This window comes from Thiohalomonas denitrificans (assembly GCF_900102855.1).
GTDB lineage: Bacteria > Pseudomonadota > Gammaproteobacteria > Thiohalomonadales > Thiohalomonadaceae > Thiohalomonas > Thiohalomonas denitrificans.
This window is the reverse complement of sequence record NZ_FMWD01000004.1, coordinates 137,627-252,969: the sequence shown is the minus strand read 5'-3', so window position 1 is coordinate 252,969 and position 115,343 is coordinate 137,627. Positions and strand designations below refer to the sequence as shown.

Annotated in this window: 103 protein-coding genes and 2 tRNA genes (1 of these 105 cut by a window edge); 75 read left to right on the top strand and 30 right to left on the bottom strand. The window is 60.9% G+C overall.

From position 1 onward, the window contains the following. The 33 genes from BLP65_RS07840 to BLP65_RS16895 form a co-directional block, all read left to right on the top strand. Positions 1 to 1,443, top strand: partial view of a YeeE/YedE family protein gene (locus BLP65_RS07840; RefSeq protein WP_092995018.1) — the 3' portion only. Its footprint begins 6 nt before the window's first position; 1,443 of the gene's 1,449 nt are visible here — the last part of the coding sequence; the start codon falls outside the window, past its left edge; the stop codon is at positions 1,441 to 1,443. A gap of 29 nt (positions 1,444 to 1,472) precedes the next feature. Further along, complete coding sequence (locus BLP65_RS07835) at positions 1,473 to 1,724, top strand: sulfurtransferase TusA family protein (RefSeq protein ID WP_092995015.1); 252 nt, start codon at positions 1,473 to 1,475, stop codon at positions 1,722 to 1,724. 2 nt (positions 1,725 to 1,726) lie between these two features. Beyond that, on the top strand, positions 1,727 to 2,032 hold the full coding sequence (locus tag BLP65_RS07830; protein WP_092995012.1) for a DsrE family protein: 306 nt from the start codon (positions 1,727 to 1,729) through the stop codon (positions 2,030 to 2,032). 13 nt (positions 2,033 to 2,045) lie between these two features. Continuing rightward, on the top strand, positions 2,046 to 2,297 hold the full coding sequence (locus tag BLP65_RS07825) for a hypothetical protein (RefSeq protein ID WP_092995009.1): 252 nt from the start codon (positions 2,046 to 2,048) through the stop codon (positions 2,295 to 2,297). Then, positions 2,294 to 2,470 carry a hypothetical protein gene (locus BLP65_RS16900; protein ID WP_175452486.1) on the top strand — a complete coding sequence of 59 codons (177 nt, stop codon included), beginning with the start codon at positions 2,294 to 2,296 and terminating at the stop codon, positions 2,468 to 2,470. Before BLP65_RS07825 ends, BLP65_RS16900 begins: the two co-directional genes overlap by 4 nt. 51 nt (positions 2,471 to 2,521) lie before the next feature. Continuing rightward, complete coding sequence (locus BLP65_RS07820) at positions 2,522 to 4,012, top strand: sulfurtransferase (protein ID WP_245688269.1); 1,491 nt, start codon at positions 2,522 to 2,524, stop codon at positions 4,010 to 4,012. A gap of 44 nt (positions 4,013 to 4,056) precedes the next feature. Beyond that, positions 4,057 to 5,268: a multiheme c-type cytochrome gene (locus BLP65_RS07815; RefSeq protein ID WP_092995006.1), complete on the top strand. Its 1,212-nt coding sequence runs from the start codon at positions 4,057 to 4,059 to the stop codon at positions 5,266 to 5,268. Next, complete coding sequence (locus BLP65_RS07810) at positions 5,265 to 5,531, top strand: hypothetical protein (RefSeq protein ID WP_092995003.1); 267 nt, start codon at positions 5,265 to 5,267, stop codon at positions 5,529 to 5,531. Before BLP65_RS07815 ends, BLP65_RS07810 begins: the two co-directional genes overlap by 4 nt. Positions 5,532 to 5,551: 20 nt before the next feature. Next, entirely contained in the window at positions 5,552 to 6,034 is a 483-nt protein-coding gene (locus BLP65_RS07805) for a hypothetical protein (protein WP_092995000.1), read from the top strand. Between the two features lies 1 nt (position 6,035). After that, on the top strand, positions 6,036 to 7,211 hold the full coding sequence (extI, locus tag BLP65_RS07800; protein WP_092994997.1) for a selenite/tellurite reduction operon porin ExtI: 1,176 nt from the start codon (positions 6,036 to 6,038) through the stop codon (positions 7,209 to 7,211). 148 nt (positions 7,212 to 7,359) lie between these two features. Then, positions 7,360 to 8,709 (top strand): two-component system sensor histidine kinase NtrB, encoded by a 1,350-nt coding sequence (locus BLP65_RS07795; RefSeq protein ID WP_092994994.1) that lies wholly within the window; start codon positions 7,360 to 7,362, stop codon positions 8,707 to 8,709. 16 nt (positions 8,710 to 8,725) lie between these two features. Further along, the gene (locus tag BLP65_RS07790; protein ID WP_092994991.1) at positions 8,726 to 10,090 is read left to right on the top strand and encodes a sigma-54-dependent transcriptional regulator; all 1,365 of its coding nucleotides are present in this window, start codon (positions 8,726 to 8,728) and stop codon (positions 10,088 to 10,090) included. 592 nt (positions 10,091 to 10,682) lie between these two features. After that, on the top strand, positions 10,683 to 11,333 hold the full coding sequence (gene ccmA / locus BLP65_RS07785) for a cytochrome c biogenesis heme-transporting ATPase CcmA (protein WP_317623052.1): 651 nt from the start codon (positions 10,683 to 10,685) through the stop codon (positions 11,331 to 11,333). Then, positions 11,326 to 12,009, top strand: a complete 684-nt coding sequence (ccmB, locus tag BLP65_RS07780) for a heme exporter protein CcmB (RefSeq protein ID WP_092994985.1) — start codon at positions 11,326 to 11,328, stop codon at positions 12,007 to 12,009. Before ccmA ends, ccmB begins: the two co-directional genes overlap by 8 nt. Positions 12,010 to 12,365: 356 nt before the next feature. Further along, positions 12,366 to 13,109, top strand: coding sequence for a heme ABC transporter permease (locus BLP65_RS07775; RefSeq protein WP_092994981.1), 744 nt, complete (start codon positions 12,366 to 12,368; stop codon positions 13,107 to 13,109). Further along, positions 13,102 to 13,260, top strand: coding sequence for a heme exporter protein CcmD (gene ccmD / locus BLP65_RS07770; protein ID WP_092994978.1), 159 nt, complete (start codon positions 13,102 to 13,104; stop codon positions 13,258 to 13,260). The genes BLP65_RS07775 and ccmD overlap by 8 nt, the downstream gene beginning before the upstream one ends. After that, complete coding sequence (ccmE, locus tag BLP65_RS07765) at positions 13,257 to 13,715, top strand: cytochrome c maturation protein CcmE (RefSeq protein WP_092994975.1); 459 nt, start codon at positions 13,257 to 13,259, stop codon at positions 13,713 to 13,715. Before ccmD ends, ccmE begins: the two co-directional genes overlap by 4 nt. Positions 13,716 to 13,717: 2 nt before the next feature. Beyond that, positions 13,718 to 15,682: a heme lyase CcmF/NrfE family subunit gene (locus tag BLP65_RS07760; RefSeq protein ID WP_092994972.1), complete on the top strand. Its 1,965-nt coding sequence runs from the start codon at positions 13,718 to 13,720 to the stop codon at positions 15,680 to 15,682. Continuing rightward, positions 15,679 to 16,233 carry a DsbE family thiol:disulfide interchange protein gene (locus tag BLP65_RS07755; protein ID WP_092994969.1) on the top strand — a complete coding sequence of 185 codons (555 nt, stop codon included), beginning with the start codon at positions 15,679 to 15,681 and terminating at the stop codon, positions 16,231 to 16,233. The genes BLP65_RS07760 and BLP65_RS07755 overlap by 4 nt, the downstream gene beginning before the upstream one ends. Continuing rightward, positions 16,230 to 16,709 carry a cytochrome c-type biogenesis protein gene (locus BLP65_RS07750; protein WP_092994966.1) on the top strand — a complete coding sequence of 160 codons (480 nt, stop codon included), beginning with the start codon at positions 16,230 to 16,232 and terminating at the stop codon, positions 16,707 to 16,709. Before BLP65_RS07755 ends, BLP65_RS07750 begins: the two co-directional genes overlap by 4 nt. Then, entirely contained in the window at positions 16,706 to 17,911 is a 1,206-nt protein-coding gene (ccmI, locus tag BLP65_RS07745; RefSeq protein ID WP_092994963.1) for a c-type cytochrome biogenesis protein CcmI, read from the top strand. Before BLP65_RS07750 ends, ccmI begins: the two co-directional genes overlap by 4 nt. 484 nt (positions 17,912 to 18,395) lie before the next feature. Beyond that, the gene (locus BLP65_RS07740) at positions 18,396 to 18,797 is read left to right on the top strand and encodes a DUF4398 domain-containing protein (protein ID WP_092994960.1); all 402 of its coding nucleotides are present in this window, start codon (positions 18,396 to 18,398) and stop codon (positions 18,795 to 18,797) included. Beyond that, positions 18,794 to 19,558: an OmpA family protein gene (locus BLP65_RS07735; protein WP_092994957.1), complete on the top strand. Its 765-nt coding sequence runs from the start codon at positions 18,794 to 18,796 to the stop codon at positions 19,556 to 19,558. Before BLP65_RS07740 ends, BLP65_RS07735 begins: the two co-directional genes overlap by 4 nt. A gap of 130 nt (positions 19,559 to 19,688) precedes the next feature. Further along, a complete protein-coding gene (locus BLP65_RS07730; RefSeq protein WP_281180181.1) occupies positions 19,689 to 21,359 on the top strand; it encodes an HD domain-containing phosphohydrolase in 1,671 nt (556 codons plus the stop codon). Positions 21,360 to 21,449: 90 nt separating this feature from the next. After that, on the top strand, positions 21,450 to 21,986 hold the full coding sequence (locus BLP65_RS07725) for an OmpA family protein (protein ID WP_092994951.1): 537 nt from the start codon (positions 21,450 to 21,452) through the stop codon (positions 21,984 to 21,986). A 633-nt stretch (positions 21,987 to 22,619) separates the two neighbouring features. Continuing rightward, positions 22,620 to 23,366, top strand: a complete 747-nt coding sequence (locus BLP65_RS07720) for a Crp/Fnr family transcriptional regulator (protein WP_092994948.1) — start codon at positions 22,620 to 22,622, stop codon at positions 23,364 to 23,366. A gap of 194 nt (positions 23,367 to 23,560) precedes the next feature. Continuing rightward, complete coding sequence (locus BLP65_RS07715; RefSeq protein ID WP_175452485.1) at positions 23,561 to 26,056, top strand: molybdopterin oxidoreductase family protein; 2,496 nt, start codon at positions 23,561 to 23,563, stop codon at positions 26,054 to 26,056. An 11-nt stretch (positions 26,057 to 26,067) separates the two neighbouring features. Continuing rightward, positions 26,068 to 26,502, top strand: a complete 435-nt coding sequence (locus BLP65_RS07710; RefSeq protein WP_092994942.1) for a hypothetical protein — start codon at positions 26,068 to 26,070, stop codon at positions 26,500 to 26,502. A gap of 297 nt (positions 26,503 to 26,799) precedes the next feature. Further along, on the top strand, positions 26,800 to 28,881 hold the full coding sequence (locus BLP65_RS07705; protein WP_092994939.1) for a YjbH domain-containing protein: 2,082 nt from the start codon (positions 26,800 to 26,802) through the stop codon (positions 28,879 to 28,881). Between the two features lie 201 nt (positions 28,882 to 29,082). Continuing rightward, positions 29,083 to 29,514 carry a low molecular weight protein-tyrosine-phosphatase gene (locus BLP65_RS07700; protein WP_092994936.1) on the top strand — a complete coding sequence of 144 codons (432 nt, stop codon included), beginning with the start codon at positions 29,083 to 29,085 and terminating at the stop codon, positions 29,512 to 29,514. Further along, positions 29,511 to 30,611 carry a polysaccharide export protein gene (locus BLP65_RS07695; RefSeq protein WP_175452484.1) on the top strand — a complete coding sequence of 367 codons (1,101 nt, stop codon included), beginning with the start codon at positions 29,511 to 29,513 and terminating at the stop codon, positions 30,609 to 30,611. The genes BLP65_RS07700 and BLP65_RS07695 overlap by 4 nt, the downstream gene beginning before the upstream one ends. Positions 30,612 to 30,630: 19 nt before the next feature. Beyond that, the gene (locus tag BLP65_RS07690) at positions 30,631 to 32,862 is read left to right on the top strand and encodes a polysaccharide biosynthesis tyrosine autokinase (protein WP_092994929.1); all 2,232 of its coding nucleotides are present in this window, start codon (positions 30,631 to 30,633) and stop codon (positions 32,860 to 32,862) included. A gap of 305 nt (positions 32,863 to 33,167) precedes the next feature. Continuing rightward, the gene (locus BLP65_RS16895) at positions 33,168 to 33,503 is read left to right on the top strand and encodes a hypothetical protein (protein ID WP_092994926.1); all 336 of its coding nucleotides are present in this window, start codon (positions 33,168 to 33,170) and stop codon (positions 33,501 to 33,503) included. 365 nt (positions 33,504 to 33,868) lie between these two features. Here the strand turns inward: BLP65_RS16895 and BLP65_RS07680 are convergent, their stop codons facing one another. From BLP65_RS07680 to BLP65_RS07625, 12 genes are all read right to left on the bottom strand, one after another. Further along, positions 33,869 to 34,312, bottom strand: a complete 444-nt coding sequence (locus BLP65_RS07680; RefSeq protein ID WP_092994923.1) for a hypothetical protein — start codon at positions 34,310 to 34,312, stop codon at positions 33,869 to 33,871. Between the two features lie 282 nt (positions 34,313 to 34,594). Then, complete coding sequence (locus tag BLP65_RS07675) at positions 34,595 to 36,307, bottom strand: sensor histidine kinase (RefSeq protein WP_092994920.1); 1,713 nt, start codon at positions 36,305 to 36,307, stop codon at positions 34,595 to 34,597. Positions 36,308 to 36,731: 424 nt separating this feature from the next. Beyond that, positions 36,732 to 36,808, bottom strand: a tRNA-Met gene (locus BLP65_RS07670). 111 nt (positions 36,809 to 36,919) lie between these two features. Continuing rightward, positions 36,920 to 38,011, bottom strand: coding sequence for a redox-regulated ATPase YchF (gene ychF, locus BLP65_RS07665; RefSeq protein WP_092994918.1), 1,092 nt, complete (start codon positions 38,009 to 38,011; stop codon positions 36,920 to 36,922). A gap of 130 nt (positions 38,012 to 38,141) precedes the next feature. Beyond that, entirely contained in the window at positions 38,142 to 38,522 is a 381-nt protein-coding gene (locus BLP65_RS07660) for a GxxExxY protein (RefSeq protein WP_092994915.1), read from the bottom strand. A gap of 47 nt (positions 38,523 to 38,569) precedes the next feature. Next, positions 38,570 to 39,157, bottom strand: coding sequence for an aminoacyl-tRNA hydrolase (pth, locus tag BLP65_RS07655; RefSeq protein WP_092994912.1), 588 nt, complete (start codon positions 39,155 to 39,157; stop codon positions 38,570 to 38,572). 24 nt (positions 39,158 to 39,181) lie between these two features. Then, the gene (locus BLP65_RS07650) at positions 39,182 to 39,826 is read right to left on the bottom strand and encodes a 50S ribosomal protein L25/general stress protein Ctc (protein ID WP_092994910.1); all 645 of its coding nucleotides are present in this window, start codon (positions 39,824 to 39,826) and stop codon (positions 39,182 to 39,184) included. A 294-nt stretch (positions 39,827 to 40,120) separates the two neighbouring features. After that, entirely contained in the window at positions 40,121 to 41,059 is a 939-nt protein-coding gene (locus BLP65_RS07645; protein ID WP_092994907.1) for a ribose-phosphate diphosphokinase, read from the bottom strand. Between the two features lie 141 nt (positions 41,060 to 41,200). Then, positions 41,201 to 41,275 (bottom strand) — tRNA-Gln (locus tag BLP65_RS07640). Between the two features lie 13 nt (positions 41,276 to 41,288). Continuing rightward, positions 41,289 to 42,134 carry a 4-(cytidine 5'-diphospho)-2-C-methyl-D-erythritol kinase gene (gene ispE, locus BLP65_RS07635; protein ID WP_092994904.1) on the bottom strand — a complete coding sequence of 282 codons (846 nt, stop codon included), beginning with the start codon at positions 42,132 to 42,134 and terminating at the stop codon, positions 41,289 to 41,291. Between the two features lie 10 nt (positions 42,135 to 42,144). After that, the gene (gene lolB / locus BLP65_RS07630) at positions 42,145 to 42,753 is read right to left on the bottom strand and encodes a lipoprotein insertase outer membrane protein LolB (protein ID WP_092994901.1); all 609 of its coding nucleotides are present in this window, start codon (positions 42,751 to 42,753) and stop codon (positions 42,145 to 42,147) included. Beyond that, positions 42,750 to 44,501, bottom strand: a complete 1,752-nt coding sequence (locus BLP65_RS07625) for a tetratricopeptide repeat protein (protein WP_092994899.1) — start codon at positions 44,499 to 44,501, stop codon at positions 42,750 to 42,752. The genes lolB and BLP65_RS07625 overlap by 4 nt, the downstream gene beginning before the upstream one ends. A 435-nt stretch (positions 44,502 to 44,936) precedes the next feature. Between BLP65_RS07625 and hemA the strand changes: the two genes are divergently transcribed. From hemA to BLP65_RS07535, 16 genes are all read left to right on the top strand, one after another. After that, the gene (gene hemA, locus BLP65_RS07620) at positions 44,937 to 46,205 is read left to right on the top strand and encodes a glutamyl-tRNA reductase (protein WP_092994896.1); all 1,269 of its coding nucleotides are present in this window, start codon (positions 44,937 to 44,939) and stop codon (positions 46,203 to 46,205) included. Further along, positions 46,202 to 47,287 carry a peptide chain release factor 1 gene (prfA, locus tag BLP65_RS07615; protein ID WP_092994893.1) on the top strand — a complete coding sequence of 362 codons (1,086 nt, stop codon included), beginning with the start codon at positions 46,202 to 46,204 and terminating at the stop codon, positions 47,285 to 47,287. The genes hemA and prfA overlap by 4 nt, the downstream gene beginning before the upstream one ends. Positions 47,288 to 47,751: 464 nt before the next feature. Continuing rightward, positions 47,752 to 48,597 (top strand): peptide chain release factor N(5)-glutamine methyltransferase, encoded by an 846-nt coding sequence (prmC, locus tag BLP65_RS07610; RefSeq protein WP_092994890.1) that lies wholly within the window; start codon positions 47,752 to 47,754, stop codon positions 48,595 to 48,597. Between the two features lie 259 nt (positions 48,598 to 48,856). Beyond that, positions 48,857 to 49,258 (top strand): hypothetical protein, encoded by a 402-nt coding sequence (locus tag BLP65_RS07605; protein WP_245688268.1) that lies wholly within the window; start codon positions 48,857 to 48,859, stop codon positions 49,256 to 49,258. 138 nt (positions 49,259 to 49,396) lie between these two features. After that, complete coding sequence (locus BLP65_RS07600; RefSeq protein ID WP_092994885.1) at positions 49,397 to 50,143, top strand: HesA/MoeB/ThiF family protein; 747 nt, start codon at positions 49,397 to 49,399, stop codon at positions 50,141 to 50,143. 590 nt (positions 50,144 to 50,733) lie between these two features. After that, positions 50,734 to 51,141: a M67 family metallopeptidase gene (locus tag BLP65_RS07595; RefSeq protein ID WP_092994882.1), complete on the top strand. Its 408-nt coding sequence runs from the start codon at positions 50,734 to 50,736 to the stop codon at positions 51,139 to 51,141. Positions 51,142 to 51,238: 97 nt separating this feature from the next. Next, positions 51,239 to 51,523 (top strand): hypothetical protein, encoded by a 285-nt coding sequence (locus tag BLP65_RS07590; protein ID WP_092994879.1) that lies wholly within the window; start codon positions 51,239 to 51,241, stop codon positions 51,521 to 51,523. 435 nt (positions 51,524 to 51,958) lie between these two features. After that, entirely contained in the window at positions 51,959 to 52,390 is a 432-nt protein-coding gene (locus BLP65_RS07580; protein WP_092994873.1) for a hypothetical protein, read from the top strand. A 348-nt stretch (positions 52,391 to 52,738) separates the two neighbouring features. After that, the gene (locus BLP65_RS07575) at positions 52,739 to 53,731 is read left to right on the top strand and encodes a 2Fe-2S iron-sulfur cluster-binding protein (RefSeq protein WP_092994870.1); all 993 of its coding nucleotides are present in this window, start codon (positions 52,739 to 52,741) and stop codon (positions 53,729 to 53,731) included. 596 nt (positions 53,732 to 54,327) lie between these two features. Further along, positions 54,328 to 57,096 carry a pyruvate, phosphate dikinase gene (ppdK, locus tag BLP65_RS07565; RefSeq protein WP_092994864.1) on the top strand — a complete coding sequence of 923 codons (2,769 nt, stop codon included), beginning with the start codon at positions 54,328 to 54,330 and terminating at the stop codon, positions 57,094 to 57,096. An 86-nt stretch (positions 57,097 to 57,182) separates the two neighbouring features. After that, entirely contained in the window at positions 57,183 to 57,830 is a 648-nt protein-coding gene (locus tag BLP65_RS07560; RefSeq protein WP_139181453.1) for a hypothetical protein, read from the top strand. A gap of 248 nt (positions 57,831 to 58,078) precedes the next feature. Continuing rightward, positions 58,079 to 58,963 (top strand): ABC transporter ATP-binding protein, encoded by an 885-nt coding sequence (locus tag BLP65_RS07555; RefSeq protein WP_217631929.1) that lies wholly within the window; start codon positions 58,079 to 58,081, stop codon positions 58,961 to 58,963. Then, entirely contained in the window at positions 58,960 to 59,961 is a 1,002-nt protein-coding gene (locus BLP65_RS07550; RefSeq protein ID WP_092994855.1) for an ABC transporter permease, read from the top strand. The genes BLP65_RS07555 and BLP65_RS07550 overlap by 4 nt, the downstream gene beginning before the upstream one ends. A 295-nt stretch (positions 59,962 to 60,256) precedes the next feature. Next, positions 60,257 to 62,203 (top strand): serine protein kinase, encoded by a 1,947-nt coding sequence (locus tag BLP65_RS07545; protein ID WP_092994852.1) that lies wholly within the window; start codon positions 60,257 to 60,259, stop codon positions 62,201 to 62,203. Positions 62,204 to 62,212: 9 nt separating this feature from the next. Continuing rightward, entirely contained in the window at positions 62,213 to 63,391 is a 1,179-nt protein-coding gene (locus tag BLP65_RS07540) for a DUF444 family protein (protein WP_092994849.1), read from the top strand. Positions 63,392 to 63,571: 180 nt separating this feature from the next. Continuing rightward, positions 63,572 to 64,966: a SpoVR family protein gene (locus tag BLP65_RS07535; RefSeq protein ID WP_092995467.1), complete on the top strand. Its 1,395-nt coding sequence runs from the start codon at positions 63,572 to 63,574 to the stop codon at positions 64,964 to 64,966. 304 nt (positions 64,967 to 65,270) lie between these two features. On the opposite strand, the gene rlmKL is transcribed toward BLP65_RS07535, so the two are convergent. Then, positions 65,271 to 67,406: a bifunctional 23S rRNA (guanine(2069)-N(7))-methyltransferase RlmK/23S rRNA (guanine(2445)-N(2))-methyltransferase RlmL gene (gene rlmKL / locus BLP65_RS07530; RefSeq protein WP_092994846.1), complete on the bottom strand. Its 2,136-nt coding sequence runs from the start codon at positions 67,404 to 67,406 to the stop codon at positions 65,271 to 65,273. A 202-nt stretch (positions 67,407 to 67,608) separates the two neighbouring features. Between rlmKL and BLP65_RS07525 the strand changes: the two genes are divergently transcribed. The 5 genes from BLP65_RS07525 to treS all read left to right on the top strand — a co-directional run bounded on the left by BLP65_RS07525 (position 67,609) and on the right by treS (position 78,663). Beyond that, positions 67,609 to 68,445, top strand: a complete 837-nt coding sequence (locus BLP65_RS07525; RefSeq protein ID WP_092994843.1) for a RibD family protein — start codon at positions 67,609 to 67,611, stop codon at positions 68,443 to 68,445. Between the two features lie 131 nt (positions 68,446 to 68,576). Then, a complete protein-coding gene (locus BLP65_RS07520) occupies positions 68,577 to 70,646 on the top strand; it encodes an ATP-binding protein (protein WP_092994840.1) in 2,070 nt (689 codons plus the stop codon). Between the two features lie 138 nt (positions 70,647 to 70,784). Next, positions 70,785 to 72,719: a 1,4-alpha-glucan branching protein GlgB gene (glgB, locus tag BLP65_RS07515; protein WP_092994837.1), complete on the top strand. Its 1,935-nt coding sequence runs from the start codon at positions 70,785 to 70,787 to the stop codon at positions 72,717 to 72,719. An 89-nt stretch (positions 72,720 to 72,808) separates the two neighbouring features. Continuing rightward, the gene (locus BLP65_RS07510) at positions 72,809 to 74,806 is read left to right on the top strand and encodes an alpha-1,4-glucan--maltose-1-phosphate maltosyltransferase (protein ID WP_092994834.1); all 1,998 of its coding nucleotides are present in this window, start codon (positions 72,809 to 72,811) and stop codon (positions 74,804 to 74,806) included. 539 nt (positions 74,807 to 75,345) lie between these two features. Continuing rightward, entirely contained in the window at positions 75,346 to 78,663 is a 3,318-nt protein-coding gene (gene treS / locus BLP65_RS07505; protein ID WP_092994831.1) for a maltose alpha-D-glucosyltransferase, read from the top strand. Positions 78,664 to 79,027: 364 nt separating this feature from the next. Here the strand turns inward: treS and BLP65_RS07500 are convergent, their stop codons facing one another. Both BLP65_RS07500 and BLP65_RS07495 read right to left on the bottom strand, forming a co-directional pair. After that, entirely contained in the window at positions 79,028 to 79,675 is a 648-nt protein-coding gene (locus BLP65_RS07500; protein WP_245688267.1) for a DUF4168 domain-containing protein, read from the bottom strand. A gap of 488 nt (positions 79,676 to 80,163) precedes the next feature. Continuing rightward, positions 80,164 to 80,373: a SlyX family protein gene (locus tag BLP65_RS07495; RefSeq protein WP_217631928.1), complete on the bottom strand. Its 210-nt coding sequence runs from the start codon at positions 80,371 to 80,373 to the stop codon at positions 80,164 to 80,166. Positions 80,374 to 80,592: 219 nt separating this feature from the next. Here BLP65_RS07495 and BLP65_RS07490 point away from each other — a divergent pair, with 219 nt between their 5' ends. Further along, a complete protein-coding gene (locus BLP65_RS07490) occupies positions 80,593 to 81,249 on the top strand; it encodes an OmpA family protein (protein WP_092994825.1) in 657 nt (218 codons plus the stop codon). 244 nt (positions 81,250 to 81,493) lie between these two features. Here the strand turns inward: BLP65_RS07490 and BLP65_RS07485 are convergent, their stop codons facing one another. Beyond that, positions 81,494 to 83,407, bottom strand: coding sequence for an ATP-binding cassette domain-containing protein (locus tag BLP65_RS07485; protein WP_092994822.1), 1,914 nt, complete (start codon positions 83,405 to 83,407; stop codon positions 81,494 to 81,496). Between the two features lie 87 nt (positions 83,408 to 83,494). Between BLP65_RS07485 and BLP65_RS16670 the strand changes: the two genes are divergently transcribed. The 5 genes from BLP65_RS16670 (at position 83,495) to BLP65_RS07460 (ending at position 87,756) form a co-directional block, all read left to right on the top strand. Continuing rightward, on the top strand, positions 83,495 to 83,761 hold the full coding sequence (locus BLP65_RS16670; RefSeq protein ID WP_139181451.1) for a hypothetical protein: 267 nt from the start codon (positions 83,495 to 83,497) through the stop codon (positions 83,759 to 83,761). A 125-nt stretch (positions 83,762 to 83,886) separates the two neighbouring features. Continuing rightward, positions 83,887 to 85,173 (top strand): SAM-dependent methyltransferase, encoded by a 1,287-nt coding sequence (locus BLP65_RS07475; protein ID WP_092994817.1) that lies wholly within the window; start codon positions 83,887 to 83,889, stop codon positions 85,171 to 85,173. A gap of 2 nt (positions 85,174 to 85,175) precedes the next feature. Next, on the top strand, positions 85,176 to 86,312 hold the full coding sequence (locus BLP65_RS07470) for an NAD(P)/FAD-dependent oxidoreductase (protein WP_092994815.1): 1,137 nt from the start codon (positions 85,176 to 85,178) through the stop codon (positions 86,310 to 86,312). 134 nt (positions 86,313 to 86,446) lie between these two features. After that, entirely contained in the window at positions 86,447 to 86,857 is a 411-nt protein-coding gene (locus BLP65_RS07465) for a PA2779 family protein (protein ID WP_092994813.1), read from the top strand. After that, positions 86,854 to 87,756, top strand: coding sequence for a PA2778 family cysteine peptidase (locus BLP65_RS07460; protein ID WP_092994810.1), 903 nt, complete (start codon positions 86,854 to 86,856; stop codon positions 87,754 to 87,756). The genes BLP65_RS07465 and BLP65_RS07460 overlap by 4 nt, the downstream gene beginning before the upstream one ends. A gap of 1 nt (position 87,757) precedes the next feature. Here BLP65_RS07460 and BLP65_RS07455 read toward each other — a convergent pair whose 3' ends face one another. Both BLP65_RS07455 and BLP65_RS07450 read right to left on the bottom strand, forming a co-directional pair. After that, positions 87,758 to 88,429, bottom strand: coding sequence for a DUF427 domain-containing protein (locus BLP65_RS07455; RefSeq protein WP_175452483.1), 672 nt, complete (start codon positions 88,427 to 88,429; stop codon positions 87,758 to 87,760). 161 nt (positions 88,430 to 88,590) lie between these two features. Then, the gene (locus tag BLP65_RS07450; RefSeq protein WP_092994807.1) at positions 88,591 to 88,896 is read right to left on the bottom strand and encodes a cupin domain-containing protein; all 306 of its coding nucleotides are present in this window, start codon (positions 88,894 to 88,896) and stop codon (positions 88,591 to 88,593) included. A gap of 134 nt (positions 88,897 to 89,030) precedes the next feature. On the opposite strand from BLP65_RS07450, the gene msrB reads away from it, so the two are divergent. The 3 genes from msrB to BLP65_RS16890 all read left to right on the top strand — a co-directional run bounded on the left by msrB (position 89,031) and on the right by BLP65_RS16890 (position 90,026). Beyond that, a complete protein-coding gene (gene msrB, locus BLP65_RS07445; protein ID WP_092994804.1) occupies positions 89,031 to 89,447 on the top strand; it encodes a peptide-methionine (R)-S-oxide reductase MsrB in 417 nt (138 codons plus the stop codon). Continuing rightward, positions 89,428 to 89,703, top strand: a complete 276-nt coding sequence (locus BLP65_RS07440) for a hypothetical protein (RefSeq protein ID WP_139181450.1) — start codon at positions 89,428 to 89,430, stop codon at positions 89,701 to 89,703. Before msrB ends, BLP65_RS07440 begins: the two co-directional genes overlap by 20 nt. 146 nt (positions 89,704 to 89,849) lie before the next feature. Beyond that, positions 89,850 to 90,026: a hypothetical protein gene (locus BLP65_RS16890; RefSeq protein ID WP_175452482.1), complete on the top strand. Its 177-nt coding sequence runs from the start codon at positions 89,850 to 89,852 to the stop codon at positions 90,024 to 90,026. A gap of 66 nt (positions 90,027 to 90,092) precedes the next feature. On the opposite strand, the gene BLP65_RS07435 is transcribed toward BLP65_RS16890, so the two are convergent. Continuing rightward, positions 90,093 to 91,778 carry an ExeM/NucH family extracellular endonuclease gene (locus BLP65_RS07435; protein WP_092994797.1) on the bottom strand — a complete coding sequence of 562 codons (1,686 nt, stop codon included), beginning with the start codon at positions 91,776 to 91,778 and terminating at the stop codon, positions 90,093 to 90,095. A gap of 5 nt (positions 91,779 to 91,783) precedes the next feature. After that, on the bottom strand, positions 91,784 to 93,730 hold the full coding sequence (locus BLP65_RS07430) for a RecQ family ATP-dependent DNA helicase (protein WP_092994794.1): 1,947 nt from the start codon (positions 93,728 to 93,730) through the stop codon (positions 91,784 to 91,786). A gap of 237 nt (positions 93,731 to 93,967) precedes the next feature. Between BLP65_RS07430 and BLP65_RS07425 the strand changes: the two genes are divergently transcribed. After that, positions 93,968 to 95,158 (top strand): amylo-alpha-1,6-glucosidase, encoded by a 1,191-nt coding sequence (locus BLP65_RS07425; RefSeq protein ID WP_092994791.1) that lies wholly within the window; start codon positions 93,968 to 93,970, stop codon positions 95,156 to 95,158. Positions 95,159 to 95,195: 37 nt separating this feature from the next. After that, positions 95,196 to 96,188, top strand: coding sequence for a glutathione S-transferase family protein (locus BLP65_RS07420; protein WP_245688266.1), 993 nt, complete (start codon positions 95,196 to 95,198; stop codon positions 96,186 to 96,188). A 13-nt stretch (positions 96,189 to 96,201) separates the two neighbouring features. On the opposite strand, the gene tkt is transcribed toward BLP65_RS07420, so the two are convergent. Together tkt and BLP65_RS07410 are read right to left on the bottom strand one after the other, a co-directional pair. Continuing rightward, positions 96,202 to 98,244, bottom strand: a complete 2,043-nt coding sequence (gene tkt, locus BLP65_RS07415; protein WP_092994788.1) for a transketolase — start codon at positions 98,242 to 98,244, stop codon at positions 96,202 to 96,204. Positions 98,245 to 98,574: 330 nt separating this feature from the next. Next, the gene (locus BLP65_RS07410; protein WP_092994785.1) at positions 98,575 to 98,784 is read right to left on the bottom strand and encodes a dodecin; all 210 of its coding nucleotides are present in this window, start codon (positions 98,782 to 98,784) and stop codon (positions 98,575 to 98,577) included. Between the two features lie 123 nt (positions 98,785 to 98,907). Between BLP65_RS07410 and BLP65_RS07405 the strand changes: the two genes are divergently transcribed. From BLP65_RS07405 to BLP65_RS07395, 3 genes are all read left to right on the top strand, one after another. After that, positions 98,908 to 100,098, top strand: coding sequence for an NnrS family protein (locus tag BLP65_RS07405; protein WP_092994782.1), 1,191 nt, complete (start codon positions 98,908 to 98,910; stop codon positions 100,096 to 100,098). 287 nt (positions 100,099 to 100,385) lie between these two features. Continuing rightward, the gene (locus BLP65_RS07400; protein WP_092994779.1) at positions 100,386 to 101,315 is read left to right on the top strand and encodes a hypothetical protein; all 930 of its coding nucleotides are present in this window, start codon (positions 100,386 to 100,388) and stop codon (positions 101,313 to 101,315) included. A 7-nt stretch (positions 101,316 to 101,322) separates the two neighbouring features. Next, positions 101,323 to 102,261, top strand: coding sequence for a coiled-coil domain-containing protein (locus tag BLP65_RS07395; protein WP_092994776.1), 939 nt, complete (start codon positions 101,323 to 101,325; stop codon positions 102,259 to 102,261). A 192-nt stretch (positions 102,262 to 102,453) separates the two neighbouring features. Here the strand turns inward: BLP65_RS07395 and mutH are convergent, their stop codons facing one another. Further along, the gene (mutH, locus tag BLP65_RS07390) at positions 102,454 to 103,134 is read right to left on the bottom strand and encodes a DNA mismatch repair endonuclease MutH (protein ID WP_092995455.1); all 681 of its coding nucleotides are present in this window, start codon (positions 103,132 to 103,134) and stop codon (positions 102,454 to 102,456) included. 108 nt (positions 103,135 to 103,242) lie between these two features. On the opposite strand from mutH, the gene BLP65_RS07385 reads away from it, so the two are divergent. Continuing rightward, complete coding sequence (locus BLP65_RS07385) at positions 103,243 to 103,833, top strand: malonic semialdehyde reductase (protein ID WP_092994773.1); 591 nt, start codon at positions 103,243 to 103,245, stop codon at positions 103,831 to 103,833. Between the two features lie 72 nt (positions 103,834 to 103,905). Here BLP65_RS07385 and BLP65_RS07380 read toward each other — a convergent pair whose 3' ends face one another. Continuing rightward, positions 103,906 to 104,823: a cation diffusion facilitator family transporter gene (locus tag BLP65_RS07380; RefSeq protein WP_092994770.1), complete on the bottom strand. Its 918-nt coding sequence runs from the start codon at positions 104,821 to 104,823 to the stop codon at positions 103,906 to 103,908. Between the two features lie 80 nt (positions 104,824 to 104,903). Here BLP65_RS07380 and BLP65_RS07375 point away from each other — a divergent pair, with 80 nt between their 5' ends. Both BLP65_RS07375 and BLP65_RS07370 read left to right on the top strand, forming a co-directional pair. Then, positions 104,904 to 105,176, top strand: a complete 273-nt coding sequence (locus BLP65_RS07375; protein WP_092994767.1) for a GIY-YIG nuclease family protein — start codon at positions 104,904 to 104,906, stop codon at positions 105,174 to 105,176. 46 nt (positions 105,177 to 105,222) lie between these two features. Further along, on the top strand, positions 105,223 to 106,296 hold the full coding sequence (locus tag BLP65_RS07370; RefSeq protein WP_092994764.1) for a DUF2333 family protein: 1,074 nt from the start codon (positions 105,223 to 105,225) through the stop codon (positions 106,294 to 106,296). A gap of 147 nt (positions 106,297 to 106,443) precedes the next feature. Here BLP65_RS07370 and moaC read toward each other — a convergent pair whose 3' ends face one another. Continuing rightward, positions 106,444 to 106,917 carry a cyclic pyranopterin monophosphate synthase MoaC gene (moaC, locus tag BLP65_RS07365; RefSeq protein WP_092994761.1) on the bottom strand — a complete coding sequence of 158 codons (474 nt, stop codon included), beginning with the start codon at positions 106,915 to 106,917 and terminating at the stop codon, positions 106,444 to 106,446. Positions 106,918 to 107,169: 252 nt separating this feature from the next. On the opposite strand from moaC, the gene BLP65_RS07360 reads away from it, so the two are divergent. The 3 genes from BLP65_RS07360 to BLP65_RS07350 all read left to right on the top strand — a co-directional run bounded on the left by BLP65_RS07360 (position 107,170) and on the right by BLP65_RS07350 (position 108,531). Next, a complete protein-coding gene (locus BLP65_RS07360) occupies positions 107,170 to 107,403 on the top strand; it encodes a MoaD/ThiS family protein (protein WP_092995452.1) in 234 nt (77 codons plus the stop codon). 4 nt (positions 107,404 to 107,407) lie between these two features. Then, positions 107,408 to 107,857: a molybdenum cofactor biosynthesis protein MoaE gene (locus BLP65_RS07355; protein WP_217631927.1), complete on the top strand. Its 450-nt coding sequence runs from the start codon at positions 107,408 to 107,410 to the stop codon at positions 107,855 to 107,857. A 275-nt stretch (positions 107,858 to 108,132) separates the two neighbouring features. Next, positions 108,133 to 108,531 (top strand): TraR/DksA family transcriptional regulator, encoded by a 399-nt coding sequence (locus BLP65_RS07350; protein WP_245688264.1) that lies wholly within the window; start codon positions 108,133 to 108,135, stop codon positions 108,529 to 108,531. 67 nt (positions 108,532 to 108,598) lie between these two features. Here BLP65_RS07350 and BLP65_RS07345 read toward each other — a convergent pair whose 3' ends face one another. The 5 genes from BLP65_RS07345 to BLP65_RS07325 form a co-directional block, all read right to left on the bottom strand. Continuing rightward, on the bottom strand, positions 108,599 to 109,114 hold the full coding sequence (locus tag BLP65_RS07345) for a metallophosphoesterase family protein (RefSeq protein ID WP_092994758.1): 516 nt from the start codon (positions 109,112 to 109,114) through the stop codon (positions 108,599 to 108,601). A gap of 134 nt (positions 109,115 to 109,248) precedes the next feature. Continuing rightward, positions 109,249 to 109,797, bottom strand: a complete 549-nt coding sequence (gene ppa, locus BLP65_RS07340) for an inorganic diphosphatase (protein ID WP_092994756.1) — start codon at positions 109,795 to 109,797, stop codon at positions 109,249 to 109,251. 322 nt (positions 109,798 to 110,119) lie between these two features. Then, entirely contained in the window at positions 110,120 to 112,171 is a 2,052-nt protein-coding gene (locus BLP65_RS07335) for a sodium-translocating pyrophosphatase (RefSeq protein ID WP_092994753.1), read from the bottom strand. Between the two features lie 124 nt (positions 112,172 to 112,295). Then, entirely contained in the window at positions 112,296 to 113,564 is a 1,269-nt protein-coding gene (locus BLP65_RS07330; protein WP_092994750.1) for a 6-phosphofructokinase, read from the bottom strand. 45 nt (positions 113,565 to 113,609) lie between these two features. Continuing rightward, positions 113,610 to 113,960 carry a hypothetical protein gene (locus tag BLP65_RS07325; RefSeq protein ID WP_092994747.1) on the bottom strand — a complete coding sequence of 117 codons (351 nt, stop codon included), beginning with the start codon at positions 113,958 to 113,960 and terminating at the stop codon, positions 113,610 to 113,612. A 391-nt stretch (positions 113,961 to 114,351) separates the two neighbouring features. On the opposite strand from BLP65_RS07325, the gene BLP65_RS17335 reads away from it, so the two are divergent. Beyond that, the coding region (locus tag BLP65_RS17335) for an adenylate kinase (protein ID WP_092994744.1) at positions 114,352 to 115,343 on the top strand (992 nt) is incomplete at its 3' end.

The window sequence follows — 115,343 nt, the reverse complement described above, 5'->3', positions numbered from 1 at the left end:
GAAGAGAACGTACTGACGGGAACCGCCGTCGATAGCCGTGCAGGCAGCGGCAGGATAGCAGCAGCGATTATCGTGGGCCTGGTGACGCTGGGTTCCATCATCGCCCTGAGCATCGATAGCCGTTTTGTCTACCTGCTCGTCTACGTCTGGTTCGGCGTTGCCTACGGGCTGCTCCTGCAGTACGGCCGTTTCTGCATGGCCTCCGCGGTTCGCGACCTCTTCGCCGTTGGTGTACCGCGAATGGCGGTAGGCATGCTGATTGCCGTCGCCCTCTATTCACTGATGGCCGCCGGGGTGCAATCGGCCGGATTCAGCACCTTTGCTCCCCACCCCCTGGGCTGGCACATCGTCATCGGCGGCCTGATTTTCGGTTTCGGCATGGTCTTTACCGGCGGCTGCGCCTCCGGCTCGCTCTATAAGGCGGGAGAGGGCAACGTCGGGTCCATGCTGGTCATCGTGGCCATCTCCTTCTCACAGGCCGCCTTCGTGGCAATGGGGGACTGGTCGGACCGGTTCGTCCCCGCCGCCTGGACCGAAGCGGCCGAGGCCACCGGCATGCCTGAGGAGCTTTCGGTCACCAATGGCTGGTTCGATCAGTTCATCAGTGGCTACATCTGGAACCTCAACGGCAGCACGGTTGCAGCGTCGCTGGGCATGGAGGATTCCGCCGCCGGGATCTACTTCGCCAACTCGTTCCTCTCCGCGGTACTGCCATCGCTGCTGTTGCTGGTTATTCTCTACCTGTTTTTCTATCGCCGTAGCTACCTGCGCCGCAACAAGATCGACCATGCCGGCCTCGGCGACAACGCCCGCGGCATGTGGGCGATGATCACCTCTTCCAAAAACACCGCCATCGCCGGTATCGGGCTCGGTATTTTCGCCGGCCTGCAGATGTGGACCACCGGCGCACTGCGCGAGCACTACAACATCTTCGGCTTCGGTGAACTGCTGGAGAGCATGGGTTACGAAAGCGGCCTTTCGCTGCAGGGCACCGTGTTCGATCCCGGCTACTGGTACATCACCACCCAGGAAGCGCAATGGGGTGGCTGGGTGCTCAACAAGCTGGGCGTCGAGAACATGGATAATATCTTCTTCGGCCTTGAGAACGGTCTGCCCAATCCGCTGCTGAACGCTCCGGGCTTCATGTCCATTGGCATCATTCTCGGTGCCGCCGTAATGGCGCACATGCGCAGCGAATTCAAATGGAAGATGCCGAGCCTGGAGACGGCGGTATTCGCCCTGGTCGGCGGCACGCTGATGGGTATCGGCGCGCGCATCGGCATGGGCTGCAACATTGGCGCCTTCTTCGCCACGGTCACCAACGGCGACCTGAGTGGCTGGGTATTCCTCGCCGGCATGATTGGTGGCGGTTACCTCGGCGTGAAGGGCTTCAATGCCTGGCTGGAGTGGCGTGCTTCACGCGAAGGCGATTTCGCACTGTAAAAACGAAAAACCGGAACAAGGAGTAAAAAATGGCGGTGAAATTCGAGCAGACCGGGGACGGCGCATACTCGCTGGACGTGCGCGGCTACAGCTGTCCGCACCCGCAGATGTACACCAAAAAAGCACTGGAAAAGATGGCAGCCGGAGACGTGCTGACCCTGCAGTTCGACAACCCTTCGTCGGGGGAATCGATCCTTGCCATGTGCGAGTCGAGCGGCAATGAACTCATCGATCGCGCCGATGGTAGCGATGGATCCACCTGGAAAATCCAGAAGGCGTGACCATGAAACTGGGCGTTGTGATTACCGGAGAGGAGATGGCCGGCCCAGCCGCCGACCTGCTTCAGGCGGCGGCGGACCGGAACCATGAACTGCGCTGCTTTCTCACTGACACCGGCATACGGGCGCTCGACCAGAGCGGCATCCAGGAGCTGGTCGGGTCGGACCGGCTGACGCTGGCGGTGTGCGAATTCAGTATGGAGCGGTTCGAGCAGACGGTGCCGTCCGCGGTTGCTGATGCCGTGATCGTCGGGGGGCAGTACCAGGATGCGGAACTGGCGCATTGGTGCGACCGCGTCGTGGTGTATTGAGGGGGATAACAGCATGCAGAAACAGATCTTGATCGTTGCCCTCGACAAACGCTCCGAGGCATTGCGAATGGCCGCAGGCCTTACCCTGCTCGACGACCCGGTGAAGGTCGCCCTGTGCGGCGAGGCGGGTGCCGATGCAGAGGAGCACCTCGAGGCGCTGGACTTTGCCGACGTGCCGGTTCAGCAGCTCGAGCCGGACAGTGACGAAGGCATGCGGGCACTGGCCCGCGAGATCACCACGGCAGATGCGGTGTACATCGTATGAGCGAAAAGAAAATTCTGTTGATGAAGGCAGCAACCCGAAGCGATGGCTTCGACCAACGCCTGCACAAGGCACTGGAGGAACTGGGCTGCGATGTCGCCGAGTGCGACGCGGCCGATGCCTCCCGGGCCCTGAATCTGCTAGGCGAAAACCGGCTCCCCGTCGTTTTGAAGTAACGGAAGCGGCGACGGCGAGACGAATCAAAGGTGTACGGAGGAGTGGGAGAGATGATGCGAAATCAAATAAGCAGTCAATTCGGTCGGTATCGAATCCCGGCGATCGGACTTAGCCTGACCCTGGCCATGGGACTGTCCGCCTGCGGCGGCAGTGAAGACGAGACCTATACATCGGAAACGACGGAGGAAGTGGTTCAGGCTACCCCGGCGACGATAGCCCAGGAATCGGACGACAACTACGACAATAACGTCAACGGCCTGATCACCGGCAACACGCTCAAAGGCTGGATCGACAACTGGGAGGCCAACAAGCCCGCCGGCATCGAGGGCAAGCTGGTGATCTTGCAGACAGGGAGTGGTGAGGCCGGCTATGAGTTCATTGCTCCGAACGGCAGCAACGTCTTTACCTATACGGCCAGCGAATGGGATGAACCCCGATCCAACGGGGTGATCGAGACCGTCCGGATGGTGCCGAGCGGTCGCTCAATGGACACCTTCCTCGCCAAATACGGTATCGACCCGGCTAGGGACATGATCGTCTGTGCCCAAGGCACGGCCGGGGCTGGGAATGCCATGCGTGCCGGGCGCTGCTGGTACATGTTCCGCTACTGGGGGACGCCCAAGGAGCATTTGGCGGTGCTCGACGGCGGCAACCAGTGGAACGGCGAGAATACCACGCTCGGGGCCGGCTATTTCGCTGCCGCCGGAAGCACGCCGCCGATGAACGGAACTGCCAGCGTCAAGGACCTGCCGGAGATCAACTTCGCCCTGCAGGCCACCCTGGAAGACATGATGAATGCGGCACCCTCGCAGGACGCCAACCTGCTCAACGACGGTGTGTTCATCTGGGACGCTCGCGGTAATAACTTGCCGACCAGCGACCCTGTCGATAGGGGTGACGAGTACAGCCCCGATGACGATACCGACTTCCGCAATGGCGGCGCCACCCAGGGCCATCCCAACGGAGCACTGTTGCTGTCTTACGGCAACATCGCCGATGGGAGTGCGGGCTGGACCTACAAGCCGAAGGCCGAGATCCAGGCGTATCTGGACGGCGAGGCCGATGCGGGAGGCAACCAATTCGTCGATGGCACCCTGCAAGGGGTTGGCGCCGGCAGAGCCTACCAGGAGGGTGATACGATTTATACCTATTGCGAGACCACCTACCGCGCGATGGTGACCGGTTTCGCCTCCGCGGCCATTCTCGGCCTGCCCACCCGTTTCTACGACGGCGCCATGTACGAGTGGCATTCGATGAGCAACGCCGTGGATAGCAATGGCAACACTATTCTGCCGTGGGATTCCCCTTGGCGGACTGACAAGTCGGAGTGGAGTATGTTCCGCACAGCCAGTGACCCGGCCAATGTCGACCCACGTGCCATCGTCAACGCCTACGCCAGTTCGGCCAACGCCGTCATCAACGAAGACCTCGCCTACAAGGGCATCACCGTTGACGACGGCGGCGATACCGAAACTGACTCCGATGACGGCGGCAGTTCCGGCGGTGGCGTTGAAATGCCGACCAATAGCTGCGGCGGCTAACGGCATGGGGCGGGCCGGTTCGCTCGCCCCTGTCTGCTAATGGCATGAAACGATATCTCATCAGCGCAATCGCCCTGCTCGCAGTCACTATCGCGGGTGGGTGGTTCTGGACAACCTCAGCGGAGGATTCGGTGGAGATCTTTCTGGACCAGCACTGGGCACACCCGATTGCTCCCCAGGGTACGCCGCCGGCGGGATTTTCGCCGCTGGAGGCCTCCCTCGGAGCGGAGGCGTGCGCCCAGTGCCATCCGGACCAGCACCGGGACTGGCGTCAGAGCCTGCACCGCAAGGCGCTTAGTCCCGGGATCCGCTGGCAGTTGCGGCTGATGGACCAGGAGGCGGCGAACGAGTGCCTGCGCTGTCATGCCCCCCTTGCCGAGCAGAAGGCCCTGCTGGCGCGGGAGCATGGCTGGCCGAATGCACCGGCCGGTGACCTGCCGGAATATGTGCCCCTGGACCTCGGTCATCAGGGGGTGATGTGTTCCAGCTGTCACCTGCGCGACCACCAGCGTTTCGGGCCGCCCCCCCGGGGGGCGACCCGCGAACCGGCGCACGACGGGTTCGAGGTGCGTGCCGCCTATCAGGACAGCCGTTTCTGTGCCACCTGTCACCAGTTTCCGGAGGATGGACCGCGGCTCAACGGCAAGCTCCGGGAGGATACCCTGGCGCAGTGGCAGGCCAGCCCCTGGGCGGGGGAGAAGACCTGCCAGCAGTGCCACATGCCGGATCGTCGGCATGAGTTCCGGGGTATCCATGACCCGGAGATGGTACGCCGGGCGGTGGAACTGATGCTGGAGGTCGTCGAGGGCGACGATCAGGGCCTGATGGTTGAGGCGTCCCTCGGCAATGTGGGGGCGGGGCACCACTTCCCCACCTACATGGTGCCGAAGGTCTATCTGCAACTGTCGCTGGTCGGCCCGCAACGGCAGCGGCGTCCACTGGCCGAACGCATCATCGGCTGGCAGGTGGACACGGCCATTACCAAAGAGCTGGCGGATACCCGCCTCCCGGCCGGCGAGTGGCTGAAGGTTCGACAGCCGTTGGCTTCGCCGCCCGGAGAGGGGTGGGTGGTGGAGGCCACCCTGACGGTGGCGCCCGCCGAGCACTACGAACGGACTTACATCGACATGCTGAAACAGGCGGACAAGATGGATGCGGAGACGTTGAGATTGTTGCGTCAGGCGTTGACCGAAGCACGGGCAACCCGTTTCGAGGCGCTTCGCTTGCGCCAGCCGGTGCCCGGGGGTGCCTCGTGAACGGCCGCCTGGCAGGCGTGGCACTGGTCGCCGGCTTCAGTCTGCTGGTAACGACCACCGTAGTGGCCGCCGAGGAGGGAGAGCGGCGCCTGAAGTTCCGTGACAGGGGTCCCGCCTGCATGTGTACAGGTGGGCTGAGTGAAGAGGACATTCGCCGCGCCGAGCGGCAACGAAAAGAGCCGGGTGAACGCCGGAGTGGCGGTACAAAAAGACTCGACGGTGAAAATACCGGCACCGACGAAAAGCAGAGAGGAGACAACTGATGGGACGCAGGATACAGACAATGCTGAAAAGCATCCGTAGAACGGTGGTGGCAATCGCGTCTCTGGGCGTGATTGCCACCGGCCTCGCAGTGGTGGACTCATCACTGCCGACTTCGATGGCGGGCGATCCGGACGCCGGCTGGGGAGCCGAGTCGCTGGCTGAGGGGAGCGGGCAATCTTCGGGCTTTTCGCTCATCGGAATCGCCAACGCGTGCGGGCTCGGTGCCTCCAGTTGCTTCAAGTGCCATGACGGCAATCGGGCCGAGGCCCCCAACATGGATGAGAGCGCCGCGCCCTGGCATATCCAGCACGACAAGGTGAACCACTCGTGCAACGGCTGTCACGATGGCAATCCCCGCATCATCCGCAAGTCCATGGCCCACCGTAACCTGATTGCCAATCCCAACGAAACACCGGATCAGTCCTGTGCCAGTTGCCACGACGGCGACGAGGCCGATGAATACCTGCAACGGTACCTGACCGCCGCATCTGGGGAGAAATAAAATGACGATGAATAACAAGACAAAAAAGAGCTTGGCCATTTGGGTCGCGGGAGTACTGGCGGGCAGCCTGCCGCTGGCCGCCTCCGCCGGACCGACGGTGAACTTCGGAGAGCAGGGATCCGTGACCTTCAACTACGCCCTGCAAATGTGGGGGCAGTACGAGGACTACACCTCGTCCAATGACGATGGCGATCAGACCGATTTCTTTCTGCGCCGGAATCGTCTGACGTTTTCCGGTCAATACAACGATTACGTCGGGTTCTACGCTCAGTTGGAGGGTGGTGTCGACAGCAAGGACGGGGAAGATGATAGCTCGACCTTCTTTCGTGATGCCTATCTCACCCTCGACTACAGCGATCCACTACGCTTCATGGCCGGGCGGTTCAAAAACACCTTTTCGCGCGAGAATCTCGAGGCCTGTCTGGAGCCGTTGACGCTGGACCGCAGTGCAATGTCGTTCACGCCCTTCGCCGGGAGTCGTGACACCGGTGTCGCCATGTGGGGCAACCTGGCTGACGGCGCTCTTCAGTATCGCCTCATGCTGGCCGACGGCCGCGAGGCTGATGAAGTGGCACAGGATAACCCCCGCATGACGGCCCGTGTCCACTGGAGTCCGCTCGATCCCGAGTACGACTATGGATATCGGGGCACCTACCTCGGCACCCAGAAGGTCTTCACGATCGGGTTCGCCTACGACACCCAGGCGGATGTCGCCTACAGTGACTTCAACACCGGACGGAATAGTGCCGAAGACTACACGGCCACCACCGCGGATGTGTTCTTCGAGTATCCGACCGCTGCCGGCACCTTCACGGCTTCGGCGGCCACATTCGATTACAGCATCGATAACGCCATCAACGAGGATCCCGATTTGGCTTTGCCCGCCAACTCGGAACTTGACTCCTCGTATGGCAAGGTGGGTTATCTGTTCCCCAACAAGATCGGCATCGGCCGGCTGCAGTTGTTTGCCCGCTATGACACGTCCGATTTCAATCTCGACTCGGGTCTGCTCGACAACACCACCACTGCCGGCGGCTTCAACTACTACATCGATGGGCAGCAGCTGAAGCTGACGGGCGAGTATCGCAGTGTCGATTTCGACAATGTCGAGAGCGCAACCAATCCGACGTTGCAGGATCACGATCAGGTGACACTCGGATTCCAGATGATATTCTGATGTTCCGCCACAGCCGGGGCCGGTGCCCCGGCTGCATGGTGATTGATAAAGAGGTGTGCATTTGTTGGGATCCCGGTTGTTCCCACCCGCCAGACTATGGCAGGTCGGTCTTTTTGCTGTCCTGATTATTTCTGTCGGGGCGGTAGCATTGGGGGCGGCCTATGCTGCTGCCCGCTTTCCCTGGATCGCTGCGCTCAGTGTCGTGGTCGCGGTGTTGGCGATCCTTGCCACGATGCGCTGTTATGTGGCGATCAAAAGGATTCGTCAGGGGTTGGTCCAGGCCAGGGAGGGGCTGCTCGTCCCGGTCGACACCGCCATGGCCGATGGTCCCTTTTTGCGCCGCTTCATTGGTGACTACAACTCCACCATTCACACGCTCGGCCGCATGTTTTCAACGGTCGAGGAGTGCCAGGCGCGAGCGCTCAACGAGCGCAACAAGATGGATGCCATCCTTCAGAGCCTTCCCGGCGCCTTGCTGCATATCTCCGATGATCTGGAAGTCGCCAGCTCTAACAAGACGGCCGAGGTATTGTTCGGGCTACCCCCGGAACAGCTGAAAGACGCCAATCTTTTCGATCTACTCGAGGTCGGTGAACACGATCGCGATGTCCTTCGCGATGCCTTTCTCTACAAGCGTCCGGTGCGAAACCGCGAACTGCTGGTGGCTTTAGACAGGGGAGAGCGCTGGCTCTCCATGAATCTCGCCTTCATCAATCAGCACGAGGCGGATATGGGTGCGGTGGTTACGCTGCAGGATGTGACCGACTACCGCCAGCTACAGGACAGCGTCGCCATTCGTGAGAAGCTGGTGGCCATGGGTCAGCTTGCCGCTGGAGTCGCCCATGAACTGAATACACCACTCGGCAACATCCTCGGCTACTCCCAGCTGCTGCGGGACTCTATGGAGGATGAAAAACTGCTCGGCTATGCAGTCGTGGTTGCCGACGAAACCAAACGCTGCTCGCGGATCGTGCAGGACCTGCTCAACTATGCGCGGCAGGATCAGTGCAGCGGGGACATGTGTGAAATCGTCCCGCTGGTTCGTGAATTGATCGATACCTTCATGAGCTGCCGGCTCAAGCGTCACCAGATTGTCATAGAACTGGACCTGCCCGACCAACGTCTGGTGATCGACGGAGGCTGCGGGCAACTGGATATCGTCCTTACCAATCTGATCCTGAACGCAATTCAGGCCGTCAGCCGCGTGGAGGAGCCGCGCATCCGAATCGGCGTACGTGAGGACGACAGCGGGTTTATCGCCATCGAAGTGGAGGATAATGGTCCCGGTATCCCGCACGAGGTGCGCAGCCGAATCTTTGACCCATTCTTCACCACAAAGGATGTCGGCGATGGCAGCGGCCTCGGCCTCTCGATCAGTCAGGCGATGATGGTCCGGCGCGGTGGCTTTATCCGTTACGATCCGGAATACTCCGACGGTGCTCGCTTTGTCTTACGGCTGCCGGCGGTGAGCGCCGAGTACGTCCAGGCGGCCTCATAAGCGAATCCCCGACTCTATGACTACAGAAAACCGCCCCACGATCCTGGTGTCGGAAGATGATGTGCACATGCGCGGGCTGATCGCGAATGTGCTTGAACCTTTGGGTAACGTGATCTGCGCCCGCGATGCGGACGAGGCTAATTCGTTGCTTGATGCCAATGACATCGCCGTGGTGGTGACGGACCTGCGCATGCCCGGTCCGGATGGCCTTCAGGTACTCAAGCACGCAAAGGCCGTCAGTCCCCTGACCCAGGTCGTGCTGGTGACCGGCTACGCCACGGTGGAGTCGGCCATCGAGGCGTTCAAGAGCGATGCGTTCGACTATATTCGGAAGCCTTTTGAAAACCTCGAATTGCGCTGCACGGTCGAGCGTGCTCTTGAGCACTTCCAGCTGAGTGAAGAGAACCGTCGCCTGCGAGCCCAGAACCGGATCTATAAGGAAAACGGCGGATTGATTGGTCAATCGCAGGCGATGGTTCGCGTGCAGCAGACCATCGACGCCGCTGCCGGCTATGACTGCAGTATCCTGATCACCGGCGAGAGCGGTTGTGGCAAGGAGGTCGTCGCCCGGCAGATGCACATGCAGAGCAATCGGCACGATCGTCCCTTCGTTGCCATCAACTGCGCCGCGATTCCCGAACACCTGATCGAGAGCGAACTGTTCGGCTTTCAGAAAGGCGCCTTTACCGGTGCCGATCGCACCAAGCCCGGCCTGTTCGAGACCGCCAGCGGCGGAACGCTGTTTCTGGACGAAATCAACAACGCCTCCCTGTCACTCCAGGCGAAGCTGCTGCGGGTGCTGGAAGATGGCGGGTTCTATCCCATGGGCGGTACCGAGCCGCGCCACGTGGATGTCAGGGTACTTGCCGCCAGCAACCGGCCGATGCAGGAACTGATCGCCAGCGGCGATTTTCGCGAGGATCTCTATTACCGGCTGATGGTGATGGAGGTGGCGATTCCGCCGCTGCGCGAGCGTCGTGGCGACGTGCCGGTGCTCGGCTATTTCTTCCTCAACAAGTTTGCGAGCCAGTATGGCAAGCCGGTGCGCCGCCTCTCTACCGAGGTGCTCGCCGGCCTGCTGCGGCACGACTGGCCGGGCAATGTCCGCGAGCTGGAGCATCTGATTCAGCGCATGGTGATTCTGTGCGAGAGCGACGAAATCGGGAGCGACCTGTTACCGCCGCATCTGTCGCGAACCTCCGAAGCCCAAACCGATGATGGCGGAACGATTCCACCGCAGAGCCTCGAGGAACTGGAAATCTGGTTTATCCGCAAGATCCTGCGTGATACCCAGGGTGATCGTAACCTCACTGCCGAGATTCTCGGTATCGACAAATCCACCCTGTGGCGCAAGATCAAGCGCCACGGGCTGGAAGCCTAGTGGTCCCGCGCAGGAAATCATGTGGCAATGTAGGCCGGCCTTCCGGCTTTCCGGCCGTCACTGAACGTGAACCGGCAGCACGAATGTAGGATGGGGTGAGCCCGCCAACCCCATCATTGACCGGAGAATCAGTGCATTTGAAGAATGCACCCTGCGGGAAACCGGCGCCGTGCATCGACGCCGATCCCCTGTAGGTCGGCTTTCCGGCCGTCACTGAACGTGAACCGCGAGCACGGATGTAGGATGGGGTGAGCCCGCGAACCCCATCATTGACCGGAGAATCGGTCATTTGAAGAATGCACCCTGCAAGAAACCGGCGCCGTGCATCGACGCCCAATCCTGGATCGACGCCGATCCCCTGTAGGTCGGCCTTCAGGCCGTCATCAAATTCCGACGGGCTAAAGCCCGACCTACATCGCCGGCAACCGGGCCGAAACCAGCGGATAGCGAGAGTTCGCAACCTTCAAAAGAATGTGTGGTAATGTGGGTGTCAGTGGAATCAATGGCCTCTTTTTCTGCCGTCACAAAGAATCACTTCAAAATAAGTGACGACTGATATTTGACAGACTTTTAATTGACGAATTAACGATACGTGAACTTTTCCCCCTCTTCGTTGCCGACATTGCTGCAAACACACGCGCTTCACATGGAGCGTAACGACGAGCCGCTTTTCTCGAATCTGGAGTTGTCGGTCCTGCCCGGCCAAGTCCTCCAGATCGAGGGACGCAACGGCAGTGGAAAAACCACGCTCTTGCGGATTCTCTGCGGCCTCACCCTGCCCACCAGTGGTGAAGTGCGCTGGAACAAGCGCAATATCCGGGAGACCCATGCGGATTTCGTCACCGATCTCTGTTATGTCGGCCATGTGCCTGGTGTAAAGGGCGACCTTTCACCCCTCGAAAACCTGGAATTCTTTCAGGCAGGACGACTGCGGCGCACCGGCATGTCCGCAGAGCAGGCCCTGGAGCGGCTGGGGCTTCCCGCAGAGTGCGAGGAGGTCCCCTGCCGAAGGCTGTCGGCCGGTCAGCAGCGGCGGGTCGCATTGGCGCGCCTGCTGCTCACCGAGGCCAGATTGTGGATACTGGATGAGCCCTTCACGGCCCTCGATCCCCAGGGGCGGGATATGGTAGAGAGACTGTTGGCCGAGCATTTGGCGGCGGATGGCCTGGCCGTGGTCACCACTCACCATGTCATGGCCTTCGAGCGCGGCGAAGTGATCAAGTTGGACCTCTCCGATGGCTGAAACGAGTCTGAGCAGCGCATTGCTGGCAACCTTGCGACGCGACCTGCTGCTGGCCTATCGCCATCGCTCGCAACTCGCCAATCCCCTGGTTTTCTTCACCATAGTGGTGACCCTGTTTCCTCTCGGTATCAGTCCGGACCCGGTGCTGCTGCAGACCCTGGCTCCCGGTGTGGTCTGGGTGGCGGCGCTGCTTGCCGCGATGCTGTCGCTCGAGGGGATGTTCCGTTCCGATTTTGATGACGGTACTCTCGAACAGATCCTGCTGAGTCCTCACCCGCTATCGCTGGTGGTGCTGTCCAAGGTGCTTGCGCACTGGCTTATCAGCGGGGTGCCGCTCCTGTTTCTCGCACCCCTGCTGGCGCTTCTGCTGCACATGGACCCTGCGGTTATGGGGGTTTTGCTAGCCACACTGGCGCTGGGCACCCCGGTGCTCAGTCTGGTCGGTGCCATCGGGGTGGCATTGACGGTGGGATTGCGCCGTGGTGGTGTACTGCTGTCGCTGCTGGTGCTGCCGCTGTACATCCCCGTATTGATCTTCGCCGCCGGCGCCGTAGGCAACGCCGATGCCGGTCTCGAGGTCACGGGTCAGCTGGCACTGCTCGGGGCGCTGCTGGCCCTGTCGGTGGCCCTCGCGCCACTGGCCGCTGCCGCCGCCCTGCGGATCAGCCTGAATTAAGTAGGGTGCATTCTTGGATATGCAACCGTGTTTTATCGGAGCCGATCAATTTACAGAGTGCACCCACCATGGTTGGGGGCACATTCAAATGCACCGCTCCGGTGGTGATCGGAGCCGGCGCATTTGGATGTGCCCCACACGGGGTAGGGAGTTTTCCGCGAGGTCATCGGCTTTGTGGGAATGGGGTGGCCTGTCAGAATGCGCCCTACGTAGCACCATTGCCGGTGCCAAAGGCGGCACCGGATACAGCGGAATTTGAATTGAGGTGGGCAACCACTGAATACAGAGGGTCTTTATGCAATGAACTCTCTGCCTCTTCGGTGGCTCATAAACATTAAGCTGAACGATATCTGACTATGTGGAACTGGATACATCGACTTGCCTCGCCGAAGCGTTTTTACCACTTTGCGGGCAGCGCCTCGCGCTGGTTCGGCATAGCCGCGTTGCTGTTCGGCTTGCCGGGTCTTTATCTGGCGCTATTCAACTCCCCCCCCGATTACCAGCAGGGGGAGAGCGTGCGCATCATGTATGTGCACGTACCGGCCGCCTGGCTGTCGATGTTCGTCTACGTCAACATGGCGGTGGCGGCCACGGTGGGCATGGTCTGGCGAATCAAGGTTGCCTCCGCGGTGGCCCATGCCAGCGCCCCCATCGGCGCCTGGTTCACCTTTCTGGCCCTCGCTACCGGCTCCCTCTGGGGCAAGCCCATGTGGGGCACCTGGTGGATCTGGGATGCGCGGCTCACCTCCGAGTTGATCCTGCTGTTCCTCTATCTCGGATATATCGCGCTCCACAACGCCATTGAGGATCGTGACACGGCGGCCCGTGCCACGGCGGTGCTGGCGCTGGTGGGCGTGGTGAACATCCCCATCATTCATTACTCGGTCGAATGGTGGAATACGCTGCACCAGGGCGCCACCGTCACCAAGCTGGACAGGCCCTCCATTCACTGGAGCATGCTGGTGCCACTGTTGATGATGGCGATCTCCTTCACCACCCTGTACGCGGCGGTGGTATTGCGTCGGGTCCGCTGCGAAATCCTCGATCGGGAACGACGCAGTGGCTGGGTTCGGGAACTCGCAGGAAAAGCTGATGTCTAACATATTTTCCATGGGGGGATATGCGCTCTACGTATGGTCGTCGTTCGCACTTGCCTTCGTAATCGTGGTGTGGAATGTTTGGGTGCCGTTGCGCTGTGAACAGCGTTTGCTGAAGCGTATTCGGCGGCAGAATCAGCGGAGGAAGGTATGAACCCCATTCGGAAAAACCGGCTGATCCTTGCGGGTGTTATTGTGGTCGGTGTCGGCGTTGCTGCAGCACTGGCGCTGGTTGCCCTCAGTGAGAATATCAATCTCTTCTACAGCCCCTCCCAGGTAGTGGCCGGCGAAGCACCCCGCGGCCACACCTTCCGGTTGGGTGGGCTGGTAGAAGAGGGCACCGTATCCCGGGACCCCGACAGCCTGGAGGTCCAGTTCGGCGTAACCGACGGTGCGGAGTCCGTGATTATTTATCATCGCGGCATCCTTCCCGATTTGTTCCGTGAAGGGCAGGGCATCGTCGCCCAGGGACGTATCGGTGGCGACGGACGCTTCATGGCGGACGAAGTACTTGCCAAGCACGATGAGAACTACATGCCACCGGAAGTGGAGCACGCCTTGGAAACTGCACGTAGCCTCGGGGTTACCGACCAGAAGACGGAGCGCTGATTATGGTTCCGGAGCTGGGACATTTTGCACTGATTCTCGCCCTTGTGCTCGCCATGGTACAGGGTGTCGTACCCCTGGCCGGAGCCGCCACCGGGCGCACTCACTGGATGGCGGTGGCGCGCCCGGCGGCGTGGGGCCAATTCCTTTTTCTTGCGCTTGCCTACGCCGGCCTGACCTACGCCTTTGTCACCAACGACTTCTCCGTCACCTATGCCGCCCAGAACTCCAATTCCCAGTTGCCGCTGATCTATCGTATCTCGGCAGTGTGGGGCGGGCATGAAGGTTCGCTGCTGCTATGGGTGGTGATGATGGGGCTGTGGACGGTGGCGGTCGGGCTGTTCAGCCGCCGCCTGCCGGTCGAGATGGTCGCGCGCGTCATCGGAGTAATGGGGTTGGTGAGCAGCGGCTTCCTGCTGTTCATGCTCCTGACCTCCAATCCCTTCGATCGTATCTGGCCGGCTCCGATGGATGGCCGCGATCTCAATCCGCTGCTGCAGGACCCGGGGCTGGTGATCCATCCGCCCATGCTCTACATGGGCTATGTGGGGTTTTCCGTCGCCTTCGCCTTTGCCGTTGCCGCACTGCTGGGTGGCCGGCTCGACGCGGCCTGGGCCCGTTGGTCGCGGCCCTGGACCATTTTGGCGTGGGCCTTTCTGACCCTGGGCATCGCCCTCGGTAGCTGGTGGGCCTATTACGAACTCGGCTGGGGCGGCTGGTGGTTCTGGGACCCGGTCGAGAATGCCTCATTCATTCCCTGGCTGGTGGGTATCGCGCTGATGCACTCGCTGGCCGTGTCGGAGAAGCGGGGTGCCTTCAAAAGCTGGACCGTTCTGCTGGCGATCTTCGCCTTCGCCCTGAGCCTGCTGGGGACCTTCCTGGTACGTTCCGGGGTGCTGACGTCGGTGCACGCCTTCGCCAACGACCCGGCCCGCGGCGTCTTCATTCTCATGCTGCTCGGAGCGGTGGTGGGCGGTTCCCTGTTCATCTACGCCCTGCGTGCGCCCGCGGTGAAAAGTACCGGCCGCTTTTCCCTCTTCTCCCGTGAGACGCTGCTGCTCGGCAACAACGTGTTGCTGGCGGTGGCCGCGGGAACCATTCTGCTGGGGACGCTCTATCCGCTGGTCCTGGATGCTCTGGGGGTCGGCAAGATCTCGGTGGGACCGCCGTACTTCAATGCGGTCTTCGTGCCGTTGATGATCCCGTTGATCCTTGCCATGGGCCTCGGTCCGCTCACCCGCTGGAAGCGGGACCGGGTCAATCGGCTGTTGCCGGTTCTTACGGTGGTACTGATCGTGTCCGCCGTATTGGGAGCACTGCTCCCCTGGTGGCTTTACGGCGAAGTGCCGGCCATGGCGGCAGTGGGGGCGGCGCTGTCGTTCTGGGTGCTGTTGACCGTGCTTCTCGATGTTCACCACCGCACGCGCAATGCCGAATCGACCGTTGCGGGCCTGCGAAAGCTGTCACCCAGTTTCTGGGGGATGAGTCTGGCTCACATCGGTGTGGCCGCTACGGTTATCGGCGTCACCTTCTCCAGCTACTTCGGGGAGGAGCGGGATTTGCGTATGGCCCCGGGAGACAGCGTCGAGGTGGCAGGCCTTGCCTTCAACTTCGAAGGCGTCGACCAGCGCAGGGGTCCGAACTACATGTCCAATACCGGCGTGGTTCGGGTGACTGATGGTGACCGCCAGGTAGCCCTGCTGGAGACTGAAAAACGTGTCTACAACGTCCAGGGGATGCCGATGACCGAAGCGGGCATCGATGCCGGTCTGACCCGTGACCTCTATGTGGCGATGGGTGAGCAACTGGACGATAGCGGCGCCTGGGCGCTGCGGATCTACCACAAGCCATTCGTTCGCTGGATCTGGCTGGGTGGGTTGCTGATGGCGCTGGGCGGTCTGCTGGCTGCGTCGGATCGGCGCTACCGGCTGAGCCGGCATGGAACCTCGGAGCGGGGAGAAAACGCATGAAGACGCGCTTTTTGGTGCCGCTGATCATCTTCGGCGCCATGGTCGGGCTTTTCTATTTCGCCCTGGTGCAGATTGGACAGGGCGACTACAACCCGCGGGATATTCCTTCACCGTTGATCAACCAGGCAGCCCCGGAATTTGATCTGCCTGCGGTCGCTCGTGACACATCGGTCTCCAATGCGGTGTTCGCGCAACATCCGGTCAGCCTCTTCAACGTCTGGGCGAGCTGGTGCGTGGCCTGTCGCCAGGAGCATCCGTTCCTGATGGAACTGTCTCGTCGTGGTGAGGTACCCATCTACGGCCTCAACTACAAGGACGAGCGCGCCGATGCCATCCGCTGGCTGAAGCGCCACGGTGACCCCTATGTCGCCAGCGGCTTCGACCTCCCGGGTGATGTGGGTATCGACTGGGGTGTCTACGGCGTGCCCGAGACCTTTGTCGTCGATAGCAACGGGATGGTTCGCTACAAACACGTCGGCCCACTGGGTCCCGAGTCGTGGGAGAAGAAAATGAAGCCGGTGATCGATCGACTGAAGGCGGAAAGTTCATGAAAAAGTGGCTGACGGCAATCGCTCTGCTCGTTTGGCTGCCCCTGGCGGGAGCGGCCATTGATGCGCGCCCCTTCGAGGACCCTGAACAGGAAGACCGGTACCGGCAGTTGACCGAGGAGCTGCGTTGTACGGTCTGCCAGAATCAGAACCTGGCCGACTCCAATGCCGAGCTGGCGGTCGACCTGCGGCGCAAGGTCTACGAAATGGTCCAGGACGGGAAGAGCAACGATGAGATCACCGGTTACATGGTGGCTCGCTACGGCGACTTCGTACTCTACCGGCCCCCGATGGAGCCCGCTACCTATTTCCTGTGGTTCGGACCGGCACTGCTGCTTGTTATCGGCAGTGTCTCGCTGCTCGTGTTTGTCCGCCGCCGGATGGCTGCCAATGCCGTTGACAGTGACGAGTTGAGCAGTGACGAGCGGCAGCGCCTGGAGCGCCTGACGGGCGCGGATCGGAAAAAAGGAGGCCAATGATGACGCTGTTTGCCGTGCTGGTGGTATTGATGCTGGCGGTGGCACTCGCCATCGTCCTGTGGCCTCTGTTTGCAGCATCCCAGGCGCGTGGAGCCCAACGCGACGACCTCAATGTAGCCCTTTACAAGGACCGTTCGGCTGAGCTGGAGCAGGAGCGCGATGATGGCACCCTGTCGGATGCCGAATTCGAACAGGCCCTCCACGAACTGCAGCGCGATCTCCTCGTCAACGTCGACCCCGAGTCCGAAACCGCACAGCGGGATACGACTGGCGGCAGCTGGCTGCCCTGGGTAGTGGCGCTGCTGGTGCCGGTGACCGCGCTGGCCTTTTACCTGCCGTTGGGATCGACCGACCTGATCGGTGCCAAGCCCCCGACAGCGCAGCAGGCCCGGTCCGGCGCGCCGGACCTCGAACGGGCCGTTGCAGAACTTCGGCAGCACCTGAAAGAGAACCCGGACAATCTCGACTCCTGGGAGATGCTGGGCCGTACGCTGAATGCCATGGGTCGGTACGAGGAGGCCGCCGACACCTATGGGCAAGCCATCGAGGCGATCGGCGAAGAGAATTCGCTGCTACTGGGTCGCGCCCAGGCGCTGGCGCTCGCCGCCGGAAACCGGATGTCCGGTGAACCCATCCAACTGGTACGGCGCGTGCTGGTCCGTGATTCGTCCCATCCCGAGGCACTGTGGCTGAGCGGCATGTATGCCTTCGAGCAGGGGGACTATCCGAAGGCCATTGAGCGCTGGCAGGAGGTCAAGGCGCAGCTGGGCGCAGAGGGTGAACTGGGTAGCACGGTGGATTCCGCAATCGCCGAAGCCCGTGCGCGCCTCGAGGGCAAACCTTCGGCTAGCGCCGGCGCCCCAGCCTCAACGACAGAGCTGCAGATTGAAGTCGCCGTTGCCCCCGAACTCGCCGATCGCATCGAGCCGGATGACACCGTGTTCGTCTTCGCCCGCGAACCCGGTTCCCGCATGCCGGTGGCAGCGGAACGACGCAAAGCCGGCGAACTTCCGTTGAGCATCACCCTGAACGACGACGCCTCCATGGCCGACCGGCCCCTGGGCGATTTCCCACAACTCGAGATCGTCGCCCGCATTAGCAAAAGCGGTTCCGTAAGCGCCAATCCCGGCGATATCGAAGGCGTCGTAACCACCGCCCCCGAAAAACCGGTCACCCTCACGATAGACCGCATTATTCGCTGATCCCGCCCAAAACCGCGCCGGCGCATGATGAATGCGCCAGCCGGTTTGGCTCCCGTAGGGTGCATTCTTTAAATGCACCGTTTCGGTGTTGATGCTCCCCCGACTCCCAAAATGCCCCATCGCTGAACGAAGCCTTTCCTTCTCCCCCGGGAGAAGGCCAGGATGAGGGAGACCAATCAGTCCGTGGTTTTTTGCCTCTCCCCCCCCTAGCATCGATAACCGCTCCAGGCGTTATTCTATTTCCTACATCCTTGTAGTCTCTCGGATCCGGCGCATTCAAATGTGCCCCCAGCAATGAAGTCGGTGCGCTCTGAAAATCTGTTGGTTTATGGAAACGAAGGTGGCACATCAGAATGCGCCCTACGAGGGTTATCTCTCCATTTACCACTCCTCTCCGCACTGCAGTCATTGCAATTTCCTGGCTTTGAGCTAATCCCTGTTGCAAAGGAAAGAAAAATCTACCTCAGCCTGGAGGACATGGCTCATGTCAGGGAAAATTGTACGCACCGCTACAGCGGTCGCTGCGGGTCTGTTATTGACTGCCTGCGCGTCCACTTCGATTCCACCTCCTACCAATGCAGTCGGCGATGCCGAGCAGGCCCTCAACCAGGCTCAACAGGCGCAGGCGAGCCAATTGGCTGCGTTCGAATTTACCAAGGCCCAGCGAAAGCTGAACCAGGCCAGGAAGTTGGCTCGATCGGACTCCGAAACCGAGCGCCTGAACGCTCGCCGCCTCGCCGAACAAGCAGCGGTCGATGCGCGCCTCGCCGAGGCCCGGGCACGCCTGGCGGATACGCAAAACAGGTATGAACAGATGCAGGACACGGTGGAGAGCCTGCGGCAGGAGACCGGTCTTTCCAATGGCAATAGCGGGGAAACGCGATGAAACCTATCAGCCGAAGCTTGCTTATCGCCCCTCTGACGCTCCTGTTGGTCGCCTGTGCCACCGGTCCTACAGAGGATTTAGCCCTTCAGGAGGTGCGCGAGCGTCACAGCCAGCTCTCCACTGACCGGCAGGTGCAGTCCACGGCTCCGGATGCCCTGTTCGATGCCCAACAGGCACTGGCACGCGCGGTCCAGGCCGAGGATGATGAGGCATCCCGCAATCATCAGCTCTATCTGGCCAACCAGCACATGAATATCGCCGAAGCCACGGCAAATCGTAAGCAGCTGGATAGCAGTATAAAATCGATGGCCGAACAGACCGATCAGCTGAGGCTACGGGCTCGTGAACGAGAGCTCGAGGAGGCAAAGTCGGAGCTGGCGGCCCTGAAGGCTGAACAGACCGAACGAGGTCTGCTGGTGACCCTGAACGATGTCTTCTTCGATACCGGCCAGGCGACCCTCAAACAGGGCGCCGCATCGACAATCGATCAATTGGCCGAGTTCATGCGCAAACACTCCGAGCAGCGCATCCTCATCGAAGGGCATACCGACAGCCGGGGCCCGGAGGAGTACAACCAGCGCCTGTCCGAGCGTAGAGCCGCCGCCGTGCAGGAGGCCCTGGTGAGCAGAGGTATCGACTCGGGCCGTATCAGGACGCGCGGCTACGGCGAAACGCGCCCCATCGCCAGCAATGAGACTTCGGGCGGCCGGCAACTCAATCGGCGCGTGGAGATTGTATTCCCGGAGTACCGCGAATTCTGACTCCGGTAACCGGCGAATCGGGCTTCCGCAACAGGCCCGGTTCGCCGCACCATACTGATTTCCAGAAACGTGCACCACTTCACATCTCGATTGATTATCAATTCCTCGACAACCCACGGGCGCTTAAGATGTGAATCCTCTTTTTGCTCTCGGTTCAGCGATGTTGTGGTCGGATGATGAACTCGAAGACGGGCGTCCCTGTCCGGTCGAACACCTGACGGAGGTCGGGATTGCGCTCTCTTCGGAAAGGGATACGGCACGGCTTCTCGAGAAGATCGTTCTTGGTGCCAAACTCCTGACCGGAGCCGACGGCGGGACGTTGTACGTGGTGCGGGACGGAGTGCTCCATATGGAGATTGTCCGAACAGATTCCCTCGACTATGCCATGGGCGGAACCACGGGACGCGCGGTGCCTTTCCCGGCTATTCCGCTGGTTCACGAAAACGGTAAGCCCAATCATCAGCACGTGGTCAGCCACACCGTACTGGCGAACCGCACCGTCAACATACCGGATGCCTATACGGCCGAAGGCTTCGAGTTTCTGGGAACCCGTGAATTCGACGCCCTGACCGGCTACCGCTCCCGATCGTTTCTGGTCATCCCCATGACCAATCACGATGATGAGATCATCGGTGTGCTGCAGTTGCTGAATGCCATCGATCCGAATACCGGGGAGGTCGTTCCCTTCAGCGCCGACGCCGAACGCCTTGCCAAAACCTTCGCATCACAGGCCTCCATGACGCTCACCAACCGTCGGCTGGCTGGCGAGTTGCGATCGCTCTTTGATTCATTGATCCAGCTCATCGCCGTCGGGATCGACGCCAAATCCCCGCACACCGCCGGACACTGCCGACGCGTGCCTGTCATTACCATGATGATGGCCGATGCAGTCCACAACACCCGCGAGGGTCCTTTCGCCGACTATCAGCTGACGGATGAAAAGCGCTATGCCCTCGAGGTCGCCGCCTGGCTGCACGACTGCGGTAAGATCACCACGCCGGAACATCTGCTCAATAAAAGCCGCAAGCTGGAGACGGTCTGCGACCGCATAGAGATTCTGGAGGCCCGCTTTGAAATCCTGCGACGGGATCTCGAGTTGAACTTGTTACGCCAGCAGCTGGGGCGGCTGCGCGCAGGGGATTCGAGGCCGGCCGGAGAGCTGGAACAGCGATACCTTGAGGAGCTGGAAGCGCTCGATTCCGAAGAGGCCTTCCTGCGGATCTGCAATCGGGGAAACGAGTCGATGTCCGAGTCTGCTCGTGAACGAATACGGCAGATTGCCCGAAGGACTTGGGTGGACCACAAGGGGCAGACCCGTCCTCTTCTCACTCCCGAGGAGGTGGACACACTGTGTGTGGTGCGTGGAACACTGACTCCCGGAGAGAAACAAACTGTCAACGCCCACGTGACGGCCACCCATTCCATGCTGGAGGGTCTGCAGTTTCCCAGAGCACTGCGCAACGTTCCCGAATATGCCGGCGGACACCACGAGCGGGTCGATGGCACCGGCTACCCCCGCGGTCTGAGGCGTGAGGAGATGTCCGTCGAGGCGCGTATGATGGCCATTGCCGATATTTTCGAGGCGCTCAGTGCACAGGACCGTCCCTACCGTTCCCGAAAGAATCTTTCCGAGTGCCTCGATATCCTCTGGACCATGAGCCGGGAAGGGCACATCGATCCCGACCTGTTCGATATCTTCATGCGGGAGAAGGTCTACTTGCGCTACTCCCGCGAATACCTGAGCACCGACCAGATCGATATCACCGAGCCATTAAGGCACCCGGATAAACTGCTCGACTGAAGCGAAGAGATTGCATTTCCCCCGCATCGACTATCGATGCAGTAAGGGTCCAGGTTTTGGGCGAACTATCGGGAGGAGAAACGGAGTTCCATGCGGATCGACAAGGATGTCATGATAACCGCCACGTTGGCACTGGTGCTGGCCGCCTGTACGGCCGATGAACCCGGTCAGACCGAAACCACGGAGGCAAACCGCGCTCCGCCGCCGCTGCTTCTGGCCTATCTGAAAGCGACAGAAACTCCCAGTGGGATCCGTATTCGCCTCGAGGAGACGGAATTTGAAGTCGGCAAGGCGGTGTTTCGGCAGGGAAGCGCCACCGAACTCGATCGGCTCGCCAAGGCACTGCAGTCTCACCCTGCGATGGGCGTGGTGATCGAGGGCCACACCGACAGCGTGGGCCGCCAGGCCGACAACGTGAAACTCTCCGAGCAACGCGCCCGTTCCGTAGCCGTCGCACTGGTCGAGCGGGGGATCGCCGAGAACCGAATCAGCGTAAAGGGCCTCGGTGACAGCCTCCCCATTGCATCCAACGAAACCGAATGGGGCCGAAGCCGCAACCGCCGGGTCGAAGTCCTCCTTGTTGATGAGGAACCGTCCGTTTCAGCCCAATTGACGACCAGTCCCTGATAAAGCCAAATCGGTGAACAAGAGGTGCCGGTCGCTTTGAACGGGCGCTGCCGCATTTTTTAATTCACCGGAGTGTGAAATACACCACCGGTTTCAATTCCACCCGTAGGGTGCATTCTTCAAATGCACCGTTTCGGCGTTGATGCTCCTCCGGACCCCGAGTGCCCTCGCCGCCGAACGAAGCTTTTCCTTCTCCCTCCGGGAGAAGGCCAGGATGAGGGAGATCAAAGTAGGCCGTGGCTTTTTGCCCCTCACTCCAATTTTCCGTAAATGCTCTAGGCGTTGTTTCACCTCCGGAGCCGGCGCATTTGGACGTGCCCCATGCGATGATTGGTGTGCTCTGGAAATCTGTCGGCTTTTCCCAAATGAGGGTGGCATATCAAGAATGCGCCCTACGTTTTATCGCTGTTTCTAACATTAAAAAGTATACTGTGTCACAGACACGGTATTCCTGATCGAGCAGAGTTGCTGCAGCTTACCATTGGTCCGTCCTCGCTTTCGGTGTCAGGGGAGGAGACTGGCATCACGGCTGGAAGCCGACCCGCTCTCGAGGGGGGAGTGGGAAGACGCCGACACAACAAAAAAAATTGATGTGGTAACCGACTTTTCGGTGACTAACATCAATGCCAGGCCATGAATGAATTGATCCAGCCCAATATTGCAGGTCCCTGCCAGCACCGACCGATCCAACAACGCTGTGCTGAGTGCATACTCGATGCGTCCGACTATTTTTCCGGACTCAGCATCGGGGCCAAGCGTGACCTGCAGCCGGCTTTGCACTACAAGCAATATGACCGTCGCACTGCTCTTTACCGGGCAGGCGAGCCGGGTGAACAGCTTTTTGTGCTGATTAGCGGCGAAATCAAACTCTACAAATCGCTGCCCAACGGCCGCCATCAGATCCACAAGCTTGCACAGATTCCCGGCGATCTCATTGCCTGCGAGGATCTCTATCGTGACGACTACACCAGTACCGCCGAGAGTATTACACCGCTCGAACTCTGCGTTCTGAACAGAAAAGATCTTTTTTCCCTGATGGAGCGTCACGGGGAGATCAGCGACACGCTGATGCATTCGATGGCGCGTAACCTCAACGCGTATATCAATCACATCGCCAGTCTCGGGCAGAAATCGGCGCTGGAACGGGTCGCCTCCTATATCGTCTTCCTGCACGCGACCCATCGAGAGCGCGATCTGCGCGGTGAAGTCCTGGTCGAGTCACTTACCCGTAGCGAGCTGGCGGATATGATCGGTGTCACCCAGCGTACGCTGATCCGCAGTCTCAAGGAGTTGGAGACGCGAAACATCATCTCGCTCGACAAGGTCGGCTTCACCATCCTCGACTTCTCCACTCTGAGACACCTCAGCGCCGGCCGGTAATCCCCAGTCTTCCCCAGTCTTTCGCTTTCGGCATTTATGCCGACACCGCTTGATGTCGATCAACGTGAAAAATGTCACTGACATATTTCCTTGTAGGCTCATTGGCCTTTGGCCAATCATCCCCGCCGGAAATTCATTCCGGAACGTGCTCCAGGGAAGGAGCCAAAACCATAATTTTTCGAAAAGGGGGAACTATGAATTACAAAGACCGAAAATCATCCCCTGTCAGAGTTTTCAGCCGAAAAGAGCTGAAGCAACTCGAGCAGGAACCCGAACTCTGCAACCACGACCGACGCACCTTCCTGAAGTGGGGTGCCTTGCTCTCCTCGCAGGCCGTTATCGGTGGCGGTGTTCTCAATCTGCTCACCGGCGAGATGGCTCACGCCGACGACACCTTCGACAATGTGGTGCAGTGGGTCTATTCCGTCTGCGGCTATTGCTCGGTGGGCTGCGGTCTGAAGATTGGCGTCAATGCCGCCGGAGAGGCGGTAGCCGTGCGCGGCAACGATGCGCACCCGACCAATGCCGGCCGCGTCTGCGTCAAGGGCCTCTATGAGTACAAGGTGCTGGACGACAACGACCTGCGCGTCGCCGAGCGAGGTAAATACCCGCTGCGGCGCACCAGCACCGGTGGCTGGGAATCGATCACCTGGGATAATGCCACCTCCTTGATAGCGCAGAAGATCATCGAGGCCATCGATACCGCCGGACCCGATTCGGTCGGTATCTACAACACCGGGCAGTGGACCATCGAGGAATACTACGCGATGGGCAAGCTGGGCAAGGGTGCGCTCAGGACCTCGACCATGGACTCCAACACCCGCCTGTGCATGGCCGCGGCGGTTTATGGCTACATGACCACTTTCGGTTCCGACGGCCCGCCAGGCTGCTACGACGATATCGAAAACACCGACTGCTTTTTCCTCATCGGCACCAACCCGGCGGAGATGCATCCCCAGGTCTGGCGGCGCATCGCGAATGCGCGCAAAAGTTCACGTGCCCCCAAGCTCATCGTGGTCGACCCGCGTCGCACCGCTACCGCCCGCAGTGCCGACCTGCACCTGCAGATCAAGCCGGGCACCAACGTGGCACTGATGAATGGCCTGCTGCAGCAGATCATCGCCAACAACTGGACAGACAACGGCTACATCAACGCCAACACGCGCAACTACGATGCCCTGGCCGCCAAGGTGGCGAGCTACACGCCCAGCTACGTCTCCGGCATCACCGGCATACCGGCTGCGGACATCGCACTGGCCGCGGAATGGATCGGCCGATCCCAAGAGGTGTGGTCGCTGTTTATCCAGGGTGTCTATCAGGCCATGGGCGGTACCGATACCGTACGCCAGATCTGCGCCATGCATCTGATCACCGGCAAGATCGGCCGTCCCGGTTCGGCACCCTTCTCCATCACCGGGCAGGCCACCGCCATGAGTAATCGTGAGGCAGGCGGCTCTTCCGCGCTGGCCGCATATCGCAATTACTACAACCCGGCCCACATCGCCGAACTGGAGAACATCTGGGATGTGGCACCCGGTACCATCCCGCCGCACGGCACTACCGTGATCTCCTCCAAAAGCGAGCTGCAGCCGGAAAAGAACTCCATGGTGGAGATGATGCGCAAAGGCGAGCTCAAGGTCTTCTGGAACGCCTGTACCAACCCGGCGGTCACCTTACCCGACCTGAACGCGCTCTATTCCTATCTGGACTTCAGCAATCCCTCCCGCCCTTTCGTGGTGGTGCAGGACATCTACGAGCCGATGGAGACGGCCCACTTTGCCGACCTCTTCCTCCCTGCCGCCCAGTGGGGCGAGAAAACCGGCACCTATACCTGTGCCGAGCGTCGGGTCAATCTCGGCCGTCAGGCGGTCAACCCGCCGGGCTTTGAACTGCGGCCCAGCTATGGCGCCTACTCCGATCTCGAGATCATCAAGATGGTGGCCGACAAGATGGCTGCGATGGATCCGCGCTTCCGGACCCAAAGTGGCGACTCGCTGGTTGGCTTCAACTCGGCCGAGGAGGCATTCGAGGAGTGGAAGCAGGTCTCGGCCGGAAAGATCTGCGACATGAGCGGCATGAGCTACGCGGCCCTGGAGACCAACAACGGCATCCACTGGCCCTCTACACCGGCCAACCTGCTCGGCGGCGCACGGCTCTATACCGACGGCCGCTTCAATACCAACTGGGACCGGGCGCAGTATGGCATCAGCCCCGACGCACCCTGGATCGATCCGGACGACAAGTCCCGCGCCTACCTTTGGGCAGTGGATTACGAGGCCCCTCCGGAGGTGCCGGATAGCCAGTATCCGTTCTGGCTCAATACCGGCCGGGTCATCGAGCATTTCCACAGTCGCACCAAGACCAAACGGGTGGCGCAGCTGCACGAAATGGTCCCGGAGAATTACGTCGAGATCAGTACTGAAGATGCCCAGTCACTCAATGTGGCCACCGGCGACCTGGTGCGGGTCACCTCGCGCCGCGGCGAGATCGTCGTCAAGGCCAGAATCACCGACACGGTGCGAAATGGCGCGGTCTTCATCCCGATGCATTTCGGCGACCTCGACCCCAGCGACGTGGCGGAGAACGACGGCCGACTGGTCTCCGTAAACCGCCTCACCATCAACTACGTCGATAAAGATTGCGGCCAGCCCATCTACAAGCACTGTGCCGTCAAACTGGCCAAGGCATAAAGGTGACAACAATGCAGAATAGAAAACGTTTCTTCAGGATCAGTCACGCGGCGGCGGCCGTGCTGATGTTTGCCATGGCAACGCTGGCCACGGCCCAGCAGGTGTATGACACCAGTTACGCCGTCGAGGCCAGCTACTCCTGCCTCACCGGCGGCTGTCACGAAAACAATACCCAACTGGTGGATGAATACAGCCAGTCGTATATGACCCATGCCATGGTCAAGTGCAACGCCTGCCACGGCACCCACACCGCGGACACCGTAGGGCAGGAGAAACCCAACCTCACCGGCTATCAACCCGGCATCGGCGCCACCGGCTACATCGTCGGCAAAGACCGCTGCCTCACCTGCCACACCTCAGCCCTCACGCAAAACAGCCATCCGAGTAATCCGGGTGAATGCGTAAGCTGCCACGCCCCCCACGTATTCGCAGCAGGAGGCAAATAACCAAACAGGCCCCTTCTCCCTCCCGGGAGAGGGGGCCTTCCAGACGTCCTTCAGCCCCCTCCCCTGGAGCTGTGGAACAGAACATACAAGGGTGCATTCTCCAAATGCACCGGTCCGGTGGTGGTCGGAGCCGGCGCATTTGGATGTGCCCCACACGGCGCACGGAGCATTCCGCAAGGTCATCGGCTTTGTGGGAACGAGGGTGGCATATCAAGAATGCGCCCTACGCCTTTCTTTTCTTACCCGCTCCGGTAGACTAACGGTTTTTACGGACCCGTCCTTTTTGCAGGAGTTTCGGTGAGCCGATTTGTCGCCATTGCCGCATTGATCGCTTTTTCACCCGTCGTTTGGGGGGCGCCGAGCTCTACCGGGCAAACCGGGCTTATCAATATGCCCGATGGCCGGGTCGAAGAGGACGGCATGTGGCGGATGGGCGTCAGTCGCTCCGATCCCTATACGGCCTTCTGGACCAGCGTCAGCCTTTTTCCGCGCCTGGAGGTCTCCGCCCGCTATACCGAAATAGCGGGAATTTATGGCACTAGCGACTACTGGAAGGATTACGGTAACTACAAAGACAAGGCCTTTGACGCCAAGCTTCATCTCCTCAAGGAATCGCAGCTCCTCCCCGCAGTCAGCGTAGGCACCCAGGATTACCTCGGTACGCAGCTCTTCCCGGCCAACTACATCGCCGCGAGCAAGCGACTTGGGGACCTCGACGCCACCATTGGCTATGGAGAGGATCGTATCGACGGGGTCTACGGCGGCCTCCGCTACCACGTCACAAATAACTGGCGCCTGGTGGCGGAGTACGACGCCAACGACTACCAAAACGATTTCCAGGGAGAGCGCTCCGGCGCCACCGATCGTGAAGGCGGCTGGCAATACGGATTGGAGTACCAGTGGGGCTGGCTGGGCGCGCAGGTCAGCCAGCAGGACGACGAGGTCGGCTTCAACCTGCACTTCGACATCCCGCTCGGCAGATCCACCTTCATCCCCAACATGCACGAGCCCGCCCCCTTCACCGGCGAGCCGGTTACCGCGTCGATCGAGGAGTGGCAGGCCGACCCTGTCTATCCCCGGGATCTGGTCCGTACTCTGGAGGAGCGCGGCTTCAAGAAGGTCAAGGTGCGCATCGATCGCGGCTCCCGAACCCTGCAGGCGGAGCTCACCCACCCCCGCATTACCCTGGTGGGCCGCGCCGTAGGCCGGGCGGCCAGAGTACTGCTGGCGCGCGGGCCCGCCGACACGCGCACCCTGCAGATCCTCTATACCGAGCGAGAGCAGCCGCTGCTCACCTACACCTTTACCGATGCCGACGCGCTGCGTAGCTATTTCGCCGGTGAACTCAGCCATGCCACGCTCGAGCCCACCATGAGCGTGCGGTTCGCCGAACCGGAAGATCGGCAGCGCTTTGCCGCTGAAGACATCAAAATCGAGCCGGATGAGACGCCCGACGATATCGAATTCGGCTACTCCGACGCGGACGCGACCCTTGTCCTCGAACAGGAGTCGCGCAACCTGAGTCGCTGGCAGATCAAACCCTTCAATCTGGGCACCTACCTGAACGATCCCAGCGGCGCCTTCCACTACGACATCTTCGCCCTCGGCACCTTCACCCACGATTTCGGACGCGGGCTGTTTTTCGATGCCGGCGCCCGTGTCACCCTGCTCGAGGATGTCAGTGACGTCACCCAGGAGTCCAACAGCGAACTGCCGCATGTCCGCACCGATGTGGCCGAATACAAGCGGGGCGCAGAAGCCAAGCTCAACCACGCCCTGCTCAGCCAATACGCCCACCCGGCCCAACGTGTCTACACCCGCTTCTCGGCCGGCATCTACGAGGAGATGTACGGCGGTTTCGGCGGCCAGGCCCTCTACGTGCCCGAAGTCGGCAACTGGGCGGCGGATCTCAGCGTCGATTGGCTCAAGCAGCGGGACTTCGAGGGGACCGGCTTTCGCGACTACTCGACCGTAACCGCCCTGGCCTCGCTGCACTACCGCATTCCCTCCCACGGGCTCACTATCAGCACCACCGGCGGCCGCTTCCTGGCCAAAGACCGCGGCGTCCGTGTCCAGCTGAAGCGCCGTTTCGCCTCCGGCTTCGAACTCGGCGCCTGGTACACCGTCACCGACGGCGACGACATCACCAGCCCGGGCTCGCCCGATGACCCGTACCACGACAAAGGCATCTTCGTCTCTATCCCGATCTCCAGCCTGCTCACCAAAGACACCCGCAACCGCGGCACCATCGCCCTGCGCCCCTGGACTCGGGATGTCGGCCAGACCGTCGCCTCGCCCGGCGACCTCTACGGCCTGGTGGAACAGCGGCTGCTGCTGAACACCGACCAATACACCGGCTTCAGCGGCCTGCGGGACTAGTGGCCCACACTATTTCCCACATGAACCAATCGCAGCCGGCAGGCACCCACCCCGCGGCGATTTCCGGCCTCACCGGATACCAAGCACCTGTAACGCTTGTCGGCAGCCGGCATTTTAATCCCCAAACTGCGCCGACATCCTCTGTATCTGCTGGCAAGTTTTCATTATAATCGTCCCCTATTGGGGGGGTTAGGCAACACGATGTTGAACAGTATCCTCGTCGTCTGCGTCGGGAATATCTGCCGCAGTCCGATGGCCGAAGGCGTGCTTCGGGCAAGGCTTGGCGGTCGTGGCATCAATGTTTCATCAGCCGGCATCGGCGCTCTGGTGGGGAAGGAAGCAGACCCCACCGCCATTGAGCTGATGAAACAGCGAGGCATTGATATCTCCTCCCACCGCGCCCGGCAACTGGATACCACCCAGGTTCGCAGCAGCGAACTCATCCTGGTGATGGAAGCCTGGCACCGACAGGAAATCGAACAGCACTTCCCGATGGCAAGGGGCAGGGTCTACACGCTCGGCCATTGGGACCATTTCAATATCCCCGATCCCTACCGCAAGCCGAAAGAGGCCTTCGAGCGTGCGCTCAAGGCGATCGAGCAGGGTGTCGAAACCTGGTTGGAGCGATTGTGAGAAGAACAAAGATTTTTTCATTGCTGATTCTGGCAGGCCTGGTCACGTTGCTGTCCGGCTGTGCCACCACGCCCGGCATGAAAATGGACGTCTCCGCCATGACGCAGGTCGCACCCGAGCCAACCGATCCGCAGATCCAGCCGCGCCTGGTCCCCATCACCCCGCAACTCATCGCTGAACAGACCAGGGCCAGGACCCATCGCAGCCGTCCTGCCGCCGCAGCCGAAAGGCTCGACGAGAGCGACTACCGCATCGGGCCCGGTGACGTCCTGACCGTCACCGTATGGGACCACCCCGAGCTCACCATCCCGGCCGGTGAATTTCGCTCGGCAGAAATCGCCGGCCACCTGGTCGATGCCGACGGCGCTATCTTCTATCCCTACATTGGTGTCCTGGAAGTGGCGGGTCTTACCATCGGCGAGATACGAAAGCTCATTGCCGAACGTCTGCACCACTATATCCAGAGGCCGCAAGTCGATGTGCGGGTCGCCGCCTATCGCAGCAAAAAGGTCTATATCGCCGGCCAGGTGGGCACACCCAACGTCGTCCCCATCAACGACCGGCCGCTGACGGTGGTCGAGGCCATCAATCTTGCCGGCGGCACCACCCCCGAAGCGGACCTGACGGATGTCCGCGTCACCCGCGGGAGTCAGGTGCATCAGCTGGACCTGCTCTCCATTTACAGCGCCGGGGCGGAAGGCAACTTCCGGTTGCGCGATGGCGATCAGATCTATGTCCCCGATCGGAGCGATAACCAGGTCTACGTCATGGGCGAGGTTAACGACCCCTCCACGGCCGCGATGCGCCACGGCCGGCTCAGCCTCGCCGAGGCCATCAGTGCAGCCGGGGGTATGGATAAGGACCTCGCCGATGCCAGCCAGATTTTCGTGATTCGCGGCGATATCAACCAGCCCAGCGTATACCAGCTGAACGCCGCTTCAGCCGACGCCATGCTGCTGGCAACTGCCTTTCCGCTGCAGAAATATGACGTAGTTTACGTATCGCCCACCGGCCTGACGCGCTGGAACCGGGTCGTCCGACAGATTCTGCCGACCATTCAGACCCTCTGGCAGACCGACAACCTTGTAAACCGCTAAGCGCGGAAGAAAAATCGAAATGGATATGCGCAACAACACGGCAGAGGGCGCGGTTCGTGAACCGGAATACGCCGATGATGAAATCGATCTGGGGGAACTCCTGGCGCACCTGATTGATGCCAAGTGGCTCATCGCCGGGATTGCCGCGGCGATTACCGCTCTCGCAGGAATCTACGCCTTTACTGCCACACCCATCTACCAGAGCGATGTACTCCTGCAGGTCGAGGAGCAGAGTGCCTCGATCGGGGGCATGGACGAATTCTCTTCCATGTTCGGCACAGAGAGCCCCGCTGCGGCCGAGATCGAGATCATCAAATCCCGCACCATCGGCGGCCAAGCGGTCGATGAACTGGGTCTGGATATCGCCGTCCAGCCGAACTACTTCCCGCTCATCGGCGCCGCTGTGGCACGACTACACGGTCAGGACAACGGTATTGCGGACTCATGGCTCGGCCTGGACAGCTACGCCTGGGGCGGCGAGGTCCTGGGCCTGGATCGTCTGGAGTTGCCGTCGTACCTGATCAACCAGCCTCTGACACTGATCGCCGGGGATAGCGGCACCTATCGTCTGCTGGATGAAGAGGGACGTGAGTTGCTGGCCGGCAGTGTCGACAAGCCCGCTGAGGCGCGGGGTGCAGGGGGTGAGCGCATCGGTATCTTTGTCTCCCGGCTGGAGGCACGCCCGGGTACCACCTTCGTGGTAACCAAGCGCCCCCGCTGGCAGGTTGCCCAGGATCTCAGGGATCAGTTATCGGTATCCGAGCAGGGCAAGGGTACCGGAGTCATCAGAGTGGGCCTGGAGCATTCTGACCCGCAGCGGTTGGAACAAATCCTGAGTAGCGTGACCAATGCCTACCTGCGGCAGAATGTGGAGCGCCGTTCCCGCGAAGCCGAGAAGACACTTGAGTTCCTTAACGAACAGCTGCCGGCCCTCAAGGCGGAGCTGACCACGGCCGAATCCCGTCTCAACGACTATCGTTCGGAAGTCGGCAGCGTCGACCTCACCTTGGAAACCCAGACCTTTCTTCAGCAGGCGGCCGAGTTCGAAAAAGCACTTTCCGAGCTGCGCCTCAAACGCACCGAACTCATTGAGAAGTTCACGCCCAACCATCCAGTCATCTCCTCGCTTGAGCAGAAGATCGAGCAGCTCAAGGCGGAGCAGGCGGCGCTGGAGGCGCAGATCCGTGAGCTCCCGGAAGAGCAGCAGCACTCCCTGCAGTTCACCCGCGACGTCCGGGTGGCCAATGAACTTTATATGCTGCTTCTCAATAAGTCCCAGGAGATGCGTGTAGTCAAAGCCGGAACGGTGGGTAATGCCCGCATCATCGATCCTGCCTATCTGCCGCCCGAGCCGGTCAAGCCAAAGAAATCTTTGGTGCTGGTTTTGGGCCTGTTACTGGGCATCATGGCAGGCGTTGCGGCCGCCCTGCTGCGCCGCGTCCTGAACAAGGGCGTGGAAGACCCGGATATCCTCGAGAAGCAGCTGGGCTTGCCCACCTTTGCCTCCATTTTGCACAGCTCGCGGGAAGAGCAGCTGGCTTTGAAAAAAGGTAAGGGGAAGACGGCGCGCCCGCTGCTGGCGTTGGCAGAGCGCGACGACCTGGCCATTGAGGCCCTGCGAAGCCTCAGAACCAGCCTGCAGTTTGCCGCCATGGACACGGATAACGCCATTATCACTATCAGCGGTCCCAGCCCCGGGATAGGCAAGTCCTTCATCTCCGGCAACCTGGCCGCCGTTGTCGCCGATGCCGGAAAACGTACACTGCTTATCGATGCCGACATGCGCAAGGGGCATCTGCACGAATACTTCGGTATCAAGCGCACCCGTGGGCTCTCTGAGCTGATTAGCGGCGAAGTTACCAAAGAGGAGGCCGTACGGCCGACCGAACAGGCCAACCTCGACTTCCTTCCCAGCGGTATCGTGCCCCCGAATCCGGCCGAGCTGCTGATGAGTTCGCGTTTTCAGGCGTTGATGGAAGAGTTTAAGGACGATTATGACAGCGTCATCATTGACACCCCACCCGCCCTCGCTGTCACCGATGCCAGCATCGTCGGCCGTTTGTCCGGGATGACCTTTATCGTGGTCCGCTCCGGCCGACATCCCCTACGTGAACTTGACCTCACCGTCAAGCGGCTCCAGCAGAGCGGGGTTGATGTCAATGGCTTCATCTTCAATGACGTACCGCTGAAGAGCTCCAGATACGGCTACGGCGGCTATTACGGGTACGCTTATCAGTATTCGTATAAATAGATACTTTCTTGATACTCGTATGATGACGTGAAGCCGCAATCGGGAAGTTTCCGCTTAGGCAGGCGGTGCGCCGCGCACTCCCGACCTTCGTTCAGGAGGACGAGTTATTACGAGGAAGAGGCCATCTCGCCTTGACACAGCATGGCCCACTAGGTAGCACGAATTTCAGCACCAAACAGATTTCCCGGCCACCAGCGGCGGGCAAACTCTGTGATTTCGACGTATACTGCTGGTTTACTGCCGTCAATAAAAGATGGTAGCGTTGTGACGGCGTTAACGCTTTGCCCAAAAAAGGGGATTTAGAAATGAAGAAACTGACATTGGCCATGGTTTGCCTGTTTGGCTTGTCCTCACCGCTGCTGGCCCAGGGGGTACCGGGTGCCGGGGCAGCGACGGGTACCGGGGCAGCGACGGGTGCCGGGGCAGCAGGTGCCGGGGCAGCAGGTGCCGGGGCAGCAGGTGCCGGGGCAGCAGGTGCCGGGGCAGCGGCTGCCGGCGCCGGAGTGCTAGGGGGCGCCGCGATTTCCGGTGCAGTGATTTCCGCCGGTGCCGTATTCGCAGCGGCTATCACCTCGATTGCATCGACTGCAGACGGATCCGCTACCAGCCACTTCGCTGTTAATCATAATCCCAGCAAGTAAAGCCGGCATACGCATGGACGGCCGAAGCCGTCCATGCGCCGGTGGGGTGCATTCCCCAAATGCACCGTTGCAGAATGAAGTCTTCCCTTCTTCGCAGGAGAAAGCCCGCTCCCGCGTGCATTCTTCAATTGCACTGCCCGACGTTGAGGCTCCTCCGGCTTTCGAATACTTGTCGCCGAACGATGCCCTTCCTCCTTCTCAGGAGAAGAGCTCAGCTCCCGTAGGGTGCATTCTTCAAATGTACTCTCTCTCCTAGCGACCCGAGCCGGTACATTTGGATGTACCCCCCATGCAACAGTTGGCGCATTCCGACCGTCGGCTTTATGGCACCAAGGTGGGACGTCAAGAATGCGCCCTACCGGTGGCTAAAAGGGATCGGTCCCGTTAAATGGCTGCTGGACCACGGGTTCGGTTTTGACGGAGGCGGCGATTTCGGTGCCGGGTCGCGTTTCCGTGCTTCTGGAGCGTTGAATACTTACCGTGGCCTTTTGCTGGTCATGGTGCCAGTCCCCGGCGAAGCAGTGGAACGCCTCATGTCCCAGAAGCCTGAAGGCGTCCTCGTCGTGGTCATTGCCGGGGGTTCGGGCGTAGACGGTACAACTTTTGCTGGTATAGACAGCGCATCCCTGCACGATGGAGAGTGGGAAAGGCAGGGCCTTGTAGCCTGCGCCTCGGCAGGCTGCGTCCACCTGTTGAATGGATTCATAGGTGATCAGGCGGACATCGCGCTGCTCATCCATCGAGGTGACACCGATGGATGTACACCCTGACAAGGCGACAGCAGCGGCAAAACTGATCGCGAATCGCATGGTACACACTCCTTGTGTAACCGACTCCGGTTGCCTGGGGCAATGGCCCGGAACCCGCTCCGTCCTGGAGCGCTAGTAATAATACGTATAGGTCAGCTGCCGGAGAAAGCAACGCGTTTGGAGAAGATTTTAGTTTCCGTGGGGTTCATTCTTCAAATGCACCGATTCTCCGGGCGAGTGGAGCTGGCGCATTTGGATGTGCCCCCAGGAACGGTTGGCGCATTCCGAAAATCTGGCGGCTTTATGGCGACGAAGGTCGCGCGTGAAGAATGCGCCCTACGATTATTTCGGCCATCGGATTTGGAAGCGTGTGCCGCGGGGCTGGTTGTCGACGACATCGATATCGCCGCCGTTGGCGACCACGAGCTTGCGTATCACGGCCAACCCAATCCCGGTGTGCCCTCGGTCACCGCCGCTGGAGAACATGCGGAAGATCTGCTCACGTGACCACTGCGGGATTCCGGGTCCGTCATCGGCTATCTCCAATACCCAGCCACTGCCTTCATCGTGAGCGCTGAAGGATATGGTTCCGGTGTCGCGGTCGTGGTGGTGTACTGCGTTTACGATCAGGTTCTGGAATATCTGCTCAAGGTGAAGCGGGTCGGCGATGATCGTTGGTAGCGGCGTCTGCCGTTCTATGGAAAAATTCTTGCTCAAATCCAGGTGCAGCAGCAATTCGTCAAGAAACGGGTCGAGCGCAACCGGCACCCGGTCACCTTCTCCGTGGCCCACGCGGGCGTAGCGGAGTAGCCCATCAATCAGATGGCTCATGCGCTGGACGCGTTCGCTGAGGAGTTGAAGTCGTTTCCGGTTTTCGGGGTCCAGCCCGTCGGCCAGTTCATCCTCGATCAGGTAAGCGAGGTTGGCGACTCCCCTGAGAGGGGCCTTTAGGTCGTGGGAGGCGACGGCGGAAAACTCTTCGAGGTCGGCGTTGACCCTCTGCAGCTTTTCGCTCTCCCGGCGCAGTGCATTCTCCGCCTGTTTGCGCTCGTCGATCTCGTCTCTCAACTGTTCACTGGTGCGCTCCAGATCCCGTGTCCGCTCATGTACCCGCCGCTCCAGTTCCTGGTGCGAACGGCGTAGCAGTGCTTCGGCATGCGTCCGCTCACAAAATAGTGCGGCGACTACCAGGCCGGTAAACGTGGTGACCAAAATTAAGGCGATCTCGAACGAGACCGTTGTCAGTCCGGCGGGGCTGGCGAACAGCCCAACTCCCTGATACGCCCACCACAGCACGCCTGCCGCAACCAGGAAGGAGGAGAGGGTTGCCCCGTGGACACCGAAGCGGACTGCCGCCCAGACGGTGAAGGGGATGATCATGTAGAAAAACGGGGCGGTTAGGAGGGTCTGTTCGCTGTAGTAGCCGAAGCTCAGCCAGACCAGCAGGGATTGAGCCGCTAGCAGGAACAGTAATTCGATCCCACTCCAGCCGCGCAGTCGCTCGGTCGGCCAGCGCCGCCAAGTGAGCAGTAAAGGGGCTATCACCATCACGCCGGTGGCATTGCCCAGCCACCACATCAGCCACACCAGACCCGCATCGCTCCAGGGGACCGCCCCTTGTATCGCCATTGCCAGGGAGCCGATGGCAGCCGCCACGAACGTCGGAGCGAGGGCGGCAAACAAGCCGAAGGCGATGACGTCGCGGAACCGCCCAAAATCCTTCCGTACCCGAAAACCGCGTAACCAGCGGGCACCCAGCACCGGTTCCAGGATGTTGCCCACCGAGGCGCCAAGGGCGGCGGGCAACGGCACCCCGTTGACCAGACCCAGTGCAACCACGGCTACGAGGATGCCCGGCCAAAGCACGCTCCCGAACAGCAGGCACACTACCAGGGCTACACCCGAAGCCGGCCACAACGGCGTGACCCCCGCATGACCGGTTTGAATGATCAGGCCCACCTGACCTGTTACGAAGTAGACGATAGCGAAGAGCGACACAGCGGCCAGATAACGTAACGCGCCCGCGCCGCCCGCTTTACCCAATGCGATCGTCATATTGCTTTATATAACCGGCAGGTAACCTGTACACCCAGTTTTATGACACCCATCCGTGCAGTTCATTCGATTCCCTCATTCCCCGTACGCACAGTACACTCAACGCCGCGTGTGCGGCAATGGAATTCCTTTCGGGGGTGTGCGTTCTTCAGGTGCACCGTTTCTCCGGGCGGGTGGTGTTGGCGCATTAGGGATATGCCCCCACACGGTGTTGGAACTGTGGAATAGAACATACAAGGGTGCATTCTTCAAATGCACCGATTCTCTTGGCGGCCGGAGCCGGCGCATTTGGATGGCTACCGCCAACGGTTAACATATTCCGGGAAGCTATCGGTGTTATGGCGCGCGAAGGTGGGGCGTCAAGAATGCGCCCTACGCACAAAAAAGCCGGCTGGTGGCCGGCTTTTTGTTACTGCTCGATGTTTGGTGGCTACGCCCTGATTCGAACAGGGGACCCCATCATTATGAGTGATGTGCTCTAACCAGCTGAGCTACGTAGCCGTTACGGTGAGACGGGCATTGTAAGGACTGCCCGGTGTATGTCAAGCCGACCGGTAACCACAGAGCGCACAAGCGACAGGATAGCCATTGCCTGCTCAAGTTACCGGCGTGTCAGACATTGAAGCGGAAGTGCATGACATCGCCGTCCTGGACGATGTATTCCTTGCCCTCCAGGCGCAGCTTTCCGGCCTCTTTGGCGCCCTGTTCGCCGCCGAGGGCGACGAAGTCTTCGTAGGCGGTCACCTCGGCGCGGATGAAGCCTTTCTCGAAGTCGGTGTGAATGACGCCGGCGGCCTGCGGGGCAGTGGCTCCGACGGGTACGGTCCAGGCGCGGACTTCCTTTTCACCGGCGGTGAAGTAGGTCTGCAGGCCGAGCAGTCGGTAGCCGGCGCGAATGACACGGTTCAGGCCGGGCTCTTCAAGCCCCATCTCCTCGAGGAAGGCGATCTTTTCGTCCTCTTCGAGTTCGACCAACTCCATTTCAATGGCGGCGCACACCGGAACCACTTCGGAACCCTCTTCCTCGGCGAAGCGGCGTACGGCATCGAGGGCGGGATTGTTTTCGAACCCGTCGTCGGCGACGTTGGCGATGTACATCGTCGGCTTCACCGTGAGCAGGTGCAGCTCGTGGATAAGTTTGCGCTCATCGTCGGTGAGTTCCAGGGCGCGCACGGCCTTGCCTTCGTCCAGATGGGCCTGCAGCTGCTGGAATAGCGCCAGCTTGGCCCTGGCCTCCTTGTCGCCGCTCTTGGCGGCCTTCTCGGCGCGGGCAATGCCCTTTTCCACCGTCTCCATGTCGGCCAGCGCCAACTCGGTGTTGATCACCTCGATGTCGGAGACCGGGTCGATCTTGCCCGACACGTGCACGACGTTCTCATCCTCGAAGCAGCGCACCACATGGGCAATGGCGTCCGTCTCGCGAATATTAGCCAGGAACTTGTTGCCCAGCCCCTCACCCTTGGAGGCGCCCGCCACCAGCCCGGCGATATCGACGAATTCCATCGTCGTCGGCAACTCGCGTTGCGGCTTGACGATCGCCGACAGCTTGTCCATGCGCGGGTCCGGCACCGGTACGACGCCGACATTGGGCTCAATCGTGCAGAACGGATAATTCTCCGCCTGGATCCCCGCCTTGGTCAGCGCATTGAAGAGTGTGGACTTGCCGACATTGGGCAGCCCGACGATACCGCATTTAAATCCCATTTATTCTCTCGTCTAACCACGGGGAGCACGGGGACCACGGGGAAATCCGCTTGATGCCGTGCTTCAGTAGTCGTGTATTGAAATTGTAAGTAGCTTCCCAAATCTGTGCCTGGCCACGGCGAGCATGGTGTTATATAGAAATCCGCCTGACCCCGTGCTTTAAAAGCCGCGTATTGAAATTGAGTAAGTAACCTCGCTTTAGACCCAAGAGCCTTAGATAGGTGATCGTCTGGGCTACATGCAAAGAGTTCAACGTCTCCACGCATTTCAGCTCCAGTAGCAGACTCTGTTCGACTATCAGGTCCGCCCTGAAACCCATGCCTAAATCCTGTCCCCGGTAACGGACGGGAATCGGAACCTGGGTTTCCGCTCTCAGCCCCCGTTCAGTTAGCTCCAGGGCCAGCGCCTTCTCGTAAATCGACTCAAGTAACCCAGGGCCGATGGTGCTATGCACGCAGGTCGCTGCGGTCAATGTTTGTTCGATAATCGATTCTTCACAATCCTTGAGCATGTATTACTATCCTTGTTTTTACCCCGTACTCTCCGTGTTCCCCGTGGTTAGTCTTTCGACGTGTGCAGTCGGTGCATCGCCTTTTGCAGTTCGCCGGCGGCGATCTCGGGGGTGGCTTCCACGCATTCGTCGATGGCGCGCTCCATTAGACCACGCTCTTCGGGTGATGGTTTGCCGAGGACGTAGCCGGTGACTTCGCTGGCGTGGCCGGGGTGGCCGATGCCGATGCGCATTCGCAGGAAGTCGCGGCCAAGCTGGGCGCAGATGTCGCGCAGGCCGTTGTGACCGGCGTGGCCTCCGCCCTGCTTGAGTTTGACGCCGCCGGGAGGGAGATCGAGCTCGTCGTGGGCGACCAGGACCGCTTCGACAGGGATTTTGTAGAAGTGGGCAAGGGCGGCCACGGCTTGGCCGCTGCGGTTCATGTAGGTCATGGGCTTCAATAGCCAGACGTCGTTTCCCGCGATCTGCAGACGGCCCACTTCACCGTGAAACTTGTTCTCGGAACGAAGCGCGCCGCCGTGGCGGCGCGCCAGTTCGTCGATAAACCAGAAGCCGGCATTGTGTCGGCTCGGCTCGTACCTGGTCCCCGGGTTGCCCAGGCCTACGATGAGCTGAATCGGCGAGGTCAATGCCAGACTCCTTCAGGCGTTTGCCGTGCTTTACTCGGCGGCTTCTTCGCCCTCGTCCTCGGCCTCTTCGCCGGCACCGCCCTTGACGGAGGCGCGGGTGGCCTGGATCTGCGCAACGGGTAGGTCGTGGCCGGCGCCGTGCATCAGTTCGACCAGCTCAACGCCTTCCGGCACGATGAGTTCCGACAGGTGCAGCGACTGACCCAGTTCCAGCCTGGAGAGGTCGGCTTCGATGTATTCCGGCAGGTCCTTCGGCAGACACAGAACCTCGACATCGGTCAGGGTGTGGGTCACCAGACCACTGCCGATTTTCACGCCCGGAGCGATGTCTTCGCCGATGAAGTGCAGCGGGACGTGCATGCGGAGCTTCTCGTTGGCAGACACACGCTGGAAATCGGCGTGAATCAGCTGGTTCTTGGCCGGATGACGCTGCAGGTCCTTGAGTACTGCGCTCTCCTCCTTGCCATCCACCGTAATGGTGAGGACGTGGGAGTAGAAGGCTTCGTGCTCCAGATTGTGCATCAGCTTGTCGTGGTCAACGACGATCGACGTCGGCTCCTGTCCGGTGCCGTACAGGATGGCCGGCATTTTGCCCGTGCGACGAAGGCGGCGGCTCGCACCCTTCCCCTTGTCGCTGCGGACTTCAGCGGTCAGGTTGAAATTAACTTCACTCATGGTCTTTCACTCCAGTGGTTTTGAGGGTTCCCCTCCAGGGAAGAAAACCCGTGAGCAGCCCATCCCCCATGGATGCGCTTGCTCCGCCTCCCCCGCGACCAGGGTCGGCAGTTAAAAGGCCGCCGGCGCAATGCCGGCGGCCCGAATTTCTTGGGACACTCCATTGGTGTCCACGCATGTAGGAGCGACGGAAGTCGCGATGCGCCGAATCGCGGCTTCCGCCGCTCCTACAGGTATATCTCGGTATGGTACCAAAGGAGCGTGTTGGACACGATTTCCGGATAGCTATTCAGGTCAGTCCATATAGAGGGAACTGACCGACTCGTCGTTGTTGATGCGGCGCATGGTCTCCGCCAGCAGTTCGGCGATGGAAACCTGGCGAACGGTCTTGCAGGCCCGTGCCTCGGGTGACAGCGGAATCGTGTCCGTGACCACTAGTTCGTCCAGTGCCGACTGGTCCAACTTGTCGGAAGCCGAGCCGGAGAGTACCGGATGGGTGATGTAGGCCGAGACCTTGGAGGCGCCGTGCTCCTTGAGCGCGTCGGCCGCCTGGCACAGGGTGCCCGCGGTATCCACCAGATCGTCGACGAGCACGCAGTGGCGCCCCTCGACATCACCGATGATGTGCATTACCTGTGAGACATTGGCCTTGGGCCGGCGCTTGTCGATAATCGCCAGGTCCGCATCATCCAGCCGTTTGGCCAGGGCCCTGGCACGCACCACACCACCCACATCGGGAGAGACCACCATCATGTTCGGGTCCCGGTTGCGCCAGATCTCACCGAGCAGGATGGGCGAGGCATAGACATTGTCGACCGGGATGTCGAAAAAGCCTTGAATCTGATCGGCATGCAGGTCGACCGTCAGCAGCTTGTCGACGCCCACGGTGGTGATCATGTTGGCGATCACCTTGGCGGTGATGGGTACCCGCGCCGAACGCGGGCGCCGGTCCTGACGGGCATAGCCGAAGTAGGGCATGACCGCGGTGATGCGACCGGCGGCGGCGCGGCGCACCGCATCCACCATCACCAGCAGTTCCATGAGGTTGTCGTTGGTGGGGACACAGGTAGGCTGGACGATGAAGACGTGCTTGCCACGCACGTTCTCCAGGATCTCCACCATGACCTCGCCATCGCTGAATTTCCCGACAATGGATTTACCCAGTGGAATGCTGAGGTAGGCGGCGATGTCCTGCGCCAATTTCGGGTTCGCGTTTCCTGCAAACACCATCATGTCGGAAACGGTGGATCCTCTGAACGGATGCCGGAAAGGCATGGATACCTCATCCCAAACGCGGTTGGTGCGACAGATCAGGTCGGACGGCTGCCGCTGCTTACGAGCTTGTGCATCACCCGAAGGCGACACAACCGAATATGGCTGGGGCGGCAGGATTCGAACCTGCGTATGCTGGCATCAAAAGCCAGTGCCTTACCGCTTGGCGACGCCCCAACTGTTTTTGCGATCAGCCTTGCAGCGCCAGGTGCGCCAGCAATGGCGATCGGTTCCTGCCCTGAGCGACGAATCCCCGCCAGCCCTCTGGCAGTACCGCCAGGACCTCGCGCGCCTGCTGCTGGTCAGAAAAGGGTGCGAAAATGCAGCCCCCGCTGCCAGTCAGACGGGCCGGACCGTGATTCGTCAACCAGTCCAGCGCCTCGGCTACCGCCGAATAGCGGGACCGGACCACCGGCTCGAATACATTCGAACCTGCGCCCGACAGGAAGTCGGCTATTGTGATTGGCGCACAGTCGCGTGTCAATTCCGGGGCACCGAAAAGCTCGGCGGTGGAGACCGATGCCGGCGGCACGATGACCACGAACCAGGGCTCGGGGAGCTCCACCGGAGTGAGCTGTTCACCGACCCCTTCGGCCCAGGCGGCCCGGCCGCGGACAAAGACCGGGACATCGGCACCCAGCTCGAGACCGAGCGCGGCGAGGTGCTCCTCGGAGAGGCCGAGCCCCCACAGATGATTTAGCGCAACCAGGGTGGTTGCTGCATTGGAGCTGCCGCCGCCGAGCCCACCACCCATCGGCAGGCGTTTGTCCACCCGAATGTCGGCGCCCAGAGGGCACCCTGACGATTTTTTCAGTAGCCGTGCGGCGCGGACCACCAGGTCCTCTTCGGCGGCAACGCCCGCCAGCGAAGAGGGTCGCTCGATGCGCCCGTCTTCGCGCAGGGAGAAGGTCAGCTCGTCACCGTAATCCAGAAACTGGAAAACGGTCTGCAGCAGGTGATAGCCATCCTCGCGGCGGCCGGTGATATGCAGAAAAAGGTTGATCTTGGCCGGTGCCGGCCAGGTTGATGCCCTCATCCCGCGTCCCTCAGCCGGCTCCGGCGGGTGAGGGAAGGGTCCAGTTACCGATTACCAGCCGCACCTCCGCATCGCCGCGGCTGGCAAAGACGCGGGTGGGCACCTCTGCGCCGTCCTGCTGGCGGTAATCCATGAAGCGGATGGACCATCCGTCCTGTTGCAGCCGAGCCAGCCGGCCCTGCGAATCCAGTTCGCGTTGCGCCGCGCCGGGCGCCGGCAGCCCAAGCACCCAGTAGCGCAGGGAGGCCACCGGAACAGGCCAGCCCAGCTGCTGATAGAGCAGCTGCTCCGGATCGTCGGAAACGGCTCGTTCGCCCTTGCTGGTCTGCAGTTGCACAAAGCGCGGGCTGCCTTCCAGACGAAGACTGCCCTGTCCCAGTGGCGCGGTGATGCGCATGGCGTAGCGGCTGTCCTCCTGGCGCCAATTGAGGGTGGCGTGCCACGCTTCGCCGTCGGACTGTATCGCCAGCCGGCCGTTAAGGCCCCAGTTGTCGATTGTCTCCAGACGGTCGCGGTGGATGGCCCAGGCCTGTTCCGGGTCGGCGACCGGCGGTTCCGGGGCGAGGGCGGCACAGCCCGTCAACAAGGCGACTGCGAGGATGCCTGAAATACGGATCATCGGCTGGTGAATCGCTCGATGACGTTTTGCAGCAGTTCATGTTCCGGAGCGTACTCCAGTGCCTCGTCCCAGATCTCGCGCGCCTGGTCCCGCTGCCCGGTAACCCAGAGGACTTCACCCAGATGGGCGGCAATCTCGCCGTCGTGTTGCAGGCTCAGGGCACGGCGCAGGTAGTTCAGCGCCTCCTCGTGTTCTCCGAGCCGGTAAAGCACCCAGCCCATGGAATCGACGATCGCCGGGTCTGCCGGCGCCTGTTCGTAGGCCCGCTCGATATAGCTTTTCGCCTCTTCGTAGCGATCCGTGCGGTCGGCCAGGGTGTAGCCGAGGGCGTTGAGGGCCTGGGTGTTGTCAGGTTCCGATTCCAGAATGGTCTTGAGGTCCTGTTCCAGCAGGTCGATGCGGTCCACCCGCTCCGACGCCATGGCCCGGGCATAGAGCAGGTCCGAATTCCCCTCGAAGCTCTCCAGGCCGCGGCTATAGACCGCCATGGCCTCCTCGTGGCGTTGGGCATCGCTGAGCAACATCCCCTCTGCCATCACCCGCCGCAGTCGCTGTTCCGGTGCGCCGAGTTCGAGTCCGTGGAGATACTCGCGTGCCGCATCGAGGCCGTCCTCGTTCGCAATCAAGAGGGCGACGCGCAGCCGTGCATCCATGAAGGCTTCACCGGATACGGAGTTGTACCACTGGATGGCCTGTTGCGGGTCGTCTTGCGATTCGGCGATCTGTCCGAGGGCAAGGGCCGCCTGGCTTTTATGCTGATCGCTCTCCAGGAGTTTGCGGAAATAGCGCTCGGCCTCGTCCAGGTCTTCGGCCTGGATGGCGAGCAATCCCAGGGCATGGGCGATGTCCGGGTCGTCGGGCAGTTCCGACTCCAGGCTCCGGAATTGGCGGCGTGCCGCCTCCAGTCGCTGGGCATCCACCAGGAGCCGGGCATAGCTCAGGCGCAGATTGCTGTTCTCCGGCTGCAGCTCGACGGCCCTCTGCATCGCAGCCACTGCCTCTGCAGGCTGCCGGGTGCGATGCAGCAGGTTGGCCTTCAGAATCAGCGCCTCGACCCGTTCCGGATTGGCGTCCAGTATCTGGTCCAGTGCCTTCAGGGCCTCGCCGTTGTCCCCGATCTTGCCTGCGAGTTCGGCGTAGGCGTAGAGCGCCTCCATGTTCCCGGGATACTTCTGCATCAGCTGTTGCATGACCTGCAGGGCATGCTTGCCGTTCTGCTCCCGGCTCAGCAGGCTGGTAACCAGGGAGAACCCCTGGGTGAGGTCATCACCAAACGAGTCGAGAACGACCCCGAGATGTTCCACCGCCGCATCGAGTTGCCCGGCCTTTATCTGCAGGGCGGCGAGGGACTGGCGCGCCTCGACACTGTCCGGTTCCAGTTCCACCCAGAGTTCGGCGGCATCCCGGGCGCGTTCGTAGTCACGACCGTAAACCGCCACGTGAACCGCCCGACGCGCGACCTGCGGGTCGCGGGAGCTGCGGGCGGTATTGAGATAACTGCGGGCCGAGAGGCCCAGATCGCCGCGCTGTCCGGCAAACTCGGCCACCAGAAGCTGATACAGCATCCGGGGCTCGATCCGGCTCGTTGCACCGGGCTCGGGAAGTGGTTCCGGACTCGATTCCGGGGCCGACTCCTGCTGCACGGCAGTCGAGGGCTGCTGCCCCTCCCCGGTTTCGGGAGCGTTTTGCGAAAGGGTGCTGCAGCCGGCCAACAGGCCGCCTATCGCTACTATCAGATACTTCCTCATTACTTCCAATCTCCGCCGAACTGCGTTAGCCGCGACCGGTCAACTATAACGCAGATGATTGCCCCGGATCTCGCCACCGGGAATCTTCCCGGGCTTTCCGCTGTCCACTATAGACATGTGAAAACGATTCGAGACTCCCGCCTTTGGCCCGAAATTTCTTTTGTAATCCGAATTCCGGGTGCCGATCGGCGGCCAGGGGCATGGAATTGCAGTATCAACCCGCTTTTCCTGTCGCCACGCCGGATTCTGTCTTGCGCCGAGGGTCCCTGGTCCGGCCATGCACCCTCTGCGCCTTGAATCCAGACCAGAATCCGGCGCAATATGGGGGCCAATTATCGGTTTCCGGGTCCTAAGTATAGAACTGGCCTTGATTAGGAAACGCGCACTAGCGCAAAATTGGCCGATACGCGAGTCACTTTCCGGGTTTGGGGTTCCATGACGCTGCTGGCTTTTGGCATCAATCACAAAACGGCACCCGTGAAGATCCGGGAACGGGTGGCCTTCTGTCCGGAAAAATTGCCGGAGGCACTGCAGGAGTTGTCGGCTCACAACGGAGTGAGCGAGGCGGCCATCCTGTCGACCTGCAATCGGACGGAGCTCTACTGCGGTCTGGATGACTCCGATCCCGAAGCCGTTCTCTCCTGGTTCAGGAAGTTTCACGGCCTCGATGCCAAAGAGGTGGATCCGTACATCTACACCCATCCGGATCGCATGGCGGTACGCCACATGCTGCGGGTGGCCAGCGGCCTGGATTCCCTGGTGCTGGGCGAGCCGCAGATCCTGGGGCAGATGAAGAGTGCCTACAGCACGGCCCACGACGCCGGCACTATCGGTCGAAAATTGAACCGGCTGTTTCAGCACACGTTTCTGGTCGCCAAGCAGGTACGCACTGATACGGCCATCGGCGCCAGTCCCGTCTCGGTGGCGTTCGCGGCGGTCAGTCTTTCCCGGCAGATCTATTCGGATCTCAGCGAGCACACCGCCCTGCTGATTGGCGCCGGCGAGACCATCGAGCTGGTGGCCCGGCATCTCTACGAAAATGGCATTCGGCAGATCGTGGTCGCCAATCGAACCGTAGAGAAGGCGCACGCGCTGGCTGCGGAATTCGGCGGCTATGCCATCGCACTCAATGAAATCCCCGCCCATCTGGCGGAGGCCGATATCGTCATCTCCTCCACCGGAAGCCAGCTTCCGATCCTCGGCAAGGGCATGGTGGAGTCGGCGGTGAAGGCGCGCAAGCACCGGCCGGTACTGATGGTCGATATCGCGGTTCCGCGGGATATCGAGCCGGAAGTGGGCGAGCTGGATGACATCTATCTCTATACGGTGGATGACCTGCAGGAGATCATCGACGAGGGGTTGCGCTCCCGCCAGGAAGCCGCCCAGCAGGCCGAGGAGATCATCGAAACCCAGGTAGCCCACTTCATGGGGTGGATGCGTTCGCTCCAGGCGGTGGCGACCATTCGTTCCTATCGCGGTCGCAGCGAGGCCATGCGTGACGAGGTGTTGGAGCATGCGATGCGGCAACTGCGCGCTGGTCACGACACGGAAGAGGTGATCACGGAACTGGCCCGGCAACTGACCAACAAGTTGACCCACGAACCTTGTGTTCAGATGAAACAGGCCGGTTACGAGGGGCGCCTGGAACTGCTGGATACCGCCCGCGAGCTGTTCAATCTCAAGATCCCCGAAGACAATCTGTGAAAGCCTCCATCCATAGCAAGCTCGAGAATCTCTCCGAGCGGCTGCAGGAGCTTAGTGCCCTGCTTGCCGATCCCGGAACCATTGGCGATCAGGGCCGTTTTCGCGGTCTTTCGCAGGAATATGCCCACCTGAAGCCCGTGGTGGAGACCTTTGACGCCTATCGCAGCACGCTCGACGACATCGAAACCGCCGAAGAGCTGGTCTCCGGGAGTGATCCGGAAATGCGCGCCATGGGTGAGGAGGAGCTCCGGGAGGCGCGGCAGCGGCGTGAAGAGCTGCAGGTTGAATTGCAGAAGCTGCTGCTGCCCCGCGACCCCAACGACACCAAGAACACCTACATCGAGATCCGTGCCGGTACCGGCGGTGACGAGGCGGCACTGTTCGCCGGCGACCTGTTTCGCATGTACAGCCGTTACGCCGAGCGCCAGCGCTGGCAGGTGGAGGTGATCTCTGCCAGTGAAGGGGAGCATGGCGGTTACAAGGAAATTATCGCCCGCGTGGTGGGGCAGGGCGTCTACTCGCGGCTGAAGTTCGAATCCGGCGCCCACCGCGTGCAGCGTGTGCCCGAGACCGAATCCCAGGGGCGGATTCACACCTCTGCCTGCACCGTGGTGGTGATGCCCGAGGTGGACGAGGTCGAGGCGGTGGATGTCAATCCTGCCGACCTCAAGGTGGATACCTTTCGCGCCTCCGGCGCCGGCGGTCAGCACGTCAACAAGACCGATTCGGCTATCCGCCTGACGCACCTGCCTTCCGGCATCGTCGTCGAGTGCCAGGACGAACGCTCCCAACACAAGAATCGCGCCAAGGCGATGGCTCTGCTGCGGACCAAGCTGTTTTCCGTCGAGCAGGAGAAGCAGGCGGCAGAACAGGCCGCAACCCGAAAGAGCCTCGTAGGCAGCGGCGACCGCTCCGAGCGCATCCGCACCTACAACTTTCCGCAGGGACGGGTCACCGATCACCGCATCAATCTCACGCTCTACAAACTCGAAGACATCATGCAGGGCGACCTTGACCAGGTGGTCGAACCGCTGATCTCCGAGCACCAGACCGAACAGTTGGCAGCCTTGGCCGAGGAGTAGGGAATCAGGCTTAACCACGGGGGACACGGGGACCACGGGGTAAACCAAATTGTTCGGTTTTTTCCGCCCCGTGAGTCCCGTGTTCCCCGTGGTGGTTCGAAATTCAAGGGATAATCGTTAAGTTCTTCAAGAGCCACCGGCCGCTGCGCGGCCCGAGGCCCGAATCAATGACGAACATTTAGCCGTCATTGCGAGGACGGCTACATGGATGTAGGTGGTAGAGCGACACAGGATGCCAAAGCCGAGCCCCAGCGACCAAGCAATCTCGAAGTGCCAAGTACCAGATTACTTCGTCGCTGGGGGCTCCTCATAATGACAGCGGGGGCAAGTTCATCAGGAGCCCCCTGCTGCACAGACCCTAAATGAGGAACTGATAGCCACGGGGACCACGGGGTAAAACAGGTCATTTGGTTTTTTCTTCCCCGTGCGCCCCGTGTTCCCCGTGGTTAAACGCTGAGCGCCCAATGCCGACGATTGCCGAAGCCCTGAAAGAAGCCGCCAAACGCCTGGCTGACCATGACACTGGGCGGCTGGATGCGGAGGTGCTGCTTGGTCATGTGCTCGGTCGGGGGCGAACCCATCTCTATACCTGGCCGGAACAGCGCCTCAGCGAGGAGCAGGCGGATCGCTTCGAGGCATGTATCCGCCGGCGCGCCGCCGGTCAACCGATAGCCCATCTGACCGGACATCGGGAGTTCTGGGATCTCGATCTGCAGGTTACCCCCGATACGCTGATTCCCCGTCCGGAGACCGAACTACTGCTGGAAGCGGCACTGGCGCGCATTCCCGCTGATGCCGAGTGGCGGCTGGCGGACCTCGGCACCGGCAGTGGCGCCATTGCGCTGGCCCTTGCCAGCGAGCGGCCGAAGTGCCGCGTGGTCGCTGTTGACCGATCCGTGCCGGCGCTGGCCGTGGCCCGCAGTAATGCCGAACGGGCCGGCCTTGTTAACGTGCAGTGGCTCACCGGCTCCTGGTTCGAGCCGTTGGGAGAGGACCGGTTTCGGCTGATCGTCAGCAACCCTCCCTATGTGCGCGAGGGCGATCCCTGCCTCTTGGAAGGGGATGTCCGCTTTGAGCCGCGCACGGCGCTGACCTCCGGCTCCGACGGACTGGACGCCATCCGCCGTCTGGTCACCGGCGCACCCCCGCACCTGGAAGCGGGCGGCTGGCTGCTGCTGGAGCACGGCTTCGACCAGGGGAGTGCCGTTCGCCAGCTCCTGGACAACGCCGGCTTTGCGAACGTATTCACAGAACGGGACCTCAGCGGACAGGAGCGGATAAGCGGCGGACAGATGGAAAAGCCCTCGTAGGGTACATTCTTCCAAGGCACCGCTCCACAAGCGACCGGATGCGTGCCCGAAACGGCCAACTTCTCCAAATGCACCATCTCGCCAACCGATGGGAGTCGCGGCGCATTGATTACCGGGCCTCACAACGGTATGGGGGATCCGGTAAATGCGCCGCTTTAAGGGCAGGTCGGGGGGCGTATCGAGAATGCGCCCTACGTGATCGTGGGGTGTCGCCGGGCAGGCTCGCATTCGATGAAATATTCGGGCTAAGATGGTGAGCATGGATACTGATCCAGACAGTCGGATTAAACACCGCGAGATTCTGTTTTGCACGCTTCGCCCTGATGATCAGGCTGATGCCGCCAGCCTGCTTCTCAATGGGGTGGAGGGGGTTCTGTACGCCCGTCCGGTGGGCGATACACAGCTTCTGGTCGGGTACGATATCCGCTATGTGACGCTCAATATCATCGATGATGCGCTCACCGAGCTCGGATTCCATCTCGCCAACCATCTGATGGCCAAGATCAAGCGGGCGCTCTACTACTACACCGAAGAGACGGAACGCCAGAATATGGGGCTTGAGCAGTGCAATACCGGTGTCCATGTATTTATTCAGCGTTATCAACGCCTCCAGCACGGCTGCCGCGACGGACGCCCCGAGTACTGGCGTAAATACCAATAAGGGCGCAGATACGAGGCATGAGGGACGAGATACGAGGAATGCGTGCGCTGCGCGCACAACCTCATTATGATCAACCACTCGCGCAGCGTGTTCATTCCCTCATATCCCGTATTCCGTATCTCATGCCTTTAGTTGAAGATGAACGAAGACCAACTCGAACGTTATAGCCGGCACATCACCCTTCCTCAGGTGGAGGCCCATGGTCAACAACGCCTGCTTGAATCGCGTGTGCTGATTATCGGTATGGGGGGGTTGGGTTCACCGGTGGCTATCTATCTCGCCTCGGCCGGGGTCGGTAAGCTGACGCTGGTTGATTTCGATCGGGTGGAACTCAGTAACCTTCAGCGCCAGGTCATTCATCGGCACAGCGATGTGGGCCGCTCCAAGGTCGAGTCGGCGCGGGATGCGATCCTGTCGCTCAACCCCGATGTGACCGTCGAGACCATCGACGGCCAGTTGGAGGGGGAGGCACTCCGTACCCAGGTTGCAAAAGCTGACGTGGTGCTGGACTGCTCCGACAATTTCGAGACCCGCTTCGCTCTCAATGAGGCCTGTGTGCGCCACCGAACCCCGCTGGTCTCGGGAGCGGCGGTTCGCTGCGAAGGTCAGGTGACGGTATTCCACAACGAGCGGGATGATGCGCCCTGTTATCGCTGTCTCTACCGGGACGAGAGCGGCGAGGGCGAAAACTGCAATCTCACCGGCGTACTCTCCCCGGTGGTCGGTATTATAGGCACCGTGCAGGCGACCGAAGCGGTCAAGGTTCTGCTCGGGATCGGCGAGACCCTGGGGGGGCGTTTACTGCTGCTCGATGCATTGTCGATGGAGTGGCGAACGCTCCGGTTGCGCAAAGATCCTGCCTGCCCGGTCTGCGGATCCAGGTAGGCGCCGCCTTGGCGTGTGATGGCTCCGTGATGCAAATCGCCGCGAGGGCGCGCCTCCTACCGGAGGCTGTGGCTCCGTCCCCCTGGTAGGAGGGCCGCCCCGGCGCGATGGCCTCCGTGACGAATATCGCCGCGAGGGCGCGCCTCCTACCGGGGTTGTGGCTCCGTCCCCCTGGTAGGAGGGCCGCCCCGGCGCGATGGCTCCGGACGGAATTCGCCGCGAGGGCGCGCCTCCTACCGGAGGCTGTGGCTCCGCCCCACTGGTAGGAGGGCCGCCCCGGCGCGATGGCCTCCGTGATGAATATCGCCGCGAGGGCGCGCCTCCTACCGCGGCTGTGGCTCCGTCCTCTGGTAGGAGGGCTGCCCCGGCGCGATGGCTCCGTGACGAATATCGCCGCGAGGGCGCGCCTCCTACCGCGGCTGTGGCTCCGTCCCCCTGGTAGGAGGGCCGCCCCGGCGCGATGGCCTCCGTGACGAATATCGCCGCGAGGGCGCGCCTCCTACCGGGGCGTGGCTCCGTCCCTCTGGTAGGAGGGCCGCCCCCGGCGCGATAATCCAACCAGCAACCAGCAACCAGCAACCAAAAACACCATGACGCCCATTCGAATTCCCCGCACCATCGTTAATCAAATCCTTTCTCATGCGCAGAGTTCTCCGGAGAGCGAGGTCTGTGGCCTTATCGGTGCGGCGAATGGCGAGCCCCGGCGGGTCTACCCGGTTGCAAACGCTGCTCGCCGGCCCGATGCGCTGTTTCAGATGGACCCCAGGGAGCAGGTCGATGCGATGCGCTCGATCCGGGAAGCCGACCAATCCCTGTTCGCCATCTATCACTCCCACCCGCATGCCCCGGCGTTGCCGTCGCCGATCGATCTGGAGGAGGCCTCCTATCCGGAGGTGCTATATCTGATCGTGTCGCTGGACACCAAGGGGGTACTGGAAATGCGGGGGTTTCGCCTGCGCGAGGGCCGGGCGGAGGATGTGCAACTGGAAGTTTTGTAAGGTGCGTTCTTAATCCACGTGTGCTCGAAAACCGCCGGCCGACGCTTTCGTGTTACGCTGCCGTAAATCTGTTTTGCAAAAAAACGAGGGGTAAGGAATGGCCGAAACGGTCGATGAACTTTCGGTGGATTTCACCGAAGACGGATTACTGGTGACCAAGCAGTTGGACAAGGTGGTGCTCACCAAGGGGGCCTGGGCGACGATACTTTATCGCTATCAGGACTGGGATCGTGCCAAGGAGGAATACGGCCCCGAGAAGTACACGATTCGTCGTTACCAGAAGCGCCACGGCGCTTATCAGCAGAAATCGAAATTCAATATTTCGAGCAAGGATCAGGCCCGCAAAATCGTCGATGCGCTCGAGCAGTGGATCGGTGACTAATCCGGACCTTACGTTCCACAAGTTCACCCCCGGCGTGGGCTTCGCCTCTAGTGTACTGTTGCATGCTTGTCGGTGCTTTCAGCGAGCCGCTGGCCGGCCAGATGCAAGACGCGTTTCGCAGGGAATGGTGTGCCCTTTGCAAGAAACGCAACGCCGCAGATGGCCGGCCCGCGGCTCGCCCGAAGGGAGCCCCCCAAAAACGCCATGACGGCGTTGCAGCGCTTGACAAGGGAATGACCATTGCCTGCGCGTTGCGCCTTGTCCTAACATTTTTGGGGGGCTCTGAAAGTATCGCCAAGCATGCAACAGTACACTACGCGGTGCGCCCTGCCGGGAGTGGAAGCTCGATTCCCGGTAGAACCCGGCGCCGGCGAAAAGTCGCAAAGGGGCAACTCGATGGTAACAGCTGCGGAAAGCCGGAGGAGCCGTAAATCCATGGGGCATCTCGTGCACGTGGCCAAGGCAGCGAGGCTGCTCAACGTCAACCGCGGTAAGTTGCAGGATCTGATTCGGAGCGGTGAACTTCAAACCTTCGGCGGTAAGCTCGACCTCGAAGAGCTGGAGGCGCGCTTCCCCGAATTGGCCATCGACCGTTCGCCAATCATCGAGCGACTGGAACTGATCCGTGCCAGCGCGTTTTCCCGACGCGTTACCGAGACTGTCGCCCCCGAACGCGACCAGCTGACCAGTCAGTTGAAAAAGTGCAATACGGCACGCTCCGTGGCGGAAGGACGAGCCGATAAATACGAGAAGCTCCTCAAGGATGTCGCGCAGCACCTCAGCGAACTACAAAACAGCAAGGATGCCGGCAAGTGTGAAATGGCTGCCGACCTCAGCCGCTGGTTATTGGCACGAATGAATCGGTAGGTGGCGTAGGTCGGCTTTCAGGCCGTCATTGAAGTTTGACGGGTTGGAGCCTGACCTATTGGCCCATTATTCAGGAAAAGACGGCGATTCGGATCACGAGGGCATCGCGCCGGGGGCGGCCCTCCTACCTGGAGAGGGAACCGTATTGGTTCAGGTAGGAGGCGCGCCCTTGCGGCGATTCGCTTCACGAAGGCATCGCGCCGGGGGCGGCCCTCCTACCGTGAGGGGCCGTATTGGTCCGGGCAGGAGGCGCGTTCTCGCGGCGATTTGCGTCGCGAAGGCATCAGGCCAAGGGCGGTCTCCTACATTGGATAATCACCTGCAGAGTGAAAAGAGCAAGGAGAAACTGTGAGCTATCGAGTCCAGCTATTGCCGAGCGGCCGCACCTTTACCGCCGAGGCCCACGAAAGCCTGCTCGATGCCGGATTGCGCTCGGGGGTCAACCTTCCCTACAGCTGTGCCGGTGGGAGCTGCGGCGAATGCAAGGCACGCGTCCTGTCGGGAGATGTCGATCTGCTGTCTCGTCATGAATACGTTATTCCGGAAGCGGAAAAACTGCGCAATACGATTCTGCTCTGCTCCAACGCGCCGACTTCGGACGTGGTGCTTGAGGTGGTTGATACGGGGGAAGCGGGCGAGATTCCGCATCAACGAATCCGGGCCCGGATCGCCAGCGCACGGCGGGTTGGTGACTACCTTCTTCTCCAGGTACGGACGCCCCGTACCCAGACGTTGCGCTTCCTGGCCGGACAGTATGTCACCTTGAGTGTCGAGGGTGTCGGAAATCGGCCGGCGGCAGTGGGCAGTTGTCCGTGCAACGGCCGGGTTGTCCAGTTTCAACTGCATCGTGACGAAGATCCGGTCGCGGCCCACCTGTACGAACATGCCGACACCGGGGCTCCCCTCGCGATCGAGGGCCCTTACGGCAACTTCACGCTGGACGAGTCCTCTTCCGCACCGCTGGTCATGGTTGCGGAAGGGACCGGCTTCGCGCCGATTAAAAGCCTTGTCGAGCACTTTATCGCCCTGGAACGGGAGCTGCCGGTCCGTCTTTTCTGGATTGCGGAGCCGGGTGGGCACTACTTGGAAAATGTCTGCCGCTCCTGGCGGGACGTCCTCGACAACTTCGAGGTGTTTCTCATCGATAGAACCCCGGGGCTGGAGATCGCCGCAGTCATTGAGCCGATCCGCAGCGCCGCGCCGGACAGTGCCGACTGGTACCTCGCCTGTTCGCCGGAAATCGAAGCGGCTCTCCGCGAGGCCTCTTCCGGTCGTCTTCGGGTCTATTCGTATGAGACCGGATCCCGAGAGCACGGATCCGCCGACAGCTCTCTGGCATAGGTCGTGCTTTAGCCCGACAGATAGCGACAGGCCCTCTCGGCTGAAGGCCAATGTGCACAATGAGCCGCGCCGGCAGGGCGGTCCGAATCTCCCCGGTTTTGTGCGGCACGATCGCTACGCCCGCAAAATTTGAAAATTCTGCCTCATCTCCCTCCATGCCCCCCACATTACCTAAAGCCGATCTGCTGCTAGTGTACTGTTACATGCTTGTCGGTGCTTTCAGCGAGTCGCTGGCCGGCCAGACCGCTCCTGCGCATCCATGCGCCCACGGCATTTGTGCATCCATGCACATCATGCAAGGCGCGTATCGCAGGGAATGGCGCGCCCTTTCCAAGAAACGCAACGCCGCAGATGGCCGGCCAGCGGCTCGCCCGAAGGGAGCCCCCCAAAAACGCCATGACGGCGTTACAGCGCTTGACAAGGGAATGACCATTGCCTGCGCGCTGCGCCTTGTTCTGACGTTTTTGGGGGGCTCTGAAAGTATCGCCAAGCATGCAACAGTACACTAGCTTTCGTTTAAGCGAACCCATTTGTGTAGACACATTGGGTTCAGGGCGGCTTCGGAATCAACCAATTCAGTGGTGAAAGGGAAATTCATGGCAGCACAACAGTGGGTGTACGCCTTCACCGAAGGTGACGGTAAAGACAAAAAACTGCTGGGCGGCAAGGGCGCCAACCTCTGCGAGATGACCCAGATCGGGTTGAATGTCCCGCCCGGCTTCGTTATCACCACCCAGGCCTGCCTGGACTACCTTGCGCACGCCGAGCGGCAGCTGCCCGAAGGGCTTCCGGATGAGATTCGCACCCACATCCGCAGCCTCGAGCAGCAGACCGGCAAGGTTTTCGGGGGTGCCGACAATCCGCTGCTGGTCTCGGTGCGCTCGGGTTCGGCCATGTCCATGCCGGGCATGATGGACACCATCCTCAACCTGGGCCTGAACGACGACACCCTCTCCGGTCTCATTCAACAGACGGGGAATGAGCGCTTTGGATGGGACGCCTATCGGCGCTTCATCCAGCTGTTCGGTCATGTGGCGCTTGGCATTGCCGATAGTCATTTCGATGAGCACTTCGACGCCATCAAGCGCCAGGCGGGCGTCAAGGCCGATATCGGGCTTGACGCCGAGCACCTCGAAGAGATCTGCCGCCTGTTCCTGGAAGTGGTTGAGGAGCAGACCGGCAAGCCCTTCCCCCGCGACCCCTACCAGCAGCTGGAGTTGGCGGTGAAGGCCGTGTTCAACTCCTGGAGGGGCAAGCGCGCCGTGGATTACCGCCGCGAGTTCAAGATCACCCCGGAAATGGCCAACGGCACCGCCGTCAACGTGGTGACTATGGTGTTCGGCAATATGGGCAATGACTGCGCTACCGGCGTGGGATTCACCCGCGACCCGGGCACCGGCGAAAACGTAATGTTCGGCGAATATCTGGTCAATGCCCAGGGCGAGGACGTGGTGGCCGGCATCCGCACGCCCAAGCCGGTTTCGGAGATGGCCGACGAGATGCCGGAGATGTATCGGCAACTGGTGGAACTTCGCAACAAGCTGGAATCCCACTATCGGGAGGTCCAGGATTTCGAGTACACCATCGAGAAGGGCACGCTCTACTGCCTTCAGACACGCAACGGCAAGATGAATGCCGCCGCCCGGGTGCGCACCTCGGTGGAGATGGCCAATGAGGGGCTGCTCTCCCGTGAAGAGGCCCTGTTGCGGGTCGAGCCCGACATGCTCGAGCAGCTGCTTCATCCCCGTCTCGATCCGGAGCACAAGAGCACGCCGGTGGCCACCGGCCTGCCCGCCTCGCCCGGTGCCGCGGCGGGCAAGGCGGTGTTCGATGCCGATCGCGCCGAGCTGCTGGGGCGCGCCGGCCAGAAAGTGATACTGGTTCGAGAGGAGACCAAGCCCGAGGATATTCATGGCTTCTTTGCCTCGGAAGGTATCCTCACCTCCCGTGGCGGCAAGACCTCCCACGCAGCGGTGGTGGCCCGAGGGATGGGCAAGCCCTGCGTGGCAGGCGCCGAGGGCATCGTGGTGAACGTCAAGGCGCGCATGGCCGCCGTGGGCGAGACCACCTTCCTGGAGGGGGACACCCTCACCATCGACGGCACCACCGGTAACGTTTATATCGGCGAAATCGCTACCGTCGATCCGGAGTTCTCCGACAACCTGAAGACCCTCCTGGCCTGGTCCGACGCTATCGCCCGCCTGCAGGTCATGGCCAATGCCGATACCCCGGCGGCTGCCCAGAAGGCCGTCGATTACGGCGCGCAGGGCATCGGGCTGTGCCGCACTGAGCGCATGTTCAATGCCGTGGAGCGGCTTCCGGTGGTGGTGGAGATGATTTTGGCCGATACCCTGGAAGAGCGTCGCGACGCCCTCGATAAGCTCCTGCCCATGCAGCGCGGCGACTTCAAGGAGATCTTCCGGGTGATGTCGCCACGGCCGGTCACTGTGCGCCTGCTTGACCCGCCGATGCACGAATTCCTGCCCACCGAGGCGCAGTTGCTCGAGGAGCTCGAGCACCTGCAGAAACTGCATGTCAACATGCAGGGAATCGGCGAGTTGGTGGGCAGTCTGCGTCTCTTGCGACCCGGGGCCCGACACACGGACATGCCGGCGCCTTTTGATGTGCTCAATGCCGACCTGGTGGCCGAAGCGATCACCAAAAAGCGCCAGATGCTGAACAAGGTACGGGTGCTCTACGAGGTCAACCCGATGTTGGGGCACCGCGGTGTGCGGCTCGGGATTACCTATCCCGAAATCTACCGCATGCAGATCCAGGCGGTACTGGAGGCGGCGGCGGAACTCCAGCGGGAGGGGATCGACGTGATCCCCGAAATCATGGTGCCGCAGGTTATTAGTCCCGAAGAGCTGAAGATCGTCAAGCAGTACACCGAAGAGGTGCAGCAGCAGGTGGAGAGACACTACGATGTTTCCCTCAACTACCGCTTCGGCACCATGATGGAGACGGTACGTTCCACCCTGCGCGCGGAGCGGATAGCGGGATACGCCGACTTCTTCTCCTTTGGGACCAACGACCTGACGCAGGCCGCCTTCTCCTTCTCCCGGGAGGATGCCGAGAACAAATTCCTGCCCCAGTACATTGCGCGCGGGATCCTCAGGGACAACCCCTTCGAGGCGCTTGATTACAATGGTGTACTGAAACTGATGAATATCGCCGTAAAGGATGGACGCAAGGTTCGCCCCGATTTGAAGGTGGGGATCTGCGGTGAGCACGGCGGGCATCCTGCCTCCATCCGACATTGCCATCACATCGGCCTCTCGTATGTCTCCTGCTCGTCCCCGCGGGTTCCGGTGGCGCGTCTGGCCGCCGCCCAGGCCATGCTGACGGAGGACGAATATCAGTAGTTTCCGTCCATGGAGGGCAGCCTCGCGGGAGCCGTATGCGGTCGCCGGGGTCTGCCTATACTTTTTTGATGTTGGAAGCATGCGTGGTGGCTTGGAAGAGTGCGCCTTATGAGGAGAAACATATGGATGTGGAGTCGTTGGTGCGGACTGCGCCGCCGCGTCGTCTTCAGGTGAGCTATCTGCGATGGGGGGCGGTGTTTGCCGGCACCATTGTGGGGCTTTCGGTTTTCCTGCTGCTGGCGCTACTGGGAGTTGCAGCCGGGCTTACCGTAGTGGGGGCAGAGCAACCGGACCTGGGTGCCGTGCCTCCGATGACGGGGGCGTGGACGGTGATCAGCATGCTGATCGCCGTTTGGCTGGGAGGCAATGTGGCGGGTCGCCTTTCGGGTCTGGCGCGGCGTTCTGACGGGGTGCTGCACGGCTTTGTGGTCTGGGCGACCGTTACCCTGCTGTTGGCCTGGTTAATGTCCACGGCCATGGGGGCGGTTTTTGGGGGAGCGTTTGCCGTGTTTGGTCAGGAGTTGGCTGAACTGGGGCAAACGGGCCCGGCCGGACAGGTCGATGGTGCCGGGATTTCCGAGCGGCTGGATGCGCTCTCGACTACGTTCTGGTGGCTGTTTGCCGGGCTTCTGCTTTCCCTGGGGCTCGGCCTCTGGGGCGGCGCTGTGGGTGTTCGGGTGACCGCCGACCGGTCGACGGGAGAACATGAAGATCAGCGCAAGCTCCGGGCTTGAAGCAGTGCGAGGTCAAAGATACGAGATTTGAGGGAGGGAGTGCGCTGCGCGCCTGAAAGAGATATGAGGGAAAAGATACGAGATTCGAGGGGGTGAGTGCGCTGCGCGCACGTTCATTAAGATAAGGCGCGGGCGAAGCTCGCACATCCCCTCGCATCTCGCATCTTTCCCCTCGTATCCTGTTCTTTTTGCGTCGGGGCCCCTTTGCGTTGAAAATGGCGTCCCTTTCACGCCGGATCCCGCTTATCGTGCCTGCACTGATCGAAGTTCGTAATCTGGTAAAGCAGTTTCGCGGCGTACGGGCCGTCGATGGCGCGAGTTTCTCGATTCGCAAGGGAACCTGTTTCGGTCTGCTCGGACCCAACGGGGCGGGAAAAACCACCACCATTGAAATCCTCGAAGGAATCACGAGCCCTACTTCGGGCGAACTTTTCTATCAGGGTGAACCGTTGGGACGCCGTTTCCGGGACGAGGCGGGCATCATGTTCCAGTCCACCTCATTGCAGGAACATATCACGGTTCGCGAGGCGCTGAAGCTCTTTGCGCGACTCTATCCCCGCTCTGTGCCGTTGAAGGATCTGGTCGCCTCCTGTTCGCTGGAGGACATCCTGGACCGGGATACCCACAAGCTTTCCGGGGGTCAGCGGCAGCGCCTGCTGCTGGCCATCGCGCTCGTCAACGACCCGGAGGTGCTGTTCCTGGATGAGCCGACCACCGGGCTTGATCCCCAGGCACGTCGCCGGCTCTGGGATCTGGTGAGGGACATCAAGCAGCGGGGCAAGACGGTATTGCTGACCACCCATTATATGGAAGAGGCCTACGTGCTCTGCGACGAGATCGCCATCATGGACCACGGCCGAATCATCGCCGAAGGCAGTCCCAAGGCGTTGCTGGCCGAGCACTTTCACGACGTGGTGCTGGACCTGCCGGCCGAGGATTTTCATCCCGACCGCGAGGACCCGGAACTGACGGCACTCCACTGTGGTGACCGCGTGGAGCTGCTCTCTTCGGACGTCAACGATACTATCCGCCGGCTTATCGATGCAGGAGTTCCCCTGGGCAGACTGCAGATCCGTGAGCGTACGCTCGATGACCTGTTCCTCGAACTGACCGGCAAGGATCTGCGCAAATGAGGCTTTCACGGTTGCTGGCGATCTTCTGGGCGCGCAACAAGGAATTTTTTCGGGACCGCTCGGCCCTGGCCTGGAATGTGCTGTTTCCCGTGTTGATCGTGGCCGGTTTCGCCTTCGCCTTTTCGGATGAGCGCGTCGATCTCTACAAGGTGGGTGTCATGGGCGAGCCGGAGGTCGCCAAGGCCCAGTTCCGGGATTTGCAGTACGTGGACTTTATCGCTGTCGATGACTTTCAGTCGGGGCTGCGAAAGGTTCAGCGGCACCAGCTCGATCTGTTGATGGAGCCGGGCAGCAACCGCTACTGGGTGAATGAAACCTCGCCCCGCGGGCATATCCTGGAACGAGCCCTCAAGGGCTCCACCGGACAATCGCTGGTGCGGCAGGCGGTGCAGGGGGAACAGGTTCGTTATGTGGATTGGCTGCTGCCGGGTGTGCTTTCCATGAACATGATGTTTTCGGCCCTCTACGGGGTGGGCTATGTCATCGTGCGATACCGGAAAAACGGTGTGCTGAAGCGGCTGAAGGCGACGCCGCTGAGCGCTTTCGAGTTTCTGAGTGCGCAGGTCATTTCCCGCCTCTGGGTCATTCTTCTGGTGACGGCGGGTGTCTTTTTCGGGGTGAGTCTCTTCATCGATTTCCCGATGGAGGGTAGTTATCTGGATTTGCTGCTTATCTTTACGCTCGGCGCCATGAGTGTAATCAGCCTCGGGTTGGTGATTGCCTCGCGCAGCGCCAGTGAGGAGTTTGCCAGCGGATTGCTCAATCTCGTGAGCTGGCCGATGATGTTTCTCTCCGGTGTCTGGTTTTCCCTCGAAGGCCTTCACCCGCTAGTGCAGAAGATTGCCCTGATTTTCCCCCTTACCCACCTGATCGATGCGGCACGAGCCGTCATGATCGATGGCGCAGGTCTGTTGCAGGTTGCGGACCGCCTGGCGGTTCTGGCGGCGATGACCGTGGTGTTTCTGTTCATCGGCGCCGTGGCGTTTCGCTGGGAGTAGTAACTTCTTCACCACTGCCTGAATTTCGAACCACGGGGAACACGGGACGCACGGGGAGAAAAAACCCGAACAACCTGTTTTACTCCGTGGTCCCCGTGTACCCACAAGATCCTTTTTCCCTCCTGCCCATAGGGGCATAAGTGTCGGTTTTCCGTTGCAGGTTAGAGAAGATCGGGAACTTGGCACAATCGGGGCACTCTGTTCTTAAAACCGTTCTTTCCTTGTCTATCCTTGCTGTATGGGGCCGAGCGCGGCCGAGCTTTTCCACCCGGAGAATAACCACACGAGAAGCGCTATGGCACATGATTCCAATGATCGATCCCAGGAGTTTATTGATTCCCTGTCTGCGTATACCCGCGAGCACAAGGCGAGGTACTGGGAGGGAAACTTTCAGGAGTTCCTAGAACAAGTCGTCCACGAACGACCGATCGATGTGGCACGCACGTCCCATCAGTACATCTGGGACATGCTGCGCTGGTACCGGAAGGAGAAAGAGGAGAGCTCGGAGACCGATGAGTCTCCCACGCAACTTTTCTCCAATGAATTGTTCGGTATCGAATCGGCACTCGGTCGGGTGGTGGACTACTTCAAGGGCGCGAGTGCCGGCTCCGAGGTAGGGCGACGTCTGCTGCTTCTGCTCGGCCCCCCCTCGGGCGGTAAATCGACCCTGGTCATTCTGCTCAAGCGGGGCCTGGAGGAGTACAGCCATACCGATGATGGCGCCCTCTATGGGCTGAAGGGCTGTCCGGTGCGCGAGTCCCCCCTGCACCTGGTTCCCTATACGCTGCGCGGCGAGTTCCGTGAGAACTACGGTGTGGAGATCCAGGGGGAGCTCTGCCCTTACTGCCGCGCCCGGCTGGAGGATGAGTTCGAAGAGGACTTCATGCGCTTCCCGGTAGAGCGCATCTTTCTCTCCGAAGCATCCCGCAGCGGCGTCGGCACGTATGCACCCCATGATCCGACCACCGCCGATATCGCTGACCTGGTCGGTTCTGTCGATCTCTCCAAGGTCGCCGACTACGGGGATGAAGGCGACCCGCGCGCCTGGTCGTGGTCCGGTGCAGTGTATGCGGCGAGTCGCGGCTTGCTGGAGATGATCGAGATCCTCAAGGTCAAGCGGGAGTTTCTCTACCTGCTACTGACGCTGACCCAGGAAAAGAACGTCAAGGTCGCCCGTTTTCCGCTCATCTATCTGGACGAGACCATCCTCGCCCATACTAACCTGGCCGAATTCAACAAGTTTGTTCAGGAGAAGGAGAACGAAGCACTGCTCGACCGCATGGTGATTGTGCAGGTGCCCTATACCCTCGATTATCGGGAAGAGGCGCGCATCTACCAGAAGCTTATCTCCACGGCCTCCGCCTTCCGCGATGTGCACCTGGATCCGCATACCCTGCGGGTAACCGCAGTGTTTGCCATTCTCACCCGGCTCCAGCGCGGTGAGCGCGAGAATATGGACCTGTCGCGCAAGATACGGCTCTATGCCGGTGAATCCGTCGAGGGCATCTCCGAGAACGAAGTGGAGCGCATTCGCAAGGAGACACCCGCCGAGGGGCTGACGGGTGTCTCGCCCCGCTTCGTGATCAATGCCATTTCGAACGCCATCACCCGCAGCGAGGTGAGCAGCCTGACCTCCATGGAGGTCCTGCTGGCGCTGAAGGATGCCATCGAATCCGATGCCCGCATGGAGGAGAAGCAGAAGCGGCACTGGATCGATTTTCTGGTCATTGCGCGCAAGGACTTCTACAACCGCTGGGTCAAGGAGGATGTCCACAAGGCGATGTTTGCCTCCTTCGAGGAAGAGGCGCAGACGCTGCTCGACAAATACCTCGACGAGGTGGAGGCCTCGCTGGACCAGCGTGCGGTGGAAGACCCCATCACCGGAGAACAGCGTCAGCCGGATGAGCGCTTCATGCGGCAGGTGGAGGAGAAGATCCACATCTCCGACTCCGGCAAGGGCAGTTTCCGGCAGGAGGTGGTCCGCAAGGCGATGGTGGCGTTCAAGCGGGGTGAATCCTTCACGCTGGATAGCCATGCCCGGCTCCACGAGGCCATCAAGCAGTATCTCTTCGAGGAGCGGCGCGATGTGCTGCGGCTCGTGACTTCCAGCGCCCGTCCGGACGAGGAGGCGCAGCAGAAGATCTCGGCCGTGGAGCAGCGTCTGGTGGATGAATACGGATACGATCGGCATTCGGCCAGGGAGGCATTGAATTACGTCACCACACTGTTATCGCAGGAATAGGGGAGGCGGATGAGCGAGCGGAACCAGCACCACTCCACTACCAGTGCGGATACCCGCTGGTACGATCTTTTCTCCCGCGGCAGTCGCGACTGGCTGCGCCACAACGAAAAGGTACGTGAAGCGGTCCGTGACCATGTCATGGACATTGCCGCGGAAGCGGACGTGCTTTCCGGCAGCGGCGAACGCCGCGTGCAGGTACCGGTGCGGTTTCTGGAGCATTACCGCTTCAAGCTGGCAAAGGGCAAACAGAGCAAGGGTGTCGGGCAAGGCAAGGTGCAGCCGGGCGATGTGCTCCGCCACGGACAGGCCCAGGGTGAGGGCGGCAAGTCCGGAAGCGGTTCCGGGGAAGGGGGGCTGGAGTTTGTTCTGGAGTTCAAGGTCGATGAGCTGGTCGACTGGCTCTGGGAGGAGCTGGAACTTCCCAACCTGGAACCGCGCGCGAACACTATCGATGAAGACGAATTCACCCGTGCCGGCTGGGACAAGAAGGGAGCCCGGGCGCGCCTCGACCGGCGCCGCTCTATGAAGGAGTCCATCAAACGGCGTGTGGTACAGCCGGAAGGGCCGGTCTTTACCAATGAAGACCTGCGTTACCGCCAGCTGGTGCGCCGGCCGCGCCCCTCGACCAATGCCGTGGTGTTCTTTGCACTCGATGTCTCTTCGTCGGTAACCGAGCAGGAGCGACGGCTGGCCAAGACCTTCTTTTTTTGGGCCCTGCAGGGGCTTCGCCGGCAGTACGAGCACATCGAAACCGTGTTCGTAGCCCACACCGTTCGTGCCTGGGAATTCCCCGAGCAGGAATTCTTCCAGGCTCGTGCCCAGGGCGGGACCGTGGCCTCCACCGCCTTCAACAAGGTGCTGGAGGTGATTGACGAGCGTTACGACCCGGGGCGCTACAACATCTATCTGTTTTATGCGTCGGATGGAGAAAACTTCGCCGATGATCGCCAGCCGGCCGGCGCTGCCCTCGATCAGCTCTGTCCGATGAGCAGTTTTATCGGCTATCTGGAGACCGGCCGCACCGTTCAGTCGGATTACCAGACGGAAACCTCCAGGCTGTTCCAGCGTGCAGCGCTCCGGGGCTTCCCGGTGGCTACCTATCCGCTCGCCGAAGAGGGGCATATATGGGCCGCCATTCGGCATTTCTTTCGCAGGCAGGCCGCCGAGCAGGAGGAGGTGCAGGTCTAATGGGATTTTTCACCGCAAAGACGCAAAGGACGCAAAGAAAGCTCGGACTTCATGCGCAGCAACGGCCCTGCTTTTGCCGGTGCATCGAGTTACACCGAGTGGACCGATAAGCCATTGACGCCTTGGCGCTCTTGGCGCCTTTGCGGTTCGATTCTCCTTTATCTAATCGACTGGGCCGATATGAATGAAAAGCTGAAGGAGTACACCGAGCGGCTGGAGGCACTCGGCAAAGAGCTGGGGCTCGACTATTACCCGGTGGATTTTCAACTTGTTCCCCCGGCCTTCATGATGGAGGTGGCGGTCTACGGGTTGCCGGTGCGAATGCCGCACTGGTCGTTCGGCGTCCGTTACATCTATCAACTGGTGCAACACCGGATGGGGGCCTCCAAGATCTTCGAGGTGGTCTATCCCGGCAATCCCGGTCGGGCCTATCTGGCCGATACCAATACGGTGGAGGAAAACACGCTGGTCGTCGCCCACGTGTTGGGCCATGCGGATTTTTCCAAAAACAATCTGCTGTTCAGGCGCGGCCAGGAAGAGATTGGTTATCATATCGTCGAGCAGGCCGCCGCCCATGCCGGCCAAATCTCGAACGCGATCACCGAACATGGGCAGGAGCGTGTCGAAGCCGTCCTTGATGCGGCGCTGGGGCTGGAGCAGCACATCGATATTCACAAGGGCTTGCGGCGACCCCGCTATCCCGAGTGGGAGGAGGCGCCTGCCGATGAGGCGGGGGATGAGTTCCAGACCCGCTACGACAAGCTTCTGGAGGAGGCACCGGTCCCCGAAATGCAGCCGTCGCGCCAACGGGCGCCGATTCCGCCGCATCCCGAACACGACCTGTTGTGGTTTATCGCACAGTACGCCCCCGAACTGGAGGATTGGGAGCGCGACATTTTCCTGATGGTGCGGGAAGAGTCCTTCTACTTTTATCCGGTGTTCGCCTGTCAGATTATGAACGAAGGCTGGGCTTCCTACTGGCATGCAAGGCTGTTGCGTGAAGCCGATTTTCTACCCCCGGATCTCTACGTCCAATCCGCCAAGACTCACTCGGATGTCGTGCGCCCCTATGCCGGCGAGCAGCAGGTTGCGCTCTCCATCAATCCCTATTACCTGGGTTTCTCCCTGTGGGAGCAAATCGTGAAAAACGAGGGGCTGGAGGCGGCGCGTTCCATCATGGAGCAGGATGATGACTTCAGCTTCATCCGCAATCATCTGACGGAGCAGATGGCCAGGGATCTGGACCTGTTCGACTTCGCTGCGCGGCGTGATGGCCGGATCATTGTCGAGGAATTTGATATCGATGCCATCCGTGAAGCGGTGTTGTCGCACAAATTCAATTTCGGCGCGCCGCGAATAGCCGCCACCGGCCTGCGCAATGACGGGACGCTGGAGTTGCATCACTACAGCGAAACCGACGGACGCGGGCTCGACCTGAGCAGCGCGCGCAAAGTCCTGGAGTACATCCATCGGGTCTGGCGACGCCCGGTCCAGGTGGAAACCATCGACGCCAACGGCGAAAAGGAGATTATCCGTGAAGGCTTCGGACCTCGCGAGGTGTCGGGGTCCCGGTAGGCGGCGCACGGCGATTTTCGTAACGAACAGCATCGCGCCGGGGGCGGCCCTCCTACCAGGGGAGCGAAGGTCAAGCTTTCGAATGGAACCTCCGCGCTTTGGTGGGTTACGGCGCGCGCTACCGGCACGGGTAGACCGGACGGGCGGTGGCTGGTTCGCGCCTAACCCACCCTACCGGAAAACGGAGGCAATGGCCCTCTGGTAGGAGGCGCGCCCTCGCGGCGATTTCGTAACGAAAAGCATCGCGCCGGGGGCGGCCCTCGTACCAGGGGAGCACGAGAATGCGCCCTACGTGCCCCGTACGTCACTCGCCTCCAGGGCGGATTCGCCAGCAGCGGTGGATGTCGGGGCGGCGGCGGAAGTCTTCGGGAATGGTGCTGCGGGTGATGTCTTCCACCTTCAGATCGGCCAGGGCGTTGGTGTCGAGACGGAATTTGCGGAAGTTGTTGGAGAAGATGAGTTCTCCACCGGGGGCGAGCAGGCGGATGGCATCGCGGATCAGCGCCACGTGGTCGCGCTGGATGTCCAGGGTGCCTTCCATGCGCTTGGAGGTGGAGAAAGTCGGCGGGTCCATGAATATCAAATCGTACTCGCGCTCTCCGGCGCGTGCTTCCTCGGCCAGCCAGTCGCGGCAGTCGGCGGCGATCCGTTCGTGCTGCCCGAGATCGAGCCCGTTCAGGCGCAGGTTGCGTTCGGCCCACTCCAGATAGGTTCGGGAGAGATCCACCGATGTAGTGGCTACGGCTCCGCCGATGGCGGCGTGGACGGTTGCGGTGCCGGTATAACAGAACAGATTCAGAAAACGCTTCCCGGCGGCCTCCTGCTGGATTAGACGACGGGTGAGCCGGTGGTCTAGGAATAGTCCCGTATCCAGGTAGTCGGTGAAGTTCACCCAAAAGCGACAGTTCCACTCTCGAATCTCGTAGAAGCGGCCGTTGACGGCCAGTTTTTCGTACTGTTCACCGCCTTTCTGGCGCTGTCGCACCTTGAGAAAGATCTGTTCGGAAGGCAGTGCCAGCACCTCGGCGATGGTCGCCAACGCCTCGTCGAGACGCTCGGCGGCGGTTTCCGGCGGCACCGAGTGCGGGGCCTGGTACTCCTGGACATGTACCCATTGTTTTTCACCCTGATAGAGGTCGATGGCCACGGCATATTCGGGCAGATCCTGGTCGTAGATGCGATAGCAATCCACGCCCTCGCGCCGCGCCCAGCGGGTCAGATGCTTCAGGTTCTTGCGCAGGCGGTTGGCCAGGGGAACGGCGACTTCCCCCGTGGCTGCCCGGGTGCCGTGTTCGCGCACCGACGGATAGGTCAGCAGCCGGCACTCGATGGGGCCGTTATACAGGGTGACCGAGCCTTTCGGTTTCAGTCCCACGTGCCGGGCGAGGCGGGGGTTCCCGGTAAAGACGGCACCGTGCCAGTCGGGCAGGTGGTGCTGCAGCAGCTCACCCAGCAGTGAATAGAGTGGCTGCAGGGTCTCTTCATCGCCCAGGCGCTCGCCGTAGGGGGGGTTGGTCACCAGCAGACCGGCCGGCACTCCCGAGGGCAGCGTTGATGGCGCGAGTGCATGGCGCTCGAGCCGTATACGGCCTTGCAGTCCGGCGGCCTCGATGTTGGTGGTGGCGGCTGCGAGCGCCTCCTTCGAGCGGTCATGACCGATAATGGCCGGAAGTGAGTCCAGACCTTGTCTGCGCCGCTCACGGGCCTCTTTCAGCAGGGCTTCCCAGGTCTGTTGCTCGTGGCGTTTCCAGCCGAGAAAACCGAAGTATTCCCGGTAGAGCCCCGGGGCGATATCCCCGGCCATCAGAGCCCCCTCGATGAGCAGGGTACCGGAGCCGCACAGCGGGTCGAAAAGGCTGCCACCGGAGGCGGCTATCTGCGGCCAGCCGGCCAGATGCAGAATGCCGGCGGCGAGATTCTCCTTCAGGGGCGCTGCAGCGCCTGAGGAGCGATAGCCGCGCCGATGGAGGCCGGTTCCGGACAGATCGATGCTGAGGCGGGCCCGATCACCACGAAGGTGCAGGTTTATACGAACATCCGGTGTTTCCGTATCCACCGAGGGTCGCTCGCCGAACTGTTCCCGAAACCGGTCGACAACGGCATCCTTCACCCGCAGTGCGGCGTACTGGCTGTGGGTGATCGCCGCCCGACTTGCGCTGCAGTCCACTGCCAGGGTGCCGTGGGAGTTGAGGTGCCGTTCCCAGCGAATGCCCTTTACCCCTTCATAGAGGGCGTCACCCGAGGGTGCCTCCAGGTCGGTGATTGGCAGCAGCACCCGGTCGGCGAGTCGTGACCACAGACAGGCGCGATAAGCCGCCTCCAGCGGCCCCTGGAAGTGAACTCCCGCACCGGTGGGCCTGATCTGTTCCAGGCCCAGGGAGGTCAGCTCGTCGGCCAGCGCAGTGGTGAGTCCGCGGGGAGCGGTGGCAAAGAATTTCATTGGGGACTCGGCTTCGGAAAGGGCGGATGGTAATCCGAACGGCGGATGCGTGCCACTCAGGGAAGCGCAGGCACCACTGGGGCACGGGGTACACGGGAGCGAATGAGGCGGAAAACGGTTGTATTGCCCCGCGGTCCCGATGTGGGTGTCCCCGTGGAGCCATTGACCGCGATCGGTTTTTTGCAAAGGCTACACTCGGCATATGAGTGACTCGGTTTTGCGTCTCTTTCCCACGCCCGCGGCCGAGGAGCCCTTGCGTGGGCTCTACCTGGCCGAAGATCTGCGCCGTTTCGGTGCGGAACGGCCGTTCGTCTATACCAACTTCATTGTCAGCCTGGACGGACGTATTGCAGAGCTCGATCCGGATACCGGGCGCAAGGGGGTTCCACCGGCCATAGCCAATCGTCGCGACTGGGGGCTTTTTCTCGAGTTGGCGGCCCAGAGTGATGTGCTTTTGACCACCGCCCAAAATGTTCGGGCGGTGGTCAAGCGCCGGCATACGGAGTTGATAACTTTGACCGACGACCTGATGGAGTGGCGCCAGCGACGAGGTCTGACGGCCAGACCCAGGGTGGCCGTGATCAGTGAAAGCCTGAGACTGCCGCCGGCGGAGGCCCTGCCGCCAGAGCTGTGCGAGCGCTTGCTGGTGATCACCAGTGCACGGGGGGACCCCGGTGTGGTGGCGCAGCTGGAGAGTGTGGACGTTCCGGTGGAGCGCGTCGGCCCCGGCCCCGGTCTCTCCGGCCACGAGGTGCTCGAAGCGTTACAGCGTCATGGGCTGCAAGTGATCTATTCCATTGCAGGGGCGCGGGTCCACCACACGCTGCTCGGGAGCGGTGTCCTGGATCGACTCTACCTGACCGTGGCCCACCGGGTGCTGGGCGGCGAGGGTGTCGATACGCTGGTCTGGGGGGCACCGCTGCAGCCACCCTCTGCCTTTGCCCTGCAATCCCTTTACCTCGATGCGGAATCTTTGGACGGAGCCGGACAACTGTTTGCCGGATACCAGCGATTGGAAGCGGTTGAGCGCACCCTATAATTGGAGTGGCGAAGATATACAGGTCGGCCTTCAGCCATTCGGGGGCTAAAATCCCGCCAACAGGGGCATCGAATCTGTTTGACGCGCTAGCCATAGCTGATCATCAGCCGCGGAAGTATGGAGGGGAGCTGTTGAATCTCGAGGCCGGAAAAATCCGTGTTCTGCTCGTGGAAGATGATGCCGTCGACGCCATGCTGGTGCGTCGCACGCTCTCCTCGGGAGCGGAGCAGATGGCTCACCTCATCCCGGCAATCGACCTGGTGCACGCCGAAACGCTGTCCGAAGGCATCGAGGTTCTCGGCGCGAAAGGGGTCGATGTCGTGCTGCTTGACCTCAATCTGGGCGAATCCCGGGGGCTGGATACCTTCCATCGTGTTCAGACCTTCGCTCCCGAGACTCCGATCGTGGTACTGACCGGATTGGCCGATGATGAAGTCGCCGTACAGGCGATCCGTCAGGGAGCGCAGGATTACCTCATCAAGGAGGACCTCGACTTCCGGCAGTTGGGGCGTGCGCTTCGGTTTGCACTGGAGCGTCAAAGGGTGCGCGAAGCCCGGTTGTCACTGCGCGAAAGCGAACGGCGCCTCTCTACCCTTATGGCCAATCTGCCCGGGATGGCCTATCGCTGTGAAAACGATGAGCAGTGGACCATGATCTTTGTCAGTGAAGGTGCACGCGAACTGACCGGGTATGCACCGGAGGAGCTGAAAGGGGAGGGGCGTCTGGTATTCCACAGTCTTATCGAACGGGATGATCGAAAACCTACCAGGCGAAAAGTCGATGAGGCGCTGGCCGCTGACAGGCCGTTTGCAGTGGAGTATCGGTTGCGTACGCGAGAGGGTGAACAGCGCTGGGTCATGGAACGGGGACGGGGTGTCCGGAATGACGACGGGCACCTCCACCTGGAAGGGATCATCCTCGATGTCACAGCACGCCGCCAGGCGGAAAAGGCCCTGCGACGACACGCCAGGCGACTGGAGACGCTGCAGGCCATCGATCGCGACATCCTTTCGGCACAGTCGGCCGATGCGATTGCCCTGGTGGCGCTCACCCGTGTAGGAGAACTGATTCCGGCGTCCTGCTGCGGAGCGGTGTTGCTGTACGAGAAGGACCCTCTCCGGGCCGTAATATTGGCGGCTACCAAACAAATGGTCGACCGGTTCCCGATGCAGCAGCGATTCCTGATGACGGACCAGTCGCAAATCGCAGCCCTGCAGGCCGGAAAAAGCGTCACCATCAGCGACCTCAGGGAGAAAGAGATCCTGTCGCCGCTGCAAAAAGAGCTGGTCCCTTTGGAAATTCGCGGTTATCTGGCCGTTCCGCTGATGGTGGAGGGGGAACTGATCGGTTCATTGAATATCTACCGCCAGACTCCCGGCAATCCGCAAGAAGATGATTTGGTGATTGCGCGGGAGCTGGCGGATTCGGTTGCCATCGCCATTCGCCAGAGCCGCCTTTTCGAGCAGGTGCAGCATTACAGCCGGGAACTCGAACAGCGTGTGGCTGAACGGACCGAAGAGCTGCGGGAGACGAATACAGAGCTGGAGGCCTTCACCTTCTCGGTCTCTCATGACTTGCGCAATCCGCTGGCCAATATCAGAGGGTTCAGCGATGCCCTGGAGGACGCCTATGGCGACCGGTTGGGTCCCGAAGGGCTGGAATACCTGCACGCCATGAATGAGTCAGCCGAAAACATGGAGCAGCTGATCGAGGAGCTGCTTGCCTACAGTCGTATGAGCCGATCGCAAATCGAGCTGGAGCCGATTGCGCTGGAGCCGCTGTTCAGAGCTGCCGTGGAGCGTGAGCGCGGGCCGGGAGTCGACGCGACCATCGATATCCAGCACCCGATGCCTGCGGTACTGGGGCATCACACGATTCTCGAGCAAGTGATTTGTAACCTTATCGGCAATGCCCTGAAGTTCACCCGTCCCGGTGTTCGGCCGGAGATCCGGGTTCGTTCCGAAACGCAAAACGGCACCGTTCGTGTGTGGGTGGAAGACAACGGTATCGGCATCAAACCGGAAGACCAGCGACGGATCTTCCGTGTTTTCGAGCGTGCCAATGGTGGTTATCCCGGCACCGGCATCGGCCTGGCGACGGTGCGCCGCGGCATCGAACGCCTGGGCGGCAGGGTCGGGGTCGAATCCGAACCGGGCGCCGGCAGCCGCTTCTGGTTCGAACTTCCGAAAGAGCAAAGGTGAACAGACGGGCCAGGAAGGCCTGCGTTCCCCGCACCCCGTTGGAAAAACATCCCCGGCAGTTCGTCGTTGCGAAGCAACTAGCCTCGTCTATGCTGAACCCGTAGGGGGTAACCGCCTTGAAAGTATGGAGAAGTATTAATGAACCAGCAGGTCGCTCGGGTCCATCAGCAAGTGAGATATGATGTCAGTTTGCTGACCGACCACGATATCTATCTTTTCCGCGAGGGGAGCCACGTCCGGCTGCATAACAAGCTTGGCTCTCACCTGATGGAGATTGAAGGTCAGCGGGGCACCCTGTTTTCGGTATGGGCGCCCAATGCGCGGGAAGTGTCGGTTATCGGCGATTTCAACGACTGGGAACAGGGTCGTCACCCGTTGGCTCCCCGCCACGACAGTTCCGGTATCTGGGAAGGGTTTATCCCCGGTCTGGACCACGGCACGCTCTACAAGTATTACCTGCTTTCCAGTAATAACGATTATGGGGCGGAGAAGGGGGATCCGTTTGCCCGTTACTGGGAGGAGCCACCACGTACCGCTTCCGTCGTTTGGGATGACCGCCATGAATGGCACGACCGGAAGTGGATGGCGGAGCGGGCCGAAAAGAACAAGCTGGATGCCCCGATGTCGGTCTACGAGTTGCATCTGGGTTCCTGGCGCCGGGTCCCCGAAGAGGGAAACCGCTATCTGACCTACCGCGAACTCGCGGAGCAGCTGGTCGAGTATGTGGTGTGGATGGGTTATACCCATGTCGAGATGATGCCGGTCACGGAGCATCCGTTCTACGGCTCATGGGGTTATCAGTGCACCGGTTACTTCGCACCGACTTCGCGCTACGGCGCACCCGAGGATTTCGCCTTTCTCATCGATCGTTTGCATCAGGCCGGCATCGGGGTAATCCTCGACTGGGTACCGTCACACTTTCCGAGTGATCTCCACGGGCTTTCCTACTTCGACGGCACCTACACGTTCGAACACATGGACCCCAAGCGGGGATACCATCCCGAATGGAAAAGCTACATCTTCAACTTTGGCCGGCATGAGGTTCGGGCCTTCCTGCTTTCATCGGCCCTTTTCTGGCTTGAAAAATATCACGTCGACGCGCTCAGGGTGGATGCGGTGGCCTCCATGCTGTATCTGGACTATGCCCGCAATGAAGGGGAGTGGATACCGAACCCGCATGGCGGTCATGAGGACCTGGACGCCATCCACTTCATTCGTCAGCTGAATGAGGCGGTCTATCGCGATCATCCGGATACGCAGGTTATCGCCGAGGAATCCACCGCCTGGCCGATGGTATCCAGACCCACCTATCTCGGCGGCCTGGGGTTCGGGATGAAGTGGAATATGGGCTGGATGCACGACACCCTGGATTACTTTGCCAACGATCCCGTGTACCGCAAATATCACCACAATCAGTTGACCTTCAGCATCTGGTACGCCTTCAACGAGAATTTCGTGTTGCCGATCTCCCACGATGAAGTGGTCTACGGCAAGGGTTCATTGATTCGTAAAATGCCCGGCGATGACTGGCAGAAGTTTGCCAATCTTCGTCTGCTGTTCGGCTACATGTGGGCACATCCCGGCAAAAAGCTCGTCTTTATGGGCTGCGAGTTTGGTCAGTGGAGTGAGTGGGACCATGAATCCAGCCTGGAGTGGCATTCAACCCAATTGACGCCCCATGGTGGCGTACAGCACTGGATGCGTGACCTGAATCATTTTTATCGCGACACACCTGCGCTGTATGAGAAGGACTTTGAACAGGCCGGTTTCGAGTGGGTCGACTTCCACGACTGGGAAGATTCGGTGATCAGCTTCATCCGCAAAGACAAGAATGGCGGCACCGTGCTTGTGGTTTGCAACATGACGCCGGTCGTGCGCCACAACTACGTCGTGGGCGTGGATGAGACCGGTTACTGGAAAGAGGTGTTGAACTCCGATGCCGAGGTCTACGGTGGCAGTGGCATCGGAAACCTGGGCGGTGCGGAAACCTCTCCGGTGGGCGCTCAGGGGCGCTACCACTCGCTGAACATTACCCTGCCGCCGCTCGGCGTGCTCTATTTCAAACGGGATTGAGAACCTCTGCGGGATCACGGGGACTACGATAGAGGAGGTTTCACCCGTGCGCCTCGTGTTCCCGTTGCAGGACAACACAGGGACAGGTCATGAAGCTTCCGGAGAACGACGGCAGGCGGCGCGTTGTCATCGAAGGCGTCACTCCCCAGGTGGATGACGGGTGCTTTCCCGTCAAGCGCACCATTGGAGAGACGGTCGCGGTAGAAGCCAACTGCTTTACGGATGGGCACGACCTGATCGATTGCGTCATTCAGTATCGGCATGAGGGCGAGGCTGAGTGGCATGAAGTCCCCATGTCGTCACTGGGTCATGACCGTTGGAGCGGTGAATTTCCGGTAACCGAAATGGGCCGCTACCGTTACCGTATCCAGGCGTGGGTGGACCGGTTTCTCTCCTGGCGGCACGACTTGCGCCTTCGGGAGGATTCCGAAGACATCGGGGTAGCCTTGCAGATGGGGGCCGACCTGGTCGAGGATGCCGCCGGACGCGCGAGCGGGCACGACGCCGAACGGCTGCACGGATTTGTCACTGCCTTGCGGGGGCACGGCGAGCCAGCTGAACGACGCGTGGTTGGTCTGGACACCAAACTTCTCGAGCTGATGGAGCGGTATGCCGACCGGCGCCTCGCCAGCCTGTCGGAGAAGGAGCTGGCGGTAGTAGTGGAACGGGAAAAAGCGCGTTTCTCGGCCTGGTATGAATTCTTTCCCCGCTCCTGCGGTGTCGATCAGGGAAAGTCCCACGGCGGATTCCGCGATTGTGAGGAGCGCCTGGCCCATGTGGCCTCGATGAACTTCGACGTGGTCTATCTCCCGCCCATCCATCCTGTTGGTGAGAGCCGGAGAAAGGGTCCGAACAACTCCCTGATCGCAGGACCGGAAGACCCCGGAAGTCCCTGGGCCATCGGCTCCGAGGCCGGAGGTCACAAGTCTGTGCATCCGCAATTGGGTACGCTCGAAGATTTTCGCCATTTCCGAACGGTCGCCGAAGAGCTGGGTCTGGAAGTGGCCATTGATATTGCGTTCCAGTGCTCGCCCGACCATCCCTACGTAACGGAACATCCCGAATGGTTTCTGCACCGTCCCGACGGGAGTGTGCAGTACGCGGAAAACCCGCCCAAGAAATACCAGGACATCTATCCTTTCCATTTCGAAGCGGAGGAGTGGCATTCGCTGTGGGAGGAGCTGCACAGCGTTCTGACGTTTTGGGTGGACCAGGGGGTAACGATCTTTCGCGTCGACAACCCCCATACCAAGCCGTTCCCATTCTGGGAGTGGGTGATCGCAGAGGTGAAGCGCGAACACCCGGACGTGCTGTTTCTTTCGGAGGCGTTTGCACGCCCCAATGTCATGTACCGGTTGGCAAAGATCGGGTTTTCCCAGTCCTATACCTACTTCACCTGGCGCAACACGAAGTGGGAGCTGACCCGCTATATGCAGGAGCTGACCCGTACCGAGGTGCGAGAGTTCTTTCGGCCCAATTTCTGGCCCACTACTCCCGATATACTTCCCGAATATCTCCAGTTCGGCGGCCGTCCGGCCTTCTCATCCCGATTGGTACTTGCGGCCACTCTGGCGGCGAGCTACGGAGTCTACGGCCCCGCCTTCGAGTTGGCCGAGAACCGCGCGGTGCGACCCGGATCCGAGGAGTATCTGGATTCCGAAAAGTACCAGACTCGCCACTGGGACGTGAAGCGGCGCGAGAGCCTGGCGGATTACATGCGGCGCGTAAATACCATCCGTCGTGAGAACGAGGCGCTGCAAGCCAACCACAGCCTCGAGTTTTTCACCGTCGATAATGAAGAAATCATCGCCTATGGGAAAACCACCAGGGATCTGTCCAATATCATCGTGGTAGTGGTGAATCTGGATGCCTATCACACTCAGTCGGGATGGGTGGAGTTACCCATGGAAGAATTGGAGATCGACCCGCACCACCCCTACCAGATGCATGACCTCCTCAGCGGCTCCCGTTATCTCTGGCACGGCCCCAGAAACTATGTCGAACTCGACCCGCAGCGTTCACCCGCTCACATCTTCCGGTTGTATCGGCGCACGCGTACCGAACACGACTTTGAATATTTCTTCTAATCCCTTCCTGGTGCGGGAGTGACATCGGAACTTTTGGCTCGCACTTCGACCCTGGTCGCTACGATTACCTGAGTTCGACAAGCTGCTAGTGTACTGTTGCATGCTTGGCGATACTTTCAGAGCCCCCCAAAAACGTCAGGACAAGGCGCAGCGCGCAGGCAATGGTTATTCCCTTGTCAAGCGCTGCACGAATCCGCCGGGAGCGGATTCGGACAGCCGAAGGCTGGCCCGAAGGGCGGACTCCAGGGATGGAGTCCGCAACGCCGTCGTGGCGTTTTTGGGGGGCTCCCTTCGGGCGAGCCGCTGGCCGGCCATCTGCGGCGTTGCGTTTCTTGGAAAGGGCGCGCCATTCCCTGCGAAACGCGCCTTGCATGATGTGCATGGATGCACGAATGCCGCGGGCGCAGGATGCGCAGGAGCGGTCTGGCCGGCCAGCGACTCGCTGAAAGCACCGACAAGTATGTAACAGTACACTAGATTTCTAACAGGTAGACCGCTAACCGGGTTTGCGTGCGAACCAAGAATCAAACGGAGCCACCATGAGTGCAGAAGCCCCGACCTGGAAAGATGATCCGCTGTGGTACAAGGATGCGATTATCTATCAACTCCATGTCAAGGCCTTCTTCGATAGTAACAATGACGGCTTCGGCGACTTTCGCGGACTGACCGAAAAGCTGGACTATATCCAGTCACTGGGCGTCAATACCATCTGGTTACTGCCGTTTTATCCCTCGCCGATGAAGGACGAGGGCTACGATATCGGTGATTACCGCAATGTCCATCCCGACTATGGCCTGCTCCGCGACTTCAAGCTCTTCGTCCGCACGGCACACCAGCGTGGCCTGAAGGTCATTACCGAACTGGTCATCAATCACACCTCCGATCAACACGCCTGGTTCCAGGCTGCGCGTCGCGCACCGCGCGGATCGGCAACCCGCAACTTTTATGTATGGTCCGATGACGATAACCGTTTCCCGGAAACCCGCATCATCTTCACGGACACCGAGAGCTCCAACTGGGCATGGGACCCGGTGGCCAAACAGTACTACTGGCACCGTTTCTTTTCCCATCAGCCGGACCTGAACCACAACAACCCGCAGGTGGTGAAGGCGGTGATCCGGGTAATGCGTTTCTGGCTCGATTTGGGGGTGGATGGATTGCGGCTGGATGCGATCCCCTACCTTTGTGTCCGCGAAGGTACCAGCAACGAAAACCTGCCGGAGACCCATGATGTCATCAAGCGGATGCGTGCCGCCGTGGATGAACGCTATGAAGGCCGGATGTTCCTGGCCGAAGCCAATCAGTGGCCGGAGGATGTACGCGACTATTTCGGGGAGGGAGACGAGTGCCACATGGCCTACCACTTCCCTCTGATGCCGCGCATGTACATGGCGGTTGCACAGGAGGACCGGCATCCGATCACCGAGATCATGGGGCAGACGCCGCAAATTCCCGAGAACGGTCAATGGGCGATCTTTCTTCGCAATCATGACGAACTGACCCTGGAGATGGTCACCGATCGTGAACGTGACTACATGTATCAGACCTACGCCACCGAAACCCGCATGCGGGTCAATGTCGGCATCCGGAGACGACTGGCGCCGCTGATGGATAACGACCCCGGCAAGATAAAACTGATGAACTCGCTGCTGATGTCGATGCCGGGATCGCCCATTATCTACTACGGCGATGAGATCGGGATGGGAGACAACTTCTTCCTCGGCGACCGCAATGGCGTGCGCACACCGATGCAGTGGAGCCCCGACCGAAACGCGGGTTTTTCCAAATCCGATCCGCAGCGACTCTATCTACCCCCGATCATGGACCCGGTTTACGGTTACGATGCGGTCAATGTCGAGGCACAGAGCCGCGATGCGTCATCCCTTCTCAACTGGATGAAGCGGCTAATCGCAGTGCGGAAATCGACCCGTGCCTTCGGACGGGGAACACTGACGTTCCTGCGCCCCGGCAACCGCAAAATCCTCGCCTACATTCGTGAATACGAGAATGATGTGATCCTCTGCGTGGCGAATCTGTCGCGCACCGCGCAACCGGTGGAACTGGACCTGGGACGCTTCAAGGGCCGGATTCCTGTAGAACTGATGGGGCACAGCGTGTTTCCGCCCATTGGCGAACTGCCTTATCTGCTAACGCTCCACGCCTATGATATCTACTGGTTTCGCATCACCGCGGAGGCGGAGGTGCCGGAGTGGCACGAGGAGTACCTGCCACCCATGGAGCTGCCCGTGCTGGTGCTCTTCTCCGGTTGGCAGAGTCTGTTTCCGGCTACTGTCGACCAGCACCGCCAGGAGGCGGCGCGCAATCTTCAGGTCCAGCTCGAGCAGGAACTGATCCCCGAATTTCTGCCGGCGCAGCGCTGGTTCGGAATCAAGGGCGCCACCATCGACAGTGTTCACTTTCGCCAAAAGCAGATCTGGTCGACCGATGAGGGCGAATGGCTGATGGGATGGATCGATGTCACTGCCGAAGGGCACGCGCCCATCCGCTACTTCCTGCCGCTGACGATTGCCTGGGAAGATGAACATGAGGACACCTGGCCGTTACTGCACTTCACGCTGGCCAAGGTGCGGCACAAGGCACGGGTGGGATTGCTGTGCGATGCCTTCGTCGATGAGCACTTCGCACCGGCGCTGGTCAGCGCCATGGCCAGGCAGCAAGAGATTGCGATGGAGGGGGGGCGATTACGTTTTTCGGCGACCAGCGCCTTCCCTGAAATGACCAGGGATCTGCCGGAGAAGCTCGAGGTTCGCCGTCCGAAAACCGAAGGTTCCAACACGGCGGTTATCCTCGGTGATCATCTGTTTCTCAAGGGCTATCGACGCCTTGGCGAGGGCATGAATCCCGAAGTCGAAATCGGTCGTTTCCTCACTGAGGTATCGCCGTTCCCCAATGCCATGCCGGTACTCGGTACCCTGGAATACCTGGGCTCCGACGGCGAGACTGTCTCGTTAGCCGTACTGCAGCCTTATGTGAAAAACCAGGGGGATGCCTGGAACTATACCCTGGCGTACCTGGAGCGTTACCTGGAAGAGTGTCTGCTGCAACCGGAGCAGGATGAGGGTCAGCCACACGCCGCGGAACTGGTCCACATCGAGACGCTGGGCAGACGTACCGGCGAGCTTCACCAGGCCCTTGCCCGAACCACTGGTGATCCTGCGTTTGATCCGGAGGCCATGCGCGCCGGGGAACTCGAAGAGTGGATCCGGCATCTTCACGATGAAGTGCTGCGAACTCTCGACGTCCTTGACCGTCGGTTCGAGACACTCCCGGAACGGATAAGGCCGGATGCCGCGCAGTTGCTGGAGATGAGGCCGGCAATGCTGGAGCGGGTCGACTCCCTGACACCAAGCGGTGCCACGATTTTCAAGACCCGGCACCACGGTGACTATCACCTGGGTCAGGTCCTGGTGGTGGAGAACGATTTTGTGATCATCGACTTTGAAGGGGAGCCGGCCCGGCCGGTCGCCGAGCGGCGGGAGAAGGCTTCACCGCTGCGAGACGTGGCGGGGATGTTGAGATCATTCAGCTATGTGGCCTATGCCGCGCTCTTTCGGGAAACGATCGAAAGTCCGGAGAATTTCGATGTGCTTGAACCTTTCGCGCTCGACTGGGAGCGGACCGCTGCAAGAATCTTCATGGAAGGCTACGAGGAGGGAGCCGCAGGCAGCCCCGCCTACCCGGCAGAACCCGATCAGGCAAAAGCGTTACTGGAGCTCTATGCCATGGAGAAGGCCCTCTACGAACTGCGCTATGAACTCGACAACCGCCCCGACTGGATAGGTATTCCCATCAAGGGGCTGGTGGCCTTCCTGCAGGGCGGACAGGAGCATCCCTGATCGTAGGGCGCATTCTGACATGCCCCCGAACGACCAAACAGCCGGCACGGTTACCGGATCCCGCATACCGTCAAGGAGCCCGGTTACAAATGCGCCGCGACGCCGAACGTGTGGCGTAACGGTGCATTTGGAGAATCCGGCCGCTGCGAGGATTGATTCGTGAGGCGGCGCCCCGGTCGCTTGTGGAGTGGTGCCTTGGGAAGAATGTACCCTACGGGATCGGTTTTCTTTTCTCCGGTAATCCCCACGCCTTTCTATGCGCCGAACGGCGGCTTAACCACGCCTCGCAGGGCGTAAAAAAAACCCCGCCGGAGCGGGGCTGAAAGGCCTCGGAGGATGAGGGAAGTGATCAAGTCCATTAGTGTCAGTTCGCCGATTCGACCTTTTCTCTGAAGTCGGGGTCGGACTGCATCAGTTGGGCAAGTTGGTTGTACTCATCCACGGAAAGATCGGCACTCTCCACGGCCGAGATCATGCGCTCCTGAGCTTCCTGTTGTAGCTCCTGGGCCTTCCGGGGGTCTTCTTCCCGGCTGATTTTTTCAGACAGTTCCGAGCGAATCTCATCAACGGAGGCATTGGCGTTGGAGAATTTTTCCATCGTGTCTTTGTCGACGTCACCGGCACTAATCGCCGACGGTCGCTCGGCACCGCCATAACCCTGGCCTTGTGGGGCACCGCCTTGTCCGGCGCCACCGCCGTAACCCTGGCCTTGTGGGGCACCGCCTTGTCCGGCGCCACCACCATAGCCCTGGCCTTGTGGGGCACCGCCTTGTCCGGCACCACCGCCATAGCCCTGGCCTTGCGGGGCACCGCCTTGTCCGGCACCACCGCCGTAGCTCCGGCCTTGTGCGGCACCGCCTTGTCCGGCACCACCGCCGTAGCTTCCGCCCTGTTCGGTTTGAGCGCCCCCGGCCCCTGCCGACTGCGCGACCACGAGGCCCACAGGAGCCGCGATCAACAGCGCGGCAGATAGCGTTCCGACAATGGGCATGACACCAAAACGAGTCTTCATTGCTAACCTCCAGTGGATTACATCCAGAATGATGGAGCCTTTACCCTTGCAGGCAGCGTGCCAGGATATTGCCGTATCAGACCGGCGCTGGGGGCGCGAACTTCCCCCTATTCCGTATCAGACTGACACAGCACAAGACGCACACATGGGTTATTCCGGCATGCGGAGCTGACAAAGCAGGGGGAATTCTGGTCGTCGAGAGGCTAATAGCGAGTACATGTAGTGTCGGGCTTTAGGCCGTCGGAACTTCGAGGGGCGAAGGGGTAGGAAAGAGGGATGTGGGAAGAGAGTGTACTGTTGCATGCTTGGCAGTGCTTTCAGGGCCAAGCAAGTGCAACGCTGCAGATGGCCGGCCAGCGGCTCGCCCGAAGGGAGCCTCCGAAGACGGCATTTCCGCGCTTGAGAAGGGAATAACCAATGCCTGCCTGCGTCTTGTCCTGACGTTTTTTCGTGGGCGCTATAAGTATCGCCAAGCATGCAACAGTACACTAGTAGTGTGGAGGAGGTGGTTCGTCTTCGGGGCGTCCAACTGACGATTCAGCCAGTGCGGACAGGCGGGATTTCAGCGCTTCGATCCGATTCGCCTGTTGTTCAATCAGACGGCGCTGTTCGATGACTTCCCGGCTCAGCACTTCCAGGGCTTCTTCCTGGTGGGCATAGCGGATTTCAAGATCGGTCAGACGGGATTCGAGATCCATGATTCTTTTTGCTCACTCCAGTTGGCCGCAGCCCGATAGTGGATGGCTTCACCCCATTGGGATGAGTCGTTCGCGCCAGATTGCCGTCTTCAGTAAAAACACGCAAGGCTGGAATGGCCGTCTGTTGTCACGTAGAACCCTTGATAACGGTAGACTAGGCTCAGGATAGGGAAACGCCCGTTAACCGTAAGACCAAGGAAAGTCGAGGAGGGCAACAACATGGATGTGAAAAAATTGCTATATACCTTTGCCGCGGGGGCCCTGTTCGGCTTCGGCGGTAATGCCGTGGCAGTTGAGGGTTACGTCACCGACGGGATCGGCGATGTGGCTCGCGATGCCGCGGGAGAGTGCGTGACCACCGAGTTCTGGTCCCGTGATAACGCCATTGCCGAGTGCCATCCGCAGTTGGTGCAACGGGACGAGGTGGCGGCTTTCGAAGAGCCGCGTCGAAGGACCGAAATGATCAGCCTGGAGGCGGATACCACTTTCGATTTTGACGAGGCCACCTTGACGGACGAGGGCAAGGCAGAACTGGACGAGATTGCCGAGCGGGCGAAAGATGCACAGGATCCACGCATCCGTATCGTCGGCTATACCGACCAGATCGGCCCGGAATCCTACAATCAGGAACTCTCGGAAAAACGTGCCCGTGCTGTCGAGGAGTATCTCGTCAAGCAGGGAATCTCGTCGGAAACGATCCAGACGGCCGCTCGCGGTGAAAGCGATCCGGTGGTCTCCTGCGAAGGTCTGCAGGGCGATGCCTTGATCGAGTGTCTGCGTCCCAACCGGCGTTCTGAGGTCGAGTTCTCGGCCTTCGAAGTAATCGAGGAGGAGCCGCAGCAGGAGCAGGACCTGCAGCAGGAGCAGAACCTGTAGCTGAAGCATCACTGAAGTGACCATGGGGAGTGCGGGGCATATGGGGCAGACGACCCCTTTCCCCGCGCCCCCCGTGGTTTTTTTTGCTTCTTCAAGGGGAATACGGTGCATTTGAAGAATGCACCCTACGGTTTACTGAAGTGACCATGGGGAGCGCGGGGCATACGGGGCAGACGACCCCTTTCCCTGGGCCCCGTGGTTTTTTTGCTTCTTCATAAGGAATCTGGTGCATTTGCAGAACGGTTTATCGTTCGGCGGACTCCATCGCCTCGCCGGCTTGTAGCCAGGCCTCTTCGGCTTCTGCCAACTCCTGCTCGACCTCGCCTTTTTCACGCAGGATTTTGGTCAACCGAACCTTTCCTTTCTCATCCACATACAGCTCCGGATCGGCAAGTTGCTCCTCGAGGGCACTCTTTCTGAGAGAGAGTTCCTCGAGCCGCTTTTCGGCTCTCTGCATTTCCCGGCGCAGGGGCTGTAGACGAGTTCGCCTTTCCGCCTCCTCGCGTCGGCGTTCCCGGCGACCGCCTGCGGAGTTGGGGTCCTGGTCGGCCTTGTCGCTATCGCTACCGGCACTGTCGGGCCGGGTGCGTTTACGATCATCCAGCCAGCGGCGGTAGTCGTCCAGATCCCCGTCGAATTCGATCACTTTGTTATCGGCCACCACCAGCAGTTGATCGGCCGTGGCGCGCAGCAGGTGGCGGTCGTGGGAGACAACCACCATTGCGCCCTCGAAACCCTGAAGTGCGGTTGTCAGCGCGTGTCGCATCTCCAGGTCGAGATGGTTGGTGGGCTCGTCCAGCAGCAGGAGGTTGGGGCGCTGATAGACGATGAGGGCCAGGACTAGGCGCGCTTTTTCACCGCCGGATAGCGGAGCGACCGGTTCCAGTGCAGCATCGCCCCGAAAACCGAATCCACCGAGGAATTTGCGCAGGTCCGCTTCAGTAGCCTTCGGATCGAGGCGGTTGAGGTGAAGTAGGGGACTGGCGTTGCCGTCGAGCTGCTCGAGCTGGTGCTGTGCGAAATAGCCGATGGCAAGATCGGGTGCTTCGGCGCGTTTTCCGTCGAGGGTCGGTAGCCGGCCCGCGAGCAGCTTCATTAGTGTGGATTTGCCCGCGCCGTTGGCCCCCAACAGGCCGATGCGGTCACCCGGAAGCAGACTGAGACGGACGCCTGCCACCACGGGTGTTGTGCCATAGCCGGCCGAGGCCTCCTCGAGCGTCACCAGAGGCGTCGGCAGCTTCTCGGGTTCACGGAAGGCAAAATGGAAAGGTGAATCGACGTGGGCCGGGGCGATGGTCTCCATGCGCGCCAGCGCCTTGAGGCGGCTCTGCGCCTGGCGCGCCTTGGTGGCCTTGGCCCGGAAGCGGTCGACGAATCGCTGCACCTCGGCAACCTCGCGCTGCTGCTTCTCGTGCGCCGCCTGCTGGTGGGCGAGGGTTTCGCTGCGCTGGGCCTCGAAATCCGAATAGTTGCCGGCATAGAGACGCACGCCGCCGTTCTCGATGTGCAGGATCTGGTTCACGCACCGGTCCAGGAACTCGCGATCGTGGGAAATCAGCAGCAGTGTCCCCGGGTAACTGTGCAGCCAGTTCTCCAGCCAGAACACCGCATCGAGATCCAGGTGGTTGGTAGGTTCGTCCAGCAGTAGCAGATCGGAAGGGCACATCAGGGCCTGGGCCAGGTTCAGGCGCATGCGCCAGCCGCCGGAGAAAGCGTTGACGGGCTGCTCCTCCTGTGCGCTGCTGAAACCGAGTCCGTGCATGAGCCGTCCGGCCCGCGCCCGCGCTTCGTAGCCACGGACGGCCTCCAGACGTGCGTGGAGTTCCGCCTGGGCGGTGCCGTCACCCTGCTGTTCCGCTTCGGCCAGCGCCGCCTCGATACTGCGCAATTCCCTGTCGCCATCGATGACGTACTCGACGGCAGGTCGGTCGGTGGCCGGCGTTTCCTGGGCAACTTCGGCGATCACTGTTCCGGGCGGCAGTTGCACCTCGCCGGTGTCCGAGGTCAGGTCTCCGCGAATCAGGGCGAACAGGCTGGACTTACCGGTGCCGTTGGCTCCGGTAAGGCCGGCTTTCCATCCCGGATAGAGCGTAAAGGTCGCGTGTTCGAAGAGTGCCCGGGGGCCGCGGCGCAGGGTGACGTTCGTGAAGCTGAGCATGGCGCGGGAGTCTAGTGTACTGTTGCGTGTTTGGCGATACTTTCAGAGCCCCCCAAAAACGTCAGGACAAGGCGCAGCGCGCAGGCAATGGTTATTACCCTTGTCAAGCGCTGCACGAATCCGCCGGGAGCGGATTCGGACAGCCGAAGGCTGGCCCGAAGGGCGGACTCCAGGGACGGAGTCCGCAACGCCGTCATGGCGCTTTTGGGGGGCTCCCTTCGGGCGAGCCGCTGGCCGGCCATCTGCGGCGTTGCGTTTCTCGCAAAGGGCGCGCCATTCCCTTCAAAACGCGCCTTGCATCTGGCCGGCCAGCGACTCGCTGAAAACACCGCCAAGCATGCAACAGTACACTAAGTTGCCCATCATGCCGAACAGGGGAAAACCGGCGCCGGCGGGGTGCCCTGCAGCGGGTTGGCAGCATGTAACTGCTTGTTCTAGAGTTGACATGTTGTGAACGGCAGGAGCGAGTGATCGGGATTATGAAAGATGAAAAGACCGATTTTCTTGGCATCTCGTCCGGTTCGCGGGATGGGGCTGCGGCATTGCTTCGGGGGCACGGGGAGAGGGATGCCCTTGGCATCGAACGTCGGTTGCTGCAAAAGCTGGCCGCATCGATGGGTGATCCACCACTACTGATCCGGCTCTGGGATGGTAGTGAAATCCGATTGGGAGGCGGCGCGCCCGTCGATGTCGGGATCACCATTCATGATCGCGGTGCCCTGTGGCGGATGCTGCTGCACCCGGAGCTTCATTTTGGTGATGACTACAGTACCGGGCGTATTGAGGTAAACGGCGACCTGGTACAGTTTCTCGAAACCCTGTTTCTTTCCCGACCGCCTCTGGCCAGTGACGGCTTCATGGAGCAGCTCCGCAATCGATTTGCGCGTGCCAGCTGCAATACACTGGCCGGTTCCCGGCAGAACATTCAGCACCATTACGACCTCTCCAATGACTTTTATAGTCTCTGGCTGGATGAGCGCATGCAGTACACCTGCGCCTACTTTGCCACGCCCGAGGCTAGCCTCGCCGAAGCCCAGGTCGCCAAACTGGATCATGTCTGTCGCAAGCTGCGATTGAAACCGGGCGAGACCGTATTCGAGGCCGGTTGCGGCTGGGGCGGTCTGGCTCGCCATATGGCGAGGAACTACGGCGTCAAGGTTCGTGCCTTCAATATCTCCCGCGAACAGCTTCGCTATGCCCGCGCCCGGGCGCGTGAGGAAGGGGTCGAGGACTGGGTCGAATACGTTGAGGACGACTACCGCAACATCACCGGCACCTGCGATGCCTTCGTTTCCGTGGGTATGCTCGAACATGTGGGCGTCGAACACTATCGGGAGCTGGGCGAGGTCGTAGACCGCTGTTTGAGTGAAGATGGCCGTGGTCTGATCCACAGCATCGGCAAGAACCGGGCACGGCCGATGACGCCCTGGATCGAGAGGCGCATCTTTCCCGGTGCCTACCCCCCGACGCTGGGGCAAATGATGGAGATCTTCGAGCCCCGGGAATTCTCGATCCTCGACGTCGAAAACCTGCGCCTGCACTATGCGCGGACGCTTGATGGCTGGCTGGAGCGGTTCGACGCCCGCCAGGACGAAATCGAGCGCATGTTCGACCGCAGTTTCGTTCGCGCCTGGCGGTTCTATCTCGCATCCTCCCTGGCCAGCTTCAGTACCGGTTCGCTACAGCTCTTCCAGGTGCTCTTTACACGGCCCCGCAACAACGCGATTCCGTGGACCCGCGCTCACCTGTACCGGGAAGGGGATTGAGCATGGAGTCCCTGGACGTGCTGATTGTGGGCGGTGGTCCGGCCGGCTCCACCTGCGCGGCTCAGCTGCGTGCCGCCGGATTCGATGTGGCGGTGATGGACAAGCAGCGCTTTCCTCGTGACAAGGTCTGCGCCGGCTGGGTCACCCTGGCCGTACTCGATGAACTGGGGCTCGATGCCGATGAGTATCGCCGTGGAGGCCGGACCATGGAGCCTATCCACGGTTTTTATACCGGGAGCATCGACGGCCCCGGGGTCGTCAATGACTACGGCGAGACCGTTAGTTACGGGATCCGCCGCTGCGAATTCGATCACTATCTTCTGGAGCGTTCCGGGGCGCGCCGGATCGAGGAAGAGCCGCTACGAACCCTGGAACGCACCGGCGAGCGCTGGGTGGTCAATGACCGTATCAGCACACCGCTGGTAATCGGGGCGGGAGGCCATTTCTGTCCGGTGGCCCGCCACCTGGGCGCCAAAGTGGGCAATGTCCGGGGTGCGGTAGCCGCCCAGGAGGTCGAGTTCGAGTTGACGACGTCCCAACGGGATGCCGCTGCCGTGGAGCCCGGCATCCCGGAGCTTTACTTCTGTCGGGATCTGAAGGGCTACGGATGGGCCCTGATCAAGGGCGGTGTGCTCAATATCGGCCTCGGAAGAGATGATCGGCACCGGCTATCGGAACACCTCAATCACTTTGTTGCTTTCCTGAAACGACGGGGCCGGATTCCACCGGATATCCCCGAACGGTTCCACGGCCATGCCTATCTGCTTTACGGTCAGCACCAGCCCAGGAGGGTAGTGGCCGATGGTGCCCTGCTGGTCGGGGATGCGGCCGGCCTTGCCTATCCCCGGAGCGGGGAAGGTATTCGGCCAGCTGTGGAGTCGGCACTGCTGGCCGCAGAGATTATTGTCGCTGCGGGGGGCTGTTACGACTATGCTGATTTGGTGGGCTATGAGCACGCTCTGGAGGAGCGTTTCGGCCGGCGTTCCGGGGCCGGTGAAGGTTCACAGTGGCTTCCGGATCCGCTGCAGGCATTCCTTGCCGAACGGTTGCTGGCGAGCCGCTGGTTCAGCCGACATCTGGTACTGGACCGCTGGTTCCTGCATCGGCATCAGCCGGCGCTGGCGACCTGTCGGACTTGAGGGCACTTCCATAAATTCGTCATTCCCGCGAAAGCGGGAATCCAGCCGTTTGATTTTACTGGGCTCCCGCTTTCGCGGGAGTGACGAAAAATGAATTTTAGAGGTTCGGCCTCAATAACAAACGGGAGAACATCATGAGGGGTATTCATCATTTGCGGCGGCCTCTGTCCATGCTGCTGTACATCGTCTTTACTGTGTCATCGCTACAGATGCCGGCCGCTCAGGCGGCTATGATCGGGACCGACCGGGTCCTGTCCGAAACCGCTGCTGCGCAATCTTCGCAGGCCCGCGACCGACTCGACTCCCTGCTGGCCCGCGACGAGGTGGCGCAAAAGCTGGTCGAGTACGGGGTTGAGCCGCAACAGGCCCGGGAGCGTATCGCCGGACTCACCAACAGCGAAATACTGGAGCTTCAGGAGCGGATCGACACTCTGCCGGCGGGTGGCGATATCCTCGGTGTGGCCGCGCTTATCTTCATCGTCCTGATTATCACCGATGCCATCGGTGCAACCGACGTGTTTACCTTCGTCAACAAGGTCGAGTGATTCGATCTCTCCTCCTCACCACCCTGGTGGCGGGGCTGATCGGCTGTGCCGGCGCACCGACTCTGCCGGCTTCTGACGCGCCGCAGGCGCGGGTATCGGCACCGTTTTTTCCTCAGACCCTGCACCACTGCGGTCCGGCGGCTCTCGCCTCGGTGCTGGGTTGGTCCGGTGCCGCGGCGACGCCGGAACAACTGGCGGAGTGGGTCTATCTGCCAGGACGGGAGGGTGCCTTGCAGGCGGAGCTGCTGGCGGAGGGCCGTCGGCAGGGGCGGTTGACCTATCTCCTGGAGCCTTCGCTCGAAAGCCTGGTAGCGGAACTGCAGGCCGGACACCCGGTGCTGGTGCTCCAGAACCTGGCTTTTGGATGGGCTCCGCGCTGGCACTACGCGGTGGCAGTCGGTTACGACCTCGATGCGGGCATCATGGAACTGCACAGCGGCACCCGCCAGCGCTACCGCTCCAGCCTCGACACCTTCTATCGGACATGGAAGCGAGCCGGGCGCTGGGCGGTTGTTGTTCTGCCCCCCGACCGGCTACCGGCAACTGCCGAGCCGCAGCGTTACCTGCGTGCGGTGATCGATCTGGAAGCGGTGGGCCAGACTGCGGCGGCCAAAACGGGGTACAGGACAGCTTTGCAGCGCTGGTCCGACAGCACCCCGGCCAGGGTGGGACTCGCTTCGCTCCTCTACCGTCAGGGCGACAGGACCGATGCAGAGCAGTTGCTGCGTGAGGCCCTAGCGACGGAGCCGACCAGTGTCCCTGTTCTCAACAATCTCGCCCATCTGCTGAATGAACGGGGCGAAAAGGCCGAGGCGGAGCGCCTTGCCCGTCGCGCCCTTCGGGAGCCGGGCCCGTGGCGCGATGATGTGCGGGCGACGCTGGAGGAGATCCTTCGCTGAGCTATTCCACCAGCAGCGAGTCCACCCGTTCGGGATAGAAGCAGACCAGACCGGCGATGGCCGCCACCTCCTGAGTGGGATAGCGGTAGTACCAGCACACGTCATCGATGCTCTTCTCGCCGATGCGCAGGGAGTAGTAGTGGGCCTCCCCCTTGTAGGGACAGCGGGTGACAGTGTCGCTGGGCTTCAGCCAGTCGACTCGTGTGTCGATCAGCGGCAGATAGTAGCGGGTGGGCAGCCCGGTTTCGAACAGCAGGGTGGGGCGGCGCGTTTCGGCGATCACTTCACCCAGGGCTTCTATTCGGATAGAACGGGAACTGCGCAGTACATCGACGCGAACGAAGGGATCGCGAGGATGGACAAAAACTTCCTCGTCCTCTTCCAGCCAGGTGTCCATTCGATCCCAGACGAACCCGATGTAACCCTGCTCTCCGGCATAGGCCGTGCGAAGGGCGCGATGGCCAGGCACTTCCACATCCCAGACCACTATCTTTCCTCCGGCACCGGTATCGACCAGGAGTCGGTGGTCGACATCATCCGGCGGAAACCAGTAGAGCGGAGGGCGTCCTCCCCCATGCTCCAGCATGACCTGGTTGCTGTCCGCTACCGTGCGACCCCGGAGCAGAACCCGGACCCGCTTCGGTGACGGCATCCATCGACGCGAATTGGTCATGTCATTCCTCCCGTAAGGCGCATTCTCGATACGCCCCAACGTGTCTCAAAAGCCGCCGCATTCGCGGGATCCCCCATACCGTTGTGGGGCCCGGTAATAAATGCGCCGCGACTCCGGTTCGTCGAAACAGTGCACTTGAAGAACGCACCCGGCGCCGCCCGCTAGTACGCTGGTGGGGCATAGAAATTCAGCGTTTGCAGAGGGCCATCGGGTGATGCGCTGACCTGGTGGGTCTCTCCGGCCTCGATTAGCAGAAGCATTCCCGGGGTGAGCCCGACACTGGCATCTCCCACGGTGGCCTCTCCACTCCCCTGGAGGACATAGAGCCACTGGTCACTGCCGCTATGGCGGTTATCCGCACCGCCGGTTGTCTCTCCGGCTTCGAGTACCATGGTCGCGGCTTCTGAGCGGTCACTTTTCCCGAGCACGTGGAACCCGTTTTCGGGCATGATGGTGTAAGTGCGCATAAACACTCCTTCGTTTATCCCAAAGTAGTACAGAGCGCTATCCTTCAGTTAATCAGGGGTCATCTGGCCGCCAGGGGTTTTCCTCCGGCGCTTTGACCCATCTCCAAAGGTAAACGGGCAATGGTACTTTCATAATGGCTGAGCGCATCGAGAAAGACGAAGAGCAGTGGCGCGCGGAACTGGACCCCGAAAAGTATCGGATACTCCGTGAGGCGGGAACCGAGCCCGCTTTTACCGGCAAGTATTATCGGAACCAGGAAACCGGCATCTATCATTGTGGGGCGTGCGGGGCGGAGCTGTTCAGTTCTGATCAGAAGTACGAGTCTGGCAGCGGCTGGCCAAGCTTTTGGGCGCCGGCTTCGGGGGAGGCCCTTGAGACCCGAACGGATCGCAGTTACGGCATGACCCGCGTCGAGGTGCGCTGCGCGCGCTGCGGTTCACATCTTGGGCATGTCTTTGATGATGGGCCCGCGCCCACCGGACAGCGCTACTGTATCAACTCCGCGGCGCTCGATTTCGAGCAGCGGGGCGATGATGGCGCTGGAAGCTGAAGTCCATTGGCAGCAGGGACCCGCAGGCGTTCCGGAGCCCCTGAGCTTCCGCATTGCAGGCATCGAACGCTCCGTCGCCGAGGTTCTGGATCGCTGGCCCGGCTCTGATATCGGTTATGTCAAAATCCGTGGCGAAGACGATGATCTCTACATCCTTCGCTATGAAGACGCAGGGAAACGATGGAGCATTATCTTCTATCAAAGCGATGAACCCCTGCCCGAGGGAATCGCTGGTGTGAAGCCTCGGTTCGTTTAGCAGCTACAACCCGATAGGCTGCTAAGATCTGGAGACGGAGCTCAGATTGGGGACTTTCCGAGATACCGTGCCGAGAGGCGAACCATTTCGTCACGGCTGTGTTGTGTGGTGGTGGATCAGTTCAAATCGGAAACAAGGAGGTCATTATGCGTTCAGGAACGCGATGGGCGGCTGCAATCATTCTGATGGCGATGTTTGCTATCGGGGGCTGCGAGCGCGAAGGGCCTGCCGAACGGGCTGGCGAGGAAGTCGATGAGGCCGTCGAGGAGACCGGTGAAGGAATCGAGGAGCTGGGCGAAGGGGCCGAGGAACAGACAAACTAACGCGTGGCTGCAATGCAGCCGCTATCAGGGGCCGGTGATAACCGGCCTCTGCGTCCTGAATAACGGCTAGTCCAGTCCCACCACGATCGGGTCGTGGTCCGAGGAGCGGTAGGGAGTGCCAGTCGCCCGGTTCGGGTCGCCGTGGTAGGTGAGAAAGGGCGGCTCGTCGGCATTGATGTGCCACATGCTCACGCCGCGTACCCGCCGCACCAACTTCGAGGTGGCCAGGGCGTAATCCAGGTATCCCGATTCGCCCCGGTAGACATAGGTGTAGCGCTGGTCCTGCGGCACATGTGCGGTGATAAGATCGGTAAGCCCATCTTTTTTAAGCCTTCGTACCGGCGCCTCGTCGCTATAGGCGTTTACGTCGCCCGCCACCAGCCATTCGTCCACTCCGGTTTCGCGACTGATGGTGCGGGCAAACTCGAGCAGTGCCTCTGCTTGTGCCATGCGCCGGAGATTCCAGCAGCCCTGTCCCCTGTCCACATCGCCTGACGTTGGACAGCCGGATTTCGACTTGAAGTGGATAGCGATGACGCCGAAGGGACGGGCACCCTTTTGTCGCGGCCTGAAAAGAGCGGCCAGCGGTGGTCTTGAGTGGGCCGGGTCGAAGTCACTGCGTGCCCTGTCCACCACCAGTCGATCCGCACGATAGACAAGTGCCGATCGGATGGCATCCTGCCCGCTGCCTCGGGGCGGCTTCACAGCGCGGTAGCGTGCGCCGGGCGGCGCATTCCGGTTGAGCTGTGTGACCAGTGTTTGCAGGGAGTGCTCCCTGTTTTCGATTTCGGCAAGGGCCAGCACGTCCGCTTCCAGGGTCTGAATTGCTTTTAGCAGCTTGCCGGTCTGCCGCTTTAGTTCACGCTGATTATCCGCACCGCGGCTGCCGAGGGTGGTGAAGTAGTTTTCGATATTGAATACCGCCACACGCCAGCGGCCGTCCGGGGCCTGCGGTGTTTCGGGGCGCGGATTGGTAGCTTGAAATGTGGGCACCTCAGTCGGGTGGACGCGGTATTCACCGAAGGCGTAAGCCAGGATCCCCTCGAGATTGCTCACATGGCTCCCCACCCGGCGAGTGCCGTCGGCGTCCAGATAGGGGATGGGCTGCGGCCGGGCCCGGTAGCTGCCGTCGTCCAGCAGGATCCGTCGGCTTGCGTTTTCCCGACCATCGATGCCGGGTGCCTGGGTGGGACGAAACAGGCGTCCGCCTTGTGAGAGAGCGAGGCTCCCGTGGCGCAGCAGATCGCCGTTTCCAGATACTGTGAGGGGCTGGGTCAGGCGCACAAGTAATCCCTCGAAGCGGGCCAGTCGGCCTTGATCGGCGGGAAGAGTGAGCATCGTCGGCTTCGGCAGTTTCGTCTCGCCACAGTGACGGATCGCCTTCGGTCGCGTGAGCTGGATCTGCCCCTTGTACTTCTTGATGCGTCCGGTGAGCTGGATACGGCTACCGGGCGTCAGTTTCGCCAACGCGTTTTTCCCCGGCTGCGGTGCATAGACGAAAATCCCGGCCGGAAGGCCCCCTTCGGCGGAGCCTTGCGACTGAAGATAAAAGCCCCCCAGGCGGTCACCACCGAGGAAGCTGCCGTTGACGATGCCCTCTACCGTGACTTCCTTGCCCAGCGGAATACGTGGCGACGTATAACCCTTCATGGCATGAATGGAAGCGGTATCGACCGACGGGCAATCGGCACCGGCCGCGAACGCTGCCAGAATCAGTGCAAGCAGGGCGAACCTGGACAGCCACGACTTCACGGGATTTACTCTAATGCGTCGAGTTCGGCCGGCGCGGTCTCAAGCGACTGCGCCCACGACATCACTTGTCCGAACGGCACCTCCGCCAATGCGCCGAATAGTGCATGCCCGCTCAGTTTGGCCCGGCTCAGTCTCGGCGATGATACCCCGCACAGAAAACGAGCGATGGTTCGGGGAGACGCCAGTACGTCGCCCTTTTCGGCCAGTAGCGGGGCGAGTTTGTCGGTGAGCCCCGACGGGATGACCACCTTCTGCGCTTCGGGCAGCCGGGACGCCTCTCCCCCGCACCCGCTGCAGTGGCCGCAAGGTGCCTTGAGAGTCTCGCCGAAGTGGGCGGCGAGGGCTGCGCTGCGACAATCCTGCAACGCGGCCAAGTCGAGCACCTGTCGCAGGCGCCCCATCTCGGCCTGTTCCCGCTTCAGCAGACGCTGGTGCAGTGACGTGGCAAGTGCATCGCGGTCATCCGGTGTCTGCAGGCGCCGGTAACGATGGCGCACGCCGGCGGCCTTGACCTCCAGCATTCCCTGCTCGCCGAGCCAGTCCAGCGCACGGATCACCCGATCGCGCGGACAGTGCAGGGCATTCGCTGCGACGCCGGGGTCCAAGCCAAGCCAGCTGCGGCCCTTCTTCGCTTGCCGGAACACCCCTTCCAGAAAGGTCTTTCGCTCCCCTTCGAAGCGGCTCAGGATCTCACCGGAACTCAGTAGCGGCTTGAATTTATACTCGGAGTAGAACGGGGTGCCACCCTCCAGCAGGCCGTCCAGTTCCAGGTAGGTCAGCAGGGTACGTAGCACCAGTGGACGGATATCGTGGCGGGCGGAGAGTTCATGCAGGGCGAGGTCGAACTCGGGCTCCCCGGTGAACAGCTCCTGAATCAGCCCCTGCAGCGAGTTCTCCTCCGGCGTGTCGCCGTAGATGAAGTTCTCCAGTACGTTGAGGTCGTCGCGACAGAACAGCAGGTGGCAGCGGGAGGGCTGGCCATCGCGTCCGGCGCGGCCGATCTCCTGGGCGTAGTTCTCCAGGGATTTGGGTGGGTTGTAGTGATAGACGTAACGGATGTCGGCTTTGTCGACGCCCATGCCGAAGGCGATGGTCGCCACCACCACCGCATCGTCCGAAGCCATGAACCACTCCTGCACGGCGGTGCGCTGTTCGTCCTTCATGCCCGCATGGTAGGCACGGGCCGGCCAGCCGGCGGCGGCAAGTTTGTCGGCGACTGCTTCGGCACTCTTCTGCAGGGTGACATAGACGATGGTGGCGCCGGGCGGATGGCTCTCCAGTTCCTTCAGCAGCAGCGAATCCCGTTGCCCGGGGCTGACCGGAGTGGTGATCAGTTGCAGGTTGGGACGGTAAAAACCGGTGCGTACTGCGCACTCGGGGGCGATAGCGAAGATGCGGCAGATATCCTCCAGCACCGGCGGTGTCGCGGTGGCGGTCAGCGCCAGCACACGCTCGCTCTCGATGTCGCGGGCAAAGCCGGCCAGCTTGAGGTAGTCGGGCCGGAAATTGTGGCCCCATTCCGAGAGGCAGTGCGCCTCGTCGACCGCGAACAGGGATACGCGCACCCGGGAGATGGCCTCACGGAAGCGTTCGTTGTTGAACCGCTCCGGGGCGACATAGAGCATGCGCAGCGTGCCGTCACGAAGTTGCTCCATCACCGTGCGGTACTCGTCGGCGCTCAGGGTCGAGTCCAGCCGTCGGGCGGCGATGCCGCGCGCGGTGAGGGCATCGATTTGATCCTTCATCAGGGCGATAAGCGGTGAAACCACCACGGTAACGCCGGGCAGCAGCAGGGCCGGTAGTTGATAGCAGAGGGATTTGCCGCCGCCGGTGGGGAAAACCGCTGCCGTGGATTTGCCGGCCAGCAGGTGCTGCATGACCTCCAGCTGGCCGGGAAGGAGTTCGTCGTAGCCGAAGTACTGCTTCAGGGTGGCTTGAATCCGTTCAGGCATTCCATACTCCTGCATTTTGAAAGGGCATCCAGGTTGCCCATTGTGCAGCCTTCATCGAAAAAGTCGAGGGGGTGCGGTCGTAGGGCGCATTCTCGGAATGCGCCGTGACTCGGTGACGCCCTGGAGGCCGACCTGCAGCTCGACCCTGCGTACTTCGAGGCAACCGCTTGCCTGCTTACGATACGTTACTATGAAGGGAGAGTCCTTTGCCGGCGAATTCACCATCCGGATGCTGCCATGAGTGATTTGCAACTGCGTGCGGCGGCCCATACTGCCGCGATTGAACTGCTAAGGAAAAACACCACTCCGGCGGGGGTGCTGGCAGCCTCACGCACTAAGGAAGCGGAGGCGCGCCGTTATACACGGATCTTCGGCCGCGATGCGGCGATCTGCGCACTGGGAATGGCGATCAGCGGCGAGCCCGAACTGTTGAAGGGGGCCCGTGCAAGCCTGATCACTTTGGCCGAGCACCAGGCGGAGAATGGTCAGATCCCCAAGTATGTCGATCCGGAAGGGAAGGAACCGGATTTCTGGTATGTGGGTTGCATTGATGCCACCCTCTGGTGGTTGATCGCAGTACGCTGGGTCGCCCGCCAACTGCCCGAAGAGCGCTTGGAGGCGGAGCTGCGCCACCGCATTGACGCGGCGCTGCAATGGCTGCACTGCCAGGAGCACCCGCGGCTGTTCCTCCTGCAGCAGAATGAGGCCAGTGACTGGGCGGATATCATGCCCCGTTCGGGCTATGTCCTCTACACCAATGCGCTCTGGTATCACGTCAAGCAGTTGTTCGACTGGCCGCATGCCGAAGAGACCAAGTACCACTTCAATCACCTGTTTTTCCCCTTTTCACGGGAGCGGCCTGACTACAGGCGTCTGCGCTTGCTGACCGATTACGTACTGGATGCCTCATGCGGGAGCAGCCTCTATCTCTCCTTCATCAATCTCAGTGTTTGGGGAGAGGAGGGCGACGTGTTCGGGAATCTTCTGGCAGTACTGTTCGGTCTGGCCGAGCCCGACCCTGCCGAGCGGGTGGTGGAGACCCTGTCGCGGGCAGGGGTCGGCGCACCGTTTCCCGTGCGCAGCGTCTGTCGACCGATCGAACCGGGTGAATCGTTGTGGCGCTCCTATATGGACCGTCATCAGCAAAATCGTCCGCACCAGTATCACAATGGCGGGGCCTGGCCGTATATCGGCGGCTTCTGGGCGATGGCGCTGCTGCAGCTCGGTCGTCGCAGTGAGGCCGAGGAGACGCTGGAGGGGATTGCCGAGGCCGGTCGTATCGGGGACTGGGGTTTTTTCGAGTGGTTTCACGGCCAGACCGCGGAGCCGAGGGGCATGCGTGGTCAATCCTGGAATGCCGCCATGTATCTGTTGGCCGAGGCGGCCCTGGAAAGGGGTATCGGATTGGGAAGCGTAACCGCGCGGTAGTGGGTTTTTGATAGTGTGATCAGAGAGGCTACAGGCTATGCCGAAGGCGATGAAGGATGGCAAGTTGGTGGATGTGGAGGATTTCGGTGATGCCGATGACGCAGGGCATTTTCTTCGCCGTACGAGTGTTTTCCATGATCGGGTCACGGCCGACGGCTCATCGGGATTCAGAGCCGAACCGGGGCGCTATCATCTCTACGTCTCACATGCCTGCCCCTGGGCCCACCGTACGCTCATCCTCCGCAAGCTGAAGAAGCTGGAAGAGGTCATCAGTGTCTCGGTGGTTCATCCGCTGATGGGGCCGGAGAGCTGGCACTTCGGTGAGTGTGACGGTTGCACCGAGGACCATCTGTTCGGGTCACGCTATCTCTACGAGGTCTACACCCGCGCCAGAGCGGACTATACGGGTATCGTGACCGTACCGGCGCTGTTCGATCGCGAAACCGGAACCATCGTCAATAATGAGTCTGCGGAGATTATCCGCATGCTGAATAGCGAATTCGATGCCTGGGGCGAGGCCCGGCTGGACTTCTACCCGGAGAAACTGCGCCCCGCCATCGATGCCATCAACCGCGAGGTTTACGACAACGTCAATGACGGCGTCTACCGCGCCGGCTTTGCACATAGTCAGCGGGCCTACGACGAAGCGGTGGAATCCCTGTTTGCCGCTCTGGACCGGCTCGAAAAGCAGCTTGCGCATCAGCGCTTTCTGACGGGGGATCGCGTCACCGAAGCCGACTGGCGTCTGTTCACCACGTTGGTCCGTTTCGATGCGGTGTACTACCTGCACTTCAAATGCAACCGCAAGCGGCTCGTGGACTACCCGAATCTCTGGAACTATACCCGCGATCTATACCAGGTGCCCGGCGTGGCCGAAACGGTTCGTCTCGACCACATCAAGCAGCACTACTACGGCAGCCACCCGCAGCTGAATCCCCGCGGTATCGTTCCTGCCGGACCCGACATCGACTTTTTCGAACCCCATGATCGCTACCGCCTGGTGCCGGAGGCCCCCGAGCTGGGGATGTGAATCCATTGCTGGGTCAGTCGGGCAATACCAGTCGCCTCGCCCGTTCCACGATGTGCTCGGGTGTGAACCCGAACTGTTCCAGCAGCACCGGCCCCGGTGCGCTGGCACCAAAGTGATCGATGCCGATGATGTCGCCCTCACAACCGACCCATTCGAGCCAGCCCTGGGTGGCGCCGGCCTCGATGGCGAGACGCGGCGTCACCTCCGGCGGCAGCACCTCGTTGCGGTAGTCCGAAGACTGCGCGCGGAACAATTCCCAGCTCGGCATACTGACGACCCGGGCGTCGATCCCGTGTTCGGTCCGCAGGTGACCCTGAGCGGAGAGCGCCAGGTGAACTTCGGAGCCGGAGGCGATCAGGATCAGGTCGGGCGTGTCCTGTTCCGGGGAGAGTACGTAGGCGCCCTTCCTGACTCCATCGGCGCGGGCCAGATGGTGGCGATCGAAAACCGGCAGCTTCTGGCGTGTCAGCACCAGCAGGGTCGGGCCATCGCGGCGCTCGACGGCGGCCCGCCAGGCCTCGGTGGTTTCGCCGGCATCGGCCGGGCGGATCAGGGTGAGGTTCGGTATGGCACGTAGCGAGGCCAGGTGTTCGATCGGCTGGTGAGTGGGGCCATCCTCGCCGAGCCCGATGGAGTCGTGGGTCATCAGGTAGATGACCGGCTGCTTCATTAACGCCGCCAGGCGAATGGCCGGGCGGGCATAGTCGGTAAAGATCAGAAAGGTCGAGGCGAAGGGGCGCACGCCGCCGTGCAGGGCCATACCCGAACAGGCGCCGCACATGGCGTGCTCCCTCACGCCCCAGTGGATATCGCGGCCCTGTGGAGAGTGGGCCGAAAAATCGCCGCCGGCTACCAGCATCGCCTTGGTCGAGGAGGCCAGGTCGGCTGACCCACCGAGCAATTCGGGCAGCTGGTCGGCGCAGGCATTCAGCACCTTGCCTGCCGCTGAACGTGTCGCCATCTGGCTCTGCTCCCCGGTAAAGTGCGGCAACCCGGCATCCCAGCCCGCGGGGAGCTCCCCGGCCATGATTCGCTCAAAATGCCCGGCCAGTTCGGGTTGCTCCCGGCGCCAGCTCTCTAGCTGCAGATGCCACTGGCGTTCCGCCTCGGCGCCGCGCTCCCTGGCCTGTCCCATGTGCTGTTTGACCCGATCGGGGACCAGAAACCGGGCGGTTTCGGGCCAGCCCCAGGCGTTTTTGGCGGCGCGCACCTCATCCTCCCCCAACGGCGATCCGTGGGCCGCTGCGGTATCGTGGGCGTGGGGAGCGCCCTCGGCAATGTGGGAGCGGACGATGAGCAGGGAGGGACGATCGGCGACGTTGTTCGCCAGTTGATACGCGGCATGCAGGGCCTCGAGGTCGTTGGCCCGCTCTCCCAGGTCCTGCACGTGCCAGTGATAGCCCTCGAAGCGACGGACCACGTCATCGGAATAGGTGATCTCGGTACGCCCGTCGATGGAGATGTGGTTGTCGTCATAGAGGACGATCAGCTTGCCCAGACCCAGGTGACCGGCCAGCGAGGCCGCTTCGTGGGAGGCTCCCTCCATCAGGTCGCCGTCGCTGGCGAAGACCCAGGTCCGGTGATCGACAATGGTGTGGCCGTCGCGATTGAAGTTGGCCGCAAGATGCGCCTCCGCGATGGCCATGCCGACCGCATTCATCAGGCCCTGCCCGAGAGGGCCAGTGGTGGTCTCTACCCCCGGGGTAAGGCCATGCTCGGGGTGCCCCGGCGTGCGGCTGCCCCACTGGCGGAAGTTGCGGATCTCCTCCAGCGGCAGGTCGTAGCCGGTCAGGTGCAGCAGACTGTAGAGCAGCATGGAGGCATGCCCTGCAGAGAGTACAAAACGGTCGCGGTCGAACCAGCGGGGATTGCCGGGATTGTGCTTGAGGAGCCGCTGCCAGAGTACGTAGGCGGCCGGTGCCAGGGCCATGGGCGTGCCCGGGTGACCGGAATTGGCCTGCTGCACCGCATCCATGGCCAGCGTACGGATGGTGGTGATACTGACCTCGTCGATGGGACCTCGGTCAACTGTACCGCCAATCGCCTCATCATTCATGGAAGAGTCTCCCTCTTCGGTATGTCTCAAGACTAGGAGCCTGCCCGAGAATTGCGACCGTCACGAGGGCAGGCGCACGACTCCATGGATGGAGGAGTCAGAGCGAAGCATGCCGCCGGATGGCGGTAGTAGAGAATGCCGGGAACCTATTTTCGAGGATCCCCGAGCTTAGTAGGTCAGTCTATTCTCGGGCAGGCTCCTGGCAGCCTGCCGGTAGCCCTATTGCTGCCAGGGAAGAACGCAGGAACGGTTTTTCCGGTTAATCCACCTGTTCCAGCGTCTAGCGTGACAGGCCACCGGCTCTTTGCCGCTCGTTGGCCTGGTGGCTGACTACTCTTCCAGCCGGAAACCGACTTTCAGGGTGACCTGCCAGTGCGCCACCTTGCCCTGTTCTATGTGCCCCCGGGTTTCGACCACCTCGAACCACGCCAGGTGCTTCAGGGTCTTTGAAGCACGTTCGAGGGCATTGCGTATGGCTTCATCACTGCCCTGGGTAGAGGAACCGACGATTTCGACCAGTTTGTAGGTGTGTGCGGTCATAAATTGCTCTCCTTTGCGGCCACTGTGCAGAAAAATCGGTGTGCAACAGGTACTTGACCGGTGTCAATGTGAAGCGAGAACCGATTCGCTAGGCTTTGGCAAAGTTTAGCGCTAGGGAATTATATGGCCATTTCCAACGTCAACGAGTCCCGGCCGGCCGAGCCACGCGGTTTCGCTCTGTTTGCACTCGGTTTTCGCCCCTTTTTTCTCGCCGCGGGGTGGTCTGCCGTTATTCTGGTTCCGCTCTGGGCCGCTGTATTCCTGGGCTGGATTGACGTAGGCAGCCGCTACGGGGCCTATAACTGGCACGCCCACGAGATGATATTTGGCTATACCATCGCCGTGATTGCCGGGTTCCTGCTCACCGCGGTGCGCAACTGGACCTCGCAGGATACCGCCACCGGCTTCTGGCTCGGGTTGCTGGCACTGCTGTGGCTTGCCGGGCGTGTTGTGCCCTTCACACCGCTGCCCCCTCTTTTAATCGCCGGGGTGGACCTGCTCTTTCTGCCGGCACTGGCGATAGCGATCGGCATTCCGCTCTCGCGCGTCAAGCAGCCGCAGAATCTGGTGTTTCCGGTCTTGCTGATGCTGCTTACGGTCGCCAACCTGCTGATACACCTCGCCGTTTTCGCCGGAATGGATACGTGGCGGACGGGAATCGATCTGGCGATCGGACTGGTGATGCTGGTGATCATCGTTGTTGGTGGACGGGTGGTGCCGTTCTTCATCGAGCGGGGACTACCGGGTACACAGGCACCGAAGTGGCCGAAACTCGAAATCCTCGTCTTCATCACCGCCGCCGTCTGGCTGGTGTCCAAGTTGTTGGCACCGGCATCGCCCTGGATGGCGATTGCTGCCGGCGTGGCGGCCTGCGTCCACGGGATCAGGATAGGTCTCTGGTACACGCCCCGGATCTGGAGTGTGCCGCTTCTGTGGGTGCTCTACCTCGGCTTCGTGTGGCTGATCATCGGCTTTCTGCTCGATGCGCTGGCCGGATTCGGTACGGTTGCTCCCACCCTGGCGCTGCATGCCTATACCGCAGGTACCATCGGCACACTGACGCTGGGCATGATGGCCCGCGTTTCACTGGGGCACACCGGTCGCGCCATGCAGTCGGCTCGCGCTATCAACGTCGCCTTTGCGCTAGTTAATGCAGCGGCCCTGTTTCGAATTCTCGTGCCGCTGGTGTTTCCGGACACCTACAGCACCTGGATTGGCCTCGCCTCGATATTCTGGATGGTCACCTTCCTTCTCTTCGTGGGTGTCTACAGCTCCATCCTTATCCGTCCCCGTGTCGATGGGCAGCCGGGATAAAGGCAGCATTTCTTGCATGGTGATACTCGGCGACTAACCTTTCACCGACCCGGAGAGGGTTGACCCGGAAGAGTCTCCCGTGCTCTCGATACAGACGGGAACGGGCTGTCGAGCGCCAGGCGGCAGAGCCCGGACCGACTGATTCCGTGCTGCAGGACCGCAAGGTGCTGAACCGTCGAATACCCGCACGCCCGGTCGTATAATGATCAGGGGCGATTTTCTGCACCCGTTTGGGTTAAGCTGGAAAACATCATGGTGGAGGGGAATCCGCTTCCCTCGAGGGTGGCATGTTCGATTTTGAAAAGAATTTCAGCCGCGGCGTACTGATTCAGCTGGCGATCGTGGCACTGCTGGTGGCGGCCCTGGTGGCAGCCAGTCTCGAATTTCTTACCGATATCTATCTGGTTCAGCAGTTGACGCGCACCGGATACCTGATTAATGGCGGTATCCTGGCGCTGTTCCTGTTGGGCCTTGCACGGATCATCGCTGGGCTCACTCGCTACATGCGCGAAGAGCATGCGATCCAGCAGTTTGCAGCAGAACAGGAAGCGGAGGTGCCCGACCCGGCAGCCGGCCTTCCTCCCAGGCGCCTCGTGGTCCAGCGCTACGACACTGTCCTGAAGCTTAGCCGCCAGAGCGCCCCCATCAATCATGCCGCACTGGCCTCGGCGCTGGTGGCCCGGGAGAGCACCACCATCAGTCTGCCCAAGTTCATCAATAATATCCTCATACTGACCGGTGTCTTCGGTACCATCGTCTCTCTCTCCATCGCGCTGGTGGGCGCTTCGAATGTCATTGGCGGCCCTTCCCAGGAACTCGGGGATATGGGCCTGGTGATTCACGGCATGTCGACGGCCCTTTCCACCACCATTACCGCGATTGTCGCCTACCTGCTCTACGGCTACTTCTACCTGAAGCTGACCGACGCCCAGACCCACGTACTGAGCGGTGTCGAACAGGTGACCTCGATGTATCTGCTGCCGCGCTACGCCAATACGCCGGACAACCTGGTACACCATGTCGCCGGTCTGGTTGAAAAGTTGCAGGAGGTGGCTGAGGGCATGCGCAGTGTTCAGTTCGACTACGCCGAATCCGGGAGTCAGCTGCACAGCCTGCTCGCCTCGCTGAACCTGAGGGTCAAGCCCGTGTCGGAGGACCTGAAGAACATCAAGCATACCCTTCGCGAGGGCTTCCGCCTGCGCGATACCAGCGACTGAGCGACTTATGGATTCACAGGGTTTCGTCGACCTGCGCCAGAACGGCCATTCCCACGGGCAAGGGGAGAGCTTCTGGCCCTCGTTCACGGACATCATGATGGTGGTGGTGATGATTTTCATCATTACCAGTACCGTACTGATCGTGCGCAACTGGGAACTGGTCGTGGAACTGCAGAATACGGTCGCCGCCGAGCGCCAGGCGGCCGCTCTGGCGGCCAGCCGGCAAGAGACCAATGAGAGCCTCGAGTCGCAACTGGCCCGTTTGCAGTCGGAGCTGTCGGAGGCACACATCCGTAACCTCCGGCTGGCGGAGGAGAATAGCGACGTTCAAAAGGCGCTGGCCGACCGGGAGCAGCGGATCCTGAGCCTTCGCGCGGAAAACCAGCAGCTGGATAGCCGCCGAGAGGTACTGGAGCGGCGTACCGCGGCATTGAGCCGGGACCTGGAGCGGACCAGTGCTGAGCGGGAAACCCTGCAGGCTCAGTACGAGCAGCGCGGGGAGCGCATCAAGCGTATCAATGCGCAGTTGCAGCAATTGGAAGAGACGCTTGCCGAGCGCCTGGCGGAGCTTGGCACCGTGCGTCAGGAGCGGGCTGCTGCCCGGCAACAACTCGCCGGCCTGAGAGCGGACTACGAAACGCTGGATGCGAAGTACCAGGAACTGATCAAACCGGCCCGGACGGCGGAGGACAGAGAGGTGGTCGCCGTGCGCTACCGGCGTGTCGACGGGGAGGCTCGGATCCAGCTGCGCGGCCCCGGGGAGGCTGCCTTCGCGGAACTCTCGGAAGCAGAACTGCACGAACGCCTGTCCGCACTGAAGAACCGCTACGAAAAGGAGCTTTACGTCAAAATCATCATTCCCTCGGAAAGCGGGCTTTCCTACAACGAGGCCTGGTCCTTCACCCAGAATCTTCTCAGTCGATACGATTACTACTACCAGGATTAGTGGTCCATGCGGGAAATCGTGTGACACTCAGAGCCCCTGGCCAAGGCAAGTGCTTGGATCGTGCGCCGGCCCGGGTCGGATGCCTGTAGGTCGGCCTTCAGGCCGTCATCCGGTTGCGACGGGAAGCCCGACCTACATCGCCGGCACAAGGGCCAGCGCGCTTTTTTGCGCTCAGGCCTGGCCGACGGGCTCCTAGTCAAATTGCTGCTGCAGAATAGCGAGTGTGAACGAGGACCGCAGGTAAAAGCCGCGGGGGTTGGTCAGTATTCGCTCGCCTTCGGGACCGATTGCGGCTGCCATGATGCGGGCGTTGGCTGCCTTCGGGCGGATTTGCAGGGCTCGTCCGAAGCGCGCGGTGATGCTTCCCAGCTGTCCCAGACAGACCATCTCCATCAGCTCCTCCCAATCGGTTCGCAGGATCTCCTCCTGGTGAGGATCGGGACTCCACAGAAAAGGGGTGCCCAGGCGCCGTTCCGCTACGGGTAACTCGCGATCGGCCTCCACCGGCACCCACAGGACCCGAGCCAGTTTCCGGCGCGCCCAGCTGGTCGTCCAGCTGTCACTGATGCCCTGCTCCAGAGGCACTGTGCAGACATATGTCGATTCGCGGGGGCGACCGTCGGTGTCCAGAGGAAGGGTTTTCATCTCCACACCGATGGCCCGGAAGTCCGGCTCGGCGAGCGAGGCCGCATCGGCACCCAGCACTGCCTCGACGAGCTGGCCCACCCAGCCCTTGGCCCGGCGCAGATCGTGAGGGACCTGTATCCCCGTCTGCATTGCCAGTTGCCCCAGCGAGCGACCGGCAACGACCCGGCAGCGCTCCATAAGCTCGGCTTCGCTGACGGGCGGCGGTGGCAGATCCGGATTGCTCATGGTGCGAATTATGCGGAGGCTGCCGACCGGTGTCGAGACGGCTGCTGTCGGGTTGTCCGATGCCAATGGTTTATAGTTATTGGACATCTGTGAAAATGGAGGACACCAATGACGGAAGCCCTGGATGAGCAGGCCCTCGATACCCTTTTTCGTAAGGCGCGAAGTTTCAGCTACTGGCAGGACAAGCCGGTTAGCGATGAACAGCTGCAGGCTGTATACGACCTGATGAAGATGGGCCCCACCAGCGCCAACTGCCTGCCGGCGCGGCTGGTGTTCATAAAAACCCCCGAAGCCAAGGAGCGCCTGAAGCCCTGCCTCGCAGAGGGAAACGTCGACAAGTCGATGAGTGCACCGGTGGTCGCCATCATCGGTATGGACCTGGAGTTCCATGAAAAGCTGCCCCGGCTTTTTCCACACACCGATGCCCGCTCCTGGTATGCGGGTAAACCCGAAAAGATTTATGAGACGGCGTTTCGAAACAGTTCGCTGCAGGGCGCCTACTTCATGCTGGCGGCACGCAGCCTTGGGCTCGACTGTGGCCCGATGTCGGGGTTTGACAGTGAAAAACTGGATGTGACCTTCTTCCCGGAAGGGACCATCAAATCGAACTTTATTTGCGCCATCGGCTACGGGGAGGCGAGTCGTCTGCATGCCCGTGGACCGCGGCTGGAATTCGAAGAGGCCTGCCGTATTCTGTAGGTTGTTGTGACCCCTTCAGGCTCAGCCGCAGCTGCGGCTGGGCCTGCCCCTCAGGTGTTTGATGCTGTCATTTCAATCACCCCGCCCTGCGTCTTCAGGGCTGCCCGGATGCAGGATGTGGAAGCCGGTCTCCGGCTGAATCGTGGTGTGGTCGATCCCGAATTCCTCCAGGAGAAGTCCATTCAGCTGCTCGAGCGCACCCTCCCAGTGCTGCAGCCCGTCCAGCACCACATGGGCGGAAAGCGCAATGGAGCCGGAGGAGAGTGTCCAGATGTGGAGGTCGTGGACGGATCGGACGTGGTCGATTTCCGCCATGGCCCTGCCTACCTGCGGCAGCTCGATACCGAACGGCACTCCTTCCAGCACCACGTGCAGAGTGTCGCGAAGCAGACGCACGGTGGAGACGAGGATCAGACCACAGACCAGAAGTGCGAGAATCGGGTCGATGGGCATCCATCCGGTAAAGAAGATCACCGCGCCTGAAGCGAGCGCTGCCACTGACCCCAGCAGATCGCCGATGACGTGCAGCAGAGCCCCCCGGATATTCAGGTTCTGTTCCCCGTGCCCGAGGATCCAGGCCACCAGCAGATTGATGGCCAGTCCCACGGAGGCAATCAGCATTACCGTGCCGCCCTGGACCTCGGGAGGTGCCTGGAAGCGTTGAATGGCGGCCCATGCGATCCCGCCTACCACCCCCAGCATCAACAGCGCATTGACCAGGGCCGCGACGACCTCCATGCGACCGAACCCGTAGGAGTGCCGGAAAGAGGGAGGTTGTTTGATCGCCCAGGCCGCCAGTGCTGCCAGCCCCAGGGCGAATGAATCGCTGAGCATGTGGCCGGCATCCCCCAGCAGAGCCAACGAGCCGGAGATCCAGCCACCCACCGCCTCGACAAAGGCGAAGCCCAGGGTCAGGCCTAGAGCCAGCGTCAGACGTCCTCCGACACTGGCTCCGTGGCTGTGTGCATGACCATGATCGTGTGCAGGCATCGGGGTCGGCTCGCGGGAATCTCTATCCAAGTCTACGCGATGGGTCCTCCTTGAACCCCCTCCGGTGTATCATCCGTCCCATGGCCGATTGGCACGTCTATATCGTTTGCTGCGCCGATGGCACGCTCTACACCGGGGTGGCGCGGGACGTGGAGCGGCGCGTGGCCGAACACAACGGCGGCCCGCGAGGGGCCCGCTATACCCGCGGGCGCCGTCCGGTGGAGTTGGTCTACCGGGAAGCCGCCACCGACCGTGCGGCGGCGTGCCGGCGCGAAGCCTCGATCAAAGGCCTGTCGCGTTCACAAAAAGAGGCCCTCATTCGGGCCGCCATCGCTGTACCGATGTTATCGTAGGACGTCATTTTTCCTGTTCGAGGAGTCGAGATTGTCTGAAACCACAATGTTCGAGCGATTAAAGGGCTTGTTGGCCGGCTCGGGCCGCAAGGCTCGCCACCTGGTGGAACTCTACCGCCTCGATTCGCTGCGCGCGCGGGGTATCGCCGGTGCCGCCGGGCTGATCGGGCTGGCGCTGATCGTCGTGGGGCTGGGGCTCGGCATGTTCTGGAGCGTTGAACCCGATCGGTTTGACGTTGAAGCCAATGCCGAGGCCATGGCTGAGGTGGAAGGCGGAGCAGTGGTGACCGGTTATGTCACGGTTGCAGCCCTCGAACGGGTCGCGGAAACCCTGCTGGACAAGTCGGGTGGTTACTTGAGCAATGACGTGATGCCTCCGGGCGTACTGCTGGACAACATCCCCAATTGGGAATTCGGGGTGCTGGTTCAGGTGCGCGATCTGGCGCGCGCCTTGCGCAATGACTGGAGCCGCTCGCAATCGCAATCGGTGGAAGACCGGGATCTCGCCGTTGCCGAGCCCCAGTTCAACGTGAATTCCGAGTCCTGGATGTTTCCGCCAAGCGAAACCGAGTACCGCGAGGGCGTGGAGGCGCTGCGCCGCTATCGGGTGCGTCTGAACGATGAATCTCAACAGGACTCGCAGTTCTATGCCCGTGCCGACAATCTGGTTGCCTGGTTGGCCGTAGTGGAGAAACGGCTCGGAAGCCTCTCGCAGCGCCTGTCGGCGAGCGTCGGTCAGGCGCGCATCAATACCGATCTGGCGGGGGAACTGGGTGCGGAAAACGCCACGCTTCGGCCGGTTGAGCTCAAGGTGAAGACCTCCTGGCTGGAAATCGACGATGTCTTCTACGAGGCGCGCGGTACCACCTGGGCTTTGGTGCATTTTCTGCATGCGGTTGAGCAGGATTTCAACGGCATTCTACGCAACAAGAACGCCATGACCAGCCTACGTCAGGTCATCCGGGAACTGGAGGCGAGCCAGCAGTCTCTCTGGAGTCCGGTAATTCTCAACGGCAGCGGCTTCGGTGTCCTGGCCAACCACTCGTTGGTCATGGCGTCCTATGTGTCGCGGGCCAATTCGGCGGTTATTGACCTGCGTTCCTTGCTGGATCGGGGATAGCTCGGACTTCTCACCGCAAGGCTTCCGCTCCTGCTCACGCTCCTTGGTGACATACCGAGATACGGGTAGGAGCGGCGGAAGCCGCGATTCGGCGTTTCGCGACTTCCGTCGCTCCTACATGCATGGACGCCAGTTTAGAACACCTATTTAGCGCCGCCAGTGTCCGGATTTGCCGCCGCGCTTCTCCAGCAGGCGGACTTCGCCCATTTCCATGCCCCGGTCGACCGCCTTGCACATGTCGTAGATGGTGAGCAGGGTCACCTGAACGGCCGTCAGTGCCTCCATTTCGACCCCGGTCTGACCGGCGGTTTCCACCGTAACCGTGCAGGAGACGGCGCTGTCCGCTTCCTCCGGTACCAGATCGATGTCGACCCGGCTCAGCGCCAGGGGATGGCACAGCGGAATGAGATCAGCGGTCTTCTTCGCGGCCATGATTCCGGCTATGCGGGCCACGCCCAGGACATCGCCCTTCTTGTGACCGCCGGCCACAATCCGTTGCAGCGTTTCCGGCTGCATGCGGATGCGCCCCTCCGCAATGGCCACCCGCCGGGTAACGGCCTTGTCTCCGACATCGACCATGTGGGCATTGCCGTCACTGTTGAAGTGGGTCAGTTCGCTCATGCAGGACTCCGGCCGGGTTCGTTGGTGGGCGCGGCGTTATGATAGGCTCGTGCCGATACCCGCGCAAATCATCGCGGCTCAAGGGCAGGGTAAACGCAGACTCACCGGATTGGTGACTGGCGAGTGGTGCAAGTGATCATGGCGGCGTGCATGGTTCTACTTCCTGCATCCATGCAGTCGTGCGGCCGGCGACCTGATATCATCAAGGAGTACACTGGCGTGCAGTAGCCTGTGACCAACGGGGAAAAGACCATGACTGTAGATGTGAAATTCTTTGCCAGTCTTCGTGAGCAGGTCGGTTGCGAAGGCGCCTCCGTGGAAATCGGCGAGGTCGCCACCGCGGCCGACGTCTGGCTGGCTGCTGCCGGAGGCAAACCGATGCCACCCAATGTACTGGTCGCAGTCAACATGGAATACACCGACCCGAACCGGGAGGTGAAAAGCGGCGATGAAGTCGCTTTCTTCCCGCCGGTGACCGGAGGTTGATTTCGTGGGAGTCCGAGTGGAGATCCGTAGCGGTGCGTTGTCACCCTGGGAAGAGCTGGCCGGCCACGAGCAGGCAAAGACGAAGCTGAAGGGTCGCATCGGCGCAGCCGGTGTTTTTGTGGGGACCATGCGTGACTTCAATGAGGCCTCGGATGTAACCGCAATGCACCTGGAGCACTATCCCGGCATGACAGAAACCCATCTGCAACGGATCTGCGCTGAAGCCGGTGAACGTTGGGAACTGCTCGACACCCTCGTGGTGCATCGCGTCGGCGATCTCCTGCCCGCAGAGCCGATCGTGCTGGTTGCTGTCTGGTCGGAACACCGCAAAGACGCCTTTGAAGCCTGCCGCTTCATCATGGAAGACCTCAAGTCAAAGGCTCCATTCTGGAAGAAGGAGACCCTTACCGACGGCAGTACGCGCTGGGTCGAGAAAAACACCGCCGGTTATTAAAGCAGGTCGGTTTTCGGGTAGACGCTGCCGGCAATGTAATGTAGAAGCTTTGACGGGCTGAAGCCCGACCTGCGGGCGGGTACGTACAGGTGCAGTCCGTTGTGTTTCCCTCCGTGCACCCTGCGCCTGGAAAATCGGTTCCAGACATTTTCAACCGACTAATCCATGTAGTCGTCTGCAGTGCAAACCCTTTCTCTTTTTCTCTCTCCTTAGCAGTTATCGCTCTCGTCCCCTATGCTTCAAGAGTGTCATTCTCGATGCAAGGAGGAGGGCCGATGGACCACCTGAGCGAAGAACAGCGTCGTGCACTCCGTCACCGGCTTCAGGAGCGCCATCAGCAGTTAAGGGATGAGATCCGTGAAGAGTTGCTCAAGGCGGATAGAGAGCAGTACAGCGACCTGGCGGGCCAGGTACATGATCCGGGCGAAGAGTCGGTGGCGGATCTGCTCTCCGACATCAACAATTCCATGGTCGACAACTATATCCGGGACCTGCGCCACGTGGAGGTCGCTCTGGAGCGTATAAACGAAGGCACCTACGGTATCTGTGATGAGTGCGGGATCGAAATCCCCTTCGAACGTCTCGAGGCCTATCCGACGGCTATTCGTTGCATCGAGGATCAGGAACGCTACGAAAAACTCTACCGCGAACGCCGCCATCGACCTTCGCTTTAAGCACACGCCAGCCGCCGCAGAAGGATCTGCACCCGGAGGCGGCGAGTGAACCGGGTGAGCTATCCATTTAAACGCCCGGCACGTCGCGGATTTCGAACTCCAGGGTCTCCAGGTCGCCCATGATGTAGGTGGCCCGGGGGCCCACTCCGGCGACCGTGCCGGGGTTTACCATCCAGCTGGTTTTTCCCTTGATGTTCTCCACTGCCGTGACCGCTGGCCGGTGGTCATGGCCGCAGCAGACGACGTCCCAGTCACCCGTGGTCGCCAGTGCCTGGGCATAGTGGGGGAAGTGCACCAGGAAGATATGCCGGCCACCAAGCTCCAGTCCGGCATCCATGCCATGGTAATAGACGACGCTCCCCGGTTCCTGGGCCAGCATGAACATGGCATAGGTGTCCCCCTCGTTGTTGCCGTGAATCACGTGCACCGGCAATCCTGCGGCCTGAAGGGGTCGCAGGGCTGTGGGCGCCACGACATCGCCGCAGTGAAGTACCGCCTCCGCCCCGAGGGACTTGGCTTCCTCCACCGCCGCTTTCAGAAAGGGCCGGTTGTCGTGACTGTCGGAAACAATACAGATTTTCATCAGCTAACCGCGAAGACGCAAAGGTCGCAAAAGAGGGCCGCCTATTTTAGCCAAACCCGGTCGTAACTTCACTGGCCATGTGCCGGCAGAGTGGGACAGAAAACGATGTGCACCGCTGCGGTCAATGATTCCCGTCAGAAGTGCGGCTTCTCCGGCGCCTCCTGGTACATCTTGACGCTGGAGAGCAGCTCTTCCTTGGCTGCATCGATATCGCCCCAGCCCTCCACACGGACCCATTTGCCCTCATCAAGGTCTTTGTAGTGCTCGAAGAAATGGGCGATCTGATCCAGCAGGACCGGCGACATATCGTCGATGTTCCGTGCGCTCCGGTACAGGCGGCAGAGTTTGTCCACCGGAACGGCCAGAATCTTGGCGTCATCCCCGGATTCGTCAGTCATCTTCAACACACCTACCGGCCGGCAAAGGATGACGGAACCGGGGATGAGCGGGACGGGGCTGACGACCAGCACGTCTACGGGGTCACCGTCTTTGGAAAGGGTACGCGGGACATAGCCGTAGTTGCAGGGATAGTGCATGGCGGTGTTCATGAACCGGTCCACGAACATGGCACCGGTCTCCTTGTCGACCTCGTACTTCACCGGATCGCTGTGGGAGGGGATTTCGATAATGACGTTGATTTCGTTGGGAACGTCTTTCCCGGCATCGACGCGGTCGAGATTCATTGTGGGATAAACTCCTCTTAATGCCCTATAAGAAAACGGCACAGTATAAAAGGGCTAGTGGCTAGTGGCTAGTGGCTAGTGGCCAGTGGCCAGTGGCGAGTGGCGAGTGGCGAGTGGCGAGTGGCGAGGGGCGAGGGGCTAGGGGGGGGAGTGGCGAGGGGCTAGGGACGAGGGACGAGAAAAGAGAGTGGGACGAGAGCGAGACGAGGAAAGTGGGCTTGGCAACTAACTACTAGCCACTCGCTACTAGCAACTAGCAACTAGTCACTTAAACAGAGAGGCCGGGCGATGAGCCCGGCCTCTTGCCTAATCAATCAATCGCTTAACTCCAGAATTGCACCACCAGAGGCACAATCAGCAGGGCTACGATGTTCATGATCTTGATCAGCGGGTTGATGGCCGGTCCGGCGGTGTCCTTGTAGGGGTCGCCGACCGTGTCGCCGGTGACCGCCGCCTTGTGGGCTTCAGAACCCTTGCCGCCGTGGGCGCCATCCTCGATGTACTTCTTGGCGTTATCCCAGGCGCCGCCACCGACGGTCATGGAGATGGCCACGAACAGACCGGTGATGATGGTGCCCAGCAGAAGGCCGCCGAGGGCGAGGGGGCCAAGAATGAACCCGACCAGGATCGGTACCAGCACCGGCAGCAGCGAAGGAACGATCATCTCCTTGATGGCGCCTTTGGTCAGCATGTCCACCGCACGGGTGTAATCCGGCTTCTGGGTACGGTCCATGATGCCCGGCATTTCTTTGAACTGGCGACGCACCTCGTTGACGATGTCGCCGGCCGCACGGCCTACCGCTTCCATCGCCATCGCCCCGAACAGGTACGGGATGAGGCCGCCGATGAACAGACCCATGATTACCCGCGGGTCCGACAGGAGAAACTGCAGCTCCATGCCTTCATCGGAAAGGGCGTAGGTGTAATCGGCAAACAGCACGAGGGCAGCAAGACCGGCGGAGCCGATGGCGTAGCCCTTGGTGACGGCCTTGGTGGTGTTGCCGACTGCATCCAGCGGGTCGGTAATATTGCGGACCTTTTCATCCAGCTCCGCCATCTCGGCGATGCCGCCCGCGTTGTCGGTGATCGGACCGTAGGCGTCCAGGGCCACAATGATGCCGGTCATCGACAGCATAGAGGTCGCGGCGATGGCGATGCCGTACAGCCCTGCCAGCTCGTAGGAGCCCCAGATCGAGGCGACGACCGCAAGCACCGGCAGAGCGGTGGAGCGCATCGAGACCCCCAGGCCGGCGATGATGTTGGTGGCGTGACCGGTGGTGGAGGCTGCGGCGATGTGCCTTACCGGACCGTACTCAGTCGCGGTGTAGTATTCCGTAACCACCACCAGCGCAGCGGTAAGTACCAGTCCGACCACAGCGGCCCAGAACAGGTTGACGGTGTTGATCACGTCACCGGCAACGGTGATGGTTCCCTCGGGGAATATCCAGGTGGTGACGGGATAGAAGGCGATGGTAGCCAATACACCGGCGACGATGAGCCCACGATAGAGGGCGTTCATGATCTTGCCGCCTTCGCGGACCTTCACAAAGAAGGTGCCGATCACCGAGGCTATGATGGAAACACCACCGAGAACCAGCGGGTAGATGGCGGCCATGCCATTGTCGCCGGCCACAATCAGGCTGCCCAGCAGCATGGTTGCGATCACCGTTACGGCATAGGTCTCGAACAGGTCGGCGGCCATGCCGGCGCAGTCGCCCACATTGTCGCCCACGTTGTCCGCGATTACTGCCGGGTTGCGGGGATCATCCTCGGGAATGCCGGCTTCCACCTTGCCGACCAGGTCAGCACCGACATCCGCACCTTTGGTGAAGATACCGCCGCCCAGTCGGGCGAAGATGGAGATGAGCGAACCACCGAAGCCGAGGCCGACCAGCGCGTGAATCGCATCGTTGGTGCTGAGGTCCATGCCGATCAGAATGGCGAAATAGCCGGCGACTCCGAGCAGGCCCAGACCCACCACCAGCATGCCCGTGATGGCGCCGCCGCGGAAGGCGACCTGCATGGCGTCATTGAGTCCGGTATTGGCTGCCTCGGCGGTACGCACGTTGGCGCGCACGGAGATACTCATGCCGATGTAGCCCGCCGCACCGGAGAAGACCGCGCCAATCAGAAAGCCGAAAGCACTCAGCCAGCTGATGAACAGGCCGACAAGAACGAAGAGGACAGCACCGACTATACTGATGGTGGTGTATTGACGGTTGAGGTAGGCATTCGCTCCCTCTTGAATTGCCCCGGCGATTTCCCGCATGCGGTCGGTGCCGGTGGATTTGCCGAGTATCCATTTGACGGAAACGGCGCCGTAGACGATGGCGGCCGCGGCACACAATAGTGCAAATACTAGCCCTGTAGTCATTGGGTCCTCCCCTAAGTGTATAAAAAGCTTTTGTTGTTAAACCATCCGGCTTCTGGATTGTATTTGGTCTAGATCCAGTTACCCCAGAAAGACAAAGGGGAGCTGACGCTCCCCCCTGTTCCGTTCACTTTACCTCGAACTCGGTGTCGAGTTTTTTCTCAACCGCCACATTCTTCAGCATGACGTATTGCGGCAACCCGTTCTTGTAGGGCGGGTAATCCTCACCCTTGATCAGCGGTTCAAGGTACTTCCGGCACTTCGGCGTGATATCGAAGCCATCGCGGCTGATGAAGCTCTTCGGCATCATCTTTTCCTTGTTGGCGACCCGGCTGAGTGGCGCTTCTCCGACGCTCCAGCGATAAGGACTGTCTTTTTTACGCACGACGGTGGGCATCACCGAGTTCTTGCCCTTCAGAGCAAGCTCGACAGCAGCCTTGCCCATGGCGTAGGCCTGCTCTACATCGTTTTTGGACGCAATGTGGCGGGCGGCACGCTGCAGGTAGTCGGCAACTGCCCAGTGATACTTGAGGCCCAGATCCTCGCGAATCATGTTGGCCACCACCGGGGCGACACCGCCGAGCTGCGCGTGGCCGAAGGCATCCATCAGGCCCTGGTCGGCCAGGAATTTCCCTTCAGGGTCCTTGACTCCTTCGGAGACGACCACCGAGACGTAGCCGTACTGGTCGACCTTCTCCTTCACCTTGGCCATGAACTTGGCGCGATCAAAGATCACTTCCGGGAAGAGAATCACGATCGGCAGGTCGGTATCCTCGGTAGTTGCAAGCCCGCCTGCGGCAGCGATCCAGCCGGCATGCCGCCCCATCACCTCGACCACAAACACCTTGGTGGAGGTTTTCGCCATGGAGCGGACATCGAAACTGGCCTCGCGCACGGAGGTGGCGATGTACTTGGCTACCGAGCCGAAGCCGGGACAGTTGTCGGTAATCGGAAGGTCATTGTCCACGGTCTTTGGCACGTGGATCGCCTGGATGGGATAACCCATCTTTTTGGAGAGTTGCGAGACCTTGAGGCAAGTGTCGGCGGAGTCACCGCCGCCATTGTAGAAGAAGTAGCCGATGTTATGAGCTTCGAAGACCTCGATCAGACGCTCGTACTCGCGGCGGTTCTCCTCGACGCTTTTCAGCTTGTAGCGGCAGGATCCGAAAGCACCGGAAGGTGTATGGCGCAGGGCGGCAATGTCCTTTTTGCTCTCTTTGCTGGTATCGATGAGATCTTCGGTCAGGGCGCCGATGATGCCGTTACGTCCTGCGTAGACCTTGCCGATTTTATCTTTATTGGCGCGGGCGGTTTCGATTAACCCGCATGCCGAGGCATTGATGACGGCTGTCACACCCCCGGACTGGGCATAGAAGGCGTTCTTCTTGTTCGCCATGTTCCGTTCTCCCTAGTCTTTATTTGATGATTGTCGAAGTTCGGGTTACTTCTCGTTCTCTTGTTCCTCTTTCACGGCGTGGTCTGCCTGCACCTGGAGCAGGGTCACGGTGCACGTCGTGATATCGTCGAATTCTTCGATTCCGGTCCCGTAGGTCTGGTAAAGACGGTAGAAGAACTGGGCCCGGTAGCGGTTGTCCCCCACCTTCGCGATAACGAAGTTGGCATTATCGACCTTCCAGTACAGGGCAGGACAGGGCGTAAGCACAGTCGAGTGGGGGTCGAGCCTCAGTTCGATCTCGACCTGATCCGGTTCAATGGGGCGTTTATAGCGCTCTTCGAGGGTACTGCGTACGGTCCAAAGCTCGCTTTCGGAAAACTCGGGAATGCTAGTCATGTAAAGCCTTTGACTCTTTCTTGCGTGTATATAATGACGCGGCCGTCGAGACCTGAAACGGCTTTATAACAAAAATCCGTCGGAGTTACATTGACTTGAGGAATCGAGTGCGATTAGCTTAATCCGTCGCTGCGGTCAACGGTAATGCAATTTGTATATACGGCCATCCATAAAACTTAAGCCCGGCCCTTCCATGGATGCGTTCTGTGGCGCGGCAAATGTGGTCGCTCGAGGGCTTCGCTCGGCATGAGTCCGCAGGGGCCATACCCGCGCAAATGTCCCTGACTGGTTGAAAACGACGCATCGGCGCGGATTGATGAAAGGCTCGGGTTTGGCACGCTGATAAAAAAAATACGACTATCCAAAAAGCTATCGGGAGTGAGAGATCAAGATGAGAATCGTACTGCTGGGGGCACCCGGGTCGGGGAAGGGAACACAGGCGCAGCTTCTGTCGGATAAATACGAGATCCCGCAGATCTCCACCGGTGACTTGCTTCGTTCCGCCGTCAGGAACGATACGCCGATCGGGCAACGGGCGAAAGCCGCAATGGAAGCGGGACAACTGGTTAGTGACGAGATCGTCCTTGCCATTATCAAGGAACGGGTTTCCCAACCCGACGCCCAAAGAGGCTTCATCCTCGATGGCTTCCCCCGCAACATCCCTCAGGCCGAGGCCCTGGATAGTGTGCTGGATGAAATCAATCAGCCGATCCAGGGTGCAATCCTGATAGATGTCGACTTTGACAGCCTGGTTCAGCGTCTTTCCGGCCGTCGCACCTGCGAATCGTGCGGCCAGGTCTATAACGTCTTTACCTCACCCCCCCGGCTTGATGATCAATGCGATCTGTGTGGTGGCAACCTTCGCCATCGTGCGGACGATAATGAGGAAACCATCAGCAACCGGCTCCGGGTCTTTGAAGCCCAGACCCTGCCGTTGACGGAATACTTCCGCGCCCAGGGCAAACTCCACACAATCGAGGGGACGGGTGAGATCGAGGATATTTTCGAGCGCGTTGATGCCGCGGTGCAGGAGATCAAGGCAAGACCGCAGGCCCCCGTAACGCCGCCAGCTCCCGCAGCCGCAGAACCGGTCCCACCGGTGCCGGAAACCGCGAAAGCCCAAGCAGAGAAGGGAGCCGCACAAGTGCCCCAAGCTGCTGCCGGTGGCGGGAAAACGGCCCCGGCGAGCGGGAAGCCCGCGCGTGCCAAAAAGCGCACCCCGAGGAAGGCAACGGCCAAACCGGCACCTGAGAAGGCTGCAGTAGAGGCGAAACCAAAGACCACGGCAAAGAAGGCAGCAGCACCGAAGAGCACTGCCAAGTCGACACCGAAGAAGGCAGCCCCGAAGAAGGCCGCTCCGAAGAAGGCAGCCCCGAAGAAGGC

Bases quoted from the DNA above. Each gene is read 5' to 3' on its own strand.
- BLP65_RS07815 (WP_092995006.1), top strand. From the start codon at position 4,057: ATGAAACGATATCTCATCAGCGCAATCGCCCTGCTCGCAGTCACTATC.
- BLP65_RS07550 (WP_092994855.1), top strand. From the start codon at position 58,960: ATGAGGCTTTCACGGTTGCTGGCGATCTTCTGGGCGCGCAACAAGGAA.
- BLP65_RS07740 (WP_092994960.1), top strand. From the start codon at position 18,396: ATGTCAGGGAAAATTGTACGCACCGCTACAGCGGTCGCTGCGGGTCTG.
- BLP65_RS07760 (WP_092994972.1), top strand. From the start codon at position 13,718: ATGGTTCCGGAGCTGGGACATTTTGCACTGATTCTCGCCCTTGTGCTC.
- BLP65_RS07350 (WP_245688264.1), top strand. From the start codon at position 108,133: ATGGACCACCTGAGCGAAGAACAGCGTCGTGCACTCCGTCACCGGCTT.
- treS (WP_092994831.1), top strand. From the start codon at position 75,346: ATGAGTGCAGAAGCCCCGACCTGGAAAGATGATCCGCTGTGGTACAAG.
- ychF (WP_092994918.1), bottom strand. From the start codon at position 38,011: ATGGGATTTAAATGCGGTATCGTCGGGCTGCCCAATGTCGGCAAGTCC.
- ccmD (WP_092994978.1), top strand. From the start codon at position 13,102: ATGTCTAACATATTTTCCATGGGGGGATATGCGCTCTACGTATGGTCG.
- BLP65_RS07325 (WP_092994747.1), bottom strand. From the start codon at position 113,960: ATGACTAGCATTCCCGAGTTTTCCGAAAGCGAGCTTTGGACCGTACGC.
- BLP65_RS07360 (WP_092995452.1), top strand. From the start codon at position 107,170: ATGACTGTAGATGTGAAATTCTTTGCCAGTCTTCGTGAGCAGGTCGGT.
- BLP65_RS07345 (WP_092994758.1), bottom strand. From the start codon at position 109,114: ATGAAAATCTGTATTGTTTCCGACAGTCACGACAACCGGCCCTTTCTG.
- BLP65_RS07725 (WP_092994951.1), top strand. From the start codon at position 21,450: ATGCGGATCGACAAGGATGTCATGATAACCGCCACGTTGGCACTGGTG.
- hemA (WP_092994896.1), top strand. From the start codon at position 44,937: ATGACGCTGCTGGCTTTTGGCATCAATCACAAAACGGCACCCGTGAAG.
- BLP65_RS07790 (WP_092994991.1), top strand. From the start codon at position 8,726: ATGACTACAGAAAACCGCCCCACGATCCTGGTGTCGGAAGATGATGTG.
- BLP65_RS07660 (WP_092994915.1), bottom strand. From the start codon at position 38,522: ATGCTCAAGGATTGTGAAGAATCGATTATCGAACAAACATTGACCGCA.
- BLP65_RS07755 (WP_092994969.1), top strand. From the start codon at position 15,679: ATGAAGACGCGCTTTTTGGTGCCGCTGATCATCTTCGGCGCCATGGTC.
- BLP65_RS07825 (WP_092995009.1), top strand. From the start codon at position 2,046: ATGCAGAAACAGATCTTGATCGTTGCCCTCGACAAACGCTCCGAGGCA.
- BLP65_RS07715 (WP_175452485.1), top strand. From the start codon at position 23,561: ATGAATTACAAAGACCGAAAATCATCCCCTGTCAGAGTTTTCAGCCGA.
- lolB (WP_092994901.1), bottom strand. From the start codon at position 42,753: ATGATCCGTATTTCAGGCATCCTCGCAGTCGCCTTGTTGACGGGCTGT.
- BLP65_RS07645 (WP_092994907.1), bottom strand. From the start codon at position 41,059: ATGATGGTGTTTGCAGGAAACGCGAACCCGAAATTGGCGCAGGACATC.
- BLP65_RS07335 (WP_092994753.1), bottom strand. From the start codon at position 112,171: ATGACTACAGGGCTAGTATTTGCACTATTGTGTGCCGCGGCCGCCATC.
- BLP65_RS07710 (WP_092994942.1), top strand. From the start codon at position 26,068: ATGCAGAATAGAAAACGTTTCTTCAGGATCAGTCACGCGGCGGCGGCC.
- prmC (WP_092994890.1), top strand. From the start codon at position 47,752: ATGCCGACGATTGCCGAAGCCCTGAAAGAAGCCGCCAAACGCCTGGCT.
- BLP65_RS07375 (WP_092994767.1), top strand. From the start codon at position 104,904: ATGGCCGATTGGCACGTCTATATCGTTTGCTGCGCCGATGGCACGCTC.
- ispE (WP_092994904.1), bottom strand. From the start codon at position 42,134: ATGAGGGCATCAACCTGGCCGGCACCGGCCAAGATCAACCTTTTTCTG.
- BLP65_RS07450 (WP_092994807.1), bottom strand. From the start codon at position 88,896: ATGCGCACTTACACCATCATGCCCGAAAACGGGTTCCACGTGCTCGGG.
- BLP65_RS07420 (WP_245688266.1), top strand. From the start codon at position 95,196: ATGCCGAAGGCGATGAAGGATGGCAAGTTGGTGGATGTGGAGGATTTC.
- BLP65_RS07590 (WP_092994879.1), top strand. From the start codon at position 51,239: ATGGCCGAAACGGTCGATGAACTTTCGGTGGATTTCACCGAAGACGGA.
- BLP65_RS07455 (WP_175452483.1), bottom strand. From the start codon at position 88,429: ATGACCAATTCGCGTCGATGGATGCCGTCACCGAAGCGGGTCCGGGTT.
- glgB (WP_092994837.1), top strand. From the start codon at position 70,785: ATGAACCAGCAGGTCGCTCGGGTCCATCAGCAAGTGAGATATGATGTC.
- rlmKL (WP_092994846.1), bottom strand. From the start codon at position 67,406: ATGAAATTCTTTGCCACCGCTCCCCGCGGACTCACCACTGCGCTGGCC.
- BLP65_RS07380 (WP_092994770.1), bottom strand. From the start codon at position 104,823: ATGCCTGCACACGATCATGGTCATGCACACAGCCACGGAGCCAGTGTC.
- ccmI (WP_092994963.1), top strand. From the start codon at position 16,706: ATGATGACGCTGTTTGCCGTGCTGGTGGTATTGATGCTGGCGGTGGCA.
- BLP65_RS07370 (WP_092994764.1), top strand. From the start codon at position 105,223: ATGTTCGAGCGATTAAAGGGCTTGTTGGCCGGCTCGGGCCGCAAGGCT.
- BLP65_RS07600 (WP_092994885.1), top strand. From the start codon at position 49,397: ATGAACGAAGACCAACTCGAACGTTATAGCCGGCACATCACCCTTCCT.
- BLP65_RS07400 (WP_092994779.1), top strand. From the start codon at position 100,386: ATGTTCGATTTTGAAAAGAATTTCAGCCGCGGCGTACTGATTCAGCTG.
- BLP65_RS07605 (WP_245688268.1), top strand. From the start codon at position 48,857: ATGGATACTGATCCAGACAGTCGGATTAAACACCGCGAGATTCTGTTT.
- BLP65_RS07830 (WP_092995012.1), top strand. From the start codon at position 1,727: ATGAAACTGGGCGTTGTGATTACCGGAGAGGAGATGGCCGGCCCAGCC.
- ccmE (WP_092994975.1), top strand. From the start codon at position 13,257: ATGAACCCCATTCGGAAAAACCGGCTGATCCTTGCGGGTGTTATTGTG.
- BLP65_RS07735 (WP_092994957.1), top strand. From the start codon at position 18,794: ATGAAACCTATCAGCCGAAGCTTGCTTATCGCCCCTCTGACGCTCCTG.
- extI (WP_092994997.1), top strand. From the start codon at position 6,036: ATGACGATGAATAACAAGACAAAAAAGAGCTTGGCCATTTGGGTCGCG.
- BLP65_RS07430 (WP_092994794.1), bottom strand. From the start codon at position 93,730: ATGCCTGAACGGATTCAAGCCACCCTGAAGCAGTACTTCGGCTACGAC.
- BLP65_RS07385 (WP_092994773.1), top strand. From the start codon at position 103,243: ATGACGGAAGCCCTGGATGAGCAGGCCCTCGATACCCTTTTTCGTAAG.
- BLP65_RS07440 (WP_139181450.1), top strand. From the start codon at position 89,428: ATGATGGCGCTGGAAGCTGAAGTCCATTGGCAGCAGGGACCCGCAGGC.
- BLP65_RS07405 (WP_092994782.1), top strand. From the start codon at position 98,908: ATGGCCATTTCCAACGTCAACGAGTCCCGGCCGGCCGAGCCACGCGGT.
- tkt (WP_092994788.1), bottom strand. From the start codon at position 98,244: ATGAATGATGAGGCGATTGGCGGTACAGTTGACCGAGGTCCCATCGAC.
- BLP65_RS07535 (WP_092995467.1), top strand. From the start codon at position 63,572: ATGAATGAAAAGCTGAAGGAGTACACCGAGCGGCTGGAGGCACTCGGC.
- BLP65_RS07465 (WP_092994813.1), top strand. From the start codon at position 86,447: ATGAGGGGTATTCATCATTTGCGGCGGCCTCTGTCCATGCTGCTGTAC.
- BLP65_RS07835 (WP_092995015.1), top strand. From the start codon at position 1,473: ATGGCGGTGAAATTCGAGCAGACCGGGGACGGCGCATACTCGCTGGAC.
- ccmB (WP_092994985.1), top strand. From the start codon at position 11,326: ATGGCTGAAACGAGTCTGAGCAGCGCATTGCTGGCAACCTTGCGACGC.
- BLP65_RS07485 (WP_092994822.1), bottom strand. From the start codon at position 83,407: ATGCTCAGCTTCACGAACGTCACCCTGCGCCGCGGCCCCCGGGCACTC.
- BLP65_RS07510 (WP_092994834.1), top strand. From the start codon at position 72,809: ATGAAGCTTCCGGAGAACGACGGCAGGCGGCGCGTTGTCATCGAAGGC.
- BLP65_RS07805 (WP_092995000.1), top strand. From the start codon at position 5,552: ATGCTGAAAAGCATCCGTAGAACGGTGGTGGCAATCGCGTCTCTGGGC.
- BLP65_RS07580 (WP_092994873.1), top strand. From the start codon at position 51,959: ATGGGGCATCTCGTGCACGTGGCCAAGGCAGCGAGGCTGCTCAACGTC.
- BLP65_RS07495 (WP_217631928.1), bottom strand. From the start codon at position 80,373: ATGGATCTCGAATCCCGTCTGACCGATCTTGAAATCCGCTATGCCCAC.
- BLP65_RS07820 (WP_245688269.1), top strand. From the start codon at position 2,522: ATGATGCGAAATCAAATAAGCAGTCAATTCGGTCGGTATCGAATCCCG.
- moaC (WP_092994761.1), bottom strand. From the start codon at position 106,917: ATGAGCGAACTGACCCACTTCAACAGTGACGGCAATGCCCACATGGTC.
- BLP65_RS07675 (WP_092994920.1), bottom strand. From the start codon at position 36,307: ATGACGATCGCATTGGGTAAAGCGGGCGGCGCGGGCGCGTTACGTTAT.
- ppdK (WP_092994864.1), top strand. From the start codon at position 54,328: ATGGCAGCACAACAGTGGGTGTACGCCTTCACCGAAGGTGACGGTAAA.
- BLP65_RS07425 (WP_092994791.1), top strand. From the start codon at position 93,968: ATGAGTGATTTGCAACTGCGTGCGGCGGCCCATACTGCCGCGATTGAA.
- msrB (WP_092994804.1), top strand. From the start codon at position 89,031: ATGGCTGAGCGCATCGAGAAAGACGAAGAGCAGTGGCGCGCGGAACTG.
- BLP65_RS07545 (WP_092994852.1), top strand. From the start codon at position 60,257: ATGGCACATGATTCCAATGATCGATCCCAGGAGTTTATTGATTCCCTG.
- BLP65_RS07395 (WP_092994776.1), top strand. From the start codon at position 101,323: ATGGATTCACAGGGTTTCGTCGACCTGCGCCAGAACGGCCATTCCCAC.
- ppa (WP_092994756.1), bottom strand. From the start codon at position 109,797: ATGAATCTCGACCGCGTCGATGCCGGGAAAGACGTTCCCAACGAAATC.
- BLP65_RS07470 (WP_092994815.1), top strand. From the start codon at position 85,176: ATGGAGTCCCTGGACGTGCTGATTGTGGGCGGTGGTCCGGCCGGCTCC.
- BLP65_RS07540 (WP_092994849.1), top strand. From the start codon at position 62,213: ATGAGCGAGCGGAACCAGCACCACTCCACTACCAGTGCGGATACCCGC.
- BLP65_RS16890 (WP_175452482.1), top strand. From the start codon at position 89,850: ATGCGTTCAGGAACGCGATGGGCGGCTGCAATCATTCTGATGGCGATG.
- BLP65_RS16895 (WP_092994926.1), top strand. From the start codon at position 33,168: ATGAAGAAACTGACATTGGCCATGGTTTGCCTGTTTGGCTTGTCCTCA.
- BLP65_RS07525 (WP_092994843.1), top strand. From the start codon at position 67,609: ATGAGTGACTCGGTTTTGCGTCTCTTTCCCACGCCCGCGGCCGAGGAG.
- BLP65_RS07500 (WP_245688267.1), bottom strand. From the start codon at position 79,675: ATGAAGACTCGTTTTGGTGTCATGCCCATTGTCGGAACGCTATCTGCC.
- mutH (WP_092995455.1), bottom strand. From the start codon at position 103,134: ATGAGCAATCCGGATCTGCCACCGCCGCCCGTCAGCGAAGCCGAGCTT.
- BLP65_RS07750 (WP_092994966.1), top strand. From the start codon at position 16,230: ATGAAAAAGTGGCTGACGGCAATCGCTCTGCTCGTTTGGCTGCCCCTG.
- BLP65_RS07680 (WP_092994923.1), bottom strand. From the start codon at position 34,312: ATGCGATTCGCGATCAGTTTTGCCGCTGCTGTCGCCTTGTCAGGGTGT.
- BLP65_RS16900 (WP_175452486.1), top strand. From the start codon at position 2,294: ATGAGCGAAAAGAAAATTCTGTTGATGAAGGCAGCAACCCGAAGCGAT.
- BLP65_RS07475 (WP_092994817.1), top strand. From the start codon at position 83,887: ATGAAAGATGAAAAGACCGATTTTCTTGGCATCTCGTCCGGTTCGCGG.
- BLP65_RS07595 (WP_092994882.1), top strand. From the start codon at position 50,734: ATGACGCCCATTCGAATTCCCCGCACCATCGTTAATCAAATCCTTTCT.
- BLP65_RS07775 (WP_092994981.1), top strand. From the start codon at position 12,366: ATGTGGAACTGGATACATCGACTTGCCTCGCCGAAGCGTTTTTACCAC.
- BLP65_RS16670 (WP_139181451.1), top strand. From the start codon at position 83,495: ATGGTTATTACCCTTGTCAAGCGCTGCACGAATCCGCCGGGAGCGGAT.
- BLP65_RS07330 (WP_092994750.1), bottom strand. From the start codon at position 113,564: ATGGCGAACAAGAAGAACGCCTTCTATGCCCAGTCCGGGGGTGTGACA.
- BLP65_RS07690 (WP_092994929.1), top strand. From the start codon at position 30,631: ATGGATATGCGCAACAACACGGCAGAGGGCGCGGTTCGTGAACCGGAA.
- BLP65_RS07625 (WP_092994899.1), bottom strand. From the start codon at position 44,501: ATGAGGAAGTATCTGATAGTAGCGATAGGCGGCCTGTTGGCCGGCTGC.
- BLP65_RS07410 (WP_092994785.1), bottom strand. From the start codon at position 98,784: ATGACCGCACACACCTACAAACTGGTCGAAATCGTCGGTTCCTCTACC.
- BLP65_RS07700 (WP_092994936.1), top strand. From the start codon at position 29,083: ATGTTGAACAGTATCCTCGTCGTCTGCGTCGGGAATATCTGCCGCAGT.
- BLP65_RS07650 (WP_092994910.1), bottom strand. From the start codon at position 39,826: ATGAGTGAAGTTAATTTCAACCTGACCGCTGAAGTCCGCAGCGACAAG.
- BLP65_RS07720 (WP_092994948.1), top strand. From the start codon at position 22,620: ATGAATGAATTGATCCAGCCCAATATTGCAGGTCCCTGCCAGCACCGA.
- BLP65_RS07490 (WP_092994825.1), top strand. From the start codon at position 80,593: ATGGATGTGAAAAAATTGCTATATACCTTTGCCGCGGGGGCCCTGTTC.